At 50.6% G+C, this 110742-nt stretch carries 128 protein-coding genes, 1 other RNA gene and 3 pseudogenes (1 of these 132 only partly in view); 53 read left to right on the plus strand and 79 right to left on the minus strand.

Annotated features, from left to right (window positions below; all coding sequences use genetic code 11):
* Positions 1-1640, minus strand: the 5' portion of a protein-coding gene (locus tag ABD880_RS03945) for an ABC transporter permease (protein ID WP_345162549.1). 817 nt of this gene lie to the left of the window's left edge; the window shows 1640 of its 2457 coding nt (coding positions 1-1640); its start codon is at positions 1638-1640; its stop codon lies beyond the left edge, outside the window.
* A 358-nt stretch (positions 1641-1998) separates the two neighbouring features.
* Positions 1999-2694 carry an ABC transporter ATP-binding protein gene (locus ABD880_RS03950; RefSeq protein ID WP_345162551.1) on the minus strand — a complete coding sequence of 232 codons (696 nt, stop codon included), beginning with the start codon at positions 2692-2694 and terminating at the stop codon, positions 1999-2001.
* Positions 2695-2849: 155 nt separating this feature from the next.
* Between ABD880_RS03950 and ABD880_RS03955 the strand changes: the two genes are divergently transcribed.
* The 12 genes from ABD880_RS03955 to ABD880_RS04010 all read left to right on the plus strand — a co-directional run bounded on the left by ABD880_RS03955 (position 2850) and on the right by ABD880_RS04010 (position 11017).
* Positions 2850-3527 carry an arylesterase gene (locus ABD880_RS03955; RefSeq protein ID WP_345162553.1) on the plus strand — a complete coding sequence of 226 codons (678 nt, stop codon included), beginning with the start codon at positions 2850-2852 and terminating at the stop codon, positions 3525-3527.
* 415 nt (positions 3528-3942) lie between these two features.
* Positions 3943-4617 (plus strand): hypothetical protein, encoded by a 675-nt coding sequence (locus ABD880_RS03960; protein ID WP_345162555.1) that lies wholly within the window; start codon positions 3943-3945, stop codon positions 4615-4617.
* 232 nt (positions 4618-4849) lie between these two features.
* The gene (locus ABD880_RS03965) at positions 4850-5299 is read left to right on the plus strand and encodes a NanQ anomerase/TabA/YiaL family protein (protein WP_345162557.1); all 450 of its coding nucleotides are present in this window, start codon (positions 4850-4852) and stop codon (positions 5297-5299) included.
* Between the two features lie 9 nt (positions 5300-5308).
* Positions 5309-6070, plus strand: coding sequence for a hypothetical protein (locus ABD880_RS03970; protein ID WP_345162559.1), 762 nt, complete (start codon positions 5309-5311; stop codon positions 6068-6070).
* A gap of 42 nt (positions 6071-6112) precedes the next feature.
* Positions 6113-6319, plus strand: a complete 207-nt coding sequence (locus ABD880_RS03975) for a hypothetical protein (protein ID WP_345162560.1) — start codon at positions 6113-6115, stop codon at positions 6317-6319.
* A gap of 45 nt (positions 6320-6364) precedes the next feature.
* Entirely contained in the window at positions 6365-6847 is a 483-nt protein-coding gene (locus ABD880_RS03980) for a GNAT family N-acetyltransferase (protein ID WP_345162562.1), read from the plus strand.
* Between the two features lie 56 nt (positions 6848-6903).
* The gene (locus ABD880_RS03985; RefSeq protein ID WP_345162563.1) at positions 6904-7395 is read left to right on the plus strand and encodes a nuclear transport factor 2 family protein; all 492 of its coding nucleotides are present in this window, start codon (positions 6904-6906) and stop codon (positions 7393-7395) included.
* Between the two features lie 282 nt (positions 7396-7677).
* The gene (locus ABD880_RS03990; RefSeq protein ID WP_345162565.1) at positions 7678-8175 is read left to right on the plus strand and encodes a hypothetical protein; all 498 of its coding nucleotides are present in this window, start codon (positions 7678-7680) and stop codon (positions 8173-8175) included.
* A gap of 48 nt (positions 8176-8223) precedes the next feature.
* A complete protein-coding gene (locus ABD880_RS03995) occupies positions 8224-8805 on the plus strand; it encodes a c-type cytochrome (RefSeq protein WP_345162567.1) in 582 nt (193 codons plus the stop codon).
* Positions 8806-9063: 258 nt separating this feature from the next.
* Positions 9064-9864 carry a HipA family kinase gene (locus ABD880_RS04000; protein ID WP_345162569.1) on the plus strand — a complete coding sequence of 267 codons (801 nt, stop codon included), beginning with the start codon at positions 9064-9066 and terminating at the stop codon, positions 9862-9864.
* Entirely contained in the window at positions 9842-10225 is a 384-nt protein-coding gene (locus tag ABD880_RS04005; protein WP_345162571.1) for a DUF3037 domain-containing protein, read from the plus strand. The genes ABD880_RS04000 and ABD880_RS04005 overlap by 23 nt, the downstream gene beginning before the upstream one ends.
* Before the next feature lie 327 nt (positions 10226-10552).
* The gene (locus tag ABD880_RS04010; RefSeq protein ID WP_345164113.1) at positions 10553-11017 is read left to right on the plus strand and encodes a CPBP family intramembrane glutamic endopeptidase; all 465 of its coding nucleotides are present in this window, start codon (positions 10553-10555) and stop codon (positions 11015-11017) included.
* A 96-nt stretch (positions 11018-11113) separates the two neighbouring features.
* Here the strand turns inward: ABD880_RS04010 and ABD880_RS04015 are convergent, their stop codons facing one another.
* Positions 11114-12760: an ABC-F family ATP-binding cassette domain-containing protein gene (locus ABD880_RS04015; RefSeq protein ID WP_345162573.1), complete on the minus strand. Its 1647-nt coding sequence runs from the start codon at positions 12758-12760 to the stop codon at positions 11114-11116.
* A gap of 231 nt (positions 12761-12991) precedes the next feature.
* On the opposite strand from ABD880_RS04015, the gene ABD880_RS04020 reads away from it, so the two are divergent.
* Complete coding sequence (locus ABD880_RS04020; protein ID WP_345162575.1) at positions 12992-13435, plus strand: SRPBCC family protein; 444 nt, start codon at positions 12992-12994, stop codon at positions 13433-13435.
* Between the two features lie 111 nt (positions 13436-13546).
* On the opposite strand, the gene ABD880_RS04025 is transcribed toward ABD880_RS04020, so the two are convergent.
* From ABD880_RS04025 to ABD880_RS04070, 10 genes are all read right to left on the minus strand, one after another.
* The gene (locus ABD880_RS04025) at positions 13547-14302 is read right to left on the minus strand and encodes a hypothetical protein (protein WP_345162577.1); all 756 of its coding nucleotides are present in this window, start codon (positions 14300-14302) and stop codon (positions 13547-13549) included.
* A 253-nt stretch (positions 14303-14555) separates the two neighbouring features.
* Positions 14556-15302, minus strand: coding sequence for a phenylalanine 4-monooxygenase (locus tag ABD880_RS04030; protein ID WP_345162579.1), 747 nt, complete (start codon positions 15300-15302; stop codon positions 14556-14558).
* 501 nt (positions 15303-15803) lie between these two features.
* Entirely contained in the window at positions 15804-16820 is a 1017-nt protein-coding gene (gene aroF / locus ABD880_RS04035; protein ID WP_345162581.1) for a 3-deoxy-7-phosphoheptulonate synthase, read from the minus strand.
* A gap of 109 nt (positions 16821-16929) precedes the next feature.
* Entirely contained in the window at positions 16930-17739 is an 810-nt protein-coding gene (gene trpA / locus ABD880_RS04040; RefSeq protein ID WP_345162582.1) for a tryptophan synthase subunit alpha, read from the minus strand.
* Complete coding sequence (gene trpB / locus ABD880_RS04045; protein ID WP_345162584.1) at positions 17726-18919, minus strand: tryptophan synthase subunit beta; 1194 nt, start codon at positions 18917-18919, stop codon at positions 17726-17728. The genes trpA and trpB overlap by 14 nt, the downstream gene beginning before the upstream one ends.
* Positions 18920-18923: 4 nt before the next feature.
* Positions 18924-19583 (minus strand): phosphoribosylanthranilate isomerase, encoded by a 660-nt coding sequence (locus ABD880_RS04050; protein WP_345162586.1) that lies wholly within the window; start codon positions 19581-19583, stop codon positions 18924-18926.
* Positions 19584-19632: 49 nt separating this feature from the next.
* A complete protein-coding gene (gene trpC, locus ABD880_RS04055; RefSeq protein ID WP_345162588.1) occupies positions 19633-20451 on the minus strand; it encodes an indole-3-glycerol phosphate synthase TrpC in 819 nt (272 codons plus the stop codon).
* A 4-nt stretch (positions 20452-20455) separates the two neighbouring features.
* Complete coding sequence (gene trpD / locus ABD880_RS04060; protein WP_345162590.1) at positions 20456-21445, minus strand: anthranilate phosphoribosyltransferase; 990 nt, start codon at positions 21443-21445, stop codon at positions 20456-20458.
* Positions 21442-22065 carry an anthranilate synthase component II gene (locus ABD880_RS04065; protein WP_345162592.1) on the minus strand — a complete coding sequence of 208 codons (624 nt, stop codon included), beginning with the start codon at positions 22063-22065 and terminating at the stop codon, positions 21442-21444. Before ABD880_RS04065 ends, trpD begins: the two co-directional genes overlap by 4 nt.
* Positions 22066-22164: 99 nt before the next feature.
* Entirely contained in the window at positions 22165-23577 is a 1413-nt protein-coding gene (locus tag ABD880_RS04070) for an anthranilate synthase component I family protein (RefSeq protein ID WP_345162594.1), read from the minus strand.
* Between the two features lie 410 nt (positions 23578-23987).
* Between ABD880_RS04070 and ABD880_RS04075 the strand changes: the two genes are divergently transcribed.
* Both ABD880_RS04075 and ABD880_RS04080 read left to right on the plus strand, forming a co-directional pair.
* A complete protein-coding gene (locus ABD880_RS04075; RefSeq protein WP_345162596.1) occupies positions 23988-24926 on the plus strand; it encodes a DUF2279 domain-containing protein in 939 nt (312 codons plus the stop codon).
* A gap of 157 nt (positions 24927-25083) precedes the next feature.
* Positions 25084-26058 carry a Smr/MutS family protein gene (locus ABD880_RS04080; RefSeq protein WP_345162598.1) on the plus strand — a complete coding sequence of 325 codons (975 nt, stop codon included), beginning with the start codon at positions 25084-25086 and terminating at the stop codon, positions 26056-26058.
* 390 nt (positions 26059-26448) lie between these two features.
* Here the strand turns inward: ABD880_RS04080 and ABD880_RS04085 are convergent, their stop codons facing one another.
* Positions 26449-28383 (minus strand): pyruvate kinase, encoded by a 1935-nt coding sequence (locus tag ABD880_RS04085; RefSeq protein WP_345162599.1) that lies wholly within the window; start codon positions 28381-28383, stop codon positions 26449-26451.
* A 212-nt stretch (positions 28384-28595) separates the two neighbouring features.
* On the opposite strand from ABD880_RS04085, the gene rnpB reads away from it, so the two are divergent.
* Together rnpB and ABD880_RS04095 are read left to right on the plus strand one after the other, a co-directional pair.
* Positions 28596-28999: RNase P RNA component class A (rnpB, locus tag ABD880_RS04090), an RNA gene on the plus strand.
* A gap of 161 nt (positions 29000-29160) precedes the next feature.
* A complete protein-coding gene (locus tag ABD880_RS04095) occupies positions 29161-29721 on the plus strand; it encodes a glycosyl-4,4'-diaponeurosporenoate acyltransferase CrtO family protein (RefSeq protein ID WP_345162601.1) in 561 nt (186 codons plus the stop codon).
* Positions 29722-29775: 54 nt separating this feature from the next.
* Here the strand turns inward: ABD880_RS04095 and ABD880_RS04100 are convergent, their stop codons facing one another.
* Complete coding sequence (locus ABD880_RS04100; RefSeq protein WP_345162602.1) at positions 29776-31287, minus strand: hypothetical protein; 1512 nt, start codon at positions 31285-31287, stop codon at positions 29776-29778.
* Positions 31288-31714: 427 nt separating this feature from the next.
* Here ABD880_RS04100 and ABD880_RS04105 point away from each other — a divergent pair, with 427 nt between their 5' ends.
* The 9 genes from ABD880_RS04105 (at position 31715) to ABD880_RS04145 (ending at position 41755) form a co-directional block, all read left to right on the plus strand.
* Entirely contained in the window at positions 31715-32077 is a 363-nt protein-coding gene (locus tag ABD880_RS04105) for a hypothetical protein (RefSeq protein WP_345162604.1), read from the plus strand.
* Between the two features lie 157 nt (positions 32078-32234).
* Positions 32235-32948, plus strand: coding sequence for a hypothetical protein (locus ABD880_RS04110; protein ID WP_345162606.1), 714 nt, complete (start codon positions 32235-32237; stop codon positions 32946-32948).
* 13 nt (positions 32949-32961) lie between these two features.
* On the plus strand, positions 32962-33546 hold the full coding sequence (locus ABD880_RS04115) for a hypothetical protein (RefSeq protein ID WP_345162608.1): 585 nt from the start codon (positions 32962-32964) through the stop codon (positions 33544-33546).
* Between the two features lie 128 nt (positions 33547-33674).
* Positions 33675-34169 (plus strand): GNAT family N-acetyltransferase, encoded by a 495-nt coding sequence (locus tag ABD880_RS04120; RefSeq protein WP_345162610.1) that lies wholly within the window; start codon positions 33675-33677, stop codon positions 34167-34169.
* A gap of 177 nt (positions 34170-34346) precedes the next feature.
* Positions 34347-35348, plus strand: coding sequence for an alpha/beta fold hydrolase (locus ABD880_RS04125; protein WP_345162612.1), 1002 nt, complete (start codon positions 34347-34349; stop codon positions 35346-35348).
* Between the two features lie 130 nt (positions 35349-35478).
* The gene (locus ABD880_RS04130; RefSeq protein ID WP_345162614.1) at positions 35479-38346 is read left to right on the plus strand and encodes an outer membrane beta-barrel protein; all 2868 of its coding nucleotides are present in this window, start codon (positions 35479-35481) and stop codon (positions 38344-38346) included.
* A 151-nt stretch (positions 38347-38497) separates the two neighbouring features.
* Positions 38498-38845: an MmcQ/YjbR family DNA-binding protein gene (locus ABD880_RS04135; RefSeq protein WP_345162616.1), complete on the plus strand. Its 348-nt coding sequence runs from the start codon at positions 38498-38500 to the stop codon at positions 38843-38845.
* Positions 38846-39407: 562 nt separating this feature from the next.
* The gene (locus ABD880_RS04140) at positions 39408-40493 is read left to right on the plus strand and encodes a 3-oxoacyl-ACP synthase III family protein (RefSeq protein WP_345162618.1); all 1086 of its coding nucleotides are present in this window, start codon (positions 39408-39410) and stop codon (positions 40491-40493) included.
* A gap of 125 nt (positions 40494-40618) precedes the next feature.
* Positions 40619-41755 carry an FAD-dependent monooxygenase gene (locus tag ABD880_RS04145; RefSeq protein WP_345162620.1) on the plus strand — a complete coding sequence of 379 codons (1137 nt, stop codon included), beginning with the start codon at positions 40619-40621 and terminating at the stop codon, positions 41753-41755.
* Positions 41756-41844: 89 nt separating this feature from the next.
* On the opposite strand, the gene ABD880_RS04150 is transcribed toward ABD880_RS04145, so the two are convergent.
* Together ABD880_RS04150 and ABD880_RS04155 are read right to left on the minus strand one after the other, a co-directional pair.
* Complete coding sequence (locus tag ABD880_RS04150; protein WP_345162622.1) at positions 41845-42822, minus strand: aldo/keto reductase; 978 nt, start codon at positions 42820-42822, stop codon at positions 41845-41847.
* Between the two features lie 94 nt (positions 42823-42916).
* Complete coding sequence (locus ABD880_RS04155) at positions 42917-43549, minus strand: nitroreductase family protein (RefSeq protein WP_345162624.1); 633 nt, start codon at positions 43547-43549, stop codon at positions 42917-42919.
* 116 nt (positions 43550-43665) lie between these two features.
* On the opposite strand from ABD880_RS04155, the gene ABD880_RS04160 reads away from it, so the two are divergent.
* From ABD880_RS04160 to ABD880_RS04175, 4 genes are all read left to right on the plus strand, one after another.
* Complete coding sequence (locus ABD880_RS04160; protein WP_345162626.1) at positions 43666-44031, plus strand: winged helix-turn-helix transcriptional regulator; 366 nt, start codon at positions 43666-43668, stop codon at positions 44029-44031.
* 458 nt (positions 44032-44489) lie between these two features.
* The gene (gene parS, locus ABD880_RS04165) at positions 44490-44918 is read left to right on the plus strand and encodes a type II RES/Xre toxin-antitoxin system antitoxin (protein WP_345162628.1); all 429 of its coding nucleotides are present in this window, start codon (positions 44490-44492) and stop codon (positions 44916-44918) included.
* A complete protein-coding gene (locus ABD880_RS04170; protein ID WP_345162630.1) occupies positions 44915-45376 on the plus strand; it encodes an RES family NAD+ phosphorylase in 462 nt (153 codons plus the stop codon). The genes parS and ABD880_RS04170 overlap by 4 nt, the downstream gene beginning before the upstream one ends.
* Positions 45377-45527: 151 nt before the next feature.
* On the plus strand, positions 45528-46634 hold the full coding sequence (locus ABD880_RS04175) for an alpha/beta hydrolase (protein WP_345162632.1): 1107 nt from the start codon (positions 45528-45530) through the stop codon (positions 46632-46634).
* A 141-nt stretch (positions 46635-46775) separates the two neighbouring features.
* On the opposite strand, the gene ABD880_RS04180 is transcribed toward ABD880_RS04175, so the two are convergent.
* The 4 genes from ABD880_RS04180 to ABD880_RS04195 form a co-directional block, all read right to left on the minus strand.
* Positions 46776-48902: a T9SS type A sorting domain-containing protein gene (locus ABD880_RS04180; protein WP_345162634.1), complete on the minus strand. Its 2127-nt coding sequence runs from the start codon at positions 48900-48902 to the stop codon at positions 46776-46778.
* 204 nt (positions 48903-49106) lie between these two features.
* Positions 49107-51122, minus strand: coding sequence for a T9SS type A sorting domain-containing protein (locus ABD880_RS04185; protein WP_345162636.1), 2016 nt, complete (start codon positions 51120-51122; stop codon positions 49107-49109).
* A gap of 443 nt (positions 51123-51565) precedes the next feature.
* Positions 51566-53605 (minus strand): T9SS type A sorting domain-containing protein, encoded by a 2040-nt coding sequence (locus tag ABD880_RS04190; protein WP_345162638.1) that lies wholly within the window; start codon positions 53603-53605, stop codon positions 51566-51568.
* 426 nt (positions 53606-54031) lie between these two features.
* Positions 54032-56083: a T9SS type A sorting domain-containing protein gene (locus ABD880_RS04195; RefSeq protein ID WP_345162640.1), complete on the minus strand. Its 2052-nt coding sequence runs from the start codon at positions 56081-56083 to the stop codon at positions 54032-54034.
* A 435-nt stretch (positions 56084-56518) separates the two neighbouring features.
* Here ABD880_RS04195 and ABD880_RS04200 point away from each other — a divergent pair, with 435 nt between their 5' ends.
* The 9 genes from ABD880_RS04200 to ABD880_RS04240 all read left to right on the plus strand — a co-directional run bounded on the left by ABD880_RS04200 (position 56519) and on the right by ABD880_RS04240 (position 64956).
* The gene (locus tag ABD880_RS04200; protein WP_345162642.1) at positions 56519-57343 is read left to right on the plus strand and encodes a PhzF family phenazine biosynthesis protein; all 825 of its coding nucleotides are present in this window, start codon (positions 56519-56521) and stop codon (positions 57341-57343) included.
* Between the two features lie 77 nt (positions 57344-57420).
* Positions 57421-58110 (plus strand): outer membrane beta-barrel protein, encoded by a 690-nt coding sequence (locus tag ABD880_RS04205; RefSeq protein ID WP_345162644.1) that lies wholly within the window; start codon positions 57421-57423, stop codon positions 58108-58110.
* Between the two features lie 141 nt (positions 58111-58251).
* Complete coding sequence (locus ABD880_RS04210) at positions 58252-59406, plus strand: sigma-54-dependent transcriptional regulator (RefSeq protein ID WP_345162646.1); 1155 nt, start codon at positions 58252-58254, stop codon at positions 59404-59406.
* A gap of 377 nt (positions 59407-59783) precedes the next feature.
* Positions 59784-60287, plus strand: coding sequence for a hypothetical protein (locus ABD880_RS04215; protein ID WP_345162648.1), 504 nt, complete (start codon positions 59784-59786; stop codon positions 60285-60287).
* Positions 60288-60411: 124 nt separating this feature from the next.
* A complete protein-coding gene (locus tag ABD880_RS04220; RefSeq protein ID WP_345162650.1) occupies positions 60412-61218 on the plus strand; it encodes an ankyrin repeat domain-containing protein in 807 nt (268 codons plus the stop codon).
* A gap of 107 nt (positions 61219-61325) precedes the next feature.
* Positions 61326-61832 (plus strand): hypothetical protein, encoded by a 507-nt coding sequence (locus tag ABD880_RS04225; protein ID WP_345162652.1) that lies wholly within the window; start codon positions 61326-61328, stop codon positions 61830-61832.
* 193 nt (positions 61833-62025) lie between these two features.
* Positions 62026-62577, plus strand: coding sequence for a DUF4256 domain-containing protein (locus ABD880_RS04230; RefSeq protein WP_345162654.1), 552 nt, complete (start codon positions 62026-62028; stop codon positions 62575-62577).
* Between the two features lie 388 nt (positions 62578-62965).
* Positions 62966-63568, plus strand: a complete 603-nt coding sequence (locus ABD880_RS04235; RefSeq protein WP_345162656.1) for a pseudouridylate synthase — start codon at positions 62966-62968, stop codon at positions 63566-63568.
* 389 nt (positions 63569-63957) lie between these two features.
* Entirely contained in the window at positions 63958-64956 is a 999-nt protein-coding gene (locus ABD880_RS04240; protein WP_345162657.1) for a sodium:calcium antiporter, read from the plus strand.
* Positions 64957-64990: 34 nt separating this feature from the next.
* Here the strand turns inward: ABD880_RS04240 and ABD880_RS04245 are convergent, their stop codons facing one another.
* Together ABD880_RS04245 and ABD880_RS04250 are read right to left on the minus strand one after the other, a co-directional pair.
* Complete coding sequence (locus ABD880_RS04245) at positions 64991-66430, minus strand: SDR family oxidoreductase (RefSeq protein WP_345162659.1); 1440 nt, start codon at positions 66428-66430, stop codon at positions 64991-64993.
* A 258-nt stretch (positions 66431-66688) separates the two neighbouring features.
* Entirely contained in the window at positions 66689-67681 is a 993-nt protein-coding gene (locus tag ABD880_RS04250; protein WP_345162661.1) for an acyl-CoA synthetase family protein, read from the minus strand.
* Between the two features lie 78 nt (positions 67682-67759).
* Here ABD880_RS04250 and ABD880_RS04255 point away from each other — a divergent pair, with 78 nt between their 5' ends.
* Positions 67760-68329: a hypothetical protein gene (locus ABD880_RS04255; RefSeq protein ID WP_345162663.1), complete on the plus strand. Its 570-nt coding sequence runs from the start codon at positions 67760-67762 to the stop codon at positions 68327-68329.
* Between the two features lie 78 nt (positions 68330-68407).
* Here the strand turns inward: ABD880_RS04255 and ABD880_RS04260 are convergent, their stop codons facing one another.
* Positions 68408-70819 carry an alpha-ketoacid dehydrogenase subunit alpha/beta gene (locus ABD880_RS04260; RefSeq protein WP_345162665.1) on the minus strand — a complete coding sequence of 804 codons (2412 nt, stop codon included), beginning with the start codon at positions 70817-70819 and terminating at the stop codon, positions 68408-68410.
* Positions 70820-71014: 195 nt separating this feature from the next.
* On the opposite strand from ABD880_RS04260, the gene ABD880_RS04265 reads away from it, so the two are divergent.
* Positions 71015-71797, plus strand: a complete 783-nt coding sequence (locus ABD880_RS04265) for a DUF1573 domain-containing protein (RefSeq protein WP_345162667.1) — start codon at positions 71015-71017, stop codon at positions 71795-71797.
* A 212-nt stretch (positions 71798-72009) separates the two neighbouring features.
* Here the strand turns inward: ABD880_RS04265 and ABD880_RS04270 are convergent, their stop codons facing one another.
* The 22 genes and pseudogenes from ABD880_RS04270 to ABD880_RS04375 form a co-directional block, all read right to left on the minus strand.
* Complete coding sequence (locus ABD880_RS04270) at positions 72010-72396, minus strand: hypothetical protein (RefSeq protein WP_345162668.1); 387 nt, start codon at positions 72394-72396, stop codon at positions 72010-72012.
* Positions 72378-72572 carry a hypothetical protein gene (locus tag ABD880_RS04275; RefSeq protein ID WP_345162670.1) on the minus strand — a complete coding sequence of 65 codons (195 nt, stop codon included), beginning with the start codon at positions 72570-72572 and terminating at the stop codon, positions 72378-72380. Before ABD880_RS04275 ends, ABD880_RS04270 begins: the two co-directional genes overlap by 19 nt.
* A gap of 18 nt (positions 72573-72590) precedes the next feature.
* Positions 72591-73145: a glycoside hydrolase family 108 protein gene (locus tag ABD880_RS04280; protein WP_345162671.1), complete on the minus strand. Its 555-nt coding sequence runs from the start codon at positions 73143-73145 to the stop codon at positions 72591-72593.
* Entirely contained in the window at positions 73138-73461 is a 324-nt protein-coding gene (locus tag ABD880_RS04285) for a hypothetical protein (protein ID WP_345162673.1), read from the minus strand. The genes ABD880_RS04280 and ABD880_RS04285 overlap by 8 nt, the downstream gene beginning before the upstream one ends.
* On the minus strand, positions 73445-73768 hold the full coding sequence (locus ABD880_RS04290; protein ID WP_345162675.1) for a hypothetical protein: 324 nt from the start codon (positions 73766-73768) through the stop codon (positions 73445-73447). The genes ABD880_RS04285 and ABD880_RS04290 overlap by 17 nt, the downstream gene beginning before the upstream one ends.
* A gap of 30 nt (positions 73769-73798) precedes the next feature.
* Positions 73799-74356 carry a hypothetical protein gene (locus ABD880_RS04295; RefSeq protein WP_345162677.1) on the minus strand — a complete coding sequence of 186 codons (558 nt, stop codon included), beginning with the start codon at positions 74354-74356 and terminating at the stop codon, positions 73799-73801.
* A gap of 3 nt (positions 74357-74359) precedes the next feature.
* A complete protein-coding gene (locus ABD880_RS04300) occupies positions 74360-74872 on the minus strand; it encodes a hypothetical protein (RefSeq protein ID WP_345162679.1) in 513 nt (170 codons plus the stop codon).
* A gap of 25 nt (positions 74873-74897) precedes the next feature.
* On the minus strand, positions 74898-75965 hold the full coding sequence (locus tag ABD880_RS04305) for a hypothetical protein (RefSeq protein ID WP_345162681.1): 1068 nt from the start codon (positions 75963-75965) through the stop codon (positions 74898-74900).
* A 4-nt stretch (positions 75966-75969) separates the two neighbouring features.
* The gene (locus tag ABD880_RS04310) at positions 75970-77043 is read right to left on the minus strand and encodes a hypothetical protein (RefSeq protein WP_345162683.1); all 1074 of its coding nucleotides are present in this window, start codon (positions 77041-77043) and stop codon (positions 75970-75972) included.
* A 3-nt stretch (positions 77044-77046) separates the two neighbouring features.
* Positions 77047-79515: a hypothetical protein gene (locus ABD880_RS04315; RefSeq protein ID WP_345162685.1), complete on the minus strand. Its 2469-nt coding sequence runs from the start codon at positions 79513-79515 to the stop codon at positions 77047-77049.
* Positions 79515-81713, minus strand: a complete 2199-nt coding sequence (locus ABD880_RS04320; protein WP_345162687.1) for a tape measure protein — start codon at positions 81711-81713, stop codon at positions 79515-79517. The genes ABD880_RS04315 and ABD880_RS04320 overlap by 1 nt, the downstream gene beginning before the upstream one ends.
* Before the next feature lie 13 nt (positions 81714-81726).
* Positions 81727-82044: pseudogene (locus ABD880_RS04325) on the minus strand (phage tail assembly chaperone); the annotation flags it as partial.
* A 17-nt stretch (positions 82045-82061) separates the two neighbouring features.
* Positions 82062-82454 carry a hypothetical protein gene (locus ABD880_RS04330; RefSeq protein WP_345162689.1) on the minus strand — a complete coding sequence of 131 codons (393 nt, stop codon included), beginning with the start codon at positions 82452-82454 and terminating at the stop codon, positions 82062-82064.
* Positions 82454-82879, minus strand: coding sequence for a hypothetical protein (locus tag ABD880_RS04335; RefSeq protein WP_345162691.1), 426 nt, complete (start codon positions 82877-82879; stop codon positions 82454-82456). Before ABD880_RS04335 ends, ABD880_RS04330 begins: the two co-directional genes overlap by 1 nt.
* A 12-nt stretch (positions 82880-82891) precedes the next feature.
* Positions 82892-83362, minus strand: coding sequence for a hypothetical protein (locus ABD880_RS04340; RefSeq protein ID WP_345162693.1), 471 nt, complete (start codon positions 83360-83362; stop codon positions 82892-82894).
* Positions 83359-83862, minus strand: coding sequence for an HK97 gp10 family phage protein (locus ABD880_RS04345; protein ID WP_345162695.1), 504 nt, complete (start codon positions 83860-83862; stop codon positions 83359-83361). The genes ABD880_RS04340 and ABD880_RS04345 overlap by 4 nt, the downstream gene beginning before the upstream one ends.
* Positions 83863-84026: 164 nt before the next feature.
* Complete coding sequence (locus tag ABD880_RS04350) at positions 84027-84350, minus strand: phage head completion protein (protein WP_345162697.1); 324 nt, start codon at positions 84348-84350, stop codon at positions 84027-84029.
* Positions 84347-84934, minus strand: coding sequence for a head-tail connector protein (locus tag ABD880_RS04355; RefSeq protein ID WP_345162699.1), 588 nt, complete (start codon positions 84932-84934; stop codon positions 84347-84349). Before ABD880_RS04355 ends, ABD880_RS04350 begins: the two co-directional genes overlap by 4 nt.
* Positions 84935-84979: 45 nt before the next feature.
* Positions 84980-85192 (minus strand): hypothetical protein, encoded by a 213-nt coding sequence (locus ABD880_RS04360; RefSeq protein WP_345162701.1) that lies wholly within the window; start codon positions 85190-85192, stop codon positions 84980-84982.
* Positions 85193-85194: 2 nt separating this feature from the next.
* Entirely contained in the window at positions 85195-85395 is a 201-nt protein-coding gene (locus tag ABD880_RS04365; RefSeq protein ID WP_345162703.1) for a hypothetical protein, read from the minus strand.
* A gap of 83 nt (positions 85396-85478) precedes the next feature.
* Positions 85479-86708, minus strand: coding sequence for a phage major capsid protein (locus ABD880_RS04370; RefSeq protein ID WP_345162705.1), 1230 nt, complete (start codon positions 86706-86708; stop codon positions 85479-85481).
* A gap of 10 nt (positions 86709-86718) precedes the next feature.
* A complete protein-coding gene (locus ABD880_RS04375) occupies positions 86719-87381 on the minus strand; it encodes an HK97 family phage prohead protease (RefSeq protein WP_345162707.1) in 663 nt (220 codons plus the stop codon).
* Between the two features lie 110 nt (positions 87382-87491).
* On the opposite strand from ABD880_RS04375, the gene ABD880_RS04380 reads away from it, so the two are divergent.
* The 4 genes from ABD880_RS04380 to ABD880_RS04395 all read left to right on the plus strand — a co-directional run bounded on the left by ABD880_RS04380 (position 87492) and on the right by ABD880_RS04395 (position 89139).
* The gene (locus tag ABD880_RS04380) at positions 87492-87668 is read left to right on the plus strand and encodes a hypothetical protein (RefSeq protein WP_345162709.1); all 177 of its coding nucleotides are present in this window, start codon (positions 87492-87494) and stop codon (positions 87666-87668) included.
* A gap of 280 nt (positions 87669-87948) precedes the next feature.
* On the plus strand, positions 87949-88188 hold the full coding sequence (locus ABD880_RS04385; RefSeq protein WP_345162711.1) for a hypothetical protein: 240 nt from the start codon (positions 87949-87951) through the stop codon (positions 88186-88188).
* A gap of 139 nt (positions 88189-88327) precedes the next feature.
* Positions 88328-88477, plus strand: coding sequence for a hypothetical protein (locus ABD880_RS04390; RefSeq protein WP_345162713.1), 150 nt, complete (start codon positions 88328-88330; stop codon positions 88475-88477).
* Between the two features lie 470 nt (positions 88478-88947).
* A complete protein-coding gene (locus tag ABD880_RS04395; RefSeq protein WP_345162715.1) occupies positions 88948-89139 on the plus strand; it encodes a hypothetical protein in 192 nt (63 codons plus the stop codon).
* Between the two features lie 207 nt (positions 89140-89346).
* Here the strand turns inward: ABD880_RS04395 and ABD880_RS04400 are convergent, their stop codons facing one another.
* Complete coding sequence (locus tag ABD880_RS04400; RefSeq protein ID WP_345162717.1) at positions 89347-89667, minus strand: hypothetical protein; 321 nt, start codon at positions 89665-89667, stop codon at positions 89347-89349.
* A gap of 57 nt (positions 89668-89724) precedes the next feature.
* Between ABD880_RS04400 and ABD880_RS04405 the strand changes: the two genes are divergently transcribed.
* The 4 genes from ABD880_RS04405 to ABD880_RS04420 are packed head-to-tail and all read left to right on the plus strand — an operon-like array spanning position 89725 to position 90697.
* Positions 89725-89868: a hypothetical protein gene (locus ABD880_RS04405; protein ID WP_345162719.1), complete on the plus strand. Its 144-nt coding sequence runs from the start codon at positions 89725-89727 to the stop codon at positions 89866-89868.
* The gene (locus ABD880_RS04410; RefSeq protein ID WP_345162721.1) at positions 89855-90307 is read left to right on the plus strand and encodes a hypothetical protein; all 453 of its coding nucleotides are present in this window, start codon (positions 89855-89857) and stop codon (positions 90305-90307) included. The genes ABD880_RS04405 and ABD880_RS04410 overlap by 14 nt, the downstream gene beginning before the upstream one ends.
* Positions 90308-90309: 2 nt before the next feature.
* Positions 90310-90435, plus strand: a complete 126-nt coding sequence (locus ABD880_RS04415) for a hypothetical protein (protein ID WP_345162724.1) — start codon at positions 90310-90312, stop codon at positions 90433-90435.
* 19 nt (positions 90436-90454) lie between these two features.
* Positions 90455-90697 carry a hypothetical protein gene (locus ABD880_RS04420; RefSeq protein ID WP_345162726.1) on the plus strand — a complete coding sequence of 81 codons (243 nt, stop codon included), beginning with the start codon at positions 90455-90457 and terminating at the stop codon, positions 90695-90697.
* A 165-nt stretch (positions 90698-90862) separates the two neighbouring features.
* On the opposite strand, the gene ABD880_RS04425 is transcribed toward ABD880_RS04420, so the two are convergent.
* From ABD880_RS04425 to ABD880_RS04580, 32 genes and pseudogenes are all read right to left on the minus strand, one after another.
* A complete protein-coding gene (locus ABD880_RS04425; RefSeq protein WP_345162728.1) occupies positions 90863-91612 on the minus strand; it encodes a phage minor head protein in 750 nt (249 codons plus the stop codon).
* Between the two features lies 1 nt (position 91613).
* Complete coding sequence (locus tag ABD880_RS04430; RefSeq protein ID WP_345162730.1) at positions 91614-91814, minus strand: hypothetical protein; 201 nt, start codon at positions 91812-91814, stop codon at positions 91614-91616.
* Between the two features lie 12 nt (positions 91815-91826).
* Positions 91827-93167 (minus strand): phage portal protein, encoded by a 1341-nt coding sequence (locus tag ABD880_RS04435; protein WP_345162732.1) that lies wholly within the window; start codon positions 93165-93167, stop codon positions 91827-91829.
* Positions 93164-94456 (minus strand): DNA-packaging protein, encoded by a 1293-nt coding sequence (locus ABD880_RS04440; protein WP_345162734.1) that lies wholly within the window; start codon positions 94454-94456, stop codon positions 93164-93166. Before ABD880_RS04440 ends, ABD880_RS04435 begins: the two co-directional genes overlap by 4 nt.
* Entirely contained in the window at positions 94410-94718 is a 309-nt protein-coding gene (locus ABD880_RS04445) for a DUF5681 domain-containing protein (RefSeq protein WP_345162736.1), read from the minus strand. The genes ABD880_RS04440 and ABD880_RS04445 overlap by 47 nt, the downstream gene beginning before the upstream one ends.
* A 363-nt stretch (positions 94719-95081) precedes the next feature.
* Positions 95082-95164 (minus strand): annotated as a pseudogene (locus ABD880_RS04450).
* A 6-nt stretch (positions 95165-95170) separates the two neighbouring features.
* Entirely contained in the window at positions 95171-95323 is a 153-nt protein-coding gene (locus tag ABD880_RS04455; RefSeq protein WP_345162738.1) for a hypothetical protein, read from the minus strand.
* A gap of 478 nt (positions 95324-95801) precedes the next feature.
* A complete protein-coding gene (locus ABD880_RS04460) occupies positions 95802-96155 on the minus strand; it encodes an ASCH/PUA domain-containing protein (RefSeq protein ID WP_345162740.1) in 354 nt (117 codons plus the stop codon).
* A gap of 10 nt (positions 96156-96165) precedes the next feature.
* Positions 96166-96654 carry a hypothetical protein gene (locus tag ABD880_RS04465; RefSeq protein ID WP_345162742.1) on the minus strand — a complete coding sequence of 163 codons (489 nt, stop codon included), beginning with the start codon at positions 96652-96654 and terminating at the stop codon, positions 96166-96168.
* Positions 96651-97019, minus strand: a complete 369-nt coding sequence (locus ABD880_RS04470) for a hypothetical protein (RefSeq protein WP_345162744.1) — start codon at positions 97017-97019, stop codon at positions 96651-96653. Before ABD880_RS04470 ends, ABD880_RS04465 begins: the two co-directional genes overlap by 4 nt.
* 119 nt (positions 97020-97138) lie before the next feature.
* Positions 97139-97504, minus strand: a complete 366-nt coding sequence (locus tag ABD880_RS04475) for a hypothetical protein (protein ID WP_345162746.1) — start codon at positions 97502-97504, stop codon at positions 97139-97141.
* Positions 97505-97802: 298 nt separating this feature from the next.
* Positions 97803-97997, minus strand: a complete 195-nt coding sequence (locus tag ABD880_RS04480) for a hypothetical protein (RefSeq protein WP_345162748.1) — start codon at positions 97995-97997, stop codon at positions 97803-97805.
* The gene (locus ABD880_RS04485) at positions 97994-98419 is read right to left on the minus strand and encodes a YopX family protein (RefSeq protein ID WP_345162750.1); all 426 of its coding nucleotides are present in this window, start codon (positions 98417-98419) and stop codon (positions 97994-97996) included. The genes ABD880_RS04480 and ABD880_RS04485 overlap by 4 nt, the downstream gene beginning before the upstream one ends.
* Positions 98420-98422: 3 nt before the next feature.
* Positions 98423-98677, minus strand: a complete 255-nt coding sequence (locus tag ABD880_RS04490; RefSeq protein ID WP_345162752.1) for a hypothetical protein — start codon at positions 98675-98677, stop codon at positions 98423-98425.
* Entirely contained in the window at positions 98677-99693 is a 1017-nt protein-coding gene (locus ABD880_RS04495) for a DNA-methyltransferase (RefSeq protein ID WP_345162754.1), read from the minus strand. Before ABD880_RS04495 ends, ABD880_RS04490 begins: the two co-directional genes overlap by 1 nt.
* Position 99694: 1 nt before the next feature.
* Positions 99695-99922: a hypothetical protein gene (locus ABD880_RS04500; protein WP_345162756.1), complete on the minus strand. Its 228-nt coding sequence runs from the start codon at positions 99920-99922 to the stop codon at positions 99695-99697.
* Positions 99870-100055, minus strand: a complete 186-nt coding sequence (locus ABD880_RS04505; protein ID WP_345162758.1) for a hypothetical protein — start codon at positions 100053-100055, stop codon at positions 99870-99872. The genes ABD880_RS04500 and ABD880_RS04505 overlap by 53 nt, the downstream gene beginning before the upstream one ends.
* Positions 100055-100294 carry an HTH domain-containing protein gene (locus ABD880_RS04510; protein WP_345162759.1) on the minus strand — a complete coding sequence of 80 codons (240 nt, stop codon included), beginning with the start codon at positions 100292-100294 and terminating at the stop codon, positions 100055-100057. The genes ABD880_RS04505 and ABD880_RS04510 overlap by 1 nt, the downstream gene beginning before the upstream one ends.
* A 3-nt stretch (positions 100295-100297) precedes the next feature.
* A complete protein-coding gene (locus ABD880_RS04515) occupies positions 100298-100522 on the minus strand; it encodes a hypothetical protein (RefSeq protein ID WP_345162761.1) in 225 nt (74 codons plus the stop codon).
* A complete protein-coding gene (locus ABD880_RS04520; protein WP_345164115.1) occupies positions 100491-102197 on the minus strand; it encodes a toprim domain-containing protein in 1707 nt (568 codons plus the stop codon). The genes ABD880_RS04515 and ABD880_RS04520 overlap by 32 nt, the downstream gene beginning before the upstream one ends.
* Positions 102197-102886 carry a Lin1244/Lin1753 domain-containing protein gene (locus tag ABD880_RS04525; RefSeq protein ID WP_345162763.1) on the minus strand — a complete coding sequence of 230 codons (690 nt, stop codon included), beginning with the start codon at positions 102884-102886 and terminating at the stop codon, positions 102197-102199. The genes ABD880_RS04520 and ABD880_RS04525 overlap by 1 nt, the downstream gene beginning before the upstream one ends.
* Positions 102887-102919: 33 nt before the next feature.
* Positions 102920-103102 carry a hypothetical protein gene (locus ABD880_RS04530; RefSeq protein ID WP_345162765.1) on the minus strand — a complete coding sequence of 61 codons (183 nt, stop codon included), beginning with the start codon at positions 103100-103102 and terminating at the stop codon, positions 102920-102922.
* A 215-nt stretch (positions 103103-103317) separates the two neighbouring features.
* Positions 103318-103533 carry a hypothetical protein gene (locus ABD880_RS04535; RefSeq protein WP_345162767.1) on the minus strand — a complete coding sequence of 72 codons (216 nt, stop codon included), beginning with the start codon at positions 103531-103533 and terminating at the stop codon, positions 103318-103320.
* A gap of 8 nt (positions 103534-103541) precedes the next feature.
* Entirely contained in the window at positions 103542-103787 is a 246-nt protein-coding gene (locus ABD880_RS04540) for a hypothetical protein (RefSeq protein ID WP_345162770.1), read from the minus strand.
* Positions 103765-104397, minus strand: a complete 633-nt coding sequence (locus tag ABD880_RS04545) for a phage replication initiation protein, NGO0469 family (RefSeq protein ID WP_345162772.1) — start codon at positions 104395-104397, stop codon at positions 103765-103767. The genes ABD880_RS04540 and ABD880_RS04545 overlap by 23 nt, the downstream gene beginning before the upstream one ends.
* Before the next feature lie 129 nt (positions 104398-104526).
* The gene (locus ABD880_RS04550; RefSeq protein WP_345162774.1) at positions 104527-104733 is read right to left on the minus strand and encodes a hypothetical protein; all 207 of its coding nucleotides are present in this window, start codon (positions 104731-104733) and stop codon (positions 104527-104529) included.
* Positions 104734-104736: 3 nt separating this feature from the next.
* Positions 104737-105000, minus strand: coding sequence for a hypothetical protein (locus ABD880_RS04555; RefSeq protein WP_345162776.1), 264 nt, complete (start codon positions 104998-105000; stop codon positions 104737-104739).
* A 69-nt stretch (positions 105001-105069) separates the two neighbouring features.
* Complete coding sequence (locus tag ABD880_RS04560; RefSeq protein WP_345162778.1) at positions 105070-105321, minus strand: hypothetical protein; 252 nt, start codon at positions 105319-105321, stop codon at positions 105070-105072.
* Positions 105322-105519: 198 nt separating this feature from the next.
* A complete protein-coding gene (locus ABD880_RS04565; protein ID WP_345162779.1) occupies positions 105520-105822 on the minus strand; it encodes a hypothetical protein in 303 nt (100 codons plus the stop codon).
* 27 nt (positions 105823-105849) lie between these two features.
* Complete coding sequence (locus tag ABD880_RS04570) at positions 105850-106350, minus strand: helix-turn-helix transcriptional regulator (protein WP_345162781.1); 501 nt, start codon at positions 106348-106350, stop codon at positions 105850-105852.
* Between the two features lie 3 nt (positions 106351-106353).
* Positions 106354-107157, minus strand: a complete 804-nt coding sequence (locus ABD880_RS04575) for a phage antirepressor KilAC domain-containing protein (RefSeq protein WP_345162783.1) — start codon at positions 107155-107157, stop codon at positions 106354-106356.
* Between the two features lie 43 nt (positions 107158-107200).
* The gene (locus ABD880_RS04580) at positions 107201-107473 is read right to left on the minus strand and encodes a hypothetical protein (RefSeq protein WP_345162785.1); all 273 of its coding nucleotides are present in this window, start codon (positions 107471-107473) and stop codon (positions 107201-107203) included.
* Between the two features lie 113 nt (positions 107474-107586).
* Between ABD880_RS04580 and ABD880_RS19100 the strand changes: the two are divergent.
* The 4 genes and pseudogenes from ABD880_RS19100 to ABD880_RS04595 form a co-directional block, all read left to right on the plus strand.
* Positions 107587-107778, plus strand: a pseudogene (locus tag ABD880_RS19100) (helix-turn-helix domain-containing protein); the annotation flags it as partial.
* Between the two features lie 15 nt (positions 107779-107793).
* Positions 107794-108540, plus strand: a complete 747-nt coding sequence (locus ABD880_RS04585) for a S24 family peptidase (protein WP_345162787.1) — start codon at positions 107794-107796, stop codon at positions 108538-108540.
* Between the two features lie 8 nt (positions 108541-108548).
* Entirely contained in the window at positions 108549-109250 is a 702-nt protein-coding gene (locus tag ABD880_RS04590; RefSeq protein WP_345162789.1) for a hypothetical protein, read from the plus strand.
* A 132-nt stretch (positions 109251-109382) separates the two neighbouring features.
* Positions 109383-110615 carry a tyrosine-type recombinase/integrase gene (locus ABD880_RS04595; RefSeq protein WP_345162791.1) on the plus strand — a complete coding sequence of 411 codons (1233 nt, stop codon included), beginning with the start codon at positions 109383-109385 and terminating at the stop codon, positions 110613-110615.
* Positions 110616-110742 lie beyond the last annotated feature (127 nt).

A 110742-nucleotide genomic window follows, 5' to 3' on the forward strand; every position in this document is an offset into this window, starting at 1 on the left:
AAAGCCCTGGGCGAAATACCCAGCGTAGAATCCTTCTGTACATCTGCCGCCGTCTGCCCGTTAATTTCCTCTACGCGCATGGTCACAATGGGCACTTGCTGTATGATGGGCAGTTGGTATTGTTTGGCTAGTTGATTGACGGCCTCGCGCTGGTTGGTTTGTATGTCAAACAGCACCATGTTGGGCTGGTTCTCACTGGCAGACAAGGTGATTCTATTCAATAAGATGCTCTGTACAAAATACAGCGTGCAGATAAAGGCCGTGCCTAGCCCTATGGATACAATTAGAATGAGCGTCTGGTTATTGGGTCTGTACAAGTTAGCCAAGCCCTGCCGCCAGAGATAACTCCAGGAACTCGGGAAGAACCGGCGCACCAGCCACATGAGGCCCCAGGCCATGCCCGCCAACACCAAAAAGGCCAGGAGCACGCCACCTGTAAAGTATACCGTCTCCAGGAGCGTGTTCATTTGCAGATAAGCAAACCCGAAGATGAATAGCAAGATTAAGCCATACACCCCCCACTTAAGCGGATCTTTAAACAAACTGGTTTCTTCAAAAGACAAGCGAAGGGTGTTGAGCGGCGATATATTCCGGACGGACACCAAAGGCAACAAGGCAAACAGAAGAGAAATCAAAAGCCCTAGCAACACCCCTTGCCCAATGGCCAGCCAAGAGATGCGAACCGAAATCTCAATAGGCAGAAAATCCTGCAACACGGCGGGCAGGGTCTGTTGCACCAGCGTACCCAGCGCCGCCCCTATCAAAGACCCTATCAGCCCGATGCCCAGAATCTGGAACACGTACACCAGAAACGCCTGCGCCGAGCTCATGCCCAAGCAACGCAGAATGGCAATGGTAGATAGCTTCTCCCTGATGTATACATGAATGGCGCTGGCCACACCAATACTACCTAAGAGCAAGGCAATGAATCCAACCAGAGCCAGAAAGTCAGTGAGGTCTTCAAAAGAGCGGCCCGTTTCTTCGCGCTGGGTGTCTATGGTTTCTACCTCAAGCCCCTCTTCTTCTAACCTAGGTTCCAGTTGCTTGACCAGTTTGGCCATGTCTGCCGTGGGACTGTATTTATAGTAGAACTCATAATTGATGCGGCTGCCGCGCTGAGACAAACCCGTCTTGCCAAGGTACTGCAGCGGAATATACACCACCGGTGCCACTGATGCTGATATGCCCGTCTGACCGGGAGCCTTGTTCAAGATACCTGCAATCTGAAACGTAACCTCGCCTACCTTAATAGAGTCTCCCACCTGCGCATTAAACTGCAACATGAGCGTCTTGTCTACCAGCGCCTGTTGATGGGCTTTAAACGTCCGGCCAGCCGCTTCAGGCGTTGTTCCAATCTCACCGTAATACGGAAAATCACCTTGCAACGCGCGTATCTGCACCAGCCGGGTGCCTTGGTTCTTTTTGAAGAGAATCATGGACACAAAGTTCTGCTCCCGGGCCCGCTCTTCACCTAAAGAATCTAACAGCGGTTGCATCTTGGGACTGATGGCGCGGTTGCTGGAAATGACCAAATCTGCGCCAATCAGTTCTTTGGCCTGCTGGTCTATGTCATATTTAAGATTGTCTCCAAAAGAAAAAATAGCCACCAACGCCGCAATGCCCAGGATAATGGAAGACACAAACAAAAAAAGCCGCGACCGGTTGCGCCGGCTATCCCGCCAGGCCATCTTGATAAGCCATGGTACATTAAGGTTTTGCTTTGGTAGGCTAGGCATTTGTGGGTACTGTTAGATGAAAGGCAAAAGCGTATAGTCTGCCAGTGTTTTCTTTAGTTTATAATGACTGTTTTTAGGCAGTTTTCTGGAAAAGAGGCCAAAAACGGAGTTAGCCTCCTTTTAGGTTGAAGGGCATTAATTTCAGAGGCTACAAAAACTTCATCCTCCTTCATTTTAGGTTCTCTCTTTGACGTCTCAATCATTGGTTGCCCTAGTCTCAAATTGATGTCTATCCTTCTTTTGGTAATTGGGACATAATTCTTCACCCGCCAAACTGTCCCACCATTTCATCAGATACCAGATGACCTCCTTTTACTTTTAAGATGCGCTGCGTTTTGGCGGCAAGGTCAAGGTCATGAGTGACTAAGATAAGGGTGGTTCCTGCTTCGCGGTTCAAGTCAAAGATTAAGTTCACTACTTTTTCACTGGTTTCAGCGTCCAGGTTGCCGGTGGGTTCATCTGCGAACAGAATTTTGGGCTGGTTGGAAAAGGCTCTGGCCAAAGACACCCGCTGTTGCTCACCACCAGATAGCTGGGCCGGATAATGATGGTGCCTGTGTCCTAAGCCAACTTTATCCAACAAATCCAGGGCCCGGGCTTTAATGTTCTTTTCCCCACGAAGTTCCAGGGGCACCATCACGTTCTCTAGCGCGGTAAGCGTAGGCAACAGCTGAAAGTTTTGGAAGATGAACCCCACGTGCTGGTTTCTCACCTGGGCGCGCTGGTCTTCTGTTAGACCCTCCAAAGCGATTCCGTTTAACTCAACAATACCCTGGCTAGAACGGTCCAACCCAGCGCAAAGGCCTAGCAAGGTGGTCTTCCCGCTACCAGAGGGGCCTACAATGGCTACGGTAGACCCGGCTTCTACAGAAAAACTTACCTTGTCCAGTACGGTAAGGGTCTTGCCGGCGCTTTGATACGTTTTACTTAGGTTTTCAATTTTAAGGATGGTATTCACAAGGCATGCAGTTTAGATTTGGCAAGTTTAGCATACGGCCTAAGACTAAAATGCCGGGGCGCACGCAAACCAAATGGCTGTTTTAAAGTACTTAAACCTCTAACCACAGGGCTATGTTTTCTGTTATCTTTAAGCCAAGCCACATTTTAAACGCTATGTTACATAAAAACGTGTTCTTATGGAGCCTCCTCCTGCTGTTACTGCAAGGATGCTCAGAGAAAAAAGAAAACCAGACTGCTACAGACGCTTCTACCATGAAAGAGAATGCCCCCGCTCCCGCAAAAACTAAAAATATATTGTTCTTTGGTAACAGCTTGACCGCTGGATACGGCCTAACCCAGGCCGAAGCCTTTCCGGCGATAATTCAGCAAAAAATGGACTCATTGGGGCTACCGTATAAATCTATCAACGCTGGCCTGAGCGGTGAGACCACTGCCGGCGGAAAGAGCAGGATTGATTGGTTGCTGCGCCAGCCCGTAGATGTGTTTGTTTTAGAACTAGGTGCCAATGATGGTCTAAGGGGCATTCCTCCCACTGAGACTTCTAAAAATTTACAGGCCATAGTAGATAAGGTGAAAGCCAAGTACCCAGAGGCCAAGCTGGTCATGTTAGGAATGGAAGTGCCGCCTAACATGGGTGGGGCGTACGCCAGCCAGTTTAGGGTCATCTTCAGGGAAATTGCCGAAAAGAACGATATGACGCTGGTGCCATTTTTACTGGAGGGCGTGGCCGGAATCAGAGCACTCAACCAAGGCGACGGCATTCATCCTACCGTAGAAGGGCAAAAGATATTAGCCAATAACGTCTGGGAGGCGCTTCAACCTATTCTGTAACCAGGATCCATTTCACATGCCAATTCCTGCCCAAGCTCTCTTTCTTAGGCAGGAATTGTTGTTTCTACTCCTCACTGCTTAGCTTGAATAGGGTTTTTACAATTTCTGTAAAGCATTAAAAACCTATTAACAATTAACTCGCAGCGGTTTCAAAATTTATATCCTAAAATTAAAATATACACATAGATAGATACAAATAAAAATCCGATATTTACAAACCTATTAGTAGCCCTCATCTATTAATGCAGTTTGGCTCCCCCAAAGCCATATTTATAAGAAGTATAGTACCCGTGCCATCCCCCGGCACTTAGTAAGCTTAGCGTACCTTTTAGTTTAAGCATGCCTGTTCACAACAGGCCTTGGTGACTGCATTCCATTAAACACTATAAACCACAAAACAAACAACCTTTCTTACATGAAACTTTTTACCAAACTTAAGTTTGCTACTCTGGCCTTTGCCCTGTTGTTTACCATGTCCTGCGAAGAGGAGGAAGAAGTGATTCCGGCCCCTGGCTTGACAACAAAAACCACGCAGGCCAACGCCAATGCCAAATTCACGTCAATGGACATACAAGGCACAGTTGATGCCGGCAAAAATGAAATCACGGCCAGAGGTGTAGTCTACAATAAAACGGGCGCCCCTACCCTTTCTGATGCTAAAACCACTGAAGCGGGCAATACCTTCACCACCACTCTCAATGGTTTAATGCCAAACACCACCTACTTTGTGCGCGTGTATGCCTCAACGGCAACCACCACGTATTACAGTGAGCCCATTCAGGTAAAAACCATGGGACTGGCCGGCACCAAATGGGACTTCACGTTCAACCATTCAGCCACCGTTACCTGGCACGGAGATGTGACGTTTAATGCAGACGGTACTACGGTATATGATGAGCCAGAATCGCCGGGTACTTATTTGTCGCGCGGCACCTGGTCCATGAAAGACAACGTACTAAGCTATACCATGGACTCTTCTGTACAGAATCCTGCCTCTTATGTGTTCACGGGCACCATGGTCAACAACACCATGAGCGGTACCTATACCTTCGGGACTGCTAACAAACCATGGACCGCTGTTAAAAGATAGGAAAGCCATATTTACTTCATACAAGAAGCCCCGCTTCCAGCGCACCATTTGGCGCTGAAAGCGGGGCTTCTCCGTTTTTGGCTTCCTTTGCAGAAAACAGGCTAAAAATGACTTCACATTTGGCGCTTCCTAAAAATACCTGCAATTTACCTTTAGATTACGCCTTGCCTTCGTTTTTTTGTAGCGTCTTGCAAAGTGTATGTGTTCTAAACGCTTTACTTTTAATCACAAAATGGTTTTAGATCAATTACAGCATGCTGACCGGTACACCTCTCTACATCCTTTGTTTGAGCAGGCATTCCAGTTCCTGCGTACCACCAACCTGCTCCAGCTATCTACCGGGAAACATGACCTATCAGGCGATCAGCTGTTTGCCCTGGTTTCTGAAGACAAGGGCGTGCCACAAGAACAAGCCAAACTAGAAGCCCACCTTAAATACATTGACATCCAGTATGTAGTGACCGGCACAGACCGCATGGGCTGGAAGAACCTGTCTGAATGCAGCGCCCCCTCAGAACCCTACGTAGACGATAAAGACATTGCCTTTTACCCAGACAGAACCAACACCTGGCTAGACGTACCGGCAGGTTCCTTTACCATTTTCTTTCCTTCAGATGCACACGCACCCATGGCCACCACAGAGGTAGTAAAGAAGGTAGTGTTAAAAATTGCCGTTGAATAGGCCTAATATATGAGTAAAAATCTTGTGCTAGGCATAATCTTGGCGTTGGCAACGCTAACCGCTACGGCTCAGGAAGCCACCAAAGAACAGATTCAGTTGTTTGCCGAGGACCTACTAATGTCTACTAAATTCTCAGCCAAGGTAGTACACACTTCTACCATAGTGGACGGGCTAATGGTGGTTCAGGTGGAGCCAGCCTATAGAGAATATCCCAGCTTTTTCCTTTTAAAAAAGGATGAAAAAACAAACAAATGGATAAGAGTATTTGAATGTCTTAGCCCAGGCATTCAGTTTGTTTATCCAGGCTTGTATGATTGGCACATGGAGGAAATGGCCTCAGGCATTGATTTTCAAGCGAATGGCCTTACTTCTTATGCTTTTCAGGATAAAGTTGTAACTGCTTTGGTTGAGTCTACCTTTAAAGTAAAAGGAGGTACTATCATCCCTTACCAAAACTTTATTCACATGCACACCGCTGATGAACAAAGTGCAAAGGACTTCTCTCCATATACCATTGACAAGACAAGGTATCTTGATTTTGCCAAACAGCTGAATGGCAGCGCTTTCAGGAAAAACGCTCCTAATGATTGCTCCTTGTACGAATCTCCTAAGGTAGAATCCTTTTCTTTCCTTAAGATGGGAAACACTTATAAAATTGAAGCTGTAACTGACAACAACCAAACTTGGGTTTATACATTTGATGGCATAGACCATAACCATAGGTACTTACTAAACAAGAAAGTTCAGGTACAAACCACTCCAAAGCCTTAGCTTCATTTACTTAATGTAAAACCATTCTTAACTAAATCACCCATGAAAACTAAGCCCTACATTCTATTAACGTTCCTGTTCGCTGGCTCTTTAACGTTAGCGGCATGTGAGCAATCCGGCACCACTGAGAAAACCGGCATTACCACCACAGAGGATATGGTTGAAGGTGCAGACGGTGGTTTAGATTCATTAAACGCCGAGGCAGACACATCCGCCACCATTACCTCAGACACGCTTAGCCTCCAATAACTTTAGCTACCTTCGGCTGTCAATAAACTTGACAGTTAACCCTGTATGCCCATCCAATTCAGACCCATAGAAGCCAAGGACAACCAGCCTTTAGCTAACCTAATCCGCCAGGTGTTCAGAGAATTTAAGATAGATAGACCCGGAACCGTTTACACGGACCCTACGACGGACAACCTTTATGGCCTTTTCCAGATACAGGCCAGTGCCTACCTGGTAGCTGAGGAAGACGGGCTAATCATGGGCGGGTGCGGCGTGTACCCAACAGATGGCTTACCCGAAGGCTACGCAGAACTTGTCAAATTTTATTTGGCGGCAGACGCCAGAGGAAAAGGCATTGGCTACCAGTTGTTGTTAAAAAGCATTGGTCTGGCCCAAGAATTTGGCTATACCCATCTCTACCTGGAGTCCTTTCCAGAATTAGCCAAAGCCGTAAGCATGTATGAAAAAGCGGGTTTTAAACCTGTACAACATGCCTTAGGAAACTCAGGACATTTTGCGTGTAACATTTGGATGGTGAAGGAATTGTAAAGGAATTGTAAAAGAATTCTAACAAATTATTAGCTCCATCTCTTTACTAACTCCTTATGAAAAAGGTATTCTTTACCAGCTTATATTTGGTTGTAAATGTCCTCGCTATATTTTCTTGTACAGCCACTAAGCCTGACACTGCCCGGTCTATTTCAGCCTATAAACCAGACGACCTAGCGCTTTATAAAACCATCGCGTCCTTAGACAGTACCTACTTTACCGCTTATAATTCCTGCAATATGGCCAAGCAAGCCGAAATGTATTCTGAGGATATCGAGTTCTTTCATGACCGGGGTGGGCTTATGACTTCAAAAAAGGACCTGCTGGCAAGCATTGAAAAAAATATCTGCGGAAAAGTTACCCGCACCTTAGTAAAAGGAAGCTTGGAAGTATATCCTATTAGTGGTTACGGTGCAGTGGAGATTGGATATCATTCCTTCTATAATAATCAAGAACCAGATGCCCCAATGCATCCTTCTAAGTTTATCATGATGTGGCATTTCAAGGACGGCCAATGGAAAATAACCAAGGTAGTAAGCCTGCATTAATCCTTGGATGGGAAGTCACTCAATCCTTTACCCGAAGTGTATAAACCTCTTTCTTTAAACCTCGTAGAAAACAGGGTGTCAGGCGACTTGCGTGTTTAGTAAGTTCACGCTTAAACGTAATAGCCTAGAATACCTACATAGATTTTTCAAATCCCTTCCCCCACCAAAAGCGCACCTACTGCCGCTTTAACAAAGTACCAGCTCAACCGTCCTTTCCTTGAATTCTAGTGGTAGAATTATTGAGGCAAGCGATTACCTTATTTGCTATGGCTCAATATGCCTATGGCAGGTTGTCATCCCTTCTACAACTTCATCATCCTTTATTTTAAAAAGAAAGATCATCTTATGGAGGTAAATCAACTTTACAGGCACTGGACTAAGGTGGCGGCTATTTTATTGATAGCAGGTGCTTTGGCTTGGACCATTAAACTCATTGTCATTATTTCAACCGACGGTAGGATTATTGACACAGGAGCAGCTTCTCTCTTAATGAAAGCCGGTATTATACTGCTAGCCATTGGTTCTACCGGGATTGGATTTCGGTTGAGTGAGAACAGACCAACTTGGCTACGAATCCTAGCCATCCTTCTATCTCCATTGGTGGTTTTTGCCTTGTTTTTACTAATCGCACAAATAGTTACTCCCTTGCTGATCAATCCTCTGTTAGAAAACACCAAAGTGTGGTATGCCCAACAAGAAGCCCCTATTGGATTGGCGGTTATTTTCTTCCTGGCAATGGGCTTGCTACTTTTCAATAGCTATAAAACCGTTCGGTCCTAGCACCTATCCAATTAATACCTAGTTTTTAGCCAAAACCATTCAATACCTATGTTCAAGAAAATCCTGAAACGGACGGCGGTAGTCCTTCTTTTGCTACTTGCCGGAGTAGCTGTGGTCACCATGGCCCGTCAGCACCTTACTTATGAGGCACCCTATCCCAACATCACAGCATCCAAAAACCCGGCAGTGATAGAACGTGGGAAACACATTGTACTGGTCTCTAACAATTGCGTCCAGTGCCACAGCCCTGCTCCTGACCCAGCCGGCCTCCTCAAACAAGGTCAAACTCCTTCACTGGCTGGCGGCAAAAAAGTGGAGACGCCTTTCGGGACGATCTTCACCACCAACCTTACCCCTGCCAAATCCGGAATTGGAAGCATGACTGACGGTGAGATTGCCAGAGTGCTCAGGTATGGTGTAAAACCAAACGGAGAGGCCGTGTTGCCCTTCATGCAGGGACAAAACATGAGCGACCAAGACCTGACCGCCGTCATCTCCTACCTCCGCTCCTTGAAACCCGTGGAGAATAAAGTGCTCGAGCATGAGTTTACCATACTGGGTAAATTTGCCCGCGCTTTCATGCTCAAACCTTCCCCGCCAGAACCTACCAATACTCTTGCTAAAAAGTAAGCTTCTTTCAAGGCTATTATGGTTTTGCTAGCTCCTGGCTACTGGTCAATTCTTCTAATTAAATAATAACATAAGGTAAATAAATGACCACTCCATTCATTTTTGGCCTATTTTTCAGAATTGAGGCTAAAAACGAAGAGATCCTAATTTTTGTTAATAGCAGTCCGTTTGGCCTACTTTCAGAAAAGGAGTAGCTTTACTCAGGATGTACCTTCCAAATTTGCTTATTGTAGCAGAGGTACGCCATTTACAACCTGTATGAAGCACTATTCCCCAGAACTCAGAAAGGTGGAGGTGACACGCTACGTCACCCCTCTGCGCGAGGGCGGCTCACTGCCCGCCATTGTAGAGGCCGATGATGAGTTTCTATATGTCTTAAAATTCAGAGGCGCCGGGCAAGGCATTAAAGCCTTGATGGCAGAGATCATTGCCGGAGAGTTGGCACGCGTGCTGGGCCTGCGCATGCCTGAGTTAGTGTTCGCGCACCTGGATGAGGCATTTGGAAGAACAGAGCCAGACGAAGAAATCCAGGACCTGCTACGCTTCTCTGAAGGCTGGAACCTGGGTTTACATTACCTGAAAGGCGCCATCACCTTTGACGCGTTGGTGAATTCTGTAGACCCATTGCTGGCCTCGCAGATTGTGTGGCTGGATTGCCTCATCACCAATGTGGACCGTACCGCCCGCAACACCAACATGCTTATGTGGCACAAGGAACTCTGGCTCATTGATCACGGCGCTGCCTTCTACTTCCACCATAACTGGCCCAACATAGAGGAACAAGCTAAGCGCCCCTTTGTACAGATAAAAGACCACGTGCTTCTGCCTGTAGCCTCAGAGCTAGAGGCAGTAGATGCCGCTTTCAAAGCCTTACTCACGTCAGAAATTATTAGAACCATTGTAGGGCTTATTCCGGAAGATTGGCTAACTGGAGTGGACTCCCCTTTTGGGACTGCTCAGGCCCATAGAGACGCTTACATACAGTTCCTGGAAACACGCTTACAACATTCCCACATCTTTGTTACCGAAGCTAACCATGCCAGAAAAGCACTTATTTGAGTACGCCGTGCTCCGGGTAGTGCCTTGCGTGGAGCGCGAAGAGTTTGTGAACGTGGGCGTGATTCTGTACTGCGCCTCTAAAGGTTTTCTACAAACCGCCTATGAGTTGAACGAGTGCCGCCTCAAGGCCTTGGCCCCAGAGCTAGACTTGGAAGAACTGCAAGAACGCCTAAGGGCATTCCAAAGAATCTGCGCGGGCCGTAAAGAAGGCGGCACCATTGGTCAGCTGGCCGTTGCCTCAAGGTTCAGGTGGCTGGCCTCTACCCGTAGCACGGTGGTACAGTCCTCTCCTATTCACCCAGGATTGTGTATTGACCCGCAGGAAACTCTAGAGAAACTATTTACCCAACTGGTCAAGTAAAATTCAGAGGCAGAATACCTGTAGAAAAAGGAAGTTTTTAGTAGATTCAGCCTACCTAAATCCTTCACCATGGCAGGAATATTTGTTCTTCTGGCCCTATCTTGGATATTGCTTTACTTCTTCCGGCGAACTGGATTGGCCGTATTAGGTTATGCGCCTATAGCAAAAAGACTCTTACAATTCCTGATTGGTGTCTTGTTTGCGGGGGCACTCTGCATGCTTATACAAGTATGCCATGAGGCTTGGCAAAAAGCGCATTGGATTGTGGTGCCTACAGCCACAATAAAATCAATACTTTACTCTTTCTACTGATCCTTTAGATCAGTCCTGACGGAAGAGCTGATGTTCAGGGGTGCTCTGTTGTATGTGTTGTTGCAAACCATCGGTACACGCAAGGCCTTGGCTTTATCTGCCATCGCTTTTGGAGTGTATCATTGGTTTTCTTATGGACTCTTCGGCAATGCATTTGGTATGCTCATAGTATTTGTAAGCACTGGCCTTATGGGTTGGGTGTGGGCTTATTCTTTCTATAAGACATCATCTATGGTGTTGGCAATTGGCTTACATTTAGGCTGGAATTTCGTCTACAACCTGCTGTCTAAAGGCCCGCTGGGATATGTTTGGCTAAAGGCTCAGGGAGGCACTCAAATTGACGGATGGTTCTCTCTGGTAGATTTCCTTATGCCCATTATTTTGGTGCCACTTTTCTACTACTGGCTGGTAAAATATTGCTTCTCAGGAAAAAACACGGTAGTATCATCTTCACCTCCTACGTTGACAACATCAGCATAAAAAGACTAATTAAGTTAAAATCAAAAGCCCTTCGTTTTTAGCCTTTTTCCATCAAAACAGGCCAAAAACGAAGGGCTTTTGTATCTATATGCTCTATTATGGAATGGCTACCTTGCGCTCAATGTCGCGCAGGTTTTCCATTTTCTTGTTGCGCAGGAATCCGTTGATGTCCTCAAAGTGCTCGCGTATGCGCTTGTTGCCAAACTCGAACACTTTAGTCGCTAAGCCGTCCAGGAAGTCACGGTCGTGGGATACTAGAATCAAGGTACCGTCAAAGGCGCGCAGGGCGTCTTTCAAGATGTCTTTGGTCTTAATGTCCAGGTGGTTGGTAGGCTCATCCAGAATCAAGAGGTTCACGGGCTGTAGCAAGAGCTTGATCATGGCCAGACGAGTTTTCTCGCCACCCGACAGCATTTTCACTTTCTTTTCTACTGCATCACCAGAGAACATGAAAGCACCCAGAATGTCTTTGATTTTGGTGCGCACCTCGCCCACGGCAATCTGGTCAATGGTTTGGAAGATGGTCAAGTCTTCGTCCATCAAAGACGCCTGGTTCTGCGCGAAATAGCCAATCATGGAGTTATGCCCCAGCGTCAAGGAGCCGTCATAGTCAATCTCGTTCATGATGGCCTTGATGAGCGTAGATTTACCCTCACCGTTCTTGCCCACAAACGCCACCTTCTGGCCGCGCTCAATGGTCATGGACGCATCCTGGAAGACCGTATGGTCGCCGTATTTTTTGGTCAGGTGGTCTACAATCACTGGGTAGTTGCCTGAGCGCGGGGCTGGCGGGAATTTCAAACTCAGTGCCGATGTGTCCACTTCATCCACCTCAATAATTTCAATCTTCTCCAGCATCTTCACACGGGACTGCACCTGCAAGGTCTTGGAGTACGTGCCTTTAAAGCGGTCAATGAACCCCTGAATGTCGGCAATTTCCTTCTGCTGGTCTTCAAACTGACGTTGTTGTTGCTCACGGCGCTCTTTGCGCAACTGCAGATATTGTGAGTAAGGTACCTTGTAGTCATAGATACGACCCATGGTCACCTCAATGGTACGGTTGGTGATATTGTCTACAAAGGCCTTGTCATGGGAAATAACAATCACCGCCTTGGCATTGTTAATCAGGAAATCCTCTAGCCACTGAATGGACTCAATGTCCATGTGGTTGGTAGGCTCATCCAGTAGAATCAAGTCTGGTTTCTGCAAGAGGATTTTGGCCAGCTCAATGCGCATGCGCCAGCCCCCTGAGAACTCGCTCGTATTACGGTTGAAATCAGAGCGCACGAAGCCAAGGCCCAGCAAGGTCTTTTCTACCTCGGCGTCAAAGTTGACCTCTTCAATGGAGTAGTATTTCTCACTCAGTTCAGAGACGTCCTCAATGAGTTTCATGTAGGCGTCAGACTCGTAGTCGGTACGGGTTTCCAGCTGGGAGTTGAGGTAGTCCATCTGGTTTTTCATCTCCAGAATGGAGCCGAACGCCTTGGACGCCTCCTCAAAAACGGTGCTCTCGTCTTTGGTGAGCAAGTGCTGTGGCAGGTAGGCAATCACCGCATCTTTGGGCGCCGACACCTTGCCTTTGGTAGGCTTGTTTGCCCCGGCAATAATCTTCAATAAAGTAGATTTTCCGGCCCCGTTTTTACCCATGAGGGCAATCCGGTCATTTTCATTGATGTTAAAGGTTACATTGCTGAAAAGCGCTGAACCGTTGAATTCTACCGCAACCGCGTCAACTGAAATCATGATGTCTTATAATGAGAGCGCAAAGATACTATTTTAATCGCCTTTTTTCCTGAGCCAAACCAGCTTTTGAAATAGCCTGAAATTTTGGATTGAAATGGAAATGTGAGCCTGACCGCAGCAACAACCAATCTGCCCAATAGGGTTCATTCTATAAGATTTCATTTTGAGGCTTGCATTGCAGAATGGTAATTGGCTAACTTGGCTTCCATCCACGTCCCAAACACAACCAGTATGGCCATAGAACCCATCATTGTAGAGCGCTCTTTTGAGGCAAGTCCAGAAACCATTTGGCAGGCGCTTACCAATCCAGAAGAAATGAAGAAGTGGTACTTTGACATTCCGGGATTTGAGCCGAAGGTGGGCCATCAGTTTCAGTTCACGGGGGAGAACGAGGGCCGTACCTTCCTTCATCTCTGCGAAGTACAGGTCGCCATTCCCCAGCAAAAATTAGCGCACACCTGGCGCTATGAAGGCCAGCCCGGGGACACCCTGGTCACCTTTGAACTGACGCCAGAAAACAAAGGCACCCGCGTCAAGCTTATCCACGCCGGCACAGAGACCTTCCCCAAAGACAACCCAGACTTGGCCCGCAAAAACTTTGAAGCTGGCTGGAACTTCATCATTGGCACCGGTTTGCAGGACTATTTGGAAAAAGAGAACAAACTGAATAAGTAAGGGAAGAGAAAGTCAGCCCTAAAAAAAGGCGGTTGCCAAGGATGCATTTCTTTAGCAACCGCCTTTCCGTTTTTGGCCTGTTTCCTAGAAAACAGGCCAAAAACGACAGACTTACCCAGCCACCATTTGCAAGACGGCGGGTTCCTCTTTGGCAGGGATGCCTTCTTTTTCTAAGCGCTCCATCAGCGTGGTCAAATCAGAAAGGCTTTCCAGCACGAAGTAGGCCTGCGGTTGCTTGCCTTCTTCAAACGGCATGGCCACCAACTCCTCTAAAGCCAAGGGCTGCCATTTGGTCTCGTGGCGCAGGGCAGCCTCCCCTTCTGGGGCGTTGGAAATCAAGCGTGACCCGAACAAGGTCATCTGGCCTTTGTGGTCCCGCAGCAGGCCGTTGCCCAGCACGTGCTGGGAAATCTGCCACAGCGCTTCTACCGTGGCCGGGTCTTGGCTTTTCTGCGCCAAGGTACCCAAGCGGAACAAGAAGTCGCGCACCTCTGGCTGCGCCAGCCAAGGCAACTGGCTGAAGATGTCCAGAAACAAATCAGAATTTCCCTGTAAGCGCAAGTCGGCGTCTGGGTGCAGACGTAGCTGGGTTTGGGCTGGGAATTTGCGTTTGCTCCATTTGGCCAGCACCTGCGCCGGACGCGGGCTTTGCTCCACTGCCACTACCTGCCAGTCCGTATTTTTTTGCATCCAGAAATTCAGCTCCAGAAACTCAGGAATGAAATACGCCTTCAGGTCTAGGGCTTTCACGCCCTGCCAGAAATTGACAGCTACCACATGTGACAAGGCCTCTACCCGTTTGGTAAACAGGATGTTCCAAATCTGCTGGTGCTGAATGGTGTACTGGTGATACGGTTGTTGATACATAGCGGTAAGCATAAAAAAAAGGCCTGGCTCCAAACTTGGAACCAGGCCTTTTATAGGTGAAAATTTGATCGTCTAGATTGACTCAAATTGCCCATACGGTGTCTCGGTTCCGAGCGATAGCTGCATCGGATTACACTTGACAATCGTAAAATAGAGGGCAAATAGTTTCATTTCAAGACTAATGTATAAACTTTTTGTGACACTTCAAATCGTTTTTACGCTGATTTGTAAAAAACAGCCCAAAATCGGCAATTTATTTTATTTCTTCCTGAGCTAAAGCCAGTTGCAACTCGTCCTCAAACGCAGTGAGCGAAGCCATCAGCTGGCTGTAATCCTCCAGCACGAAGTATTCTTCCTGGAATTTCTCCTTGATGTACGGCGTCTGAAGAATCTGGCGCACGTTGAACGAATGCCGCTTAGGCTCCTCAGAAAGAGAGTAAGCCGTCTCACCTGCCGAGGATAGAATACCCGCACCGTAGATACGTAACTCGCCCTCCTCTTCTATCAGTCCAAACTCCACCGTGTACCAGTACAGCCTGGAAATAAGCTCCACGGCCCACTCATTGTCCAAGAAATTCAAGGCTACCTGGCTCATGGCCTCCAGAAAATTCACGAACTCATGGTTGGCCAGCAGCGGCACGTGCGCGAAGACGTCATGGAACATGTCTGGCTCTTCCAGGTAATCCAGCTGGCTCATGGTGCGCAACCAGGTAGTGGCCGGAAACTTGCGCTGGGACAGCAACTCAAAAAAGGTGCGGTTGTCTACAATGCCCGGCACGCCCACTAATTGCCAGCCTGTTTTGGCCAGCAACCGCACGTTCACCTCCTCAAAGTCTGGAATTCGGTTGGGCTCAAACCCTACGTCCTCTAGCCCCAGTAGAAACGCCTTTGTGGCGGCGGCCGGCAGAATGTTTAGTTGGCGGGTATACAGCAGGTTCCATACCTGTTGGTGTTCTGGCGTGTAAGCGGCGTAATCCTGGGTTAAGATGATGGTTGACATAGAAGGTTGTTTTAGATTCTAAGCGAATAAAAGGACATAAAAAAAGCCTGGCTCCGTTGTCGGAACCAGGCTTTGTATGGTTGGGATAAATCTTCTTTGTTATCCTTGAACGCACGCAATTTCCTTCCGACCGAGGGACTCAGGGCGGTAGTAATAATAATTGCAAATGTTCAAGTGTTGTGCTTGCATGGGTCTAAAAGTAGAGGCCGTGAATTGCATCTCCAAATTAAACGGCAGAATTCTTTGAAGGTTCTTCCGTTTTTAGCCTGTTTTTCAGGAAATAAGCCAAAAACGGATTTAATTAATAATTAGAAATTAAGAATTAAGAATCAGACCATGACGCATTCCGTCCCCCTTTGAAGGGGGTTGGGGGATGATATGCATTATAGATGACCCACAGATTATAATTCCGGGATTACAATGTCTGAGAAAAAAGCTTTTTTCAAATTGATGCGCTCTTGTCATCCCCCTACCCCCTTCAAAGGGGGACGGAATGCGTACTTAATTCCCCAGCTCTTTTCTAAGCGTGAAGGTCTTTTGCATTTTCTTAATCATGCGCTCGGACTCCGGGAAGCTCAGGGTCTGGGCGCCGTCAGAGGCGGCTTCTTCTGGCTTCTCGTGGGTTTCATAGATGATGCCATCGGCGCCGGCCATGATGGCGGCCAGGGCCATAGGCTCCACATACTCGCGTATGCCAATGCCGTGCGAAGGGTCTACAATGACCGGTAGGTGCGTCTTCTCCTTCAGGATGGGAATGGCATTTAAGTCCAAGGTGTTACGGCTGGCAGTCTCATAGGTCCGGATACCGCGCTCGCAGAGCATCAGTTTCTCGTTTCCGCCGGAGAAGATGTATTCCGCAGAGTACAGCAGTTCGTCAATGGTACCCGAGATACCTCGCTTTAACAAGACAGGTTTGTCTACCTTGCCCAGCTCGTCCAGCAGGTTGAAGTTTTGCGTGTTGCGGGCGCCTACCTGAAACACATCGGTGTACGGTTCCATGGGCGCAATCTGCGAAACCTGCATCACCTCAGTGACTACTTTAATTCCTTTGGCGCGGCACATGTCGTAGAACATTTTCAGGCCTTCCAGCCCTAGTCCTCTGAAAGAATACGGAGAGCTACGCGGCTTGAACACGCCGCCGCGCATGAAGCGCACGCCTTGTTCCACCAGGTGGTTGATGGTTTTCTCCACCTGCTCCTCGTTCTCAATAGAGCAAGGACCGGCCATGATGGTGAACTCCCCTTCCTTCACGCGCAACCCGTCCCCGAAGTCAATGACCGTTGGATTCACTTTCCATTTCCGGGAGACCAGCTTGTAGTCATCTGACACGATGTGCAGGTCTTTGATGCCGGGCAGGTTTCCCACGGCGCGCACGTCAAAATCGGCTTTGCCGGTACCCACCAGGTAATGCCCCTGCTGGGTGATGACCTCGGTGATTTTGTATTTCAGCTCATTGGCCTTTTGGATGATGGCCTCTTTCTGCGCTGGGTTTATATCTGCTTGGAGTTGTACTAACATCGGTCTGATTTGGAAATTTCACCTCTCTCCTGTCATCTTGGAAAGATCTTGTCTACAAACTAGAAAGGCGCTTAATTAAACGCTTTTATAGCTTGCCAACAAAATCCTTTCAGGATGACAAAAGTGAGGAGGTTGGTTGATTAGATTTTATGCTTTTTAAGAAAGTGCGCACATTCTCTTTCACCTCTGACGGCTGTTGCAAGGCTTTGATAAAGGCGCTGCCAATAATGGCACCGTGCGCAGTCTGGCAGGCCATCTCAAAAGACACCTTATCCGAAATTCCGAAGCCAATCAACAAGGGACTGCGCAACTCTAAAGCTTTCACTCTGGAGAAATAGGCTTGCTGGGCCTCGTTGGTCTGCACCTGGCTGCCGGTGGTACTGGCGCTGGACACCATGTAAATGAAAGAATCCGTGAGGGTGTCAATTTTCCGGATGCGGTCCTCGGTGGTCTGTGGGGTAATCAGGAAGATGAGGCTCAAGCCGTATTTATCCAGAATGGGCTTGTACTCTTCTTCATATTCCACCAATGGCATGTCTGGAAGAATAAAGCCGTCTACTCCAACCCTGGCAGCGGCTTCACAAAAGGCCTCAAAGCCAAATTGCAACACTGGGTTCAAATAGCCCATTAAGATGATAGGCAGCGTTACTTTCTCCCGAATGCCCTCTAACTGCTGGAACAGAGTCTTGACGCTCATACCGTTTTCCAGGGCTACCTGGTTGCTGGCTTGGATGGTAGGGCCATCGGCGAGCGGGTCAGAGAAGGGCATACCAATTTCCACCAAGTCTGCGCCGGCAGATTGCAGTTCTTCTAAGATGGTGACGGTGTCATTCAGGTTAGGAAAACCAGCCGTGAAGTACACATTGAGCAGGTTGCCTTGGTTTTTTTGGAACAGGCGGGTGAGTCTATTTTTGGACATCGTGGGCTTCAAAATAGGTGAGAATGGTATTCAAGTCTTTATCGCCGCGGCCAGAAAGGTTCAGCACAACCACGTCTTCTGGACCGGCGCCTAACTGTCCCAAAGCCGCCAGGGCGTGGGACGTTTCTATGGCTGGGATGATGCCTTCCAGACGGCTCAGTTCGCGCAGGGCCTCCATGGCCTCGTCATCGGTGATGGCAATGAACCGGGCTCGGCCCGTGTCTGCCAAATGCGCGTGCTGTGGGCCTACGCCTGGGTAATCCAAGCCAGCGGAAATGGAATAAGGCTCCGTGATTTGGCCGTCCTCGGTTTGCATGAGCAGGGTTTTACTGCCATGGATGATGCCGGTTTTACCCAGCACAGACGTGGCCGCCGAATGCCCTGAGTCTACCCCCAAGCCTGCGGCTTCAACCGCCACCAATTGCACGCTGGGTTCATCCAGGAAATGGTAAAAGGCACCCGCGGCATTACTTCCACCGCCTACGCAGGCTACCACATAATCCGGCAATTCGCGGCCTTCTTTCTCCAGCAACTGCTTTCTTATCTCTTCACTGATAACCGACTGAAATCGGGCCACCATGTCTGGATACGGGTGCGGGCCTACTACTGAGCCAATGATGTAGTGTGTGTCTACGGGGTTGTTTATCCAGTCCCGAATAGCTTCATTGGTTGCGTCCTTCAAGGTCTGGCTTCCAGAGGTCACCGATACCACGGTGGCCCCCATCAGGCGCATTTTCTCCACGTTGGGTCGTTGACGTTCGGTGTCAATTTTGCCCATGTAAACTATGCATTCCAGACCGGCCAAGGCACACACGGTAGCCGTAGCTACGCCGTGCTGACCCGCGCCCGTCTCTGCAATGATACGGGTTTTGCCCAAGCGCTTGGCCAATAGAATCTGCCCGACGGTGTTGTTGATTTTATGGGCGCCGGTGTGGTTGAGATCTTCGCGCTTGAGGTAAATTTTGGTATTGTAGCGCTCAGAAAGACGCTTGGCATGATACAAGGGCGTAGGTCGGCCCACGTAGTCGCGTAACAAATCATCCATCTCGGCTTTAAAAGCAGGCTCCTGAATAATCTGCAGGTATTTCTCTCTAAGCTCTTCTACATTTGGGTACAGCATCTCGGGGATGAAAGCTCCCCCAAACTGTCCGTAATAGCCACGCTCATTTACTCCGTACATAGTTTTATTTATAAGATGGGTGGATGGGCTCTGCGCGCAAAGCTTCTACAAACTGCCTCACGCGGGCCACGTCTTTTAAGCCGGGTTGGGTTTCAAATTTGCTGTTAAGGTCTATCCCATACAGCTGTGGGTGCCGTATGGCTTTGATTTCTTCTACATGCTCCACGTCAATGCCGCCGCTCAGAAAAAAAGGCACATCAAAGCGATAGTTTTGCAGGTTGTTCCAGTCAAACCGAATGCCGTTTCCGCCGGGATTTGGGCCGCTGGCGTCAAACAGAAAGTAGTCACAGCCTACGGTATAGTCCCGCAACTGCTCAAAATCAAAGTTGTCTCCTACCCTGAACGCCTTCATCACCTCCAGTCCCGTGTCCCGCAACTCGCTGCACATTTGAGGGCTTTCATGACCGTGCAACTGCACCACTTCCAAGCCCAAGTCGGTGGATTTTTGGAGGATGTTCACCACCTGCTCATCTACAAAGACACCCACTTTGCGCGTGCCTATTAGAAAAGTAGAAGAGAAAACGGCCCAAGGGGTAGTCAAAAAGCGCGGCGATTTATCATAGAAGATAAAGCCCACGTAATCTGGCTGAAGCACCAACAACTCATCAATGTTTTCGGTGTACTTCATGCCGCAGACTTTGATTTTAAGTTTTCTGTAAGGCATTGTTTTGTTGTCTGTCTGTCAAGTCTGTCTAAATCTCAAAGCCTTTGTCTTAGGCTGAAACCAGTTGTTGGGCACTTAGTTTTTTCACTTCTTCCACTAACGTCAGGCAGGCTTTCTCTGGCCGACTGGTGCGCATGAACGCCTCCCCTATCAAGAAGCCTTCGTAGCCGTACTGCCGCAACTCCACTAGATTCTCGGCTTTGGACAAACCGCTTTCTGTCACCTTAACAAAGTCATTCGGGATAAGCGATGCCAGTTCTTTAGAGGTCTCAATGGACACCGAAAAGTCTTTCAAATTGCGGTTGTTGACGCCAATCAAATCCACGTGCGGCGTCAGGTTGTTTTCCAGTTCCTGGCGGTCATGCACTTCTAATAAAACCTCCAAACCCAAGGAGTGCGCAAACTGTCCCAGGCGCTCCACTTCTTCTTTCGTCAGTATGGCGGCAATCAATAGTATTGCGTCTGCCCCAATGGATTTGGCCTCCAGAATCTGGTATTCGTCAATCACAAAGTCTTTGCGCAGGATAGGACACAAGTTGAATTTGCGAGCGGTGGTCAAGTCCTCATTTTTGCCTCCAAAGAATTGAGTATCCGTTAAGACAGATAAGGCACTTGCCCCTGCCTGCATGTACCCAATTGACGTTCTTTCTACCGGCGCATAGGCGTTGATGGTGCCCAAAGAAGGCGACTTGCGTTTGTATTCGGCAATGATGCCGCTCAGGTCTGGACGTTGCAGGTACTTGCGCAGAGAGATAGGCTGCGACGGAAAGTATATGCTGTTCTCCAACAACTTAACGGGTACCAGGCTTTTGCGGTCGGCTACTTCCTGGCGTTTATGTAAGACAATTTGATCTAAGATGTTAGACATATGGTTAGTTGGCTAAAAGCTGGTTAAAGGAATGAAGCGCCTGTTTGTTGGCTAGGGACTGCCGGGCTTTGGCAATGGATTCCTGCAGAGTCAAGTTTTCATCGGCGCAATAGATGCCTAATCCAGCGTTGGCAATGACTGCATCTTGCTGGGCCTGGGTAGCATTCCCGTTCAAAACATCTAGAAAAATGGCCGCCGAATCTGCCACGGTAGTTCCGCCATCCAGTTGTTCAGGCGTGTAAGTAGGCAAGCCTAGGTCCGAAGGTTGTAAAATCTCCTCGCCTTTGGGCGTAACAAGTTTGAAGGCTCCTGTTAAAGAAACTTCGTCATATCCGTCCAGCGAATGCACCAAGGCAAAACGTTTTCCGGTCTGCTGGTAGAGATACGTGTACAGGCGCAACAACTCCAGGCTGAAGACGCCCACCAACTGGTATTGCGGCTTGGCCGGATTTATCATGGGACCCAGCATGTTGAAGAAGGTCTTCACGCCCAGATCTTTCCGAATAGGCGCCACCTCGCGCATGGCCGGATGGAACGAGGGCGCGTGCATAAAGCAGATGTTGGCGCGCTCCAGTTTGGCTTTTAATTCAGTGCTGTCGTTTGTGAACGTGTAGCCTAGGTGCGCCATCACGTTAGACGACCCGCAGACAGAAGACACCCCGAAGTTACCGTGCTTGGCCACCTTATACCCCGCTCCTGCCACCACAAAAGAGGCCAGCGTAGAAATGTTGAAGGTGTCCTTGCCATCGCCGCCGGTGCCGCACAGGTCAATCACCTTATCGGTGCCCAGGTCAGGCAAAAGGCAGAGCTCCAGCATGGCTTCTCTAAAGCCGTCTAATTCTTGCACGGTGATGTTGCGCATGAGGAACACGGTCATGAAAGCGGCCAGCTGACTGGCGTTGGCTTCGCCTTTGCCTATGCCTATCAAGACTTCGCGAGCGGTTTCTTTGGTAAGCGTCTTATGCTCGGTGAGCTGTTGGAGTATGTTTTTCATAGAGAAATGGAAGCGGCAAAAGATGTCCATTTGGTTACGCGCTGAGAGGGGTTACGCAACCAATTCTCCAGCATGTCTTTGCCGTAATCTGTGAGGATGGACTCTGGATGAAACTGCAAGCCGCACACGTCATACTGCTTATGACGCAGGGCCAGTATCTCGCCGTTGTTGTCTACCGCCGTCACTTGAAAAACGGAGGGTAAGGTATCTGGCACCACCGTCCAGGAATGGTAACGCCCCACCTGGAACGTTTGTGGCAGGTTTCTGAAAAGGACTTCGTATTGGTTGACAACGCGCACGGTAGACGATACGCCGTGGTAGACTTCCTCCATGTTAGAAAGTGTGCCGCCAAAAGCCTCAGCAATAGCTTGGTGCCCCAAACAAACGCCCAAGATGCGCTTGGTGGGCGCATACCGCTGAATAAGGGCTGGCATGATTCCCGCACCTTCTGGAATGCCCGGACCCGGCGAAAGCACAATCACGTCAAAGGCCTCTACGGCGTCTAAATCTATCTGGTCGTTGCGGTGCACTTGCAACTCTTCTCCATACCCCAGCTCCCGAAGCATCTGCACCAGGTTATAGGTAAAGGAGTCATAGTTATCTAACACTAAAATTTTCATGGTAAGCGTACTAAAGGGTTCTGTTAGATGGATTGGGTTTGGTTTCGTTTTTAGCTTGTTTTCCAGAAATCAGGCCAAAAACGTAGGTTGTCAAAATTTTTAAATGCTGGTGGCTTTCTCCAGTGCTTTGCGAAGGGCGGCTAATTTGTGGTGCACCTCCTGCAGTTCACTTTTGATGTCTGACTTGGCCACAACCCCAGCGCCCGCCTGGTAGTACAACTGGTTTTTCACGCTCAAAAAGGACCTAATCATGATGGCATGGTTAAAGTCACCATTGAAGCCTAGGTAGCCTAGACAGCCCCCGTAATAACCCCGGGTGGTGGGCTCTAGTTCATCTATGATGGTCAAAGCGCGGTGTTTAGGTGCCCCTGACAAGGTGCCCGCCGGAAACGTGTCTGCCACTATCTGCACCGAGCTATGTGCCTCTGGCAAGGTGGCTGTCACTTTTGACACCAGGTGGATGACATGGGAATAGTATTGCACTTCCTTAAAGACCTCTACCTTCACATTGTTCCCATGGCGGCTTAAATCGTTGCGGGCCAAATCCACCAGCATCACGTGCTCGGCATTCTCTTTGGGGTCATCGTACAACTTCTGGGTAAGCTCGGCGTCAGACTGGTCGTTACCCGTGCGCTGGAAGGTACCGGCAATGGGAAAGATGCTGGCTTGGTCGCCTTTAATCTGCAACTGCGCCTCTGGCGATGACCCGAAAATCTTGAATGTGCCGTAGTCAAAGTAGAACAGATACGGCGACGGATTGATGGACCTTAAAGCCCGGTACACATTGAACTCATCGCCCCTAAACGCCTGCTTGAACTGCCTGGACAATACAATCTGAAACACGTTTCCCAAATGGCAGTGCTTCTGCCCCTGCTCCAACACCTTCAAGAATTCATCATCCGTCATGTTAGAGATTTCCTGCCCTTCGGCCTGGAAATTGAACATAGGGATGTTAGTGTTTCTGATGCGGGCTTCCAGTTCATCTAAGCCATCATTTTTGGGCTCTTTTCCCAGAAAGTGCTCAAAAATGTAGAGTTCGTTTTTGAAGTGGTTGATGGCAATGACAAACCGGAAAGCGTGGTAAAGAATCTCTGGCAAGCCCGCATGCGCCGTGTCCTTTTCCTGGAAGCGCACATTCTCAAAATACTGCACCGCCTCAAACGAAATGTAGCCAAACAACCCGTTCTGGATAAACCCGAACTCATTGTCAGGCACCTTGAATTTCTGAGTGTAGGCCTGCAGCAATTGAACCGCGTCCCGCTTGTCTTCCAGCACTTGCTCCTCAAACGTACCGTCTGGATAACTCTGGCGCAGCACGTTATTCTTTAGCACAAACTCGCCAATGGGCTCACAGCAGATGTAGCTGAAGGAGTTTTCCTGGCCGTGGTAGTCAGAGCTTTCCAGCAGCAGACAGTTACGGTACTTATCGCGCAGTTGTAGGTAGATGCCCACCGGGGTGACCGTGTCTGCCAGCAGTTGGCGGTATTGTGTTTTTAGTTTGAAGGTGCTCATGGAGTTTAAATAAAAAAGCCTGCTGTTTGTTTAGAACAGCAGGCCTTTCTGATAAAAGGAGATTTAATGCAAAGGCATTATAGGGCTGTTCATCAATCGTGAGAAAGATGCCACCAATGGTGCTGTGCAAATGAATTTCCTGATACCATGTAATTATCTGTAAAATGCTATTGTAACCTTTTAAAAACGCCAAAGGCCCGGGGTGAACCCGGGCCTTTGGTATACATCAATTGTATAAAGCAGTCGGTTCACCCATCAAATATGAAGGATGTGCCACCAAGCGCCGTGTACTAATTGTGTATTCATGTTGCAAATGTATGGGTTGAAATTTACCGTGCAAGTTTTATTTCATTTCTTTTTGCGTGATTATCTTATTCTGGGGTTTGCCCCGCTTTGTGTACATTTGGTTTGTGGCACGCCGGCTCTCAATATACAGTAAAACCTGGGTTCCTTTCTGGTTCCTGCTTCTGTCGTGCCTGATACATACCGCTTCATTCGCACAAACCGCTTCCAATCTTTCTACCATAGACACCGTTGCCCAGACCAAAACCCTCTCGCCGTGGTGGCTGGCTGGAGGCGCAGCCGTGTATACAGGAAGTCTGATTGCCTTAGGCGAAACCTGGTACCAAGACCAGCCCCGCTCCTCTTTCCATTGGTTCAATGATGCCCAGGAATGGAAGCAGGTAGACAAGGCCGGGCACTTCTGGGGAGCCTTCCATGAAAGCCGACTGGGTATTGAAGCGCTCAAAAGAACCGGAATGCCCGAAAAGAAAGCCATTTGGTACGGCGGTCTGTTGGGCATTGTCCTGCAAAGCCCCATCGAATACCTGGACGGAAGGTCTCCTGACTACGGTGCCTCGGCCTCAGACCTGGCCGCTAACGCCGCGGGCTCCTTTGCCGTGATTGGGCAACAGCTGGCCTGGGGCGGAACCAGGATCTTACCCAAGTTCTCTTTCCACTCCACCCAGTATGCAGCCATCAGGCCTAACGTGCTGGGCAAAAACTGGCAAGAGCAAATTCTAAAGGACTACAATGGACAGACCTATTGGTTGAGCGTGGACGTGGCTAAATTCCTTCCTAGGGCTTCTGGCTATCCAAAATGGTTAAACGTTGCCTTGGGTTATGGTGCCGAAGAGATTGTCTACCATGACGTGGATGCTAACCGGCTGGCCAATCTCTCCCCTTACCGGCAATATTATTTGAGTCTGGACTTAAACTGGCAAGCCATCCCTACCAGAAGTCGGTTTTTGAAAGGCACTTTTGCAGTATTGTCTGTCCTTAAGTTTCCGGCCCCGGCTCTGGAGTACAACCGCCGCCGTGGCTGGAAGATGCACGGCCTTTACTTTTAGGCATTTTAACCTCTAGAATACCTGTTGCCTTTACTCTGGTTAAAAAGTAAGCCAAGTGTATTATCTTCCTTCGACCCTCCCTTTCCTTTTGCGTATCTTTGAGGAAAGGAGACAAACCATTTTTTGCCTCTTTTCTCAGAATTAGCCCAAAAACGACATGAACATAGGAGACCGCGTGCGCTTGATGCACGGCAAAGAGCAAGGTGTCATCACCCGCTTTTTAGATAACAACCTGGTAGAAGTGGCCATTGACAATGACTTCACCATACCAGTTATGCGCCGCGAGGTGGTAGTGATTGCCGCCGATGAAGAAAAACACTTCGGGAACAACCCTACGCCTGAGCCAGTAGTATCTCAGCGGCCTAGCATGGCCAATCTGGCTCCGGCGCAGATAGCCTCGGCGGCGGGCGTGTACATTGGCTTGGTGCACACCACGGCAGAACTGTTGGCGGTACACATAGTCAACAACTCTGAGTATGATTTGCTTTTTACCTACGGCGAAGAATCTGCCAAAGGCTACCGCGCCTTGAGCAACGACAAGCTTCTATCCAAAAAGACGAAGCCAGTGGCACACTTGCACATGAATGACTTTGACAAATGGCCTGACCTGGTAGTGCAGTACCTTCAGCATAAAATCAACGCGACCAACTTAATTGAACCGGTAACCAGACGCCTGAAGTTTAAAGCCTCATCCTTCTACAAAGCAAAGAAGATGGTGCCAGTCTTGCAGAAAGAAGGCTACTTGTTCCAACTAGACTCTAAGCCTGTAGCCGTAAACCCAGACGAGATTCTGTTGCAGATGATTGAACATACCAGCTTGGTAGAAAACGCCAAGGTGTCTGCGCCCAGCCATGAGGTAGACCTGCACATAGAAAAGCTGCTGCCAGACGCTGATCCAAAAACCATGAGCAATTCAGAGATTCTGCGCCAGCAATTGGCGGCGTTTGAAGATGCCTTAGAACGGGCCGTGGCCACCAATATGCACGAGATCATCTTCATCCATGGAACGGGCAACGGTGTCCTAAAGAAGGAAATCCAAAAGCTCTTGAGTCGCAACCCGCACATCAAATTCTACGAGGAAGCCCGCAAAGAAAAGTTTGGCTACGGCGCTACCAAGGTCTCTTTGAAGTAATTTTTAAATAATTACAAAAAAACCGTTTTTGGTCTGTTTTCAAGAAAACAGACCAAAAACGGCTTTTTTGTTTTAAGCTAAAATAGCGAATAGTCAAGTGCTTTCTAACTTGCCAACAAGGTCCTTTCAGGATGACAAAAGTGGGAAGTTTAATTGCTCAAGAATTTCTTTTCACGTCCCGTTATATTAACCCACCTTTTAATTTAGCCTGATTAGTATATGGTGCTTAAAGCCGTTTGCCCTTATTGGTATTATCACCATCAAGCAAAAAAGTATCCATCCTTGAGTTTGTTAGTGATAACACCAACAACGGCGGCCAGTATTGGTGTCATTCTTCTTTACTAAACTGTTTCAATTTATATATCAGATCCTTGCCCCTTATCTCGTGACTCATTTAACACCATTCATGGCAGAGACGTGGAGCATGCGCAGCAGCGAAGTTTTCTTATACTGATGCTCTTGCATGCGTTTCATGATGTCATCCAGCATGGCAATGGATTTTAAAATGTAAGGACCTTTGTTGAGCATGACGCAATCGGCGCGTTGGGCCATGGCGGCGTCTGTGATTTCAGCTCTAGACGGGCGGCCCTTCTTGGTGAGTTTTTCTAATACTTGCGTAGCCCAGACAACGGGTAAATGAGCGGCTTCGGCTATCCAGAGAATTTCTTCCTGTACCTCGGCTAAGCGTTGCCAGCCCAGTTCGACGGCCAAATCGCCGCGGGCAATCATGATGCCGGCTGGGTGCTGGCGCATGAGTGTGAGCAAAAGGTGCGGCAGGCTGTCAAAGGCAGCCTTGGTTTCAATCTTGAGCATGATGGCCACGTGCTGGGCGTTGTGATTTATTAATTCCTGTTGCAGCTCTTCCACCATTTCAGGGTGGCTCACAAAAGAAAGGTTAATGATGTCTGCAAAGGGTACCACGCTGGCCAGGTCTTCGCGGTCTTTGGAAGTGAGTTTGTGCAGGTTCAGGTCACTGTTGGGCAGGTTGATGCCTTTGTCAGGGCGCAGTTTGCTGCCTATGTCATCTGCAGAGGTGATTTTTACTCTCAGGAAATCCTTGTCCACTTCTTCTATCACGCCTTCTATCTCGCCGTCATCAAACCAGATGGACTCTCCTACCTTTACACGAGTAAATACTTCTGGCAGGGTGCAGGAAATGTGGGCCGGCTCTACTTGGTTACCTGACTGGTCAAACTGGGCGGGCTGGCCGGGAATTGACTTGCGATGCAAGAGAATATCCTGGCCAGCCTTTAACTGCAACGGAATGACCATGGCCGGCAAATTGCCTAAAGCGTACGTGGAGATGTCGCCGTTTTTGGCTTTCAAGTGCAGCTCGGTGCCCACGGTTACGTACGCAGATTTAGAGGTAACCACCAAAAGTCCTCCGTCCACTTTCTGGGCCACCGTGAAAATTCTTTTACGCTTACGGGTGTCTTTAAATGTGATGATGTCTCCTTCCTGCGCCATTTTGGCCCATTTCTTAGACACGCGCAAGGTCACATCAACGGGCTCTGGCGCAGGTACTCCTTTGGGGCCCAGCCAAATTTTTGCCACAGACAGGATTTCGCCCACTTCATTAATCTTGGGGTGAATGGCCACCACTTTAGGACCTTCTTTCATAGGACCAGTCCTAAGCTTAGGTCCCATCAGGTCAAACAGGATTTTGCAGGACTGTCCTAGTTCTTGTTCGGCGCGCTTGATGTTTTCTACCATCTTCTGCCAGACCGTGATGTCATCATGAGCACAGTTGATGCGGGCGCAATTCATGCCGCTTTTCATGAGGGCCTTGACGGTTTTGTAATCTTCAGCTAAGTCTGTAGAAAACGTGATCATGATGCGGCCCGTCCTGCCCGGAGCGGGCTCTCCTAACAGCGCTGATATGTTAGGCTGCAGCGCAGATACCACAGGAAGATATTCTGTTACGGCCGGAGTAGACTGCGTTAAATGTCCCAACAACAGATTCAATTGGTTTTTGACCGCTTTTAAGGAAGCTAGTACGTGGCCTTCTGCCCTGCCTAAAGAAGATAGGCCCAAAGAAGCTAACTGACTTTGCAAAGCCCGGTTGTCTTGCTTCCGGAAGGCAAGGTAATGCAGCAAGTTTCTACTGCTGGACTGGAACGCAGGATGTATTTTTTGCAGGTGTTCTTCATGGGCTTTCTCTAAAGCGTCTGCCTCTTTGATTAGCTGGTCTACCTGGACCAATACTTCTTGCACAGATTCTGCTGAAACACCATTCCAAACCACCTCCTTCACTTCTTCTTTCTTTTTTACAGAGCTTTTTTGTCCATTCTCTTTGGTCATTGGAGTGTCCATTTTGTTACGCATTCTAGTGTGGTGTGCTTTCTTGACTAGATACGTGCTAAGACCAAAAATCGCTTAAAGTATTCAGTGAGAATGGTTTTACGGATATTCTACAGGGTGCATTTTCTTTCTACTGCCTGACTTCATTTTTAGCCTGATTTATGTAAAACAAGCCAAAATCAGCTGAGCAGCCACCTTCTTTTCTGGGCAGAAAGGCGTACCTTTGTATTGAAAAATCGGCAGGCCGGCTTATCGCTGCGTCTTTTATTAGACGGAGAGGAAAGTCCGGGCAACGCAGAGCATCCTGCTTCCTAACGGGAAGGCACTTGGCGGGAGACGGCCAGGTGACAGCCAGTGCCACAGAAAATAACCGCCACTAATTAATTGATTGGTGGTAAGGGTGAAAAGGTGCGGTAAGAGCGCACCAGCGGCTAGGCGACTAGTCCGGCTGGGTAAACCTCAGGAGTTGAAAGACCAAATAGGCTGACAGCGCCATGTCTTTGGGCAGGGCTAAGGACTGCTCGTCCGATGTCAGTGGGTAGGTTGATGGAGCCTTTCCGTGAGGACTGGCCTAGATAAATGATAAGCCATTTCCCCCTTGGGCGAAGGACAAAACCCGGCTTATAGGCCTGTTGATTTTTTATATTTTCCTTTCCGATGTTTCTAGCTTTCTTAAGTTTCCAGCTTTTCTTAGATTGAAGCTTGGCTTCTTCTTTAGACTTAACAAAAAGGTCTTAGGAAGGTGAGGCTACCTTTGGACTTTTTGTTCCTGAAACTTTAAAAGCCTAACCCACCTGAACTATGAAAAGAAAGGTAACTATAGGGTTAATTGTGATTGCGACAACCTTATTGACTTATGGATTGATCAGATATGTGGGAGTACTAGGCTTCCTTTTTGCCTGGGTGCTAAATCTTCTATTAATGACGTGCGTCTTTATATTCACTGAAACATTAAAATCTGATTTAAGCTCTGGGTATTACCGGGAGAAAAAATGGGAGCGTAATGGAAAATTGTATGAAAACTTAGGCATAAATTTTTTCAGGAAAGTTTTAGTCTGGATAGGTTGGGAGAAACTCAATAAAAAATCAAACCCGGTTAAAAATGATCCTCAGGACTTGAACCTACTAGAATACCGTACAAAACAATCTGAACTAGGACATCTTATCATCCTATTTGTAGTATTTGGGTTTTCTCTTTTTGTAGCTATAGAATATGGTGCTAAAGAGGCAATTTGGCTAATAGCTTTAAATATTATACTTAACCTTTACCCTATTCTTTTACAGCGGTACAACCGTCCAAGGATTCAAAAAGCCATAAGAGTAAGCAATAGCAGAGAAAAACGTTTATCAAAGACAGTATAACACTTATGATGGCCTTTGCTATTTCTTTTGAATTGGAAGCCAACTTAACTTCTCCTACCCCGCCGCCAGTTCAACTAAGACATCATAATACTTTCGGTTTTGCATTTTAGATTTGAGCCAAGCGTAATAGCTCATGGAAGGCAGGTCTTCTTGCTCTGCGGGCACAAACTGCAAACTGGATTCTACTTGCTGCAGAAAAGCTTTTCTGGAAGCAATGTCTGGTTGCAGGAAGAAATGCTTGAGCAGTTGAAGAAAGGCCGTTGCGTTTTGGTACAAGGGCTGGCTTAACACTTCTTTGTACTTGCGTTCAAACGCCAGTATCTGGTCCAGGGCTAAGTCCAGATTCCCAAACTCGTATTGAATAATCACCTCGCCCATCTTCTTTTTAAGCACCCATTCCAGTCCCATAATCTTCTCGCACCACTTGTCGGTTTTGTCAAGATACAGTAACACGTGGTTGGCTTTCTGGAAGGAACCCTGCGCAAAATACAAGAAACTCAAGCCCAGTTTGGCAGCCAGGTAGTCTTTGGGGTGTAGCGTGAGTTTTTTGCTGATTACCAACTCTTCCATGGCTTGAATGGCCTCTGGTAGTTGCCGTAGAAAAGCATCATTGGCGGCTTTTAGCAACACGTATCTAGGAAAAAAGGCGGCATAATGGCTACTCGCCTCTTTTTGTACGGCTTGGTTCAGTTCAGATAAGTATTGATTAGACTGCCCAAATTTACGGTTGCGGTACAGTACATGCGCAATCATGTAGAGCAGACTTAGCCTGTAAAACTGGTGCGCCTTAGAAAAGCCGTGTGTGCGCATGGCCGTCTGGTATTGGTCAATGATGTAGGGCTCAAACGTATAGAAATCCTTCCTGATCAAGACAGCGCTTCGGGCAATCTTCATAAGCTTATACAGGAGAGACGGGCGCTGGCTCACGGCCTGGGTAAGGCCGTAGGTTTCCAGCACCTCCTGGATGGTATCTTCAAACTTGAGGTATTTGCCTTGATGGCGGGCCTGGCTCAGGCGCTTGACAATGATACTGCTGGCAATGTTGGCGCGCTCATCCTCATCAGCAATACGCTTGTTGGCACTGCGTTTTTGGATGATCACTTCCAACTCATCTGCGTAAAGGCTATCTGCTTTTTCAATTTGCAGGTTATATATTGCGTTTACCAACCCAAACCGCTCATTATGGAGGGCGGTTTTTTCTGCTTTGCGCAACATATTCCAGGCCAGTCGCTCGGCTTGGGCGTCAAATAGGTAGCGGGCCAAAGACAAATACCCCATCACCGATGACTCAGCCGAGGGATCATCCTCCATTTGCTTTAAGACTATAAAATCTGTGAGCTGCTGCATGAGTCGCTTGCGCAAGGCATAATAGGCCGTGGTGTTGTGGTCATCTGGGTACAGCCTGCTAATCAGCTCCTGACTTTTAAGTGGTTTTTTGAGTAGCAACAGCTTAAACAACTCCAGGTCCTTTCTGCCCTTCTTCTTTTTCTGCCGCTGCATAAAGTACCCAAACTCCCGCACGTCTTCTTGTGAAAAGGTATTAATGGTGGTCAATAAGTCATCCATAGCCTACAGCCTTTGTATATAGGTTAAAATCTATACAAGTATAGCCATTTTAAAAGTAAGTATTTTATATATTATGGTATTGATTACCAAGCCATTAAAACATATTATAAATTTTTTAAAACTCTAATTCCTTTGTAAATCACCAGCGAAGCCCTATCTCAATAGCATAGTTTTGAGTCAAATAATCCTACACCAATAAAATATGATTCGGGCTGTCTTCTTGTTTGTTTTTGTTCTGTCACTACTTTCCTTAAAGGAAGGCAAGAGTCAAACTGTAACTTCATTTTCTATTGAGGAGGAGGTAGAGTTCTCAATAGACTCAGGGTCTTTGACAAGTCAACCCATAACCCTCCTAAAACTCAAGCAGAGCGCTCCAGGGCGGGCGCAATTGCCCCAGTATAACAGGTCATTTGCGTTTCAAAAAGAATTGTCTCAAGAACCCCAACCGCCTTTTAAAAACAAACTGGGGAACCTGTTCATGGGCGAGGTGATGATGGCCCTGGTGAGCACCCCAGCCTTTGCCAATAAAGGCGCCTACTGGACGGCCGGTGCCACCCATGTCATGTCTTTGGGCGCATTTAACGGAGGTGATTGGGCAAGGAACGACAATACTAAAGTCATTGCTTTTAGCTTGTTGAATGCCGTAGCCCTGCACCATTACTTTATAAAACCCAATTCGGGTAGCCAGGTTTTTTGGCGTAACCTGGCGGGCTTAAACGTAGCGGCCCTGGCTACGCATCTGGCAGATAAGTCCATTACCAAGAAAAAGGCGCACAAGAAGATTTCCTAAGGTCCTTTATATCATCCCTAAAGGCTTGGTTATTAAACTGTTTACATATTTTACAAGCTTTTATAAAAGTCTAATTTTTTAAAACGAATCGTATCAGTCATTTCCTAAAAACTACCTTTCACTCACCAAACTATCACTACCTTAAAAACCCTGTTGTATGAAAACACTAGTACTTATTTGGCTTTGCGTGCTTAGCACGTTGGGAGCAGCCGCCCAAGACATTCTGGTAAAAAGAAACGGCGAGGAAATAAGCGCCAAGATCTTAGAAATTGCGCCTGACCTCATCAAATACAAGCGCTTTGAATACCAGGACGGTCCTACCATCTCTATTTTAAAAAGAGACGTATTCATGATTAAGTATGCCAATGGTACCAAAGAAGTAATTACCGCCGCTGTATCCACTCCTTCGGCCGCGGTGGCTACCTTAGAGGACCCTGCTATGCAAGAAAGCATTAAACTGGGCGGCCCAAGACTGGGCTTCACGGTGATTGGCGGCAGGTTGGCAGACAGGCTTAAGGACGAGGAAAACATAAACCCCTTCCTTACCCAGTTTGGCTGGCAGTTTGAAACCCGCATCTTTACCACTGCCAAAGGCTTGACGGGTCTGGCCGAGTTTGTACCTCTGGTAGGCGGACTGGAACAAGGCAAGTTTCTTCCTAGTTTAAATGCATTGGTAGGTTTGCGGGGGCCAAAAGGATTTGAGATAGGCGTTGGCCCCAACGTTTCATTGGCCGGAGCTGGGTTAGTGATTGCCGTGGGCACCAATTTCCAGTCAGAGGGGATCAACTTCCCGGTGAATCTGGCGGTGGTACCTAGCAGTGACGGGCTAAGAGCCAGCCTCTTGTTTGGATTTAACTCTCGTAAAAACTAATCCACTTACGGTCATGAAAAAACAGTTACTCCTCTCTCTTTTATTGGCGGTGCTCGTCTCCTTTTCTGGTTTCGGCCAAGACATCATCTTAAAAACCAACGGCGATGAGTTTAAGGCCAAGGTGATTGAAATAACCTTATCTCAAGTGCTCTATACACTGCCGGAAACTAAGCAAGACAGCATCCATGCCTTGGACCGTAAGGAGGTGTTCATGGTGACGTTTGCCAATGGCACCAAAGAAGTGCTAAATCAAGAATCGCCAGAACAAGCCCATGTGCCGCTCACGCCTACCCAGATGGCACTTTTAGGCAGAAAAGACGCCAAGCTGTTTTACAAAGGCACTTCCTCCATGTGGGGCAGCACGGTGGCCACGCTTCTCTTCTTTCCGGCAGTGGTGGTCATTGGGGCAGTGCCACCCAAAATTAACGCAAGAGAAGTTTCAGACATCAAACACCTATCCAACCCTCATTATGCCAAAGCCTATAAAAAACAAGCGCATAATCGTAAGCTTGGCAAGGTGGCCATTGGCGCAGGAATAGGAATTGTAACCGTTAGCGCCATGAGTGTTATGTTGGCAATGGTTGCGCCAGGCAAATAGGCTACTTTCAAGAGGACTTCTATTCAACCGTTTTTAACCTGTTTCCTGAAAAATAGCCTAAAAACGGCCTCTAGCAACTTGCGCAATACGCTTGTGTCCTTTATCTTTCAAGAGAACCTCAACTACCTATGTTGGAGAACATGAATGCCAGCAAGGGCAATCCAGAACTTTTACCCATGATCCTTAGAGAAGCGCAATTACAGGATATTCCGGCCATGCAGGTGGTGAGACGGGCGGTGCAAGAAAACAAACTGAGCCACCCAGACAGAATCAAGGACCAGGATTACGTACCCATGCTGCACGCGCCCAACAAAGGCTGGGTAGTAGAAGTGGCGGACAAAGTAGTGGGCTTTGCGGTGGTGGATGTGCTTTCACAGAACATCTGGGCGCTCTTTGTGACTCCGGGCCATGACAAGCAGGGCATTGGCAAGGCTTTGCAACAGCAGATGCTGACATATGCTTTTCAATACTGTGATCACCTCTGGCTTTCTACAGAGCCTGGCTCCCGCGCCGAAGTCTTTTACCAAAGAACGGGTTGGCACTCCACTGGCCTCACTCCTGGCGGCGAAGTCAAATTTGAAATAAGCAGAGCCGATTGGAACCAGACCTTACCTATCAAATAGTATTACCCTGATTAAATTCTCCACTCATTTAGGATGCAACAATACCGTTTTTAGCCTGAAATCCAGAAAACAGGCCAAAAACGAAGGTAGAATACGTTTGCCGTACTAGCTTAAAGGTAAATTTTACAACAGCCTTTGCATACCCGCGTTTACAGATGAAACATACGCTCTTGTACCATGTTTCTAACACGCATTCTTCCCCTCTTCATCTTTCTATTGCTTTCGGCTGGTTGTACGCTAGCCCAACCCAAACCCTTAGACCCAGAACTAACCTATTATGACTATCCTTTTCCAGTAAACTACTACGCGGTAACCGTGCAGAAACAACCCATGCGCATGGCCTACATGGACGTAAAACCCTCTCAGCCCAACGGGCAAACGGTATTGCTTCTGCACGGCAAAAACTTCAATGGAGCCTACTGGGAACAAACGGCCAAAGACCTGAGCAAGAACGGGTATAGAGTCATCATGCCTGATCAGATTGGGTTTGGCAAGTCCAGCAAGCCGCAGAACATTCAATACACGTTTCAGATGCTGGCGCAGAACACCAAGGCGCTGCTGGACAGTCTGGGTGTAAAAAAGGCGGCAGTGCTGGGCCACTCCATGGGCGGCATGCTGGCCACCCGCTTTGCCTTGATGTACCCAGACCTCACCCAAAAGCTCATCCTGGAAAACCCCATCGGGCTGGAAGACTGGAAACGGTGGGTGCCCTATCAATCCATAGACCAATGGTATGCCAGTGAGCTGAAGCAGAATTATGAAGGCATCAAGCAGTACCAACTGGACAATTACTACGGCGGCAAATGGGACCCTGCCTATGACGAGTGGGTGAACGTGCTGGCCGGCTGGACCATGCACCCAGACTACCCCAAGATTGCCTGGAACGCCGCCCTTACCTATGACATGATCTTCACCCAGCCAGTGGTGTATGAATTCAACCAGCTCAAAATGCCTACTCTGCTTATCATTGGCCAGCGGGACAAGACCGCCTTGGGCAAAGCCAAAGCCAGCCCAGAGGCGCGCGCCAAACTGGGCAACTATCCGGCTTTGGGCAAAGAGACCGCTAAGAAAATCCCGAAGGCTCAGTTGATAGAATTGCAAAACGTAGGGCACCTGCCACACATAGAGGCCTACAGCCGCTTCATCACGCCTCTGCTCCAGTTTTTAAAAACAAAGTAAGCCATTTCACTTACAAGCGCTCTTCTCCGTTTTTGGCCTGTTCTATAGAAAACAGGCCAAAAACGGATTTTTTTTGTGAGTACATTAAACCTTTGCCTTTGGGGCGGGTCAAAGCCCAAACCATTTTGTAATGAAAAAACAAAGTCTACTCCTCTTTCTCCTTTTCACGCTCTCCTTTAATGTCTTTAGCCAGTCCACGTCCGTGAGCGGAACGGTGGTAGGCGGCGGCTCTCCCTTGATTGGCGCCACGGTGGCCTTGCTAAAGGCAGATTCATCTGTCTTTAGAGGAGCTGCTACAGACGTAGACGGCGGCTTCCAGATTGCGAGCGTGCCGGCCGGGCGTTACATTGTCAAAGCTTCTTATCTGGGCTTCACAGATTTTTACAGAGGCGTAACCGTGGGGTCTACTCCAGTAGCCTTGGGCACCCTCACATTGTCATCGGCTAGCCAGCGCCTGCGCGAGGTAGAAGTGGTGGGACGTGCCGCCACGGTCATCACCAAGGCAGACACCGCCGAGATGAATGCGGCCGCCTACAAAGTAAACAAAGACGCCAACGCCGAAAACCTCATTCAGAAAATGCCAGGCGTGACCATCCAGAACGGACAGGTACAAGCCCAGGGCGAGCGCGTGCAGCGCGTATTGGTGGATGGGAAAGAATTCTTCGGGGAGGATCCTAGCGCGGTGTTGAAGAACCTGCCCGCCGAGGTCATCTCAAAAATACAAGTATTTGACCGCCAGAGCGACCAAGCCCAGTTTACTGGTTTCAGTGACGGTAACGAGCAGAAAACCATCAACATCATCACCAAGCCAGAGTTTAGGACCGGTCGGTTTGGCCGCCTGAGCGTAGGCGCTGGCACGGATGATCGTTACCGCGTGAGTGGCAACATTAACCAGTTTGAAGGCAACAGACGCATTTCCATTGTGGGCCTGAGCAACAACGTAAACGAGCAGAACTTCTCTTCTGAAGACCTGGTGGGCGTAGCCAGTGCCAGTGCCAGAGGTGGCGGCGGAAACCGCGGCGGCGGCGGCGGTGGTCCACGCGGCGGTGGCGGCATGGGCGGTTTTGGAGGTGGCAACAACACCGGCGACTTCTTAGTGAACACCAACAACGGTATTGCCCGCACCAATGCCATTGGCATCAACTACCTGGACAAATGGGGCAAGAAAGTAGACATACAGGGTAGCTACTTCTTCAACCACTCCAACACCAACTCCAACTACTCGCTTTTCAGAAACTATCTGGAAGACGGTGAAACCACCAGCATTTATGGTGAAAGCGGACAGGCCGGTGCATTAAACCAGAACCACCGCTTGAACCTGCGCCTGACGTATGCCATTGACTCGGCCAATTCCATCATCATCAGGCCAAGACTTAGCTTCCAGAAAAACGAAGGAGACAGCAACGAAGCTGGCGAGACCCTATCCGGAGATCCAGTGATTACCTTGGACCGTTTGTTCAACTCCAACCTGACGGGGCTAAACTTCAACAACAACATCTTGTACCGTCACAGTTTTGCCAAAAGAGGTCGTACCATTAGTTTGGACGTTACCACCGGTTATAACCAGAATGACGCAGACAAGTATCAGTTTGCCATCACCACAGACCCAGAGCGCGTGACCACGCAAGACCAGATTTCTATTCTGGACAACAACGGGTTGGTATTAGGCGCCAACGTAAACTACACAGAGCCCTTAACAGACAAGACGCAGTTGCAACTTACGTACGCCACCAACTACAACAAATCTGACGGAGATTATAAGACGTTTGAGCGCGCAGAAAACAGCGACGAGTACACGAATCTTCTGGTGAATCAGTCAAGCTTGGTAGAAAACAAGATCACCACGCAGGAGTTTGGTACCGGCTGGCGGTACAACACCAAAGACTTTCAAGTAATGCTGAACGCACGGTATCAGTACCTGAGCATGCAGACAGACCAGGAACTGCCTACGGTCATGAGCCCGTCTTATGACTACCACAATGTGTTGCCGTTTGGTATGTTGCGTTACAATTTCAATGCAGACCGCAACGTGCGCATCTTCTACAACGGCCGCTCACAGACGCCATCAGTTGACCAGTTGCAGAGCGCCATTGACAAGTCTAATTCTTTGCTTTGGACGCAGGGAAATCCTTCTTTGCAGCAGAGCTTCAATCACAACTTTAACGTGCGTTACTCGGCGGCCAATCCGGGCAAGTCTTCTTCGTTCTTTGTAGTGTTGGGAGGATCAGCCGCCCAGGATTACATTGGCCGTGAGACCATCACCGCCAGAGGCAACTCAGGCTTAACCGGCGAGGATGCGTTAACAGGGAATACCCGTTTAACCAGACCCGTGAACCTGGAAGGTCAGTACAGCCTTCGTTCTTTCTTGGTGTACGGTTTGCCGGTATCTTTCATCAAGTCTAACATCAACGTGAACGCGAACGCTTCTTACACCAACAACCCTGGTTTAGAAGACGGCAAAGAGAACAACACGGCCACGGCCAACGTGGGTGGTGGACTAACGCTGAGCTCCAACATTAGCGAGAACTTTGACTTCTTGATCTCAACCAACGCTACGTACAATGAGGCCACGTATTCTTTAAAGAGCAACCAGAACAACAACTACTACAACCAGAGCAGCCAGTTTAGACTGAACTGGTTGGTTTGGAAGGGAATAAACCTCACCACTGAGTTGAATCACCAGTACAACGGTGGCTTAGCCGAGGGTATTGACCCTACTTTCTTGCTATGGAACGGTAGCGTGGGCTATAAATTCATGAAAGACCGCCAGGCAGAATTGAGATTGTCAGCGTTTGATATTCTAGGTGAAAACACCAGCATTCAACGCAACATCAACAACACCTATTTTGAAGACGTGCAAACCAACGTTTTGCAGCGCTACTTCATGGTGAGTTTTGTCTACAACTTACGCATGTTTGGAGCGGCCAGTGCTAGGCCAGCCCAACAGCCTGGTATGCCAGGCAACTTCCAGAGAAGAGACGGCGGCGGCATGCACTAAGAACCTATTGACTTACAATTGTGCTACTCCCGTTTTTGGCTTGTTTCTCAGGAATCAGGTCAAAAACGGGAGTAGCTTTTTTTACGGTGCCTGTTTTTGGCTTACTTTTGAGAAAACAGGTCAAAATCGCTTTTTCAGGAAAACTTCTCTTATGGATTTAGAATCATTACGCGCCTTCTGCCTTTCTCTGCCAGCCGTCACTGAAGACGTGAAGTGGGAGCATGACCTTTGCTTTTCTATTGGAGGCAAGATGTTCTGCGTAGCCAGCCTGGAGGCGCCACTCTCCTTTTCCTTTAAGGTAAACCCAGAGGATTTTCAGGAGCTGTCTGTTAAGCCCGGCCTTACCCCTGCTCCCTATCTAGCCCGTTATCATTGGATCTTGGCCTCTGAAGGGCATCCGCTATCAAAGGCAGAAGTAGAGACGCGAGTGCGGGATTCTTATGAGATGATCAAGAGCAAACTCCCCAAAAAGGCCTTGAAAGAAGCCGGTTTGTTGTAGGTAATACACGTAGTTCCCGGCATGCTAAATCTGCAATAGAATCGTTTTTGGGCTGTTTTTCAGGAATTTGCAGAAAAACGCTTTTGCATTTAGCAATTAGTGCCGTAAATTTATAAGACCTTAACAACCCCTATTATGGCAGACTGGAAAAAAGCCCTCAAGCGAATGGGCGTGGCAGGTTTCCTGTTTTTCTTTATCAAAGGCCTTGTCTGGATCTTTATCTTCTTGGGCGGCGCCAAGCTCATCTTTGATTAAGTCTTTCGATTATTTGGCTGTGCACTGTCTAGCGTAGTAGTAGGCTTTATTAGTATAGTGCCGTCATCTCCGCGTTTTTTCCTCTCTCCGCACGGCGGCTTATTACCTGTCTTTTTACAAATCCAGAGATTCAGATAGAATTTTGGGATTAACTTCCTACCTTTTCCGGCAGAGTCTTAAGTTGTTCCAAACCCAATTTTTGGCATTTGCCTGCTTTGGTATATTCAAGACGGCTATTGCTCTTTACAAGCCACGGGCTCTCCCCTAAGACTAGTTATCCTGTCACCCTTTACCGTTTGTGCACTTTATGGCTTCCCGCATCCTATCTTCCGTCATCATTGGTTCTGGCAGCTTTTTACCAGAGAAAGCCATAGACAACGCGCACTTCCATTCCAGCTCTTTCTTTGATGCGCAAGGCCATTCTCTGGAAGGGTCTAATGAAACCATCATCCGGAAGTTTCAGCAGATAACGGGCATACGGGAGCGGCGCTACGCAGATAATAACATGGTCACCTCTGACCTTGGTTTCAGAGCCGCGCAACGAGCCTTAGACCACGCCCAGATTGACCCTGAGACCTTGGACTACCTCATTGTGGCGCATAATTACGGAGACGTGAAAGCCGGAAGCGGATGTGTGGACATGGTGCCCACGCTGGCGGCCCGCGTCAAACATTTGCTACAGATCAAGAACCCGTATACGGTGGCGTATGATCTGCCCTTCGGGTGCCCGGGTTGGTTGCAAGGCGTGATTCAGGCGCATTATTATCTGCAGTCAGGTGACGCCAAGCGCATTCTGGTCATTGGCGCTGAAACCCTTTCCAGAGTCTCTGACCCGCATGACCGTGACAGCATGATTTATGCAGACGGCGCCGGCGCTGTGGTACTGGAGGCCAGAGAATCTGAAACCAAGACCGGCATCCTAAGTCACGTGACCGTTTCAGATACCTACTCCCAGGCGCACTGGCTCCGCAATACGCACTCCTACAACCCTAGCCTGCCGAAAGACCGCCTTTACATAAAAATGGACGGCCGTAAAATCTATGAATATGCCCTCACCACCGTGCCCCAGGTGATTCAGAAATGCTTGCAGAAAGCCGGCCTTGACTTACTAGATATCCAGAAGGTCTTGATTCACCAGGCCAATGAAAAGATGGATGAGGCCATGCTAGAAAGGCTATTTAAACTGTATGGACATTCTCAGGTGCCGCCGGGCATTATGCCCATGACCGTGAACACCCTGGGCAACACCTCCGTAGCGACGCTCCCTACCCTGTTTGATTTGGTGAACAGAAATCAGTTAGAAGGACATCATTTTGAACCTGGAAAGCCAGTGGTATTTGCCTCTGTGGGCGCAGGCATGAACGCCAATGCGGTAGTCTACCAAATGCCCTAGACGTTTTGCAGTTTAGCTTGTACGCCCTTCAAAATCCATCTCTGGCTGGAAAGAAATTCTTTAGTATCATAATGTTATTGCCTGTTTTCTGTTGAGATTTGCAGGAACCTTACGGCATTTACCACATGACTATAGGAATCATTGGCGGCGGCATTGGCGGCCTTACCACGGCCATAGCCTTGCACCAGCTTAAATTTAAAGTAGAAGTATTTGAGTCGGCGGCGGCCTTTGCGCCCGTAGGGGCCGGACTGGCCTTGGCCGCCAACGCCATCAAGGCCTTTAAAAAACTAGGCATTGCCGATGACATCATTGCCCGGGGACAGTGCCTGGACGGTTTCCATATCTTTGACGAGCAAGGCCGCCTCATAAACTGCACCGACAGCCGGGCCATGAGCGCTAAATACGGGCTGGATAATTTTGTCATTCATAGGGCCAGTCTGCATGAGGCTTTGCTTGCGCACCTTTCTGAGGTTCCCTTGCACGTCAATAAGCGAGTGGTCAGTGCAGATACCTCGTCACAAGGTGTAACTCTTACGTTTCAAGATGGGTCTACGCGGCAAATGGACTATGTGCTAGTAGCGGATGGAATACATTCTGCCGTTCGGCAACAGTTGTTACCCGCCTCCACGCCCCGGTATGCGGGCTATACCTGTTGGCGGGCTGTGATAGAGAATCCGGGATTGACTGCCCACTACGCATCAGAGACCTGGGGACCCGCCGGTCGCGTGGGCTGGACACCTTTGCAGGACAATAAGATTTACTGGTTTGCCTGTATCAACGCACCGCAGAATGACCCTGCTATGAAGGCCATGACCATTGAGGATTTACGCCAGCATTTCAGCCATTACCATGCTCCCCTTCCAGCACTCTTCAACGCTACCCAGCCTGAGCAACTCTTGTGGCATGATTTATATGATTTGGCACCCATCAACAAATACGCCTTCCAGAACCTATTGCTTATAGGTGACGCCGCCCATGCCACTACGCCCAATATGGGACAGGGTGCCTGCCAGGCCATTGAAGACGCCGCCGTGTTAGCTGATGAGCTATCCCTAGACCGTGACTTGAATGCGGCGGCCAAACGGTTTGAGAAGCGCCGTCTGGCACGTACCCATTGGATCACTAACCAATCTCGCTTGTTGGGCAACGTAGCACAGGCTACCAATCCTCTTTTTATAAAAGCCCGCAACTTTGCACTCAAGCACATGCCCAAAGCCATTAATGACCGGCAACTGGAAAAAGTCTACTCCGTGGATTTCTAAAAAGAAAAAATCCGTTTTTTGCCTGTTTTCTGGAAAACAGGCAAAAAACGGTAACATGCAAGGACTCGGTGTCTAATTAGGACCTTATTTTATTGAAGCGAAGAAACAATATCATAAGAGTAAGAGCTAGCGGTGTCTAGCCGCATGATGTCATGCTCGGTGAGGGTGAGTTGCGTGGCTTTGATCAGGTCTTCTAATTGCTCCAAGCTGGTGGCGCTGGCAATGGGCGCGGTGATGCTGGGCCGGGCCATAAGCCAGGCCAGGGCCACCTGTGCCTGCGTGGCCTGATGATGCGCTGAAATCAAGTCCAAAGCCGCCAAAATCCGGACGCCTCGTTCTGTGAAGAACTTCTGCATATTCCCCCCTCTTGGACTCTTCTTGAAATCTTCTGGGGACCGGTACTTGCCCGTCAAAAAGCCACTTGCCAGTGCGTAGTACGAAATCACGCCCAAGTGATGTTCTTTTACTACCTGCTCCAGCTCATGTTCAAAGCCCTCACGGGAGTACAGGTTGTATTCTGGCTGAAGCGTTTGATACGTAGGTAAACCATGTTCCTTGCTCACTGCCAAGGCTTCTCTTAACCGGTTGGCTTTGATGTTAGAGGCGCCAATAGCCCTAATTTTTCCCTGCTCCAATAATGTCCTGTACGCCTCTAAAGTTTCCTGAAAAGGCGTGCTGGCGTCGTCTACATGGGATTGGTACAGGTCAATGTAATCGGTTTGCAACCTCTTTAATGAACCTTCTACGGATTGTATGATGTAGTCTTTTTTGAGCCCTTTGCGCTCAGGGGTAATCTCCCAGCCCACTTTGGTGGCGATGACTACGTTGTCTCTCTTGCCGCTTGCCTTTAGCCACTTGCCAATGATGGTCTCAGACTCGCCGCCCTGGTTGCCGGGCGCCCAGCTGGAATACGCGTCTGCCGTGTCTATGAGGTTGAGGCCGGCGTCTGTAAACCTATCCAGTAGTTGAAAGGAGGTTTGCTCGTCTACGGTCCACCCAAAGACGTTGCCCCCGAAGGCCAGGGGACCTACCTCCAGCCCAGTTTTTCCTAAGGATTTCTTTTTCATAGTCTTATCCTGTACAGTGATTTGACGTGTTAAAAGCAAAACACCCGCCACGGGTGAGGTAGCGGGTGCTTTCTTTTTATCCGTTCTCTAGAGTTTACGCTAACTCCAGGAAAAGGTCTTTTTTACTGCGGCGCACTTTCTTAGAGGTGGCCAGGAAGTCCTTCTCCTCATCGCGGTAGCCCAAGGCCATGATGGTGACACTGCGCAAACCTTTGTCAGCTAAACCAAGCACCTCGTCCAGAGCGGCTGGGTCAAAGCCTTCCATAGGCGTGGCGTCCACGCGCTCGGCAGCGGCAGCCACCAACCCGGTACCCAAGGCAATGTAGCTCTGCTTGGCCGCCCACTGGAAGTTCTGGTCTGGAGTGTTTCTATGGATGACACCCTTCAAACTGTCAGAAAAACCGGCTAGGGTAGAAACGTCAATGCCTCGCTCCTGCGCAATCTGGCTCATGTAGGCGTCTACCTGTGCATCGGTTAAATCGGCCCAGGCGGCAAATATCAAAAGATGCGAGGCTTCTAGTATCTGCGGCTGGTTAAATGCCACGGCCTGTATCTTCTTTCTAAGGTCTGTATCCTTTATCACCAACACGCTGTATGGCTGAAACCCCATAGACGAAGCCGATAAACGAATGGCTTCCAGGATGTTGTTCAGCTTCTCTTCCGGAATGGCTTCTCCGGTCATGCGTTTAGTGGCATAGCGCCAGTTTAAATCTTCAATCAGTTTCATTTTGAAATTTTTGTGTGTATCTACGACTGTTGTATAAACAAATTTACGTAACTTTGGTTTCAAATAGATACCTATATACTCAAGTATACCGGTATCCTACATGAAAGTCATTTGCCATGGAAACCATCACAGTACCAGACACGGGTATGTGCATTACCCACATTCTTCCTATCAGAGACGCCCTTGACATCTTGAGCGGCAAGTGGAAGATACCCATCATTGTAGCTCTCTGCGTGCACAAGCGCCGGTTCAAAGAACTGCATCGCGACGTGACGGGCATTACCGCCAAGATGCTTTCTAAGGAACTGAAGGAGCTGGAGGTGAACAAGCTGGTCAAGCGCACCGTGCATGAGACCTCCCCCGTCACGGTAGAATACTCCATTACGGACTATGGCCACAGCCTGGCACCGGTCATCCGGGAGCTGCGCGACTGGGGCCTCAAACACCGGGATAAGATCATCTACCACCCAGAAGAAGCCTAAGAACTTTCTTTCTGCGTGCAAACTTACATCCGTTTTCGGGCTGTTTTCTAGAAAACAGCCCGAAAACGGATGTTCTATTTTATAATCTCCTGTGATTGGCTTTGTACCACCCCATATTTTTGACTGTTTGAAGTGAAGGTTATTCTATGAGTGAAAGAGAGTTCTATATTTTCGCTCAACTTTTTGCTTTTGGCCTTATTCCGAGAAAATAGGCTGAAATCGGAAGCTCACTTTAAAATTCTCTTAGCTTATTTTTTATGTTAAATACTATAATTAAGCATTGTCCATGATTGTTTTACTTTCATGGAAAATAAGACTGCTTACTCTCTACTCACTCGTATTCTGGCTTCTTCCTTTTTAAGTGCTAGCATTAAAATGGCACCCTCAAAAACTAAATCATGACATTTGTCGTTTTAATTAAGACAAGTTTCGTATCTTTCCTTTCAATTGTAGAAACCATGGCCAAAGCACTTACATTAGACACTACCCTCTCCAATAGTTCTGTAGACGACAGAGACATTCTGTTGCTAGTGCAGACCGTGCGGGCGGGTATTAAATACCCCTTGTTTGTGAAGATTGCCAGCCAGAGTCCATTCAATTTGAGCGAGTGGTCCGTGTTTCTGCATTTGTCTGAGCGCACCATCCAGCGGTACAAAAAAGAGAAGAAAACCTTTGACCCCATTCATTCTGAGAAGATTCTGGAGGTGACCTTATTGTACAAAAGAGGCATTGAGGTGTTTGGAAGTCCCGAGAATTTCAATGCCTGGCTGGAGGCCAAGAACGTGGCCTTGGGTGGCATTACGCCTAAGAGCCTGCTGGACACCACCTTCGGGATAAGTCTTTTGAAGGACGAGTTGACGCGCATTGAACACGGAGTGCTGGCATGATCGTCTACAGGTTAAGCAAGGGCCTGTACAAGCAAGATTTGTCAGGCCGTGGTGCCGAACTGGTAGGCGGGCGCTGGAACAGCAAAGGTACGGCCATGGTCTATACCTGTGAGTCCAGGGCTCTGTGTACCACAGAGATTGCCGTGCACACGCCGCTAGGCATTGTACCCTTTGACTACTGGCTCATCACCATTGAAGTGCCAGACGCCCTACCCTGTTATGACTTACCCCAAGACCAGTTGCCAGCAGACTGGAAAGCGTTTCCGCACCCTAATGCCACGCAACTCCTAGGCGACTCCTTTGCGCGCGAAGGGAAGTTTGTGACCATGAAAGTTCCTTCGGCGGTGGTACATGGGGATCACAATTACCTGCTGAACCCACGGCACCCAGAATTTTCTCAAGTTAAGGTCCTAGATTTTGAGCCTTTCCCATTTGACGAGCGCCTGTTCATTAAATAGACTATGCAGAAGCTTTTAGACTAGTGCAGGGTCTGTGGTGAAAAATAAACTAGGATTAATACCTTAATCCAAAAGATTAGTGTAGGTTTGATCAGACTTATAACAACTCTATCATCCTTGTCTATCCCAACCTATTCCCTACACTCATCCTATGAAAATCAAAATCTCCTTTTCTCTCAGAGCATCCGTCTGTGCCCTGTCCTTTTTCTGCGTGTCATCCTTCTCACTGGCAGATTCAACTTCTAAGGAAAGTATTCTGAGTACTGAGATAGTAATTGGTAATATGCTAGACGAGAAAGGCTTCGTCAAAATAAACGGCATTGACCAGTGGGTGACCATTAAGGGAGACATGTCCAAGCCTGTCATTTTGTTTTTGCACGGCGGCCCAGGTAGTACGTTTAGTCCGTACAGCGAGGCCCTGTTTAAAGGCTGGGAGAAGGACTATGTGTTGGTGCATTGGGACCAGCGCGGCGCCGGTAAAACTTATGGCAAGAACGCGCCTGCCGGGGCTGGCCTAGAGTACTACAAAGCCAACCCGTTGACCTTGGACCAACTTGCCTCAGACGGAATTGCCGTAACCGAGTATGCCTTAAAAAGGGTCAATCAGAAAAAAGCCATCCTCTTCGGGACGTCATGGGGATCTATGTTAGGCGTAAAAATAGCCACCACCCGCCCAGACTTGTACAAAGCTTACATTGGCCATTCGCAGATAGTAGATTTTGCCGGCAATGACAAGAAAGCGTATCAACGCGTTCTGGAATTAGCGCAACAAGCAAAAGACAAAGCTTCTGTAGAAACGTTAACGGCTTTAGGCGAACCACCATATGCCGCGGCCAGAAAGACTGGTCAGTTTATGCGGGTGATCAAGAAGTATGAGCGCGAGAGATCCAAACCAGCGCCAGAAACCTGGTTTCATGTCTCTCCAGAATATGCGTCTGAGGCAGATGCCCAGCACCGCGAAGAAGGAGACGATTACTCCTTCCTGCATTTCGCCGGCGACCAATCCATGGGCATAACCCCCATGGCGGCCTCTGTCAATTATTTAAAAGATGCACTTACCTTCAAAATGCCCGTTTACTTTATTCAAGGCGAAGAAGACATCATCACATCTAAACAGTCTACTAAAGAGTACTTCAATAAAATCAAGGCGCCAAACAAACTGTATTACCTGCTAGGCAACACAGCGCACGGCTTCAATGAGCAGGTCATGGAGACGCTGGCTAAGGTCCTGAAAGAAATCACCAAAGTAAAAAAGTAATACCCTCGTTTTTGGCTTATTTTCTGGAAAACAAGCCAAAAACGAGCAACTAAAATTTGGCAATTCACTATTGAAGCCATCATCAAAAAAAAGCCGCCAAGGTTTAACTTGGCGGCTTTTTCATTTATAACAATTAGAACATTATTCCCTGATCACCTGTACGTTTTGCACCCCATCTTTGGTGATGAGTTTGACTACGTACATGCCCCGCTGAGCTTTTTGAGGAGCCCATTGCAACCTAATATGTTGCCCTGGCTTCCCTTTGGCGTTTGGCCATCTCTGCATCAGCATGCCGGTGAATTCATATACTTCTACGGTATATTCTTCAGAGTCTTTTAGAGTGAAAGATATAATAGTAGAACTGGTGAAAGGGTTCGGGTAGACTTTGAGTTTATTGGTTTCTGTCAAAGTTAAAGCAGGTACTTCTGCCAGGCATTCCCCTAACCTATCCTCAGGATGATTTTTCAAATGTGCTTTTACGGCTTCGTCCGCAAGACATATCATCTGACCCTTGTGGCAAAGCATAACCTTAGTGAGCTTAGAGCCGCACCGCACATCTTTCACTGTAATAGTCACCGATTTTGTGGCAGTACAGGTTCCGTTGCCAATAGTAACCGTGAAGGTGTAAATGCCTGCCTCAGTAGGAGAAAATAGCGTCTCTGCCGTATTTGTATTACTAAGACCACTGGCCGGGCTCCAGGAATAAGTAGTACCACCGCTGGCAGTCAATAGGATAGATTCAGGCCCGTAGCCTAAATACAGGGTTGAGGGTACATCACCGGTGTAGGTGTTGGCCATTCGGGTTAAGGTGATAGATGGAGTTGGCGTCGTACAGGTCTCCCCCTGCGTTTTCACAATCCAGTAGTCAAAATTGCCTACGTTTGCCTCGGTTTTGTCTCCGCTGATGGGTGAGTCAGAGTAGCCGCCCAGGATATAGCCGCCGTTACTGGTATTGTCCATGGAGGTCAGTAAATCACCTTCACTTCCGCCAAAGGTTTTGTCCCAAAGCTTAGTACCGGTGGCATTCAATTTCACAACCCAGTAGTCGCCATAATTCACACTGTTATCTCGTTTTGGCTCTGTTTTATCATGGCTTAAATAAGTTTCAGACCTGCCTCCCACCAAGAAGCCACCGTCTTGCGTAGCTAACAAGGCCCCAAAACGCTCATCTCCGTCACCGCCTAAGGTTTTATCCCATTGAATAGTACCAAGTGGGTCAATTTTGACTACCCAATAGTCTCGGTAGTCTGAGAATTTTCTACGGTTAGGCTCAGATTTGTCAAAATTGGCGCCTGCGTCAGAGTCGCCCCCCAGTAGGTAGCCTCCGTCTGGTGCATGGACCATTTCTCCAATAGTCTGGCCAAAATATCCGTCAACGGCGCCATAGGTTTTATCCCACTCCTGGTTTCCTGTAGCATCTACTTTGACTACCCAGAAATAGAAGTGGCAGTCAGTGATACAAAAAAACTTTTGCGGAGAGGTTTTGTCTCCACTCACCGGAGAAGTAGAGCCACCGCCCAACAAATATCCTCCGTCATTGGTCTGCAACAACGCGTTTAATGCATCAGAGGCGTTTCCGCCGTAGGTTTTATCCCACTGTTGCCTACCTTTTGACGAGAGTTTTACAATCCAATAATCGTTTTCACCTCTAGCATTTTCTGATTTGTTCCCACTTTTGTTAGAGGAAGAACTTCCGCCCAGTAAATAGGCTCCGTCACTTGTTTGTATAATGTCTCCTAAATTATCATCTGCACTCCCACCCACGGTTTGGTCCCACTGGACTTTACCTTTAGCATTGATTTTGACCACCCAATAATCAAAACCTCCCCGGGTGGGGTCAGATTTATTCCCATTGTTCCCAGAATTGGAAGAACCCCCTAGAATGTAGCCTCCGTCTGAGGTTTGTTCAAGAGCCGCCAAGCGGTCAGCCCCATTACCACCGTAGACTTTGTTCCATTCTATGGCTCCGGCGGCGTCTACTTTTATTACCCAAAAGTCTCTATCGCCTCTGCTAGCCTTGGTTTTGTCACCGCTGATTCCGGAAAGGGAAGTTCCGCCCATAATGTAGCCGCCGTCACTGGTGTGCCGCACAATCTTGAGTTCATCACGGTCTGTACCGCCGTAGGTTTTGTCCCATTCCATGGTCTGGCCAAGCGCAAACTGAGAAACCAAACAAAAAACCGTGAGGGATAAGAACCTCTTGCAGAAAATAGTGGTGCGGTAACCAAAAGATACTTTTGCTTTTAGTTGGTATACATACGCCATCATGATGCCTTACATAAAAAAGTGGTAGGATAGAAAAAGCAGGGTTAAAGAACTAGGTAAAATACTTGATGCCTAGAAAGAGAAGACGTAGCTTAAATTTTATTAGTACCCAAGAAATGGCAACTCCATGATGAGTGGCCTTTGGAGTATGCAGAAAAAAAACACAAGGCCTCTGCCAATGTCCAGAGGCCTTGTGTTTACTTTATATTATTGTCTTATTATCTGCCGGTTCTGCACGCCGTCTTTAGTAATGATTTTGACAACATACAGGCCGCGCTCGCCGCGCTTGGGAGTCCAATCCAGTTTGACTTGTTCCCTAGCTTGTGTAGTTGCTCCTGACCATTTTTCCATGAGTCGGCCCTTCCCGTCATATACCTCAATAGTGTACTCCTGGGCCGCAGCAAACTTAACTGCGATGGCAGTGGAACTGGTAAAAGGATTGGGGTAAACTTGAACGTTGGCATCTTCTGCCTTGGTAGCCATCATCTCTTCATTAGCGCACTCGCCCAGTTTATCCTCTGGGTGGTTTTTTAAGTGGGCTTTGACGGCATCATCTGCTATGCAAATCATTCGGCCTTTGTGGCACAGCATGACCTTGGTCAGCTTAGAGCCGCAACGCACGTCCATAACGGTGATGGTGACAGAGGCCGTGGCAGAGCACTCGCCGTTCATGGCCGTCACCGTAAAGGTGTAGATGCCCGCCTCAGTGGGAGAAAATACCGTTTCTGCCGTGTTTGTACTACTCAACCCCGCGGCCGGACTCCATGCATAAGTTGTGCCACCGCTGGCGGTCAGCATGATGGACTCAGGCCCGTAGCCCAGGTACAGGGTAGAAGGAACGTCGCCGGTATAGGTGTTAGCCACTCGGGTCAAAGCGATGGCCGGGGTTGGCGTCATGCAGGTCTCCCCTGACATCTTCACTATCCAGTAGTCAAACCCGCCCACGTTAGCTTCTGATTTATCCCCGCTGATAGGCGATTTGGAGGAACCGCCTATTATATACCCGCCGTCCATGGTATGGTCCATGGAAGCGTGCACGTCATCTCCGGCGCCCCCGAAGGATTTATCCCATAAGGTGGTTCCGGTGCCACTTAATTTCACAACCCAATAGTCACCGGAGTTGTATTCATCCTCATCACGTTGTGGTTCTGTTTTGTCACCGCTAATGCCTGAGGTAGACCTGCCGCCAATCAGGAAGCCACCGTCTGCGGTAGCCAACAGGTCGCCGAACCGTTCGTCGCCTGTGCCACCTACGGTTCTATCCCATAGAATTTGCCCCATGGCGTTGATTTTTACCAACCAAAAGTCTCTGTCGCCACTACTGCTATAATTTGGCGAAGTTTTATCATAGCTTGCCCGGGCCGCATCTGAAGCACCTCCCAATAAGTATCCTCCATCTTGGGTAGCCACCATGTCCAGAATGCTTTCTCCGCTTTCACCGCCGCTGGCTCCCATGGTCCTGTCCCATTCTTTCCTACCGCTGGCATCTACTTTCACCAGCCAAAAGTCTGATGCGCATTCCTCCTCACAGTATCCTCTCTGGGGCTCTGTCTTGTCACCGCTAACCATAGAGACGGAGCTTCCGCCCAATAGGTACCCGCCGTCATTGGTTTGCAGAAGGGAGTGTAAACGGTCATAGGAACTGCCTCCGTAGGTTCTGTCCCATTGTTGTTTTCCTTTAGAGCTGAGCTTTACTATCCAGAAGTCAGACTGTCCCCTGGAATCCTCAGACTTATTTGCACTCTTATTTGAATTGGAACTACCACCCAGCAAATAGCCGCCGTCACTGGTTTGGATAATGTCGCTTAAGTTATCCCCACCACTTCCCCCCAGGGTCTGGTCCCACTGAACCTTTCCCTTGGCATTGATTTTAATCACCCACATGTCACTGCCTCCCCTGCTTGGGTCAGACTTGTTGATGGTCTTGCCTGCGCTAGAAGTACCCCCCAGAATATAGCCACCATCACTGGTTTGCTCCAGCGCAGAGAGCCAGGCTTGGCCATCGTATACCTTTTGCCACTCTATTTTACCAGCGGCGTCTACTTTCACTACCCACATCTCAAGCCCATCACCGCTGTCCTTGGTTTTGTCGCCGCTTATGCCTGAATAGGAATTTCCGGCCATGATGTAGCCGCCGTCACTGGTGTGCCGCACAATCTCCAGCATGTCATCTTCTGTGCCGCCGTAGGTCTTGTCCCATTCTTTAGTTTGGGCAAAAGCCATCACGGACAATAAGAGCCAACAAACCAACAGCAGTACTACTTTAATATCAATAAAAGAATGATTGCCAAAAGTTAATCTGGCTGGATTAGAAAATAGATTTTTAACCATGGTAAATGGATAAATTGTGAGAAACTACTCTGGGGGTTAGCAGAAAAACACAGTTTAGAAAGGGTCACTGTACCGAGGGCGAGAAAATCCTGACAGAAAGAATTAGGCACACTTCTTCCTTGAATGCTCGGTAGGATGGATAGGTTTAACCTTAAGGTTTATTAGGTGGGATATGTATTCATACGAGATGGATTTTAATTAGATAAGATATAAATGTAAAATCTATTAGATTTATCTCATTCCGCAGGCTTTATGATAACCTACTGCTAACCAATATATTTAAAAAGCCGCCAAGACATTCTTAGCGGCTTTTCTTAGACAAAGAATCCTTCTGGTTATTCTCTTACAATTTGGCGGTTCAACACGCCCTCCTTGGTAATGATTTTAACTACGTAGAGCCCACGCTCACCGTGCTTAGGAGCCCAGCTCAACATCACTTGTTCTCCCATATTGCGGGTAGCCCCATTCCAACTCTCCATCAAAATGCCTTTGCCATCATACACCTCCACGGTATATCCCTGGGGTTTTGTCAGACTAAAAGCAATGGTAGTAGAACTGGTGAATGGGTTAGGATATACCTGCACTCTGGCGTTCTCTGCTTTAAAGGCGAGTACTTCATCTCCAAGGCACTCACCCAGACGGTCTTCCGGATGGTTCTTTAAGTGGGCTTTGATGGCTCCTTCTTCTACGCACAGCACCTTCCCATTATGGCAAAGCATGACTTTGTTGTTTTTAGAACCGCAACGTACGTCCATGACGGTTATGGTGACAGAGGCATTGGCGGAGCACTCGCCATTCATGGCTGTCACCGTGAAGGTGTAGACGCCTGGCTCCGTGGGCGTGAACACGGTCTCGGCGGTGTTGGTACTGCTCAGGCCTGTGGATGGGCTCCACATGTAGGTGGTGCCGCCGTTGGCCGTCATGGTCATGGACTTCGGCCCGAAGCCCAGGTACATGTTGTTCATGACGCCGCCAGTGTACGTGTTGGAGCTTGGCGTAAGTGCGATGGCTGGGGTTGGGGTGACGCAGGTCTCTCCTGTCATCTTCACAATCCAGTAGTCTCCAGGGCCAAACCTGGAACCTCCACCGCCTATGTTGCCCTCTGTTTTATCTCCGCTGATAGGTGAATTGGAAGTACCGCCTAAAATATATCCTCCGTCTGTGGTTAGGTCCATAGAAGCGAACAAATCTCTTCCTGCGCCGCCAAAGGTTCGGTCCCAGAGTTTGGCACCCATGGCGTCAATTTTCACCACCCAATAATCGGCTCCACCAACTCTTCCATCGGGAAATGCCTCTGCATCCAGCCGGGGCTCCGTTTTATCACCGCTGACGTTAGAGTCAGACCATCCCCCCAAAAGGAAGCCCCCGTCAGGAGTGGCTAGTAAAGCGCGAAGGTCGTCATTCCTATCTCCGCCTATGGTCCTGTCCCATTGGATGTCACCGGTGGCGTTTATCTTCACCACCCAGTAGTCATAGTAATCATTCCATCCGCTCTTTCTAGGCTCTGACTTGTCAAAATTAGCCTCAGAGTCAGAGACTCCACCCAGTAGATAGCCTCCATCCTGGGTAGACACCATGTCATAAATTCTTTGTCCCACGTCACCGTCCTCTGCGCCATAGGTTCTGTCCCACTCCATATCGCCGGAGGCATCCACTTTCACCACCCAGAAATTAAAGGTGCAGTTTTCCCTGTTACAGTATACCTTTTGAGGAGTGGTCTTATTACCGCTTATGCCAGAGTCAGAGCCGCCGCCCAGCAGATAGCCACCGTCACTGGTCTGAAGGACAGAGCTTAATATTTCCATCCTATTTCCACCATAGGTTCTGAAAAATTGCTGCTTGCCTTTAGAAGATAGCTTCACAATCCAATAGTCGTGATATGTGAGAGCGTCAGAAATTAACGACCCCCACCCCGCCAATAAATAGCCCCCGTCACTGGTTAGGATGAGGTCCCGAATCTCACCACCAACACCAAGACTCCCAGATTGGTCCCACTGCACTTTGCCTTTGGCATTGATTTTAACTACCCAGTAGCCGGTTTCCGGGTCAGAGTTATCGCCAGATTTGCCGGAACTATAATAACTCCCCCCCAGAATATAGCCGCCGTCTGTGGTTTGCTCCATTGTTACCAGCCCTTTGCCACCATAGACTTGGACCCATTCAACGGCTCCAGCTGCGCCTACCTTCACCAACCAGAAACCACGGGAACCGCTTATGCCAGAGGGCGCGGACCCGCCCATGATGTAACCGCCGTCACTGGTTTGCCGGACAATACTTAGTACTTCATAGTCTGTGCTACCGTAGGTTTTGTCCCATTCCTTCATCTGGCCTGACGCTATAGAAGAGAGAAAGCAAAAGACCAGTGTCAGCATCATCGCTTTAATAGGAATAAAAGTAAGTAAGCCAGATTTTTTGCTGGCTGGGTTTAACAATAGCTTTTTTACCATGGTACATGGATAAATTGTGAAATAGTATTTGGTTGTTAGGTAAGACACAGCCTTAGAAAGCAGGCTGTACAAGGTGGCAAGAAGTAGTCAGGTTGGAAGAGAATTGACGTACTTCTTCCTGAGAAGATCTTGTAGGATTGGTATAGAGGAAGCAAAGGAAGGCTACCTTAGATTGGATGTTCTGTTTACGAGTCAAGTCACTTTAAGATAAGCATTTAAGGTTTTTAGTATAAAACTTTAAATACCATTGACTCAACTTCTAGTATGCTATTGGTAGGATAAAGAGGCAAGGCCACTAAGTATTGCTTAGTGGCCTTGCCTCTTTTAAAGTGCAAACATATAAAGGCAATCTATTTATTCCCGTACAACTTGTTTGGTTTGAACGCCGTCTTGCGTAATAACCCTAACAATATACAAGCCCTTTTCCCCATGCTTAGGGGTCCAGTATAATCTTACCTGCTCACCGGCTTTGGCCTTGCCGCTTGGCCACCTTTGCATCAAGGTACCTTTCCCGTCATATACTTCTACTGTGTATTGCTGGGGCTCTGTGAAATCAAGGGCGATGCCTGTGGTAGAGGTAAAAGGATTTGGATACACCTGCACCATAGTACTCTTTTTATGGGAGGCTATCGTGGTTTCTGTGTTACATTCACCTAGCCTATCCTCGGGGTGGTTCTTCAAATGCGCCTTCACGGCTCCATCTTCCACACATAGCATCTTACCGTTATGGCACAGCATGACTTTGCTGTTTTTAGCACCGCACCGTACGTCCACTACGTTGATGGTCACAGAAGTGGTAGCGGTGCACTCTCCTACTCTGGCCGTGACGCTGAAGGTATAGACGCCGGGCGCAGTGGGCGTGAAAACGTACTCTGAATCGGAGATGTAGGTTAGATCATTGACTGGGCTCCAGTAGTAGTTTAAGCCACCACCGGCCGTCAAGGTGATGGACTGCGGCCCATATCCCAGATACAGATTGGACGCCACGCCGCCAGTGTAGGTATTGTCACTTGGCGTGAGTGATATGGCAGGGCTTGGAGGAACGCATTCTCCTTCCCGCAGTTTCACAATCCAAAAATCATACGCTTCTATAGCATGCGTTTTGTCGCCGTTTATTTCAGTATCAGAAGAGCCTCCAACGTAATACCCGCCATCACTAGCTAGGTCTATAGAGGAAAGCTCATCATCTCCAGAGCCGCCAATTGTCTTATCCCAGAGTTTAGCACCCATTGCATCTAACTTCACCACCCAGTAGTCACTATTGTTTACATCAGTATCTCTACTTGGCTCCGTCTTATCATCACTTACGCCAGATCTGGAACTGCCTCCTACCAGATAGCCGCCATCTGAGGTAGCCAGCAATGCGCCAAGCCTATCAATGCCATCACCACCCAATGTCCGATCCCATTGAATGTCACCGGTGGCGTTAATCTTCACCACCCAATAATCCATGTAGTCTGAATAGGTGCTTTTATTAGGCTCTGATTTGTCAAAGTTGGCATCTGAGTCTGAGGAGCCTCCCAGCAGGTAGCCGCCGTCTTGGGTGTGCACCATGTCAACAATGCTTTGCCCGGTTTCTCCGCCGGTGGCCCCATACATCCGGTCCCACTCTTTCATGCCGTCAGCATCTATTTTCACTACCCAAAAATTAAAGTAACACTCATCTTCACAGTACACTTTCTGCGGCGAGGTCACATCACCCCCTACATGAGAGGTGGATCCACCACCCAGCAAAAAGCCTCCGTCGCTGGTTTCTAACACAGAGTTCAACAAATCAGCACCATTGCCTCCATAGGTTTTGTCCCATTCTGTTGCACCTATAGCGTTTAGCTTAACTACCCAATAGTCATACCCCCCTCTGGAAGCTTGCGTCTTATCCCCGCTTATGCCAGAGTAAGAATGGCCACCTAATAAATACCCCCCGTCGCTGGTTTGAATGACGTCGTTTAAAAATTCAGCCGCATTACCACCAACGGTCTGTTGCCATTGAATATCACCGTTGGCATCTAATTTAAGGACCCAATAGTCGCTGCTTCCCATAAGAGGTTCAGATTTGTCACCGCTAATGTCTGAACTGGAGGTACCACCTAGAATATAGCCGCCATCACTTGTCTGTTCTAATGCCATGAGCAAGTCTGGCCCCAAGCCGCCATAAAACTTTTTCCATTCAATTTCTCCCGTGGCATCTACTTTAAAAATTAGGAATTCTTCCCGGTTATGACCTTCATAGATGATGTCACTATCCTCTGGGTCAATAGTATAGCCACCAACAATATAGCCCCCGTCACTGGTTTGCCTCACAATCTCTAAATAATCCCCTTCACTGCCCCCGTACACTCTATCCCACTCTATCACTTGGCTAAACGCCGTGGAGGAGAGCAGGAAGAAAGTAAATAAGAGAGCCACTTTGTGGAGCGCAGTACATTTTTGAGGGCCAAGCGAATTCTTGGCAGAATTTGTAAATAGAATTTTAACCATGGTACATGGATAAATGGTAAAAAATAGCTTGGTTTATGTAGAAAAGACACAGCCTTGAAAACAGACTGTACCGAGTGGCAAGAAATAGCTGAGCCGGAAGATGAAGAGATGTAACCTTCCTGTGCGCTTTTAAATAGGATTGCCAGGTTTTGCGGCCAAACGGAATACCGCAATGGATAGAATACTTTCTTTTTGTACGAGTTAAGTTACTTTAAGATAACCTGTTACCTTTTGAAAAGGCTTGGTTTAACTTCTCCCCTCAGGCGCAACCCCTACAATCCCCTGCCCAAGAAAGAATAAGGAAAAACGCCTAACCCATGGCATTTCTCCTATATTCTAAAAGAAATCCTCTATTTTTCCTGCATGAACATAAAGACCTACATCATAGACGCGTTCACGCAGGAGGCTTTTAAGGGAAACCCGGCAGGTGTCTGTTTACTGGAAACTGAATTGACTCCTACTGTCATGCAATCCATTGCCACTGAGATGAACCACTCTGAGACGGCCTTTCTGTTGCCTTCTACTGAGATGGAGGGTGAGTTTAAGATCAGGTTTTTTACGCCTACCACAGAGATTGCCTTTTGCGGGCATGCCACCCTCGCCTCGGCTAAACTGGTCCTGGAGAAACTTAATTACAACAACGCTACTTTTGTAACGGGCCACAACCTTCGGCTAGAAGTGAGTCAGGAACATGACGGCCGCATACTCATGCACTTTCCTATGTATGCGCCGGTGGCCAAGGAACCCATCCCTGAAGTGTATGCCGCCCTGGGCATAACGGAGGAAGACTGCGTTGGCACTTTTTACGCCGATCCCTTAGCCATGCTCATTGTCCAGGTGAAGAGCCAGAAAACCCTGCTTGGCTTAAAACCAGACTACCAAAGCCTCATCCATGATGCCCCCTTTTTGAAAGGGCTGGCGGTGACCTCGCCCTCAGAAGATGAGGCTTATGACTTTAGTTCACGTTGCTTCTGGCCTTGGGTGGGCATCAATGAAGATCCCGTGACGGGTTCTGCCCACAGCGCACTGGCCCCTTTCTGGGCGTTTATCCTGGGCAAGACAGAATTGCGGGCCTACCAGGCCTCTACGCGCGGCGGCAGCATGGACTTGTCTTTGATGCCGGCCAAAAACCAGGTAGAGGTAAGAAGCCATGCGCAAATTGTGCTGGAAGGCGTCCTGTTTTTGTAAAATTTCGTATACCCTCCCGTTCTATACCCACTCAGGCCTTTTTACCACCCAGTAAAATACTGGCCTTCATTGCTTCTATGAAAAGATTACTCTTTGCCTGCCTTCTTTTAGTGTCAAACCTGGTCCAGGCGCAACAACCTTTATTTGACAGAGACCTTAAACTTAGCCTCAACCAGACGTTTACCAAAGATGAACTGGAGGCTAATGATCCCACCATTCATCAATACACGTTCAGTCCAAAGACCGGGGGCTCGGCAGAAGTCTATTTTAGCAGGTATGTGGCGGGTAGCTTTTACGGCAAGGGAGGTGTGGGTTTGCGCATGAGTCAGTTTGGGTATACCATTGAAAACAAAGCCATGGAAGCCAAATGGCAGGGAGACCAGACGCTGCTCATGCTCACCGTTCCGCTTTTACTGGAGAACAGGTTTGGCGAGCGGTTTAGGATAAGCTATGGTCTAACGCCTTACGCCCTGCTTTACCACAAAGAAGATTTAACCCCGGCAGACGGCAACGCCCAGGCGGCTATGGATTCTTTTCAGGACACCAAATACAACCTGGTAGGCTTGCAGATGCAGGTGGGCACGTCTTTTAAGCTGACCAGCAACGTGTCTTTGGCTGTAGATTACAATTACCTGTTTTCTAATTTGATAAAGGAGCAGATTGAGCAAGGGTCTGTGATGATACCCGCCAACCTGCGCCTGCACACGGTAAGCGCCGGCATTCTCTATAACCTGAACAAGAAGACAGGACGGTCCAAACGTTTGTAAGATATAATGGCTCAGGAACGCTTCATTTTTGGCCTGTTATACAGAAAACAAGCCAAAAACGGCAGGTGGTCATGCACCTGTGCCGCAAATAAAAATAATCGCGTACTTGCATCGTTCGCATAAGCAAAGAATAAGAAAATCATGCCTAAGATTCTGATCATTGACGATGAGCGTAGCATCCGGTACACGCTCAAAGAGATTCTGGAATACGAAAGTTACATTGTAGACGAGGCCGAGGACGGCGAGCGCGGCCTGGACATGCTCCAGAAAAGTAGGTACGACGTGGTACTTTGTGACATCAAAATGCCTAAGATGGATGGCATGGAGGTTTTGGAACGCGCTACTATTCTGGTACCAGACACGCCTTTTATCATGATATCTGCGCACGGCACCATTGACACTGCCGTAGAAGCCACCAAGAAAGGCGCCTATGATTTTCTGGTAAAGCCCCCAGACCTCAACCGCCTATTGGTATCTGTGCGAAACGCCTTAGACAAGGCCCATCTGGTCACCGAAACCAAGACCCTCAAAAAGAAAATCTCCAAGGCCTATGAGATGGTGGGGGCCTCACCTGCCTTGGGCAAGGTAAAATCTGCCATTGCCAAAGTAGCGCCCACAGACGCCCGTGTTCTTATTACAGGACCAAACGGGGCTGGTAAGGAACTGGTAGCACGTTCTTTGCACGAGCAGAGCAGCCGCGCCCAAGGCCCTATGGTAGAAGTAAACTGCGCCGCCATTCCCAGTGAGTTGATAGAAAGCGAGTTGTTTGGGCATGAAAAGGGCTCTTTTACGTCGGCGGTAAAGCAGCGCATTGGCAAGTTTGAGCAGGCCAACGGCGGCACCTTGTTTCTGGATGAGATAGGCGACATGAGCCTTTCTGCCCAGGCCAAGGTCTTGCGCGCCTTACAAGAACACAAGATCACCCGCGTGGGCGGCGACAAAGACATTACCGTAGACGTGCGCGTAGTGGCGGCCACCAACAAAAACCTTTTGGAGGAGATTGAGGCCAAGAACTTTAGGGAAGATTTATACCACCGCCTGAGCGTGATCTTGATTCACGTACCACCCCTAAACGACCGTCGCGAAGACATTCCAGACCTGGTAGAGAAGTTCTTGCAGGACGTAGCCCGTGACTACGGCAACAAACCCAAAGCCATCACCCCAGAGGCCATGACCTATCTGCAAGGGCTAGACTGGCGCGGGAACGTACGCGAGCTTAGGAACGTGGTAGAGCGACTGGTCATCATGAGCGAAGAAACTATCACTGAAGAAGACGCCAAGCAGTTTGCCAAGTAGCACCAATTTATGCTGAGAACCGGAAACGCCACAGATGTGAATAATTGTGGCGTTTTCGTTTTTTGGCTGTTTTCCGAAAATCAGACCAAAAACAGAAGGGTTCTGACCAAGATTGTTTTTTATCTAGGCTTAAACGTATATAAACGCTTTAAGCGTTTATATACGTTTAAGCCTTTTTCCACTCATGCCAATGAGTAAAGCCAATATACTCTAGACCTGAACATTCCTAAAATCCCCTCCCCGTGGCACCTGGATAAAGTTTTTTGCCAACAATATTTATTAAAGTACTTTAGACTTTATCATAACAAAACACTCCGCACATAGTGCAGATAAGCCGAATAGTTCGGTTTAGCAGATAGTTAGCACCAATATTAAATATGAAAAAAAGTTACTTGTACTTAATTGCCTTAGTTGCTTTGATAGTTGGTTGCAAAGTGTCAAAACCAACAACTAGCCAGATTGGCGCAACAATAATAGAAGGAATCGGAATTCAAGGAATAAGGGTTGGAGATAAGATTGACGATGTTCTGAAAATTACTGGCAAACCATCAAAAAATGATGATGAATACTATTACTTCTATGACAAAGGATTTGAATTTACTGTATCAGACAATAAAGTAAAGACTATATTTTTTTATTACCTCTCAAAAAAATATCAACCTTTTAATGGACCAACCGACAAAGGAATAAAGAAAGAAAGCACTATTGAAGAAGTCTTAGAAAGATATGGAGAACCTGAAAGAACTGGAAAATCTATAATGTCATCATATTCTGATTTCGCAGGACAAGAGGATTACAACTTAAACTATTATTCAAAAGGAATTACTTTCACTTTCTACAACAAGAAACTAGCTGACATTCGGATCTACAAACAAGAATAAATACAAGTGCTAACAAGGCATAAACATCATGCTTCGGCCGACGGCCTTGCACATTGTTTATACTAGACGTTGACAGTAATGTCATTATAAAAATATACCTAGCTGAATCATTTACACGCACTACATGAAATATTTGATTTCACTGCTATTTGTGTTTTGCTTCTTATTCGCAATAGATAGCTATGCTCAAAGCGGTAGAAATGTCGAGTTCTTTAAAGACACAGAAGCTTTTGAATTAGCCAAAGCAGTTAATAGTGAAAACTTAAAGCGAATAGAAAAGCTTGTAAAGGAAAATCCAAGACTATTAAGTGTAACATCTTCATCTGGGTCAAATGTCTTGGTTTTGAGTATTTACATTGACAAATACAAATCGTTCAAGAAACTACTAGAACTTGGGGCTGAACCAAACTTCATCACACCTGATAGTAAATACAGCGTTCTCATCCATGCCTGCAAAATATTTGATAAAGGCCCGAAACCATTGTTTGACAATAGGTATGCAGCGCTATTGCTTGAATATGGCGCAGACCCTGAATATGCTTTAGAAGAAGACTTTACTAACGATAAAGGAATAACTAGTATGGCTACCTCACCTCTAATGAGAGCCGCTAGACTCGATTTAGAATTGGTGAAACTGTTAATTAAATATGGAGCAAATCCATACAAACCTCTGGGCAAGACTTCTAGAACTCCATTCTCTCAAGCTGTGTCATCAAATAGGTTTGAAATCATCTATTATTTCATTGACGAGCTCAAAATTGATGTACATCAGCCACTGGCAATAAGAGAAAATGGTAATTTATATGTGCAGGATTTTATAAAAAAGTTCATGAATTACATACCAAGTACGGCAGGAGATGAAAAGAAGCAAGAACTGATAAAGCACTTAGAAGCTAGGGGAATTGACTTCAAGAATTATGACTATAAGTAGTAACTTAAATAAATAAACAAAACCGAACCTTAAAAACCAATACTGTCAACCATACCTATAGGTCAGCTACGCCACCCTATAGCCCAGTACGTTGCCATTTACATAACATGAGTGACAAATTAGAATTACTGAAATCCAATACTGTTCTATTCACCATAGAGTTAACTAAGAAATCCTTATCAGACTGGGTGGTAGAGGACATCATAGCATTGAATCAAGATTTTGAAGACATTCCATTATTAGATGCAGAATTGAATTCAAATCAGGACATCAAACGCATAAAAGATTTTCTAAAGAATGAGATAAAGCCCTTAGATGAAGCGGTGTATGAGGCTTGCCTTGAGGAGCTAAAAGAGATAAAAGAAGACTTAACATGGCAAACCTCTGAGGATGGCGCCTTGGTGCTTAAATTAGAAGACTGGGTGCAGGACTCCAGGACTCATTTAGAGCGTAAGGGCTGGTCACATGTACTGGTAGGAAGGAGCCTATTAAACCCAACACAATTGAACATCATTAATACGATGCAGAACTTACCAGAGGCCAGTTCTATTAAGGTTGAAATAGAAAAATTAAAACCGCCGGTCAAACCTCACTACTTTCTTGACAATATATAAAAGACTTTTGGGCATATATTAATACTTGGCATCTTAAGGCCATGAAACGCTTCACACAAAACATCCTCTAACGTCCCTGGGTACTCTTGTTCACTATTACCGCAAATCTGCCCTGGCATCCGGCTAAAAAAACGCGGCACCTTATCCGGGATTTATTAATTTAAAGCCCTCCTTCACCTAAGGTTAATACTATATGGCGCTCTTACAAGAACAACACCAGTCCTTGCTCTCTCTCCTCAAATTTAGATTTGAGAATAATATGCAGCGGCATTTAGGTATTAATTGGGAGAGTGTGCTGGTAAAACTAGAAGCGCAGCCAGATAAACTCCTGTCATTGCAAGAAATGGAAAGAACCGGCGGGGAACCTGACGTGGTCAGCATGGATCCAAACACCGGAGAGTTCTTGTTCTTTGACTGCTCCCCAGAAAGTCCCGCCGGCCGAAGAAGCGTTTGCTACGACCAGGCCGGCCTTGAGTCCAGAAAAGAGCATAGGCCTGCGCACAACGCAGTAGACTTAGCCGCGGCCATGGGCATAGACCTATTAACCGAGGCCCAATACCGGGAACTTCAGCAGCTAGGAACGTTTGACCTAAAAACATCCAGCTGGCTGAAAACGCCTGAATCGGTGAGAGAGCTGGGGGGCGCCATCTTCGGGGATTATCGCTACGGCCAGGTGTTTGTGTACCATAATGGGGCCCAGTCCTATTATGCTGCCAGAGGGTTTAGAGGTTGTCTTAGGGTTTAATGCAAGCCAAAGACATAGAAAGCCGTTTTTGGACTGTTTTCTGGAAAAGAGGTTAAAAACGACATTTCCAAAAGCACTGTCTTTAAGCCCCTAGCAGGATTGCTCAAGGTTTGCGTACCTTTGTATGTCAACCCCGCTATTTCAGAATTCTTACGTACGCCCGCTTTTGTCTTTTCTTGCCCCAATACCAAAACACTTTTTACCGTTTAGCAAAGGCTTACAAGAAATAGCGGTTCCAGAGGCCTTCCCCTCTCCTTTTCAAAAGCACCCTCATCCGCTGGCTCAACTGGCATCTCAAAAGCTCCAAGACTATTTACAAACGCAAAGGGACTGGCATCATAACTTCGGTTTAGAGCCTGATACGCAGCAAGGCGCAGTCATTGGCAAAATGTTTGGGGTATTGGTAGTGAAGAGCGCGCAGGACGAGCTAGGATTTCTGGCAGCGTTTTCTGGCAAGCTGGCCAACAGCAACCAGCATGCGTATTTCGTGCCGCCCATCTTTGACAGCCTCACCCAGGGCAGCTTCTTGAACCAGGGCATGACAGAACTCACCCAAATCAATCAAGAAATAAAAGCCTTGCACGGCCTAAGCACCGCAGAAAGCCATACCAGAAGAGTGCAACTGCTGGAGCATAGAAAAAATCATTCTCTAGGTTTGCAAGAAAAGCTTTTTGACCAATACCATTTCTTAAACCAGGCCGGTCAAGAGAAAAGCTTAAGGCACCTGTTCAAAAAAGCTTCTGGCAAGAATCCACCGGCGGGCGCGGGTGAATGCGCGGCACCCAAACTCTTGCAATATGCTTTTAGACATGGGTTAAAACCGCTAGCCCTGGCAGAGTTTTGGTGGGGACTTTCGCCTAAGTCAACCAACTGGAAACACGGGCACTACTACCCTGCTTGTCAAGAGAAATGCGCGCCTATCTTAGCGCATATGCTGCAAGGCATGGCCCTGGAGCAATCACTTAATTTCCCGCCCCACCTACCTTCATAGAAGAATACCTAAGAGGCCATAAATTGTCAGCTAATGATAATGGATGGGACTACTTATTCGTCAAGAAATTTAGTTCTCTTTAAATTACGCCAGGTGGGCAGATACTATTAAGGCAATTTAAAACTTGTTTTTTCAACTGGTTAGTCCAAGGCTGAGGAGTAATTTTTAAATTTTTCCTGGCTTCTTTCGTATGATAAAAGGCAACCCCCTAGCCACCATGCAGGCTCATGTACTTGTCCTTCCTGTTCTTAGAGGTAGTATAACTGGCCTACTTTTCCCTGTATTAGACTCCGCCTCACCATCTTGTAAGGTTTAAAGCCCTAGATGCCCTAAGAAGTAGCAAATGGTAAGCATTTAACTAGCCCATGGTATAATCAACCTCATAAAAAATGGAGAGCGTTTACATATCCATAGCAGGTTTTTCTATCTGTACGCTGGCCATCATTCTTAGCGGCGTAAAACTCACCAAATATGGTGATGCCATCGCTGAACTGACTGGCTTGGGAAAAGCCTGGATTGGCCTTGTTTTGATGGCCTCTGTCACCTCTCTGCCAGAATTGATTAACGGGATTAGCTCTGTTGCCTTTCTAAGCCAACCAGATTTGGCGGCCGGAGACATTTTTGGAAGCTGTATTTTTAATTTGCTCATCCTTTCATTGGTAGACGCCAGAATTAAGAAACCCCTCACCTCTCTTCTTAAGTCTAACCACGTGTTTACGGGTTTGGCAGGCATTGTCCTGATTTCGGTTAGCGGGCTGGCCATTGTCCTGAGAGATATTACGCCAGTCCTGTATTGGGTCAGCCCCTTTACCATCTTTATTTTTCTGGTTTACTTTCTGGTGGTTTATGGCATTTTCCAGCATGAACGCCTCACAGAGTTGCCCTTTAAACCCGAGGAAGTGGCAAAGCAACAAAAGGAACAGCTGCGCACTGTCATTAAATACTACATTCTCAATGCGTTCCTTGTCATTGCGGCCGCAGCGTTTCTGCCTTATTTTGGCGAGGGCATTGCCTCTCATTTCGGGTTAGGCAAGACCTTCTTCGGGACCTTGTTTTTGGCGACGTCTACCTCTCTGCCAGAGTTGGTGGTTTCTTTTGTAGCCATTAGAATGGGCAGTTTTGATTTGCTGGTGGGCAATCTTTTGGGCAGCAACATCTTTAACATCTTTATTCTGGGCTTAGATGACCTTTTCTATACCAAAGGTTCTTTGTTTGCAGACATTAGCACAGACCATTTGCAAACCATCATGGTGGTCATTATCATGACCGCCGTATTGGGCCTGGGCATCATGGCCAAACCCACCCGCAAACTTTGGAAGCTAAGCTTAGACACCACCATCATTCTACTGCTATATATTGGCCTGATGATGGTGTTGTATTACGGCTAGATGGTACGCCTTAGCAATAAAATTAAAGCCAAGCCTATTGCTTGGCTACGGAAGCACCTGCAGCAATCTGGTTGATCATGCCTTTAAAGATGAAGCCATGGAAAGGCAGAACGGCATACCAATACAACCTACCCCAGATACCTAGCGGCCTGAAGGTGGCAGTCTGTTCCAGGGTGTTGCCCGTGATCTTGAATTCCAGCCAGGCCTCTCCGGGCAGTTTCATTTCGGCGTAGAGCAAGAGCCGCTTTTGTTCTTTGCTGGCCAGAAGGACGCGCCAGAAATCAAGGGAGTCGCCGGCCTGAATCTTTGTAGGGCTTTTGCGGCCACGGCGCAAGCCTACCCCGCCCACCAGTTTGTCCAGGATGCCTCTTATCACCCAAAGCCAGTTGCCATAGTACCAGCCGTTGGTTCCGCCAATGGCCCATATCTTCTGAAGCGCTAACTCGGGGTCTTGCACGGGTACCCTTTGCACGTCTTTAAAACAACCGTTCACCGGCATTTCTATGTGCTGGGCAATGCCCTTGCTTAAGATGTTACTACTTAGTGCGTCCTTCCAGCTGGAGATGACCTCATTCTGCTCTATCTTATCAAAGGCCATGGCGATGGCTTCTTTGTAAGGAAGTAAGTGGATGCCCAGTTCTTGCGCTAGCTGATTGGGCGCACAGACCATCTCTACCTTCATGCTGTCCACCAGGTTTCTGGCCAAAGGATACGATGTGGCAGTCACAAAATACAACCAGTAAGAAGAAAGCCGGGGCGTCATGACGGGCACAATGAAAATGCTACGTTTAAGGCCGCGTACCTCTGCAAACTGCAACAGCATCTGCTTGTACGTGAGAATGTCTGGGCCGCCAATGTCAAAGCTTTGGTGAAAGGTGCTTGGCCTGCATAAAACGCCCGCTAAAAACTCAATCACGTTTCTTATGGCAATGGGCTGGCAGTGCGTGTTCAGCCACTTGGGGGCAATCATGACGGGTAGTTTCTCCACAAGATCCCTGATGATTTCAAAGGAGGCGCTGCCAGAACCCACTATTATGCCAGCCCTGAGCGTAGTCAACGGAATGGCACTGGTTCCTAAAATCTCTTCAACCCGTTGCCTGGATTGTAAATGCTTGGACAAATGCCGCTCATTGACAATGCCACTCAGGTAGACTATATGTTGTACCTGGGTGAGTGCAAGAGCCTCCACAAAGTTTTGGGCAGCAGCGGCTTCCATAGATGAAAAGTCACCAGAGCTGGTAGACATGGAATGGATGAGATAATATGCCGCGTCAATGTCTAAGGGAATGGCAGCAAGCGTCTCTTTTTTCAGGAAGTCCACTTCAATAACCGTCAGTTTTGCGTCTGGGTAGTTTTCTGCTATAAACCGCTGCTTGTCTCGTACACAGCAAACCACGGCATGCCCGGCCTCCAGCAGTACAGGCAACAATCTTCTAGCTATATAGCCGGTGGCACCGGTTAAGAGAATCTTCATGCGTTTATAAGTAGCCCTTGAATCAAAATAGACCAATCTTCTTTACGCTTCTTGAACAGCCTCTGGCGTTTTTTGTTCATGCACTCTTTTGGATGGATATTTTGCAAGATGATAGGCCATACTTTAAGGCCCTAATACAAACAATCCGTTTTTGGCCTGAAATCCAGAAAACAGGCCAAAAACGGATTGAGTATAAATTGGTAAAAAGGGTGAATAGAATATTCAGGCTTTCTTAGGAAGTAATGGAGAGTAAAGGGCCTAACCTACCAGCAGGTTACAGCCTCTTATATCAGAATTGTCAAAGCGTCCCAAGACTTCAAAAGAGCCATCGGTGTAGAGTTTGCCCAAGTCCTTGGTTTCAAGGAAGGCGCAGGAGTCTGCGTTGGCCAGATCAATGACGTTGAGTCCCCCAGAGGCCGGGCCAGTAGAGATGGCAAACGGATCGTTCACATCTCTAATTAGCACATGCAACGTTCTGGACGGCTGAAAAATACCCTGTCCCTTAGAATAGGCCTGTGACAACAACTCGGTCATGCCGTATTCTGAGTGGATGGCTTCTACACCGAAGGCCTCTGTTAACTCCTGGTGTAGCTCTTCCCGCACCATTTCCCTTCGTCGGCCTTTCATGCCTCCGGTTTCAAAGATGGTGAGCCCCGCAAATTCGCCCTTGTTCACCTCTTCGGCTAGGTCTAACAAGGCGTAGGTGACCCCAAACAAATAGATGGTTTTGTGTTCCACCTGGGCCTGGGCAATGGCTTGACGCAACTCCTGGTGGTTCTTTAAATAAAATCCTTCCTGCTGCTGCCCGGTGGCTTTAATAAAATGGTCTATCATCATGACTAGGGATGAGTCTCCCTGCTCCAAATAAGAAGGCAGCAAGGCAAAAACCACCGCCTCCTTTAAAGGACCGTAGGTTTCTTCAAATAAGGATTGGGCATGCTGGCAGTAAAATATTGGGTCTTCTACCAAGTGCTGGCTTCTTTGTTGCAGAGTGGTACCGCTGCTCAGAAAGACAGTCTTGGGTGTAAAAGCATGTGATGTTACCTGGTGGGTCTTGAAGAACTCAATGGGCAGGAACGGAATCTGGTCCAGGCTTTCTACGTTTTTGGGGTCGCGGTTCAGAAAACTCAGGTACTCCCCATACACTTGGTTCTCTTTGGCCTGGAACCTAAACAACTCCAATGCCGCGGCTTCAAAGGTGTCTGGGGTAATGGAAGAAAGGTTGGATTTATATTCGGGAAGGAAAGCCATGGCAGGCGCTAAATATTACTATAACAAAGTACGTAACTAAGCGTTAGGAAATCTAACTAAGGTGTTATTTCTTGCGCCATGATCCGTCATAAAATCTTCTATCCGTTTGTAGTGGTGTTGGGGCTTCTGGGATTCTCTGCCTGTCAGGATACGCCAGACTTCTCAAACACGCCCAACATTGAGTACCGTGACTATATGCACTACTCGTTCAAAGACCAGAACGGTCTGGTCTGGGACACTATTCAACACGTCCTTCGGTTCACCGACGGAGACGGCAACATTGGCCTCTCTGACAAGGACGACCCAGCGTTGAATGATTACTTCAGTGAACTGTATCTGAAACGCAACGGGGTTTATTATCAGATTTATGCCGGCATCACGCCCCGGCCCACTAACCCAATCCGGTATTACGGCCGTATTCCAGTGCTAAACACCAGTGACCGCATTGAGCCCCTAGAAGGCGACATTAAATACGGCATACGGTTACGCAAAGGCACGCCCTTTGACTACTTTGTAAACAATGATTATGTGCGTGATGCCCTCAAAACGGGAGATACCGTCAGGTTTGATTTCTATATTAAGGACCGAACCGGCAATTCAAGCAACAAGGTAGAATCACCTGAGATTATCTTAAAGCTAGACAAGTGACACTTGTAAAATGCTGAATAAATAGAAAGGCCCGTTAGAAAATTCTAACGGGCCTTTCTATTTGTAGATTTAAATAAATTACATGATAGCCGGAAAAGCTTCTGGATCTGCCTCATGCATGATAGCGTAGACCGTTTCAAACACATCTTCAGCGTTTGGCTTAGAGAAATAATCTCCATCTGAAGAATATGGCGGACGGTGGTCGTGCGCCGATAAAGCTTGTGGCTTAGAATCCAACCAGCGCCAAGCTTCCTGCTCATCCACCACTTTCTGCATCATAAAGCCGGTGGCTCCTCCAGACACGTCTTCATCTGCAAACAACACGCGGTTGGTTTTCCGGATGGAGTCTGTAATGGAATGATGGATGTCAAACGGCAACAAGGTCTGCACGTCTATCACCTCAGCTGAAATCCCGAACTCCTGTAACTGCTCAGCGGCGTCCATCACAATGCGGCACATAGAGCCATAGGTCACTATGGTGATGTCTGTACCAGCACGCAGTATCTCGGGCTGGCCTAAAGGAACTGTGAACTCGCCAATGTTAGCCGGAATGCGCTCTTTTAAGCGATAGCCGTTCAAGCACTCAATCACCAAGGCCGGCTCATCTGATTTTAACAAGGTGTTATAGAAACCGGCGGCCTGGGTCATGTTACGCGGTACCAAGACGTGCATACCTCTTAAGCTGTGTAAGATCATACCCATGGGCGAACCAGAATGCCAGATGCCTTCCAGTCTATGGCCACGGGTGCGAACAATTAAAGGTGCTTTCTGCCCGCCCTTGGTACGGTACTGCAAGCAGGCCACGTCATCAGACAGAATCTGGATGGCATATAATAAGTAGTCCAGGTACTGAATCTCGGTGATAGGACGCAGTCCGCGCAAGGCGGCGCCTATGCCCTGCCCTACAATGGTACATTCCCTGATACCCGTGTCGGTTACGCGCAAATCACCGTATTTATCCTGCAGACCCGCGAAGGCCTGGTTTACGTCGCCAATCTTTCCTACATCCTCGCCAATGGCGAATACGCGCGGGTCACGGGCCAACATGGCATCAAAGCAGGCTTGCAACACCTCACGGGCGTCAACAGTGGGGCTGTCTTCGGTATACTCTGGCTTGATTTCCTCTACCAAAAGGGCAGATTCTTCAGACTGGCTGTATAGATAAGAGTTGAAACGATCCGCGTTTTCGCCTTGGGCAGTTTCCAACCATTTCACTAACTCGCGCTTGGCCGCGCTTTTCTCATTGCGCACGTAGCGTAATGCTTTACGGGCTGCTTTGACCGCGTCTGACCGGATGGGAACGGTGGTTTTTTCTAGTTCTTCTTTAATGGCCGCCACCTCAGAAGCATGGGCCTCAATGCTCCCAGAAAGGTTCTCCAGCAAGTGCACGCAGTCCTTATGATCCGCCACAATGCCTTCATTGAACGCATTCCAGGCAGCCACGCGGGCTACCTTTACGGCTTCCTTGGCTTCGGTTTCAATCTGGTCCAAGTCATTCTCAGACGCAAAACCATTCTGCAACAACCAAAGACGCATCTGCTTTAAGCAGTCAAACTCAGCTTCCCAGGCCAAACGGTCCTGCGACTTGTAGCGCTCATGTGAGCCTGAGGTGGAGTGTCCTTGGGGTTGCGTTACTTCTTCAACATGTATCAATACCGGCACGTGCTCCTCGCGGCAAACGGCAGAGGCTTGTTGGTAGACTTCACACAGTCCGGCGTAATCCCAGCCTTTCACTTTATAGATTTCATAGCCTTGCTCACCCGGCGCGTTGCGCTGGAAACCGGCCAGAATCTCAGAAATGCTTCCTTTGGTAGTCTGGTAATGAGCCGGCACCGAGATACCGTAACCGTCATCCCACACTGACATGAGCATGGGCACCTGCAAAACACCGGCCGCATTGATGGCCTCAAAGAACATGCCCTCAGACGTAGAGGCGTTGCCAATGGTGCCGTAGGCTATTTCGTTTCCGTTGATGGAGAAATCATCAAATTGATGCAATTCTGCATTTTGACGGTATAATTTGGAGGCGTAAGCCAAGCCAAGCAACCGGGGCATCTGACCACCCGTAGGAGAAATGTCTGAGCTTGAGTTCTTGGTGTCGGTTTGGCGCTTCCAGTTGCCTTCCTCATCTAGTAACCGCGTCCCGAAGTGGCCGTTCATGGCTCTACCTGCGGTAGAAGGCTCTTGTTCTACGTCTGTGTGGGCGTATAACTGGGCAAAATATTGTTGGAGGGTAAGGGCGCCAATGGCAAACATGAACGTTTGGTCACGGTAATAACCAGACCTAAAATCACCGAGCCTGAAAGATTTGGCCATGGCCAATTGGGCTACTTCTTTGCCATCGCCAAAGATCCCGAATTTAGCCTTGCCCATGAAAACTTCCTTACGGCCGGCCAGACTGGCCTGGCGACTCTCGCAGGCAATGCGGTAGTCCTGCAACATTTCATCTACTGACAAGGAAAGCTGATTAGTCCGTTCAACGGTTTGCATGCTCTGTATGATAAGATTCTATAGTCCCACTATGGATTTTTACAACCAAACTTACGTAAGTTTTGTGCCATATTCAAGAATAATAGCCTTTTCACGAACACTCCTTCGTTTCATTGTTAGTACATCGAACTAATTTTTCGTAATTTTGTTTTGCCCATAACAAGGCCTCCTAAAGGAACTTAACACCTATTTACTATGAAGAAAATCTATCTTTTTCTGGCGCTGGCACTGGTAGTGCTGACACAGGGTTTTGCCTCTGCGCAAGGAGTCTTGTCTTTTGAGAAAGAGACGCATGACTTTGGCACCATCAAGGAAGGTGGCGTGGCCACATATGAATTTAAAGTAAAGAATACGGGCAATGCCCCGGTCATCATCAGCCATGTGCAGGCGTCTTGCGGTTGTACTACGCCAGAATGGTCAAAAGACCCTATTTTACCGGGTGCCACGAGCACCATTAAGGCTGGATATAACACCGTTGGCCGTCCTGGTGCGTTCAACAAGGCTTTAACTATCACCTCAAACGCTACTCAAGAAACGCAAATGCTGTTCATTAAAGGAACAGTGACCAGCGCCCCTGCAGCCCCGGCTCATACGGCTGCGCAATTGGCAGCGTCTCCAAAAATTGAACTGACCAGCTCTACTTATGACTTTGGTAAGGTAGAGAAAGGACAAAAAGTAACCGCCAAGTTTACGTTGAAAAACACGGGCAAACAGGATTTGAACGTAACAGGCCTACAAACCGCATGCAACTGTGTGACTTATAAAATGGCTCCGGCCGTGGTAAAACCAGGACAATCTGCCAAGTTGGAACTAACTTACAATCCGCAGGTGTTGCAAAATAGAATAGAGACGGTAACCTTAACATCTAATGACATCACCGGCTCTGCCACTAGCCTTACCCTTAAGGCCAATGTAGTGGAAAGCTTAGCTAAGCAAAGCGCAGTAAAGGTTAACAAGGGCAGTGTCCCTTTTAAATAGTTTTTTCATAGTTTTATTTTGTACTAATGGCAGGAGCGCAGCTTCTGCCTTTTTTTATGCCTTTAAGCTAATAGTCAACCAGTTAGCCACACCTACTCGTTATTAGTACAACTATAGTAAAACATTGCCCCCTAAAACGCGAAAACCCCGGTCAGTAACCGGGGCCTTCAGCTTACGAATGAGGTCGCCCTCATTGCCACATGAATGTACGTCTAATAAAGGGGATGTGCTATCTTTTTCTTGGCGAATATCCAGTAGTAGCCCGCGTGAAAGGAGGCCGTAAAGACCACGTGCAGGATGAGCACGTCCCACAACCAGAACAGCACCGGCTCATAGCAGGCCAGGGCCAGCAGCCAGCACCAGAGCTGGAGCATGTTGGCGAAATGCCACGCGTCCGTTGTCCAGACTAACAGGGTGCTGCTAAGCGGGAACCGCTCACCCTTGGCGGCGTCTCCGTCCCTCCACTTGTTGCGCCAACTGTCAACGCTGAACCACTGCGAGGTGAAACGCACCTTGCCGTGGGCGCACGCGTCCGCCAAGGCCTTGCACAGCCCCGCTCCTATGATGAATAGAACGGTGGCTACTTGCGCACAAACCATTTGATGAGCGCGTAGGAGCCGTAGATGAAGAACAGCCCGGCAAGAACCACCCATACAGGGTTGTCCCATCCCTCAAAGCCGCCGTTGTTGTTGATGCTGGGGTTCAGGCTCAGAAATGCGATTGCAATAATAAAGCAGATGACTGCCACGGCTATTCCGTCTGGTAGTTTTCTCATAGTGGTATTGGTTAAAGGTTATACTCTGTTAAGCCAACCGTTAAGGAATACCTTCTGGGTTGGGTTGTTTCGCACGATGGCAAGGTATTTCTGCCCTTGCAACAAATTCAGCAGCTTGACCAGCCTTGTAGGGCTAGGGTAGGCATTCACCTTGGCAATCGTCACCGGCCCGATGGCCCCGTCTATGGCGATGTTCTCCCCTAAGAGCACCATAGCTTCCTGCAAGAACTTCGCGGCGACGGCCGTACCCATATTCACCCCCGTGTCATAGACCTCTGTGGCCACGGCCTGCGAGGTGAAGGCGTCCAGCTTGTTCTTGTCCCAGAACTCTTTCTTATAGAAGGACTCAACGTGCTTTTGAAGGGTCAGGTCCACGGCGGCCGAAGCGTTGATATTGGCGGCCGCGCCTCCTACCTTTAACTTGATGGCGTCTATGGAACCCCATCCAGGCCAGTGAGGCCAGTGCTTGCGGGCAATCCCCTTGTAAGTCTCGCCGCCGGTGTCTGCTATATGGTTGGCGTAGCCGCCTTCATGTGCGGCCGTAATCTTGTGGGCGTCTCTGAAATTAGCCATTGTATTCTTCTTTGTTGGTTTCGGTTTCGGTGTCAATGGGTGCGGCTTGCGTAGCGGTAAGGCTAAGGTCCAGCGTGCCGGGCATCCCCTCCGCCGCCTTCTTCTTGGGCGCGCCGTTGAAGATGTTGCCGGTCAGCAGGAAGCCGATGGCAGACATGATCAATGACCCCTGCAGGAAGCCCTGCGTGTTGCTGGCCATCTCCCGGTTCTTGTCGGGGATGTCATACACCAAGAGGAACATCATGGCCGCAAAGCTCACCACGAACACAAAGGCGCAGAACCAGAACAGGTACTTGAACTTAGTCTCTTCTCTCATGGGGCTTCTCCTGTGGTTTAATGTAGGTTAAGTCGATGGGGTGGCCCTGCATCATCTTGATGGCCACGTCCAGGGTGTGCAGCTGCAGCTCCTGGATGCGCTGCTTGTGGTCCAGCTCGTCCTGCCGCCCGTCCAGCTTGTCGATGAGCGTCACCAGGTCCTGGTGCTTGCTCAGGGACTGGGCCTTATTGTCCTGCCATATCACCCCTATCAGGATGAGGATGAGGGCTAGCAGCCCCCCGATCATCCACGTGCCGATGGACACCGTGTCGAGCGTGCCGCTCACCTGCGTCTGCAGTAGTATCATTCTATCCAAGTCAGTGGGTCTCTATGGCGCTCAGGCCGGTTGTCGTTTCGTTTCAATGGGCAGGGAGCCGGACACGATGCCCACTCCCTGCCGGGTGCTGAACTCCCCTACCAGTTCCATGGACGGGTCGTTCAAGAAGGCCTCAGGCGTGTATAGGTGCGGGTTGGGACGCTTGGCGCACAAGGCGGAATACTTGGTGCAGACCGCCACGGACTCTGGCATGGGGACGCCGTCCCGCCCGTTCCAAGTGCCCCCTATGTCAAGCCCCAGCTTCTTCTTGAGCCACCACTTCACCAGCTGGAACAGCATCTGAACCAGCCCGAAATGGTCGTACCGCTTGGGCCTTTCCACCAGTTCGAACTCTTCCGGTCTGAGCACCTTGACGCTTTTGCGGTTGGTCTTCCTTAGCCACTCCTGCAACTCCGTATCCTTGCACCCTGCGCCGGTCATCTCGTACACCCGACCGTCGTATAGGTTGGCCGTGTGGTTGGGGCCGTTCAGCACCAACCGTAGCAGCAGACTGAAAAGACTTAGTAAAAAGGGCTTTATACCTGACAAGTCTAAGGAGTTTGTGATGACAAGTATCATGGGTTATGGATTAGGAGTATCCGCATCTGGCTCGGTCGGTGTTTCAGGCGTCTCTACCACCGGGGGCTTCCCATAGGTAAACGTGGGCGGCGCGTTCTGCTCCTCCTCGGTGTAGGCCTTCACCTGCCCGGTGTTGCCGTCAAAGAAAGGCGCACTGTCAAAACCCATCCATCCGCGCACAAAGCCGTTGTTCTGGAACATGGTCACGGGCATCCCGAAGAACTGCGTGAAAGTGGTCAGGTCCACCTCGCTGGTGGTCTGGGACTCCACGCGCTCGGTGCCGGGTATGATGTTGCCTAGTGAGTCCACGCGGGCAATCTTCCATATCTGGGTGATTTTCACCACCTCTCCCATCCCCTGCGAGTCGTCTGCCTTGACGTTCATCTCGGAGAAGAACCTACGCCAGCGCCTCCCGCTCGCATCCTCGAAGGAATCCTCTATGTAGTTTCTGGTTCTGTGGTCGGGGGTGGTGCCGCATACGTTGTCGTAGCTGACGCCCCCCCTCTTCTGTGTCACTTCATGTAATGCCATGTTCGTCTATTTATGCTATTGCCTGGTAAATAACGTTGAAGCCCGCCGCCTGGAGCGTGGCGATGTCGGCCCGCGCCTGCACCTGCACGGGGTCCGTGGAACTGGCGGAGATCTGCAAGCCCGCCGAGCCCCGCCCCGCGATGTTGAGCACCTTCTGCGCGGCGGTCAGGAACTGGCCTGCCACCAGGGCGTAGTTGCGCAGCGTCTGGTAGCCCGCCGCCCGCGAGGCCGCGGAGGTGTAGAAGCAGGCGTTGAAGTTGGAGTAGTAGAGGTTCGCCAAATAGGGCGTGGGGTCGAAGGCGGTGGTCAGTTGGTTGCCCAGGTCCCCGGAGGCCGCCCCGCACCAGACCTGCTCGATGGTGGTCGGCAGGGTAGGGACCGCCGTGAGCGCGTTCGACCAGAAGCGCAGGTCCTTCAGCTTGGTAGAAGCCAGCCCGCTCAGGTCCGCCATGGAGCTGTTGATGTACAGAATCTCCAGGTTGGGGTACTCCGACAGGTTATAATTCTGCCGCCCGCTCACCGCCTGCCCGTTGTTGCGGAGCGTGCTGCTCGGGTCGCCCGAACCCACCTTTAAAATCAAAAGGCTGGTCTTGCAGTTGATGGTGCTGTTGAAAACCTCCACTGCGGTCAGCGCGTTCTGGTCCACGATCAGCGCCTGGAGCCCCGCCTTGAACACCGGCAGGGAGAAGCAGGTGCCGCCCATCCTGCCGATGTCGAAGGTGGTGAGCCCCGCCACCAGGAAGGGCGTGCCGTCGAAGCGCGAGACGCGCTGGCTCCTGCCCAGCTCGAAGAGGTCCAGGTTCTCCGGGCTCTGGAAGTCGATGACCACCACCTTCTCAATTGCGGTGCTCTGGTCCCCCGCCGGGTAGGTGAACACGTAGTCGGTCCCAGCCCCGGTGTTCATGGGTAGGACGTCCGTCTTCGAGTTGTTGGCGTCCCCCCAGTAGATGGTGGCCGGGCTGGAGGTGCCCGGATTGGCCCGCATCCGCACCAGGAAGTTGGTCGCCGCCCCGAAGGTGTGGTAGACCTGCTGCCTCCGGTTCTTGGAGGCCACTAATAGCCCTGCGATGACTCCCATATGCCTAGTTGGTGAAGTAGTAGTAGTTGCCGTTCCTAACCTTGATGATGACGAACTTGGTCTTGCCGCTCACGGTGCCCACCGTCTTCTGCTCCACGTTGATGGGGATGTGGTTGGCCGCCGCCGGGATGAGGAAGCTGAAGCCGTTCCCGGCGATGTAGAGGTGCACCTCCTGCCCGTGGTAGGCCCCGGTGAGGGTGACGGTGAAGTTGGCCCCAGGGGCGGGGGTGACGTCCGCGCTCGGCTCGTAGCCGAGCGAACCGACGGCGAAGGTCATGTCCGTGCCCGAGAGGGACTGCGGGGCGCTGGGCACCAGGCTGTTGAGGGCGGCTACCAGACTGGTCTTGACGCTGGTGGCCAGACTCGAGAGCTGTCCCGTGATACCCGTCACGAAGCTCCAGATGCCGCTCCCCTTCACCGCGTTCTGCCCCGTCTGTGAAACGGTGTCGTCTAAAGTGACGGTCTCCCCACCCATGTCTAGGGGTGCGTTGTCCAAAAACAGCCCCTCCGGCCTCACCTCGAAGAGCGTGGTGGTGACGATGCCGCCGATGCTCCTGGTGGCTGAAATCAGCACCCCCGCCGTTTTGCCCGTGGCGTCTGTCTCTGCTTTTAAGGAGGCAGAGGTATTGTCTCCGTTTACGTATTCGGTTTTGACGTGCGAGCGCGAGGTTGCCCCGGAGGCCAATACCACCGTGTTCAGGAACGACTCCAGAAGGGTGGCGGTGTTGTTGCCCGCCGTCCGGGTGGAGCCGTGGAAGGTGTATTCGCCGCCTACCTCTATGTAGGCGCGGTCCTCCTGTTCTCTGGTGGCGGGGTCGGTGCCTGCGTTCCCGAGGAAGAGGGTGCCGTCCTCCGTGCGCAGGTACTGCGTGGACTGCGCCGTGAGCGTCACGTCCAAGGGCTCGTCCTTGGAGAGGAACACCCCAACCAGTGCCTCCGCATAGTCCCTCAACTTCTTGAAGAGGGTGCGGTGGTTCGCCCCCTGCGTCTTCGCAGGGTCCAGGGGCGTGCCGGGGGGTGCCACCTTGATGGTGGTCTCTATGTCGGCGTCGGTTACTTTCAAGTCTTCTAGTGCCATAGCTTAGTTGTATTCCGCTGCGTTGTATTCGTTGTGCTCGTATTCTCTCGTGACAAGGCTCTCCGGGTCGGTGTAGCCTATCTCAATCAGTTTCACGCTCGCCTGTGCGTCCCGCAGGTTGTACTCCAGCGACTGCATCTGAAAGGCGTACCCCTCTAGATGAACATGGAGCGCGGTGCGGTGCATCGGTATCAGCCCCCGGAGCGTGCCCGTCAGTATCCTCGGTGGCGCCTTCAAGTCGTTCGGCTTGTACTGGTCCAATATGTCCCGCAAAAGAAAGGCTAGTAAAGGCTTATCCTCGGTGCCGTTCAACTCGGTCCACCCGTCGTAGGGCTGTTCCCCGTTCACCAGGATCGTGCCGTGGTAGTGGGCGTAGGTGTTGCGCAGCAGGTTCAGGGTGTCCCCGAAGAGGACGTTTTTTACCTCGGGCTTGTAGGTCAGCTTGCCTGCGTTCTCCCCGGTCAGCACTAATTCATTGGTCACCACGGGGCTCTCCCCTATGAAGCCCGAACCGAAGCCGCTGATGACCTCCACGCCTCTGAGTTGGAACCCTAGAGGCGCGTAGGCATTGCCCACGATCTGAAAGAACGTCACCTCTACCATGCCCGACTCCGGCACCGTGCCAAAGTCCAGCTCTCCCATGAGCCAGCCCTTGTCGTCCGCTCCCTGCGGCTGGCAGACCACGAAACTCAGGGTCTCGGCAGGCTGCCAGACGGTGTTGAGCGAACCCGTGTAGTTGTCGAGCCAGTAGGACTCGTTGAGCTTGACGGTCAGGTAGATTCTAGGGTAGCTGTTGACAGCCCCGTCAGGGTCTAGCACGGTGCCTTCGTTGAAGACGGGCCGGTACCAGAACCGCAGGCGGTGGCTTTCGGGGGTGCCGAAGACCTCGAACCTAGGCGCGCGCGCGTACCCCGCGCCCGTAGGAGAGGGCACGTAGTTGTCTACCTGCAAGAGGTTCTTGTCCTTGCCTTCTAAGATTCTTTTGTAGGGGGCGGTGAACGTCCATCCCTTCAGCGTGTCGTTCTCGTTCCAGGAGGAATCCGGCACGGGCGGGTACTTGATGAGGTTCGCCACGCCGCCGAAGTCGAATTCCACCTTCTGCTCCTTGTACACGGGGCCGGTCTCCAGACTAGCGCCCGACAGGAAGAAAGGCAGGGTATTACCCGTGGGCAGTATCGTAACCGGGGTTTCTCTGGAAACGAAGGTGTGCGTCCCCCCTTCCACGCGCACGAGGGGCAGGTCCTTCACCTGCTCGGCTATGCGTTGGAAGTGCCACGCGCCCATGCTCTGCGAGAGCCGCGCCCCGAACACCGCGCAGATTGCCTCCAGGACCGCGTGGCAGTCCAGCGCCTCTCCCTTGTCGGTTCTGAGGGCCTCTAATAGTATCTGCGCCTGCCCCAGGACGTTGTAGGCCGGGGTGGCTTCGCCGTTGAGGATAGCCTCCTCCGCTACCATTCCATCGGTGTAGAGGCTCAACCCGATGTAAAGGGGCAGTTGGTATTCCAACTCGTTCAGACACGTTTGCACGACCTCTAGGAAGGTGCCGTACTGCGTCTCCAAAGGCAAGGGATAAGGCACGCCCTTGAGCGCCCCCAGTCCGTCGGTGGCCACGATGGATATTTGATTGGTGCCGCCTGCCAAGGATTCGCGGTAGCCGTCCATGAGCAGCCAGAAGACGTTCATCAACTGCCCGTCTCTATGCAGTTCCAGCCGGTAGGTGCGCTCGTCTCCTTCGTAGAGGTGGCGGTATTGGAACAGGGTCGAGTAGATGCTCAGGCTCAGCTGCGAGCCTAGGACGCCCGCGAACTTGTCCTTGTCCGCATCCGCATAACTCAGGGTGATGGAGGGCACGAGGCAGTTGAACTCCTCCGGCGCGCCCGTGTAGCCCCGCTGGTAGAGCTTCAGGGACACCGGCACCGAGTCCAGGTCGTCGAAGTCCTTGAAGTGGCGCAGGGCCAGCCCCTCTATGATTTCAAACAGGAAGGAGGCTTGGCAGGCGGTGTTGTCCTTCTCGCGCGCGTAGGCGGTGTACTCCCCCTTGGCTAAGCCGGTGAAGGTGTCGCTGTCCTGCCAGGTGAGGCCGTCCAGGGAGTATTCTATCAGTCCGTCCGCGCCGGTGGTGAGCACCTGCCCTGTTCCCGTGGCAGAGCCTATCGGGTCGGGGCTGGCAATGTCCACGCCGGTGATGCGCAGGTTGCAGGGGGGCACGTACCCGCAGAAGGGCGAGTCGGGCGTGTCGGTGTAGGACACCAGCCCCTCGCCCGCGTAGGTATACACCCGGCGGGTGGTGGTGTTGGCGATGCAGACCGCGTCTATGACCTCGCCGATGGGGCGGTCGTAGGGCGAGCAGGTCGGGCTCTCCGGGTCCTGGAAGGAGATGGTCTGGAGCGTCTCCGTGTCCCAGTAGATGTGCGTGGGGACGAACGCCTCCCCCTGGGGGAAGCAGTCGGTCTTGAGGAGGATCAGCGCCATCAGCCCGCCCTGAAGGAGTTGTAGTTCTCGTTCTTGAGCACGCCCACCAGGGAGCGCCCGTCTATCTCGAAGCGCACGGTGGTGTCACTGGCTCCCGCCTGCCGGTAGGTGGCTGACGTGGTGGGGCTCTTGTAGGGGGCCGGGGCTGAACCGCCCCCACTAGAACCCATTGATTTGCCCATACCTGATATGGCCGCTTTAGCAAAGCCCCCCAATGCGATTAGTGCAGCTCCTGCAGCCAACGCGGCTACAGGATTCAATGAACTTAAAGAAGTCCTTATACCCTCTATACCAAGCCCTATGGTTAGAGCATAAGTGCCTAGTTGGATGGCAAGGTCTGCCAAAGACCCGAGTAGAAACTTCCCTATGTCTCCCATTGACCCTACCCCGGCGGCCATTGCTCCAACCATCTCCAGGATGCCAGAGGTGGTGTTCAAGGTGAAGGACTGTACGGCAGCGGTGGCCTGCTCGTTGAAGGTGTCCAGGGCGGTCTTGGTAGCCTCCAGGGCCGGAGCGGTGACGATTGGAACCTTTTGCACCTCTCCCATAAGGGCGGCAAAACCAGCCTTGATGTCTGTAAGAACGAACTTGCCATGCGTGGCGAAGTTCTCCAGGTAGACGGACCAACTGGGGAGGGTGTTCTCAAAAGACGGCTTCAAAAGCTCAAACGCCTGCGGTAGGCTGCTAAGCTCTGCCTTGAAGCGGCGTATGCTCTCCGAACCGGGGGCAAAGCCTGCCGTAAGAAGAGATTTTAGACCGTTCTCCAGCGTTCCCCGACGGCTCTCTATGTAGTCATAGGAGTCCCCCAGCCCACGGGAGAGGGTGTTGTTGAGTTGCAGTTCCTTGTTTAGGTCTGCCAGTGCCTTTATCTGGTTACGCTGGGCATCCCCCAACTCCAGGTATTTCTTAATCTCTTGCTCTTTGGCGTAGATTTGAGCGTTAATACCTTCAATCTGCCCTCCTGAGGTGGCGTTTACCTGCGCGTCCTGAAGGGCTTTGAGCTCAGCTTGTAAGGTTTTGAGAATCCCTACGGCTTGTACATTCCCACCACCTGAGGCTAGAAACTTGTCGTATGCCTCCTTGGTGAAGGTGATAGACTTGGAAATACCCTGAAGCTCGATAGCGAAAGCGTTGAAGGAACCCCTAAGGCGGTCAATCTCCTTTGCCTTGTCGGTCGGGAAAATGCCATCCAGCACCCCGGCCCCAGCCTCCATCTCCGTGATGCGCCTAAGCACCGCGTCCTGACCGGCGGCCATCTTATCATAGCGCTCGTTGATAAGCGCTAAATGTTCCTCAAACCCCTTGGAACTGGATATATTTTCTACACCCGCCACGTAGTCCTTCATGGCGCCTGAAATCTTCTCGGTCTTTAGCTGGTCCTCTGATTTAGCGATGTAAACCAAGGCTTGCCCTATCTCATTCAGCTTGGTGACTGCATAGCTCAAAGGCCCAGAAGACCCGTCCCCTATTACCTTAAATAAGCTAGTAAAGGTGTCGCCTAGGTTGCTTATCTGCCCACCTAACGTGGCCGAAATTTTAGCGTTTGCGCCTTGTACGCCCTCCAAGTCGCCTAAGGATAGAATATAATCCTTTATGGCCTTGTCTGTCTTTTGTACGGTGGTGGTGACGCCCTTAAAAGTAAAGGCTACTTTATCCCCTTGCGAAGAGGCACGCACCCCAAATTCCTTTAACCGCTCAAACTCCCCCGTCATGGCATCTAGAAGCGCCTCGGTGAGCAGGTCAAAATCCTTCCCAGTGGAAGAAGCAAGGTCCCCCAGTTTCACTATCTGGTCGGCTGTTGGGGCTATCCCCCTGTTAGCCAGTTTCACATAGCTGGCAGTTAATTGGTCTACAGCAAAGGGGGTTTTGGCCGCGATATCCTGAATCATGAGCATGGCGTCCTGCGCCGCACTCTGTGAGCCTAGGGTATTAGTAAGCACCGCCTCCATCTTCTGAAAGTTGGCGGTGGTGTTGATGACAGCCTGCCCGAAAGCAACTACGGCCCCAATGGTGAAAGCCCCGGCAACAGCCGCCCCCATCCCATCAAGGCCTCTATTGAACTTATTAAGTCCCCCTGAGGACTTCTCTACCTCATTCTCCAGCTTCTCCACCGAGGCAGAGGCGCTCTTGAGCCCCGCCTGGAACTTGTTGAGGCCGTCTACGTGTATCTCTACGCCTAAGTCTGCTATCGTTGGCATTCGCTGTCCTTCGTTAATCGGTGACCAATGTGAGCGGCTTGCCCAGCTTGCGGGACATGCGCGCTATGAACTCCTGCGGGGTCTCTTTGGGCTCGCCTTTGGCGGCTTTGCGGTCAACCAGCGGGAGGTGGAGCACCTCCTGCGGGGAAACCGCCCTCTTGCCCCGGTGGTAGGAGCCGTTGATGACGGCGGCGGCGAGGAAGCGGGTCTTGTCCCACTCCAGCTGCCTTTTGAGCTCGTTGCCCTCATAGAGGTGCCAGAACTCGGGCCAGCTCAAACGCCAGAACTCCTTCGGCTTCAACCCCAACGGGCCGAACGCCCACCGCATGACCTCCTGCCACGTCCATTCTAGGCCGCTTTCATCGCTTCCCCCTCCTTTGCGGCGGGGGTTTCGTTTGGGACGGCCTGCTCCGGGGTCTTGGGGATGAGCACCTGCAGTATCTCCGTAAACTTCTGGGGCTCGTCCTGGCCCACGGCGTCCATCAAGTCGGCCACGTCCTCCGGGGTCAGGTCAAAGTCCTTCTTAGAGGCTCTGGCGCCGTCCTTCAGGGCAGAGTAGATGAAGTCCCGGAACTCCGAGCCCTGCACCTCCTGCGCGCCGATGCTGGCCAGCATCTTATGGTAGCCGGCCAGGTTGCACTTCTGCAGATCGCAGTAGATCGCGGCCTGGTTGGTGCCGAATTTGACCGGGTACTCCTTTCCCAGGAGTACCACGGTGCCTAGGTTTCTAAGGAAGCCCATTACGCTACCGGCGTGATGGTCAGAGCGCCCGTGCCTTGGAAGCCAGCGGACCACGAAGGCACGCCGTCCACCTCTTTGGAGGCGCTGAAACTGTTCACATAGGACTCCCCCTCGAAGGTGAATCCCCCGGTAACCGTGGTGCCGAAAGAGACAGACACCTTGGTGCCGGCCAAAAGCATGGTGGCCACGTTCTGGGCGCTCACGTTGGTGGTGGCGTCCGGGGTGGTGAACACCCGGAACAGGGCGTCTGCGCTCATGGACCAGTCGATGCGGCCCGGCGTGTAGTCGGTGAAGTTGCCAGACGCGCCGCAAACGGCCTCCAGCATCTCGCGGTCTATGGTCAGCTCTGCGCTGTTGGCGCACAGTACCTCGATGTCGTTGATCTTGACCACTAGGTCGGTGGCGCTCAGTTGGGTTACTGCCATTTTCTTATCCTTTTAGATTGTTGTTTCTATGTTCTCATTTGATTCAATCGTCTCAAACACCACGTCCCTGAAGCGCAGCAGCCTGCGTATGCGGGTGCTGGTGGGGTCTGCCTCCGTGATAGTGTTGCTCCCCTCCAGGTAGTGCTGGTTCACCTCGAAGCCCTCTATCACGTTGGTGGGCCTTTCAGTCAGGGGTTTTAGTGCTTGCATTGCCTGCTCGGCCATGGCGTTGACTTCGCTAGTCCTTGCCAGATTCCCCTGGACCTCCCAGACGATCTCCACTAGGATGGTGCATTCGGCGCTGGGGCAGTTCCCGGTCCTACCGTCCGCAACCGTCTGCTGACTCAACAGCACGTAGGGGCGGGCGGCGGTACTGGGCACGAAGTCCGCATAGACCTGCGCGTATGCTGGGCCTGCTATGAACACTTGGTTCTCCAAAAGGCTCAGATAGGCGTTGCGTAGGGCTTGCTGCGGGTCTCTCATTTGGTGTTCAGTATCTCTTTTATATTGGCTAAGAATTTGCCTCTCTGTGCCTCAAGGGCAGGATATAGATAAGGCCTGGCCTTTAGTTTCATGTGACGGGTATGCGTGCTAACCTGCGAGGTGCTTCGCTGTACCTTCACCCACTTCTCTTTGCTAGCCCTAGGCCCTGAAATCTCTTCCTTATCGTAGTTTTTGCGGGTGTGGGACGAAACAGAGACCTCTCCGTCAAACCCAAACTCCACGGCGGCGGCATACTCCACGTTTGACCCGACGGTGCGTGAAAACTCCCCAGTGGCATGCCTTACAATGGAACTTCTAAGCCTACCCGTGTCCACCTGTCCGCCTGTGGTAAGGTTTATTTTAGCGCCACTCTCCACAGCAATGGTCACACGGTCTAGTTCCTGCTTGATCTCCTTAATCTTGTCCAGCCGGAACTTACCAATCTGTTTAATAGCTTTGTCAAATCCTTCTGTATTAAGCCTGATAGCTGACTTTGCCATGGTTAAAAAGGCAGGGTTACACCAAATTGCTTGAAGTAGGAATAGTTTTCCTGGTTAAAATAGTCCCTTAACCAAGTAGTCAGGTTGTCTCTAAAGAACCTTCTCTTGTATTGCTTCTTAGCCTTGCGTGGAACCCTAAACATTGCCATTAGAATATCTTTAGTTTACTTGGTAGCCGTGCCGGTTATCAGCACGACCTCGCCCCTGGCGTCCAGGTCCACCGCGCTCTTCACGGTGATGAATGTATCGTCCCACTGCACCAGCATGTCCTCTGTGACCTGCACCGGCGAGGGGTTGCGCACCTCTATCTCGTAGGGCCTCCCGTTCAGGATCTGCGCGGCGTTCAGGGCCCTTGTGCCCGTCATGGGCGTCACCTTGGCCCACATGTCCAGGATGTGCACGCGCTCTCCGGTCAGGTCGCCGTTGGGCTGCTTCTCCGGCACGTCCTGCCAGAGGGTGATTCTATGCCTGTGGTCGCCCGTCCTCATATGATACCAACGTTCTTGCGGCCCATATCAAGAAGCGTCTTGACGTTGATGGGGAGTTCTGCCACTATCGTTCCCACCACGCTGTGGTCGCGGTTGTTGTACATCTCCGAGACCAAGACCAAGACCGCCTGCCTGAACATCCTCGGGAGCGTCCCGGTTGGGAAGCCCGCCGTGTAAGTCAGGGTGTAGGTGTTATCGGGCCCGAAAAAGCCCGCAGACTGAAAGCCGTATCCCCAGCCGTAGTCCTCCTTGTAGGTGTTGTTGACGCTCATGCCCTTCAGGTACTCGGCGTACCAAGTAGAGCCGAACTGCTCCAGGGGTATCATGTTCCCGTCCTGGTCCAAAGCCTCCGTCACTGTGGCGTAAGGTCCGTAGGGTAGGCTCTGAGGGCCTGCGTATCCTTGCTGGCTTAGCCTAACGCTCAAAGTCTTAGGCCCGAAGCTCAGCCCCGTGTACTTTTCGCACCACTCGCGGGCGGTCTGGATGAGCAACAGCACTAGCTCCCCCTCTTCTGTAAGGGCACCCTCCGGCGTCTCCACCGGCACGGCCACCTTGCACCAGTTGGCGGCGGTCTTTACCGTCACGGGCTCCTGCTCTGGGGTTAGGTCTGCTACTGTCGTTACTTCCACTTACTTGGTGTCTAGGGGTGTCTTGTCCTCTTTGGTCAGCCGGTCGGCGCCGGGCTTCTGCTTTCTCTTTTTGGGGTCTGTGACTCTTGCCACGAATCCCCCGCCCTCCAGTTCCTCCAGCCTTTCGGCGGTCAGGGAGAACACCTCGTCGGTCGCTCTCCTTTTGCCGTTGTGCAGGCGGTCAATGAAGCTCTTCAGAACCTTGGCTCTCATGGCTATTTGCCTTTTGGCTTGGTGTTCACAGCGGTCATATCCTTGCCACTCTTTGGTTCTTCAGCGGCAGATTTAGCGTCAATAACCTCAACCAAACCGGCCTTCTCATATTCCCTACCTTCACCCTCCCTAACATCGGCGGTCTGCCCTTCCAGCAATGTGCCGAAGTAGCTGTTAAAGGTTATCAGTGCTTTTATTTTCATGGCTTTAGGTCTTAAAGAGGCTGGGAATTACCCGATTCCACAAGTGGAGCGGAACCCAGCCCTTATTTGGTTAGTAAGTCAGATTAAGCGGCTGCCAAGGCAGTTCTCGCGGCGGCGAAGGTGCCTTTCACGAAAGAGGCTGGGCGGATAGTAGCCAAACCAAGACGCTCTTCGATCACAATGGTCACCATGTTGCGGATAGCGTTGTCTCTGTCCTGATCGTAGAAGCGTACGTTAAGGGCTTTTCTATCATAAAGCTCAGCACCATTGGTGAAGTCTCCGATGAAGAAAGAACCTGCGGTTACCGCGTCCGTCTCAATGATCGGCAGTCTCCAGATGGTAGACACCGCGCCTTGGTTGGCAGTGTTCACGAACAGATAGCCTCCCTGAGCGTCTTTTGTAAGTTCCAATACTGCCACGTCAATCGGGTTTAACATGATGGCAGTGGCACGGTAGCGGCCTATTCTAATCTGGGCCATGGCTACGCGCACGATGTCCGCTATGGTGGCGTTGGCAATCGTACCGATACCGGCAGGGCGGGCAAAGGCAACGGCGTCAAGGTTCAACCCGCGAAGGTCAGAACCCGTGCCAGAGCCGTAAAGGATCTGCGCATCTTCTACCAATCTCAAATCCTCGGCACCACGAGTGGTCACGTAGTTGGTGATGTAAGGAACATCCTCAATCATCTCCTCAGATAGGCGCAGGTGAGCGGCTATTTTCTTGATCTCGGCGGTTTTAAGCACCAAGTCATAGTCAATCTGCGGCTTCAACGCACCCTCTGCCACGGTAGTAGGCGAACCTTCGCCGCCGTTTTCCTGGATGTAGTGGATGATCGGGCTAGAGGTTGGACGCACGGTCATGAAGTCGCGCACGTGGTTGAAATAGGCTTGACGCTCTACCACTCCAGCGCGCAGGTTTGGCTGCATCACACCAGTGCCTAGGCTAGTACCTACCAGCATGTCGCCCACTGCCTTTTGGTCAAAGGCTAGGGTGAAGTCCAGACGGTCAGCACCGTTCTTCTTTGCGTGCAGTTTGCCTTTGTTCTCATCCAAGCCCTTTGCCAGCATCTGCTCAAAGGATTCAGGACCTTGATTGCTAAAGCCTCCGGCCTTCTTGATAGAAGTCTGAAGTTCGTCATACTGCTTCTGAGACAATTCCTTGTGCTCTGTCAGCATGTTGGCCAACTCGCTCTTCAGCGAGTCCTCAATCATTTTGCCGTTTTCCTTCACGGATAACAACACCTGCTCGTTTGCCTGCTTTACCTTTTGGTCAATAGCGGCGTCCAATTGATTTAATTTTTCTTGTAGTTCCATCTGAGTGGTTTTAGGCGGATTTAAGCCTTTTAATGAAGTTGTCTATTAAGTCAAGGTCGCTCGGCTCGGCAGGCGGTGGAGTGGTCGGTGCCGGCTCCCCCGTCTCGAGTGAAATCAACAGTGTTTCTATGGATTTGAGGCGCGCGTCCGAGTAGTCCAGGTTGTACATCTGGGTCAAATGGGTGACGAGCGCCTTCGCGTCTTTCTGGTTCTTGAGGTCTGCCAGCGGGGTGAGGGGGTTGGCGCCCCATGCGGTGAGGGTAGAGTACTCCCACAGCTTGTATTCGGTGATGACCTTCGCGTCTGAAGGGTCTCTCTTGATGACGTTGAACCCGATGGAGTGCTCCAGGGTCTTGCCGTGCTCGGCGTAGAGCTTGTAGTCCTCGTAGGCGTCGCGCCCTATCTCCTTCTTGAGGTTCAGCTTGGAGCGCATGAGCAGCCCCACCTCGTCCTCCACGCCCTCCAAGGGCACGCCCAGCAAGAGCTTGCTGTCATGGTTGAGGAAGTGCTTGACGCGCTTGAAGTTCTCTTGCAGCGTCTTGGCGAACGCCCCGCGCTGAGAGATGTCGCCGTCTGAGTCCTCGTTGCCGAAGGCGTTGACATAGATGGACACCACGCCCGTCTCGTCAATGTCCTTCACCGCGTAGTCCAGCGATTTGTATTGTATGCTCATCGGCAGGTAGGGGATTTATCCAATTATGGTAGTATAAATTTACCTATTTAGTTGCTTTAAAGCATTACTTTAACTATATTGAGGTACGTGATAGGTACTCAATACTTTATATGAAAAGCAAACCTCGAAAAAAGGCCTTTGTAAAAGCAGAAGTAGACCCGGTTTTTAAGGACAAGATTGGTAGAATAGTGACAGAGCGGGGCTTTATGAACGAGGCGGACTACATCCGTCACGTGTTAAGGCAGGACGCGCTCAGAGAGAATGGAAACGAAACTAAAGCCGCATGAAACCACTAACAATCAATTGGATACTTGCCTTTATGGCAATAGGCCTGAGTGTTTTACAACAATGGGTCAAGAGCCCGATAATCGTACTGTGCTGTGTTGTGATTTTCTGCACTCAGTGCCTGGTTATGGTTATTGGCAAATCCCATAAAGACCAATGATATGAGAAGACTGTTACAGAGTGATCGCACCAAGGCGGTGCTGGCCCTTTTGGCGTGGGCGGGGCTGATAGGCGGGCTGGTGAGCCTGTGTAGGATGGCATTAACCACTTAACCCTGAGGATATGAGAAGAGAAGCGATACGCCCGTGGTTCAAGGCCGCGCTTTGGTTGATAGTGATAGGTGTTGTGTTCCTGTTTGGTGAAACATTGTTCTTCCTGTGGCGGGATGGCTACCATTACTATGCTGAGACCGCCGCCGAGAAACTATGCGATATGATTGGCAAGTCCATCTGCACGGCTGGGAATGTTGTGGCCTTGATATGTATTGTACTTCTACCCTTTAGCAAACATGACCCCGCCTGACCGCTACCACTGGCAGGTTGACCCCGACAAGTCCCGCTTCTGGCAGGCCACGCCCACGGGCTGGGAGCTGGTGAGCTTCGGCCCGCGAAGACCCATCGCCCGACTGAGACCCAAACAGAGAACCGTTAACAACTGAGATATGACAGAAGCAGAAACACTCTTAACCGCCATAGTCAGAGAAGAGGGCTATGAAGACATTCAAGACTGGCTAATGAATGCCAGTACCTATAACCAAGAGGAGGTAATACTGACCGCTATGAAGGAATATGCCTTCCTCAAGCAAACCTAACCCACCCCAGACGGCGCGGGAGCGGGAGGTGTACGGGGCGTGGGCCTCGTTCGAGTGGCTGCGGGGAAACCCTACCCCGCTCATGGAGCTGCGCCAACGGGAGCCGAGGCAGGGGGAACTGTTTGAACCGATAAAGAAGAAGAAATGAAGAACGAATTCACAATGCAAGACTTTGAGAAAGGCCTTATGCTGGCTGGCATAGTAAGACCAGCCACGCTAGAGGAGCTGAACCACCGGAGGATAGTTGCGGCGAATGAAAGTTTTGGCAAATGTCCTGACTCCTGCAATACATGCTGCCAGCAACTGCCAGAATGCGAGAATAAGCAACTGATAGAAAATGGGAGAGAAAAGTTAATAAACAACTATTGATTTATGGGAACAGCAATACTTGTAGCTATACTGATTCAATTGTGCATAATGCACACTACGCTTAAAAGGATAAATGAAAAGCTTGATAAATAGTCACTGATATGGAACAGAATAAAGCGATTTTCACAACAGAGGACGGAGTTAAAATTTATGATGGAGATAAGTATTGGTGGCTTAGGGCTGACAACTCCATTCATGAGGGTAAAGCCTATAAAGGTATGATATTCAACGCTCCGCCAGATCATAGAAGGTACTCAACAATAGGAGCCGCCAAAAAAGCAATTAAAGCCTAATGCTATTCTATATCCTATCCAAAGCAGAAAAGCTCATTACGGGAGTAACAGAGCAAACAGAAGACGGGTGGCTCACGTGCCTACCAGTTCACAACCCCAAGAACATAGACATAGAAGAGGAGAGCATAAAGGGTAGTGAGGTTTTTAACAACCCGAATTACGAGGTGAGCAAAGACCTTATAAATCTTGTCCAACAAGTATAGCCGCTTAACCCTCTCCCTTTCCCTTCAGCTCGTCCAGCCCCCGGTTGACGGCGCTCTCCACCAGCCTGAGGTTGACCGCCGCGGTGCTGAAGGCCGTGGCCACGGGGCTCAGCATCTCCTTATCGAAGCCGCCCTGCGTCAACAACGCCTCTATCCGCTCCAAATGCGCGGCCCCCTTCTTGATGAGGGCCAGGGCCTCCCCCATGTCCTGGGACGCGAGTTGCAGCGCGCTCATGTCCTCCCTAAGCGCGAAGTACTGCGCACGGGCTTCTGATTCTGGGTTTTCACTCTCGCCGTCTTTCTTGATTCGTTCGTTCCATGCCATGCGGCAAAAGTACGGAATATCCCTTGCTTTTTGGTTGCTACATGACTACCTTTCGCTATGAAAAGCGTCACCGAGTACGCCGCTGAGATTGGCAAGAGCCGTCAGGCGGTGCAGAAGCAAATCAACATGGGCAAGCTCAACGCCAAGAAGGTGGGCGGGGTGTGGGTAATCTTAGGAAAGAAGGCCGATGGAGACAAGTAATATAATCCTAAAGATATGGGACGAGGCTCATAGCACCTTGCTTGAGGACTATAGGAAGAAACGGGATGAGTTGAATGATAAGATAGCCTACATGGAGTCCATCACCCCGGCGCAGATGATGGAGACCGTCCTGTACAACTTACCACCCGAACCTGTGCCAGTGCCTTTTAATGGCGGCAAAATCCTCCCTAAGAAGGTAATATTCTTGCTTCTTCAAGAACGCAACAAACTGACAGACAGGGACACGTTTGTTGAAGAGTTTAGGAGACGGGGCGGGAAAGGTGGCATTGGCGCATCCCTGCACCGCCAAGTCAGCGTCGGACACCTGATAGCCTTTGAAACCGGGGGCGGAACGCGCTACAACCAGAACAACCCCCTTTACGGTCTTCCCGAGTGGTTCAACGAAGACGGCACACCCAAACCCGAATACCTGCCCTAGCCATGGCCTACGGAGACAGACGATACGACCGCGACCCGCGCCGCAACTGGCAGGGGCTGCTCTTCTTCGCCGCGATCATGGCCGTGGTGATTGCCGCCATGAAGCTGTGGGAGTGGCTGGGGTGGTAATATTTTAGTATATTGGACTATGGAACATAACAACAAAATCACCCTAGACATCTCCGGTATCAACCCTAACGAAACCTTTATCAACACCTATAACAAGGATATAGAGGGTTCCATACAGGCCACGCACAGCGCTGAGAAGCCCAACGTTCTGACCATTGCCGTGCAGGGGAAGAACGGCGTATCTACGTCTTTTGACCTTAGAAAGGAACAGGCCATCGAATGGCTGTCTAAGGCGCTGGCTATTGCGCATGAGTTGATATAAGAAAAGCCCCGGTCTCCCGAGGCTTCCCGCGCCACACGATGGCCTGACGCCCTCCCGGCGTGCTAGGTGCTTGCCGCCAACCCGTGGCAGGATAGCACAGATGCTTGCCTCCTTTCTGTAGTGAGAAGATGGTAGAAGATACGAAATTAACGTACTAAAATCAAGCTATTTAGGCTCATAAAGTGGCACGCACCGGCATTGGATGACTTCTGAGGCGGGGCCGGTCGGGTCGCCTGGGTGGTCTAGCTCCGCTCCCCCTACCTTGAACTTCCCGTTAAGGTCCACGGTCTGCCCATCTACGCCTATATGGCTACTCCGCACCCTAGAATCCCGCGTAGCGAGCCAAACTTTATTCAAAGCTAACCCTGTTGAACGTGCGCCTAAGGTAGATCCAGCGTTTGCGCTACCTATGATTTCCGTCCTCGCAATGACGGTGGCGCGAGTCTTGTTGATGCCCGCGAACTCATCCTTAAGCAGCTTCACCGTGTTGGGGATGCTCAGACCCTCTCCCACGGCGGTCTCCAGCACGCTCCGCACCTTCTTCAGCGTGGTCTCGGTGATGCCCGCGATGCGCTCCCCGGCCTTCTCCAGGGCGAACCGGCGCATGAACCGCATCCATACCGACTCTTCGGCCTCCGCCTTGGTCAGGAAGTCCGTTTCGTGGCTCTTGAGGGCGCGGTACTGCTCGCGGGCGAAGGCAACCCCCACCAGCGTGTACACCTCCACCATGGCCTCCTTAATGGGCTTCTCACTTAAGGCCTTCTCCCAGTCATTACCCTGCTCATAGGCGAGGATGACGGGGGCTATCTGCTTAGTCAGGGCTTGCAGGAAGAGGCGCTGGGCGCGTGCGTCAAAGCTCAGGCGCTTGCGGTCTGCGGCCTTCCACAGAAGGGTCTTGTGCTCTTCGGTTCTCATGCTAGTTTCTTTGGTGCTTGTAGCGTTTGGGCTTGCCTAGTATCACGGGCCTGCCCTTGTAGAAGGCCTCTATGTGGGTGCATCCCTTATTAAAGCCCAGCACGTCCTTAAAGGCCAGCATGACGCCGAACTCCACGCTGAAGGCGAAGGGACGCGGGTCCTGCGTGGTGTAGGGGATCATCTCAAAGGGCATGTATCTCATACCTCAAGATAGCTATTTCTGGCCGTACTCGCTCACGCCCTTCTCCTTGAGCGCCTTCATCTCTTCTTCTATGTCGGTGGATCGGGTCAGGTCGCCAATGTCCTTGACGGGTATCAGGTTGTTGGGCACCATGTACAGGTCCATGTTGGGGTCCTCAGGCGTGCCCAGTATCTTCTGCTTGTCCTTGACCTTGATGTACCACGCCTTGTCTACCCACTCCGCCGTCTCCTTCTTGTTCTCCTGAAGGACGGATATGTCAGAGGTGTCAAAGTCCAGGTACAAGTCAGCCCCGTAGCGCGGCGTCAGCCACTCGTTCAGACCGTCTCTCCACTTGGAGCGTCTTGGCAGCACGCAGTTCATGTAGACGCGCTTGTCTGCGCTGTCCAGGTTGTTGTAGGTGCTGCTCTCGTTGTCGTTTAACAACTGACTAGGGAAGCCGTCGTAGATGTTGCAGAGCTGTCTGAAGGAGTGTAGCATCCCGGCTAAGGTATTCAGTTCCACCGGAGAAAGCCCCAGGTCAATCTTACCCAGCTCCTTGGAGTGGAACACTACGGACCCGTTGCGGCCTATGCCGTTCTTCTGCTCCCATGAGCGCTTGAGCCCCACGGCCTGCTCTTCCGTCCACTGCACGTTTTCATTGTCCTTGGAGTACACGATGGCCTTCACGCCCTGGTTCTTGTAGGACGCCGCCATGGAGTCGGTGCCGGCGTTGGAAAGGGATACCTGCCGGATGGCCGCTTTCAGGGGACTCATGCCGTACAGGTCTGAGCCTGCCTGCGAGGACGGGTTGAAGTTTTTGAAGTGCAGCACCTCTGCCTTGTCTATGCCCTTGCTGTTGTTCTGGTCAATGATGTACTTGTACCCACGCACAGGCTCCATGGCGCCGCCGGACACGATCTGCACCAGGTCTGACTTGAGCACGCTCAGCTCGGTGGCCTTGCCCCGGTTGACGCCGCTCTCCAGCCAAGGGGCGTAGACGTAGCTGTTGCCCGTCACGTCCTCATACACGCTCATGGCGTGCAGGTCTAGCCCGTTTACAAGACTTAATAGCTCATGGTCCTCTAAGATGTCCCATGATTCGGTGCCGTTCTTCTTGTAGAGCTTCCACTTGACGTTGCGCTGGAGGTTCGCCCGGTAGTTGGTGATGGCGAAGACGTCCGCGTTGAGGTAGCCGCGCTCCAGGTACTCGTTGGCCTTGTCCTCCATCCAGACGGGCATGTCCACGCCCAGCATCTGGTAGAAGGAGCGGTCGAAGAGGTTCACCCCCATGGAGGATGCCGCCTTCTGGAGAAGGGGCAGGTCGTAGCCCTTGTGAAAGGGGTTGAACAATTGCAGTGTCTGTTTCAGGTTCATATCGTGAATACTTTTTGTTGCTGGTTGGTTAACATGAGGTCTGTCAAGGCCCAGACCAGGGCGTCTACTCTGTCGGGGGACTTCTCTCCTTCGCCTGCGTTCCAGGTGGTCATCTGGGTCTCTAGCTTGGCAAGGTTGCCGTAGTGCTTGACACGGCCCTGCTCATACAAGGCGACAACGGGTTCGGCCCTAGTCACCTTGCCCCTTGAGGCGTGGACGCTCTTGTATGATATGCTTTTATCTATGTTTCTAAGGATAGCCTCTACCATATCCCCGCCATTGTTGACCTCTGCCACCACGCGGTCTGCTTGGTGCTCGTTATAGGCTTTAATAGCTGTGCCGGCCATCACGTTCGGGGAATATGTGCCTGACAAGTCATCAAGCACGTAGGCTAGGTTGTCATAGCCCAGGCCGGCAACTATTATCCCGGTCTCATCTGAGTCTTTATTTGAGGTAACAGCAGGGTCAATTGCCACCACCACCCTCTTAAAGGGAGGCAGTGAGGTAACGCGGTTGCGGTCCAACAGGGACATCTTCCACAGCGCACCCTCAATGTCCTCCAGTATCTCGGCGTTGAGCTCCTGACGGCCTAGGCGCGTCCCTTCATACTTAGATATTACCGTGGTGAAGAACTTTGCCGCGAGGTTGGCTTTGTTCTCATAAGTTGTCCCTTTGGTGATGTGGGTGTTGGGATTCTTGGCCAGCTCTCTCACTAGAAGCGTGGGCCTAGGGGTGGTGGTGACGATACACTGCGGATTATCTCCTAGGCGTAGACCAAACTGCAATTGGTCCCAGGCGTCATCGTAGCGCCATGCGGCCAACTCATCCGCCCACGCCTTGTGGCACTGTGGACCCCTCAGGCGGTCGGGCTCATCGGCTGAGAAGATGATGGCCTTCGCCCCGTTGCTCCACGTGAGGCGGCGCTTGGAGGGCTCGTAAACGGGCCTGTCGTTAGGGGGACTTATGTTGAGGATGCCGGACTCCCCCTCTACCATCACGTCCCTTGCATCGGAGGCGGTAGGGCCTACCAGGTGGATGATGGGGTTATCCTCTTTCCAGACGCGAACGGTCTCGGCCCCCGTCCTGGTCTTGCCGAAACCACGCCCGGCTAAGATAAGCCAAGTGTCCCAGATACCTTCGGGCAGGAGCTGCTTGTCCCTTGCCCAGAGCCCTTCCCAGTCATAAAGCAACAAAGCAGCTTCCGTTTCTGAAAGCTGCATGATCGCATCTTGTACCTCTCTGCTACTCCTTGTTTGCACCAAGTTTCGCAAGTAGTGCGGCTCTGGCATCTGTTAAGGTTAATTCTCCATTGACCTCAAGCGGTATCGTTTGTTTCCCATATACTCTATCAAGAAGCAGCTCCGCCGCCCGTACGTTTCCTTTCTTCGCGGCGGACTTTAAGCCTTTAATGATTTCTCGCGTTCCTTCGTCTCCCAGTTCCTCTTCGAGCAGGTCTTTCAGGTCTGGCAGAACGGGCCTCCCTTTCGGGTTGCCGCTCACTCCCTTTGGGAAGGGTTTAAGGTTCTGGGGGTTGCCTCCTTTCTTAGCCATGGTTCACTGTTAATCCGTTGTTAGTGTGCCCGGCGTACCGGGTGTTGTCCCCTGTTGTCATTGACCCTTTCTGCTCTGGGACAGGGGGCACCCGGCACGGCTTCTGGGCGGGGTGTTACTTGCCTACTAGGTATCTGCAGTACCGACAATAGCCTCCCCTGGTAAGGACGGCCCAAAAGGTCTGCTCACAGTGTTTGCATTTTACTATCTTCATGCCCTTAGTTTAGATGGAAGAACCAAATGTTATTCAACCCCTGAGAATCCTTGAAGCAGTAGTGCTCAAATCTTCTCACCGGGCAGGGTAGTGAATACTTGTATATCCTCATAATCATTGCCCTTTGGTATGCTTCTTTCTTCGTTAGGTGGTGGAGACCAGGGCGGGCTTCGAACCCGCATCCGCTGAATGGCTGGAAACAGCGCGCTCTCCCGGTTGAGCTACCCTCTCCGTGGGGTTAGGCGGCTAGTGCCTCTTCTAAGGCAGACAGCGCGGCCTGCAGGTCGTGTATCTTGTCACCAAAGTCCCCTTTGTAGTCTGGAGAGGCGGCGTGGTATTCAGCTTTCATTTCCTTTAGTTCGCGCTCGAGCACTTGAATTGCATAGTCCATAGCCATTTTCTTATCTGTTTGATGGGTTCCACCCGTGCGACCCCCTTGAGTTACCTTACATTATGCGCTTGGTGGGGTATCGTCTTAATGGGTGGTCGGTCAAGCCGTTCGCCTGTCCGTGTGCGGTGGGAGAAGGCGCGAACCGTCTGCCACCGGGTGGTGCGTGCTGGGGTGAGGCCGTTACATGAAGCCAAAACACCTAAACCTATGCTTCACCCTAGCTGTACTAATTACGTGAAAATAAGTTAAATAACCAAATGTTTTAGCTACAATTTTGGTAGGTACGGCAATCTTTCTCACGGGTACGTTTCGGCGTTTTCTACCCGCGTGGCCGGGGTCGTGGGTACTATTTCGGCTTTCTTACCCGCGTCCCGGTCTCGGGCCTCCAGCAGGGCGTGGTAGTCGTCCTCCACGCCCAGCATCGTGGCGAAGGCCCGCCAGCCCTCCGGGTCTTGGTAGTGGTGCTGCATGGGGCTAGCTAGAAGCGGCCTTCTGTAACCTCTGCTATACCTAGGATGCAATACCCTTCCTCAAGTCCGAATTTCCCGCCTTCTAAAACATAAGTCACCTTTCTTAACTCGGCTTCTCCTGTGTACTTCTCAAGGTTCGGCAACCATTCTTGGAGCATTAGCCTATCTCCGACTTTGAAGCCCCTGTCATTCTTTCTGAGCTCAAAGGTTTTAGCTCCTGACTTAATCCCGCGAAAGAACTCCGACCATGTTTTAAGGTAATGTATTTGCTCCATCTTCAATTCTTTAGGTGTGTATGACTCTTTGGCAATCCGTTCTTGCATTGCCTTGGTTGCAATCTCAAGTGATGTGGTTAACGGCATAATCTTTGGCTTAAACAGGTTTAATGATTCGTTTCACCAGCCCCGGCCCGATCCAGCCGACGGCAATCCCGATGCCCACGAGCACGTACCACGGCATCCCCTTCCTGGTGGTGTTGGTGGCGCTGCTTTCCGCATTGCCGCTCACCTGCGCCCCCTGCCCGCCCGTGTTGGCGGCGGTGGCCTCGGAGACCGCGCTTTGCTTCGTCTTGCTTTCGTCCGCCCCGGCCTGCGAGACCGCGCCCAGGGTGGAGCCGTCCCCCGCCTTCTGCGTGTTGGTGGCAAGGGTGGAGCCTTTCAATTTTGTCGGGCCAGCGTTGGAGACATCACCCCCTGCGAAGATGATTGTATTCCCTTTCAGCTTCTTAGCCGTGAAGATGTCGGCCCATGAGGCCTTGGGCGCGGTCAGGGCGGCGTCCGTGCCTTGCAGCGGGTCCACGGGGCGGGCGGTCTTGCAGGCGGTCAGCGCGCCTAGCAGGAGGCATAGGTAGAATAGTCTCATGCGGTGGCCTCCTTTCTGATGTATTCCCCTTCCTCTAGGCCTACTGCGAAGTGCCACTCTAGTAGCTTCCGGTGGATGAGGGCTTGGTTGTAGACTGGGGGAAACTCATCCTCTTTGTAGATTCTCACATCAAAGTCCCTGAAGATGGAGACAATCCACTCCCCGTCTAGGCTCTCCACGTCTATGGATGAACCCGCGTCCATTGGGTCATGCCATTCTATCCCTTGTGAGTTGGTTGCTAGTTCTGCAATCTCAGTGGCGTAGAAGGGGCTGTTGTTGCCATCTGTCGGCTTAAGCAGTGTTTTATGGTCATTCAGGATGGGCTTCACATCTCCAATGTTGTAATCGTCAACAAATGGACCCACGTCTACGCCTGCACTCGATGAGCTTAGGTTTGCTAGTATTGTTTCAAAAGGACGTACAGACCCCGCACTCACTTTCAACTCATAAGGGAGGTATCTGCTTAGTATTTCAAATTTTCTGTTCATGATGCTTCTTTCGTTACTGGTTGGTTGTCTCTTCTGAGGTAGTCGGGCCTCACCTGCTCCCGTGGCACGATGGCCAGCTCATGGCCCATGTAGTCAATCTCTATCCTTGACGGGCCGTAGGTCACGTATGCGGCCTCTAGGGGCGTGCGTATGACAATCTGCATCAAAACCGTGTCCAAGTCCGTCTGAGCAAGGGATGGTGCCGTGGCGGGGCTCTTATGGGCCTTCTCAGGGGTGTCTGCCTTTATCTTGATGGGCGGCTTGCTAGGCTTGGTGGCCAGCTTCCCCTTCTGGTTCTGGGGCAGGGCGTTCCATTCGGCGGCGGTGTAGTTGGTCATATGGTGCCAGTGACTGAGTAACATTTAAATCTGCTTACCAAGACAAACTCCGTCCCTTTCGGCATATACTTGGCCCACTGCTTAAGGCGCCTTCTAAAAGCTCTCACACTTCGCACGTAATGGAAGTGGGTAGAATAACCCCGTTCACTCATCACTTGTCCATCTCTCTCATGCGTCACCCACCTTTCAGATTGAAAGCAATTATCATTTTTATCTAAAGCATACCAGTCTATTGCGTTCACTTCGGTAACTGAATCGAATGAGTAATTTTTGATTCGCTTGCCCTTTTGGGCGTCATATTTAACTTTCATTTGTTTTGCAGTTAGAGGAACAATTGGTAGCCGTTGTCGTGGAAGTACTCCTTGCGCAGGGCCTTGACGAGGCCGTGGCAGTGGTGGGTGTAGGGGCTGCGGTAGCGGGTGACGTGGTAGGGGATGCCCCACCGCACGCGGCGCTCCCGCTCCTTCAGCCACCCCGCTCTGAGCAGGGAGGCCTCGAAGTAGCGCGGCTGGGTCATGGCTGGGTGGCTAGTTTAGTTCTCAGCAGCTCTGGGTGTTCATGCACGTTCCCAATCACCTCCCACGTGGCCGCATCCCTCGCCCCCTCGATAGGCAGGAAAGAGGCCGTGACGCTCCCGATAGTTCCAAACGTGCCTTCTTTGAACACTACGGGCGCGTAGTCCGCACCCCACCCCGTCGCCTCCATCCTGTCTGGGTATTTATATTCCAGAATGTCCCCCTCGTAAATTTCGGCCCCCTTCTTGTCCTTAAGGCCTGTGTATTGCATCAAGGCACAACCCTCTCTCATGGCGGGGTTAATCTCCGAGGTGTGAATGCCGTCCATCGTCTCTGGGAATACATGGGTAGGCGTGATGGAGTGGACTTGGAACATCTGTTCGGTGGCCAGGTGGTACGCTCTGAATTTAATTTCTCTGTTCATGTCTTAATGGATTTGGGCGGTGGCGTTGGGTTTGCGGTTGACGGGCATGGTGTGGGTCTTGGCGGCGTGCTTGGCGACCCACAGGCGTCCGTAGTGGGTCTTGGCCGGCATCCGGTAGGCGTGGCGCAGGGCGTCCCGCTTCACCCATGCCTTGCGGCGGTGCGTGGCCGGGGTCGTTCGGGGGCGGCGGGCCACCGCTCCCCCGGCATCGGGGAACAGCGGCAGCTGCGCGGGGGCTAGGGTCTCTGTCAGTTCCATTAGCTTGCTTGGTTAAGTGGTTGGTGTATGGTGTCGAATAGCGTAGGGGTGCGCATGATCTGGTGGCAACGGTCGGTGGCCGTCTGCACATGCTTTGCATCCGTCTCGTAGCCTATGAACCTGCGCCCCTCCTTCAGACTCATGGCGCACTCGGTGCCTGAACCTGCGAATGGAACCACTACGAGGTCGTTGGGGCGGCTACAGGTCAGGATGAGGGTGCGGGTCAGCTTCTCGGGCTTGATGGTCTCGTGTTCGTAGTCTCCAGTCTCGAAATTAGGCAGGCGAATCACGTCCCCCCAGTTTTGGAAGTTATAGAAGGGGCGGCGCTTGTCCTCATATTCCTTTCTTAGGTCCTCATATTCCTTTCTTAGGTCCTCATATTCCTTTCTTAGGTAAGGAGAGCACCACTCTTGGAGCTTTAAATACATCTCTTTAGTAATCATTCCCGGCTCTGCTTTGTCTAGTGACAGGCAGGCACTCGCAACCCCGCCACCATTTGTCGCAGTACCTAAAGCGGCATTAACCTCTTTGAACACTACCCTGCCTTTCGCCTTCATTATTTCAGCACGGATGTAATCTCTGATATAGAAGACGCACTCAGTCAGGTTAAACACGTCCTGCGTGTACATGAGGATGCGCTCAGTAAGGGGGGCAAAACTCCGAAGACCAGTAGCCCATTTAGTCTGTTGCTTGTGAGGGTTGGTGTTTTCCCAGACGAGGCTGTTTGCTAAATTGAAATAATGGTCAAAAATGGTCTGCACGTAGGCGATGTTCTTAGCATCTCCATACACGAACAGCGTCCCGTTGTCGGCCAGTATCCGCTTGTAGTGGCGGGCCTGCTCCTCCATAAACTCCAGATAGGCGTCAAAGGAGGGGAAGACGAAGTCGAAGTCTCCCTTCACCTCGAAGTAGGGCGGGTCGGCTATAATGAGGTTGGCGCACTTGTCAGGCAGTTGAGCCATGCCCTCGCGGTTGTCTTGGTGGTGTATCTTGTTCAGCAGGGTTTGCGGTATCATCTTAAGCGGCTTTGTGTTGATAACTTGTTAAGTTCTTGAGCAGGGGCAGCATCTGCCGGGCCACCTGCATCACTTCGTGGGGCAGCTCCCCAATCAGGGCGGAGGCACCGTGTAGCAGGGCCTCGTCCCCCGTCAGCGCACCCACCGTCTCGCGGTAGGCGGCATCCCTGAACCCCTCATCCGTCTGGTAGCGCTCCAGCAGTATCCGGAAACCCGTCTCTACGTCCATCTTCTTTCGGTTTAAGGTGTCTCTCTTCGGGGTCTCCGTAGCGGTAGCCCAGCGGCACGGGGCCGTACTGGTCGGGCACGTCCTGCGCGGGGTGGAACCCCAGGCCCGCGTAGTAGTCGGTGGCGGCGCTCATCAGAACATCCCCCGGAAATCGTCTATGATCTGCGGCTTCCTGTCCTTCTTCCACCCGCCCCACTTTGGCTTCTGCTCCTTCCCGTAGTCAGGGTCTTCCATGCGGATGAGGTCTTCGCGAATCGTGCCCCGGTTCACCCCTAGCGCATTGGCTAGCTGCTGGATGGTGAGTCTGGGATTGGCCTTGATGAAGGCGGCGCGCTCTCTTTGAGCGGCTAGCAGTTGCTGTGTCCTGTTCATGGCTTATGCGGCGGTTAGGTGTCTAATGGCCATCTCCCGTTCCTCCACCTTGCGCAGGGCCTTCTCCACCAGGAACCTCCTGAAGGGAAGCCCACGCTTCACGCAGTAGGCGAGGATGGTGCGCAGGTTGCGCACGTCGGCGGTCAGCAGGGACTCGTACCAGACGGCCAGCGCGGCGGCTGGGGTCTTGCGCTCCCTAAACGAGGGGTTGGTGCTGTAGCTCTTCATATCTTCTGGTGTATTGGTTGAACTTGAACTCTGAGAATCCCACGCGCCCGATGAAGTCGAACTTCACCTTCTGCACGTAGACGCGGGTGGTCATGGCCTCGAAGTCGCGGTAGACTGAGATGCCGTTGTAAGTCTTGTTGTAGAAGTTGGCGCTCCCGCTTATGCTGTACATCGTGGGCACGGCGAACTTGCCCGTCTGCTCGCTCTTCACCATCTTGGTCGGGTGCGCCACCAGGAACACGTGCACGTTGTAGAGCTCTGCGAAGTCCACCAGGTGGTCGTAGATGTGGCTCACGTACTCCGTCTCGCTCATGGCCCCCGGCCTGGCACTCTCCACGCAGTTGTAGGGGTCTATGGTCAGGGACTTGATGCCCTTCCTGAGCACCATCTCCCGCCCCTTCTCCAGGATGCCCTGGATGGTGGGCTTGATCTCGCGGCGGTTGATGAAGAAGAAGCGGTCCCGCATGAACTCCTTGGCCGCGTCCTTCTCGTCCCGGCTCATCCGGTCCAGCGAACCCTGGAACGGCTTGCCGATGAAGCGGTGCGCGATGCGGGAGTAGTGCAGGGCCTCGCCCCCGTTCTCGGCGGCGAAGATGCCGTGGCTCCAGCCGTGCACCCTGGCCAGCCTTTCCAGTATCTCGTCCAGCACCTCCGTCTTGCCGTGGGAGGGGATGCCCGTGATGGTGGTCACCTCGCCCCCCCGGAAGGACATGAGCTTGTCGAAGTTCTGGTAGCCCACGCGGTCGCCGGAGGGGAACCCGTTCTCGTAGTAATCGTCGAAGACCGTCTCCACGCTGTCCAGGGTGATGACCCCCTCTATCGGAAAGGTGTGCAGGCGCTGGAACATCTCGTCTATGTACTCTTCGCCGTGGGCCAGCAGCACCTCGTTCATGTCCTTGCAGCCGTCGGGGTACTCCACGTAGTAGCAGCGGTCCTTGCCCAGCCTTCTGGCCAGCTCGTCCCTTAGCGCGAGGCCGGGGGCGTCGTTGTCGGTGGCCAGCACGATCATGGTCTTGTTCTGGAAGTACTTGGCGCAGTTGTCCAGGTACTCCATCTTCATGTCCCCCTTGCTCGCGCCGTTGGGCACCGACACGCAGGGCTGCTCCGTGGCCTGCCACACGCTCATGGCGTCTATCTCCCCCTCCACGATGACGCAGTGGGTGGGCTCCTCTATGGCGTTCAGGTTGTAGAACACCAGCTCGGCCTCGGCCTCCATGGTGAAGGTCTTCTTAGGCTTGCCGTCCTCGGCGTAGTCGTAGCGGCTCTTGACGTTCACGATGTCGGTCCCCTTCACGTAGGGGAATGCGATACAGTCCACCTTCCTCCCGGCCTTGTGGATGTACTTGAGGGACGGGCTTATCAGGAACTTCTCCAGCGTGGCCCTTTTGATCCCCCGCGTCTTCTCGAACCAGGCCACCATGCGCTCGGTGGGTGCCTGCGGCTCGAAGTCGGGCCTCTTGTACACCTTGGCGTTCTCGGTGCCCTTCTTGGCGAGGCTCCCCTTCCACGGGCAGTAGTGGCAGTTCCACACCTGCGCGTCGATGTTCACGCTCAGGGAGGTGTCGCGCTTGTTGCTGCGGGCGTCCTGGCATTTGGGGCACGTGGTCTTTAGCTGGCCCGACACCCGCCCCTTGAGGTTGATGCCCGTCTCGTGCCATTCTCTGAATACCTCCATCACATTATCATGCCTTGAAGTGGACCGTTCTGGATAGCGCCGCTGCTATAGGCGGGCAGAAGCTTGGAGCGGTAGCCCTTGTCGGCGGCGTCCACCACCCAGCTGTTGATGGCTCCGTAGTCGGACTTGTAGGATTTGCCGGATGCCAACTTGTGGTTGGAGAGCTTTGCCAGCATCCAATCGGTCTTCTCTTTGCCGTGCTTTTCTACAAGGGTGCCGTATTCTGAATCAGTCAGAAAGACAGAGGTGGTGTATTCTGTTTTACTTTCTTTTTCTTTCTTTTCTTTGCTAGGTTTTGCCAGACTTTTGCCAGAGCTATGCTTTAGCTTTGCTTTAGCAATGCCACCTTTGCGGCCTGCTTCGGCCCGTAGGCGTCTTTTTGCGTCCACATCCTCCATTCTTCGCATGAGGGATTCAGAGTAAATGGCACCTTCTTTTTCAATGAAAAGGCCTAAAGAAATAGCGGTGTTTAAGAAGTGCTCTAGCTTTGATTTGTCAATGCTTAAGCTAAGCGCTAGCCCTGCTCTAGCATTGCTAGGATAGGAGTAGTTGGAGCAGTCCCTGAGTGTTTCCACGATGGCCCAGTAAAGGCCGTACCCCTCCCAGCCGAACTCCGAGCGCAGCTCCAGAATCCTGTCATCGTGCCGGGCGTTGGCATCGTGTGAAAAATAGTATGCTTCTTTTGCCATTTTACCTATGTGTAATTGATAGCCTAAAAAAAATTAGATGATCCCCAGGCGGATGAGCTTCTCAATCTCAGCGTGTTGCCAAGAGTTGTCCTTGAGCCTCGCGTCAAACGTGGGGCGTGACAGTCCGATGTGCTCAGCGATGGCCTTCTTCTTGAACCCCCTCTCAATGGTGGCTCTCACACGGTCGGCTATTTTGATAGGTGAAGACGTATTCATATAATTGTGGTATATTTAGTCTTAGGTTATACGTAAATGTAAAGACAAGTTGCTACAATTCCTAATAACTTGTAAAGAATTATGAGCAAAAAGCCAGTCAATTACCGACTCACCGAATTAGCCGTCCAGTTGTTAAAGGAGATGGCAGAGAAGAAGGGCGTCTCGCAGGCCGCAATCCTTGAAATGATAATCAGGGAGGCGGCTGCCAAGCAGTCTTAAGCGGCCCGCTCCTTGAACCTGTTGTTGTACTCCTCTGCCAGCTCCCGCGCGTCCAGGTAGTCCTGGGGGGTGGTGCCCCGCTTGATGTAGGCACCCCGCATCCAGCGGTAGCCCTCGCGGTAGAAGCGTCTGTTCCATTCGGCGGACACGTATCCGCTTGTCACGATGTCGGTGGTGCCGAAGATTAGGTTGGTGCTTGCTTTTGCTGGCATGGTCTGTCTTATTTGTAAGTGCTGGAGTGGTCCACCCCGGCCCTGGTTCTTTCCTCTATCTGCTTCTCTATGCTGGCCTCCACGGCCTTGTACTTGTCGCGGCTCAGGCTGGAGATGACCAGCACCGTCTTGGCGTACTCCATGCGGGTGAAGAGCGTCTTGTTGTCCTTCAGCCGCCGGAAAAGGTCCACCCGCTGGCCGTCATAGGCCAGCGAGCGAACTTGTGCCTCGTTAGAAAGGAAGTCCTGTGTCATCGTCTTCCTCGTTTCCGTGCGACCCTGCCACCTCCATGTGGTTAGGCTGTTGCAGGGCCTTGTATTCCTTTGATTCTTTTACCGCCTCTTGCAGGAACTCTGGCAGCATGGCGAACTTCTGAATATCAAACTCTGCCACTGAGAACTCAAAGGTCGGGTTGATCTGCGGGTCGCAGGTCAGGCCCTTAGGCATGGTGGAGATGGCGCTGATCACCGCGTAGGGGTTGCCCGACTTGCTCTGCTTGTGGATGATGTTGAGCATACACGGCACGCCTAAGAGCTTGGTGATGTCAAAGGACTTGGCCTCTTCCTCGGTGAAGGCCTTTCCTCTCCAGCTCTCCAGATCTTTTCTAAGAGTGGACTTCTCGTGCATGGAGAGCGTGTATTCCTTGCTCACCAGGTAGGGCTGTTCGCCGTCCTCCTCTTTGAATACTTTCAGTTCAGTGGGCAGCTCAAAGGACAGGCGCACCTTGTTCAGTTCTTTTTCCGTGCCTAGGATGTTCTCCAAGCGGGTGCCGATGTGCACCATGGAGTAGCAGCGCGCTACGTAGTTCCCGGCTTCTACCGGGGTGTAAGACTTTGATCCGTTGGATGTGGCGATGATGGCCATAGTGGTATGTGGTTTAAAGTGTTTTGAAATTGTGTCTTGGTAGTTTCTTGAGTTCCTGGGCCTTCAGCGTCGCCACCAGCGTGGAGAGCTTGCAGCGGAAGGAGATGGCGGGCACGGTCTGGGCGGCTCTCACGTAGCACCCCCCTGTCCGGTGAAGAAGTTGCGGAAGTCCTTCGTGCGCCCGTCCGCCTCCGTGGCGATGAGGCTGTCGTAGCCCAGCTCCTTGGCCTTCTTGATGGCGCGCAGGTAGCTGTGGTAGGTCCAGCGGCTCTGGGCGGTGTAGACCAGCACGCCCTCGCGGGTGTGGTACACGGTCTTGTTGGAGTATTCTGGCATGGCTTATCCTGTTTTCTTGTATCGGTGGCTGGTTGCTTGCTTGAGGGTCTCTAGTCGGGGCAGGGCGGGGCGTATCTCCACCTTGACCATGGTCTCTAGTCTGGAGAATTCCGCTTCCACCGCCTCCTCCATGGTGTCGTAGGTGTGCCCTGGCGTATGTCTGTAAAGACGCTGTTGCCAATAGTGCAGAGTACAGGAGTGCGACCATTGACCCTTGTCGTATTCTGTGCTAGGGGTGGCGCGGCACCTGCCCTCGTATCCCTTCACGTCGCGCAGTCTCTCATGGAGGCGCTTTGTCAGTGAGGCGGCGGTGTAGACGGTTCTCTTCATTTCTTTCTAGGCTACATTTTGATAGTGGTCAAAGTCTAAGGTCAGTTGCTCTCCCATCTCGTAGTTGCGCTCCACGCACATGATGGTCTCGGTGTCAAAGGCCGGGATGAACTCCAGGCAGTTGGGGCAGTCCCTTAAGCAGACCTCCTGTATGCGGTCGGGCAGCTGCACCAATAAGACTTCATCGTCTCTGCGCCCGTCCTCCACGGCCAGGCGGAAGTGCTTGAGCTTGCCCGGCGCGGGCAGGTAGACGTACATCTGGTCGGGCGTTGGCTGGTAGTAGCCGAGGATCGGGTACTCCTGCCCCTCCGAAAGGCCGATGGCGGGGCTCGTGGCGCGGACGCTGTCCCCGTAGACGAAGCTCGTCTTGTAGAGCAGCGGGTTGTGTGAATGGGATACTCTCATGTTCGTAAGCGTGAAGGTGGGTTGGGGGTGGTTAAGGGTTGTCTTGTTATGTCAGGCGGCTCTCATGGTCTGCGGCAGGGGCTCCATGTTCCTACTCTCGTTGTAGGCCTTTAGGCTCCAGATGTCGTACAGGCAGGTCTTGCCGTCCTTCTTCCATTTAATCAGGGTGCCGGGGCGGTCCCTCTCGCGGGTCAGGCTGCTGAGGCTTATGCCTGTGATGCGCAGCGCCATCTCGGTGCCCACGTCCTGGACGGTCACCGACTTCATGAACTCTAGGTCTCGCGTGACCTGTCTCATCTGCGTGCGGTGCTCCAGCAGAAACTCCCGGAACTCGCGCTGTGTGACTACTTCCATAGGTGTGAAAATTGAAAGGGATGAACATTAGCTTGTTAGGCCTCCTTTTGTGTTTAGAGGTAGATTCGGGTCAATACTTTGCCAAAAGTCCCTATGAGCCTTCAGTAGGTCAGTATTGCCATTCGCATACTGTAAAAGGTCATTTGCCAAAGCCCTTGCCGTGTCTGCATTCAGAAAGATGGTTTCACCAGAAACCCCGTCTCTCGTAATCTCCAGTTCTATTGACTTAGCCCATGGTCCGTAATTCGTTTTAATGCAGTGATAAGGGTTCCCTCTCCAAAAGACAGACCGGTAAACACCTTTCGCCAACCGGTATTTTTTCGCGGCTAAATCAGGTATAAGGAGTTCGTCTACCATAATCCCGAATAGCTTGGCTACTGCCACTAGGGTCGGAATTTTCGGCGTGGCTCTACCTTCTTCGTAAGCACCTATCAAAGACCTTTTAAGCCCTAGTTTCTTACCTAATTGCTCTTGTGTAAGACCGTTCTTGCGTCTGAGGTAAATGATGTTATCAATTAATGTTCTCATGGATTAGGCGGCTTTAGAGGTGGTTGATGTGTATCTCTCAATAATGAATAGGCGGCCTGGGCCTGTCCAATACATCCACTTGCGGACACCTTCAGTATTGTCTTTGCGGAAGTATTTATGAGGAACATCCCGTGAGAACCCCTTTCCTCTGTATTCAGCACGAAGCATCCATTTATCCTCGTTTCTATCCCTCTTTACAATGCCGTCTCTCTCAAGAATCTTGTTAAGCTTGGTGGCAGAGGAAATCCCTAGCTCATTAGCGATGCTGTCTGTCGAGTATAGTCCTTCGCCATTGTGCATCAGGTCATACAACTCTGCTTTTGGGGCCAATAAATTGACCGTTTTAGAAAGGCTGGTGTTTTCAACCTCCAGAAGCTCCTTAGCAGAGGATAATAGGAAGTTCTGCTGTCTAAGACTTTCGGCCTCCTGTTCCAACATGCGGAAAACCTGCAGCTTCATTTCCTCTGGCGACATCGGAGCTAATGCCACCTTTCCTGTGGTCAGAAGTTCTTCGATCCGGTCGTAAACCCACAGTTCAAAGTCTGGGGACAGCCAAGCGGCAAACTTTAGGGCTAGCTTCTGGTGCATCCATGTACCAGGGTTGGTACCCCCTCTAACTATTGTCAAAGTCGGAATTCCGACTTTGGCCTCAAGGACCCTTTTGAATTCTTGAGTCTGGGCGTTGTCTATAAAGTGAGTGGTCTTTTTACCGAACGGCTTAGCCATATCGGTCGCATTAATAAACACCTCGCCACTTTTAGAGAATGTAATAGGCTGCTCTTGATATTGAAAAACTTGTGTAAGCATGGCTAAAAGTTGATTTGTTAGCGATTGATTAACTTGACTTTACTTAGGCGGCGTGAGAGGGGGAAATCAACTTGAGCGCCTCGCTTGCCAAGCTTTGCACGGTGGTGCTAGCCTTTGACTTCCTTATCACATAGGTCAGGAAAGCTTCTAGGATGGTCTCGTCTTTGTTCTTGCCGTGGGCGACGTCGTAGATCTCCTGAATCTTGTTGACTGAGTAGTTGTGTTCAGCTTTTAAGATTTTGTCTACACCAGCGGCATAACCGTAGCCTGCAGCCTTGCGCAATGCTTCCAGTTCTTGCTTTTCTAGTTTGAGCATTTTAGTTTTCTTTTGGTTATGTTTGAACTACTTTGACAAATATACGCAAGTCTATCTGAGATAGTCAAGTTAATCTGAATTATTTTTCAAGTTTATCTGAATAAATTTTATCAATGGAGTCTTTAGGCTTGAGAATCAAACAGTTAAGAGAGGGTCAAAAAATGGCCAAAAGCGCCCTTGGCGTTATAGCTGGGCTAACAGGTCAGGGAATAACTGATATAGAGGAAGGGGTAAGCAAGGACCCGAAGGCTCAAGCCTTATTGAAAATAGCCCAGCACTTTCAAGTTGATCTGACTTGGTTGATTACCGGAGAGGGAAGTATGCGTAAGGAGCTCTATACTCAGAAGGAGTTGCCCACTAAATCCGAGGCCAACGAACGCCCGCTTGTTTATGGTCGCATTACCGACCAGCCAGACCATCCCATCTTTGGATATGAGCTGAACGCGGCTACAGGTATCGAAAGAAGACCGAAGCCATCTAGCGGCCCTTTACTAATAGCCACACAGGACACTCAAGGGAATATCACCATCCCCATCATAAACCACAAAGCCGCGGCCAACTACCTTTCCGGTTACCAGAGCCAAGAGTACTTCGAGAACCTAGCCCCTATGACCATGCCTAGATTTATGATTAACGGAGGCCAGCACGCCGTCTTCCAAGTAACAGGAGAGTCTATGGAGCCTACCTTCTTCGATGGCGAGTATGTGATATGCACCAAGCTGGAGACTTCTGAGTGGGCCACCATCCCAGACTTCAATGTGTGCGTGGTGGTGAGTGAGCGACTGGGCGTGCAACTTAAGAGGATAAAGAGCAGGCTTAAGACAAAGGGATTCATCCGGTGCAAGTCTGACAACAAGCAGCACAGTGACTTCACCCTTCGCGGCGAGGAAATACTAGAGCTTTGGATGTTCAAATGGAAGCTGTCGCCTTTCGCAGTAAACCGTGCCGAGGAACTTTATAAAAAGGTAGATACCTTAGAGGAGAACCTGGATGACCAGCGCACGGTCATTGAGCAGATTATGGAGGAGATGCGCCAGATTAAAAAGGAGATTCCAAAAACTAACTAATATTATATATGAGAAAGCTATTGCTCCCCATTACATTTGGCTTTATATGCCTTTCATGCGGCTCCTCTTCCAACCGAACAGAAATAGATGAGGAATTAAAGGCTAGTGTTGACTCTATTAGGGTTGAAAGAGAAGCTGAGCAGAGAAACCAGGCAAGACTGGACAGTATCAGTAAGACCGAAGAACACCTTGCTATTAAGGGTATTGAATTTGGAATATCAGAGGCAGAGTTCAATAAAAAGAAATCCGCGTTCTTAAAGCCCTTAAGATTAAACAAAAGAGAGGCCCAATACGAATCCATTCCTGAATATAGGCTTGGGACTTACAGGTTTGATAACTTATCTGGCACTTTTCATAAAAATAAACTATACAGGATAGACCTTAGGGGTGAACTGGTGCATTATAATGATTACGACCACTCAATGCCTACTGAGTTTAATGCATTGTCCTCTCTTTTAACTGAAAAGTACGGGAAACCTTTTATAGAAAATCCCCTACCTGAATGGCACACGATAAAGGATGGTTATGGTAAGACTATACAGAGCTGGTTAATAGGTGATAAATACATTAGTATAGGCCTGTTTAATACCGGAGGAGGATATTATACTTTAAATTTCACAGCAATTCAAAGTAGTGCATCTGACAGGATTATTCAAGAGAATACAGCCAAGAGTGAGGCATTAAAAAAGAAAGACGCTAATGTTTTATAAGCCCAACGGCGGCACCGTCACCTATGGCAAGCGCTAGAATGGCTTTAATCAATTGTGGACATTTTTGTCCACCATTGATTAGCTGAGAATTTAGAATTACATAAGTACATAAATACATAGAGTAGCACCCCCATGGCCTTCACCCTCAAAGCCACCCTAAAGCCCGAGCCTAGAGCCGACAAGACGCACGCGGTGCGCCTGCGCGTGACCAAGGACCGCCGGAGCTCCTACTACAACCCGGGGGTGTACGTGGGGAAGTCCCACTGGAACCCCAAGGCCACCTACGAGAAGCGCAACTGGGTCAAGGGGACGCTGCGCACCTGCGAGGTGCTCAACAACGCCATCCGCAACCACATAGACGGGCTGGAGGCGCACGGGCTGGCAAACCCCGCCCTCACGGCCTCCGAGCTGGTGCAGTCCTACAAGGAGGCAAGTGAGCAGCCGGCACCCATAACCGCGCCCTCCTGCTTCATCGCCTTCCTCACACGGGAGATACAGCGGGGGAAAGAGGCGCGTAACCCGCGCAGCCTGGAGAAGGAGACCGCCACCCTCGCCAAGTTCAAGGCCTTCGCCGGGGAGACCCTCCCCTTTTCAGCGCTCACCGTGGCCCTCGTCCGGGACTACGTGACCCACCTGGAGACGGTCAAGAACAACCGCCCCACCACCGTGCACAACAGCATCGGCATGCTGCGCAAGTACGCCGCCCACGCCATGGCCGAGGGCCTCCTCTCCTACGAGCAAAACCCCTTCCACACTGTGCGCGTCAAGAAGACCGCCCGCAAGAAGCAGCGCCTGGACCTGGAGACGCTGGAGCGGTTCCGCACCGTGGAACTAGAGGACCCCCTGCTCATCCACGCCCGCCACACCTTCATGGCCTCTTTCTATATGCACGGCGCGCGCATCAACGACGTGCTGGAGCTGCGCTGGACGCAGGTGGGCGACGAGCGCATCCGCTACACCATGGACAAGACCGACAAGGAGAAGGATATCAAGATCACACCGCAGCTGAGGGAGATACTGGAGTTCTACCGACCCAAGGAAGGCCCGCTGCCAACCTTCGTGTTCCCCTTCCTGAAGGAGAAGCATCTGGAAAGGGGCACCAAGGAGTACCTGCAGATCATAGAGGGCTGCACGGACCGCATCAACAAGAGACTGAAGGACATAGCCGCCCTGGCCAAACTGGAGGTAAACCTGTCCACGCACGCGGCGCGCCACACTTTCGCTGACATCGCACGTAAGAAGATACGCGACGCCCACACCATCAAGAACCTGCTCAACCACTCGAGCATCGCCACCACGGAGCGCTACCTGAGCTCTTTCGACCGGCAGGACGAGGACGAGGCTACGGACTCCATCTACGGGTAAAACAATAGTAAAACATTTTCACGATTAGGGGCGGTTGCTGGCTGTCACTCACCTGCTCCCAACGCTTTGGGAGCGACTTCTGACACGGTTTGATGGTCAGGGTTCGTCAGATACGAAGAAGCGCAGC

The sequence above is a fragment of the Nibribacter koreensis genome (genome assembly GCF_039541795.1).
GTDB classification, from domain to species: Bacteria; Bacteroidota; Bacteroidia; order Cytophagales; family Hymenobacteraceae; genus Nibribacter; species Nibribacter koreensis.

Coding starts and splice junctions, on each gene's coding strand:
- ABD880_RS04130 (WP_345162614.1), top strand. CDS start 35,479: ATGAAAAAACAAAGTCTACTCCTCTTTCTCCTTTTCACGCTCTCCTTT.
- ABD880_RS04080 (WP_345162598.1), top strand. CDS start 25,084: ATGAACATAGGAGACCGCGTGCGCTTGATGCACGGCAAAGAGCAAGGT.
- ABD880_RS04440 (WP_345162734.1), bottom strand. CDS start 94,456: ATGCCAGAGCCGCACTACTTGCGAAACTTGGTGCAAACAAGGAGTAGC.
- ABD880_RS04255 (WP_345162663.1), top strand. CDS start 67,760: ATGATCCGTCATAAAATCTTCTATCCGTTTGTAGTGGTGTTGGGGCTT.
- ABD880_RS04155 (WP_345162624.1), bottom strand. CDS start 43,549: ATGAAACTGATTGAAGATTTAAACTGGCGCTATGCCACTAAACGCATG.
- ABD880_RS04185 (WP_345162636.1), bottom strand. CDS start 51,122: ATGGCTTTTGCCCAAACTAAAGAATGGGACAAGACCTACGGCGGCACA.
- ABD880_RS04175 (WP_345162632.1), top strand. CDS start 45,528: ATGAAAATCAAAATCTCCTTTTCTCTCAGAGCATCCGTCTGTGCCCTG.
- ABD880_RS04095 (WP_345162601.1), top strand. CDS start 29,161: ATGAAAAGAAAGGTAACTATAGGGTTAATTGTGATTGCGACAACCTTA.
- ABD880_RS04265 (WP_345162667.1), top strand. CDS start 71,015: ATGAAGAAAATCTATCTTTTTCTGGCGCTGGCACTGGTAGTGCTGACA.
- ABD880_RS04370 (WP_345162705.1), bottom strand. CDS start 86,708: ATGGAACTACAAGAAAAATTAAATCAATTGGACGCCGCTATTGACCAA.
- ABD880_RS04225 (WP_345162652.1), top strand. CDS start 61,326: ATGAGTGACAAATTAGAATTACTGAAATCCAATACTGTTCTATTCACC.
- ABD880_RS04525 (WP_345162763.1), bottom strand. CDS start 102,886: ATGGCAAAAGAAGCATACTATTTTTCACACGATGCCAACGCCCGGCAC.
- ABD880_RS03995 (WP_345162567.1), top strand. CDS start 8,224: ATGTTCAAGAAAATCCTGAAACGGACGGCGGTAGTCCTTCTTTTGCTA.
- ABD880_RS04585 (WP_345162787.1), top strand. CDS start 107,794: ATGCGTAAGGAGCTCTATACTCAGAAGGAGTTGCCCACTAAATCCGAG.
- ABD880_RS04280 (WP_345162671.1), bottom strand. CDS start 73,145: ATGGCTAATTTCAGAGACGCCCACAAGATTACGGCCGCACATGAAGGC.
- ABD880_RS04390 (WP_345162713.1), top strand. CDS start 88,328: ATGACAGAAGCAGAAACACTCTTAACCGCCATAGTCAGAGAAGAGGGC.
- ABD880_RS04345 (WP_345162695.1), bottom strand. CDS start 83,862: ATGGCAAAGTCAGCTATCAGGCTTAATACAGAAGGATTTGACAAAGCT.
- ABD880_RS04210 (WP_345162646.1), top strand. CDS start 58,252: ATGCCTAAGATTCTGATCATTGACGATGAGCGTAGCATCCGGTACACG.
- ABD880_RS04150 (WP_345162622.1), bottom strand. CDS start 42,822: ATGAAAAAGAAATCCTTAGGAAAAACTGGGCTGGAGGTAGGTCCCCTG.
- trpB (WP_345162584.1), bottom strand. CDS start 18,919: ATGTACGGAGTAAATGAGCGTGGCTATTACGGACAGTTTGGGGGAGCT.
- ABD880_RS04410 (WP_345162721.1), top strand. CDS start 89,855: ATGGAGACAAGTAATATAATCCTAAAGATATGGGACGAGGCTCATAGC.
- ABD880_RS04400 (WP_345162717.1), bottom strand. CDS start 89,667: ATGGCATGGAACGAACGAATCAAGAAAGACGGCGAGAGTGAAAACCCA.
- ABD880_RS04110 (WP_345162606.1), top strand. CDS start 32,235: ATGAAAACACTAGTACTTATTTGGCTTTGCGTGCTTAGCACGTTGGGA.
- ABD880_RS04025 (WP_345162577.1), bottom strand. CDS start 14,302: ATGTATCAACAACCGTATCACCAGTACACCATTCAGCACCAGCAGATT.
- ABD880_RS04335 (WP_345162691.1), bottom strand. CDS start 82,879: ATGGCAGTAACCCAACTGAGCGCCACCGACCTAGTGGTCAAGATCAAC.
- ABD880_RS04330 (WP_345162689.1), bottom strand. CDS start 82,454: ATGGGCTTCCTTAGAAACCTAGGCACCGTGGTACTCCTGGGAAAGGAG.
- ABD880_RS04350 (WP_345162697.1), bottom strand. CDS start 84,350: ATGAGGACGGGCGACCACAGGCATAGAATCACCCTCTGGCAGGACGTG.
- ABD880_RS04085 (WP_345162599.1), bottom strand. CDS start 28,383: ATGCGTAACAAAATGGACACTCCAATGACCAAAGAGAATGGACAAAAA.
- ABD880_RS04460 (WP_345162740.1), bottom strand. CDS start 96,155: ATGCCGTTAACCACATCACTTGAGATTGCAACCAAGGCAATGCAAGAA.
- trpD (WP_345162590.1), bottom strand. CDS start 21,445: ATGAAAAACATACTCCAACAGCTCACCGAGCATAAGACGCTTACCAAA.
- ABD880_RS03970 (WP_345162559.1), top strand. CDS start 5,309: ATGAGTAAAAATCTTGTGCTAGGCATAATCTTGGCGTTGGCAACGCTA.
- ABD880_RS04170 (WP_345162630.1), top strand. CDS start 44,915: ATGATCGTCTACAGGTTAAGCAAGGGCCTGTACAAGCAAGATTTGTCA.
- ABD880_RS04120 (WP_345162610.1), top strand. CDS start 33,675: ATGTTGGAGAACATGAATGCCAGCAAGGGCAATCCAGAACTTTTACCC.
- ABD880_RS03955 (WP_345162553.1), top strand. CDS start 2,850: ATGTTACATAAAAACGTGTTCTTATGGAGCCTCCTCCTGCTGTTACTG.
- ABD880_RS04240 (WP_345162657.1), top strand. CDS start 63,958: ATGGAGAGCGTTTACATATCCATAGCAGGTTTTTCTATCTGTACGCTG.
- ABD880_RS04435 (WP_345162732.1), bottom strand. CDS start 93,167: ATGAACCTGAAACAGACACTGCAATTGTTCAACCCCTTTCACAAGGGC.
- ABD880_RS04295 (WP_345162677.1), bottom strand. CDS start 74,356: ATGATACTTGTCATCACAAACTCCTTAGACTTGTCAGGTATAAAGCCC.
- ABD880_RS04135 (WP_345162616.1), top strand. CDS start 38,498: ATGGATTTAGAATCATTACGCGCCTTCTGCCTTTCTCTGCCAGCCGTC.
- ABD880_RS04140 (WP_345162618.1), top strand. CDS start 39,408: ATGGCTTCCCGCATCCTATCTTCCGTCATCATTGGTTCTGGCAGCTTT.
- ABD880_RS04590 (WP_345162789.1), top strand. CDS start 108,549: ATGAGAAAGCTATTGCTCCCCATTACATTTGGCTTTATATGCCTTTCA.
- ABD880_RS04575 (WP_345162783.1), bottom strand. CDS start 107,157: ATGCTTACACAAGTTTTTCAATATCAAGAGCAGCCTATTACATTCTCT.
- ABD880_RS04580 (WP_345162785.1), bottom strand. CDS start 107,473: ATGCTCAAACTAGAAAAGCAAGAACTGGAAGCATTGCGCAAGGCTGCA.
- ABD880_RS04510 (WP_345162759.1), bottom strand. CDS start 100,294: ATGAACAGGACACAGCAACTGCTAGCCGCTCAAAGAGAGCGCGCCGCC.
- ABD880_RS04205 (WP_345162644.1), top strand. CDS start 57,421: ATGAAAAGATTACTCTTTGCCTGCCTTCTTTTAGTGTCAAACCTGGTC.
- ABD880_RS04070 (WP_345162594.1), bottom strand. CDS start 23,577: ATGAGCACCTTCAAACTAAAAACACAATACCGCCAACTGCTGGCAGAC.
- trpA (WP_345162582.1), bottom strand. CDS start 17,739: ATGTCCAAAAATAGACTCACCCGCCTGTTCCAAAAAAACCAAGGCAAC.
- ABD880_RS04515 (WP_345162761.1), bottom strand. CDS start 100,522: ATGAAGAGCTACAGCACCAACCCCTCGTTTAGGGAGCGCAAGACCCCA.
- ABD880_RS04100 (WP_345162602.1), bottom strand. CDS start 31,287: ATGGATGACTTATTGACCACCATTAATACCTTTTCACAAGAAGACGTG.
- ABD880_RS04455 (WP_345162738.1), bottom strand. CDS start 95,323: ATGGACTATGCAATTCAAGTGCTCGAGCGCGAACTAAAGGAAATGAAA.
- ABD880_RS04005 (WP_345162571.1), top strand. CDS start 9,842: ATGCCAGAAAAGCACTTATTTGAGTACGCCGTGCTCCGGGTAGTGCCT.
- ABD880_RS04235 (WP_345162656.1), top strand. CDS start 62,966: ATGTTTGGGGTATTGGTAGTGAAGAGCGCGCAGGACGAGCTAGGATTT.
- ABD880_RS04430 (WP_345162730.1), bottom strand. CDS start 91,814: ATGAGATACATGCCCTTTGAGATGATCCCCTACACCACGCAGGACCCG.
- ABD880_RS04465 (WP_345162742.1), bottom strand. CDS start 96,654: ATGAGACTATTCTACCTATGCCTCCTGCTAGGCGCGCTGACCGCCTGC.
- ABD880_RS04180 (WP_345162634.1), bottom strand. CDS start 48,902: ATGATGGCGTATGTATACCAACTAAAAGCAAAAGTATCTTTTGGTTAC.
- ABD880_RS04000 (WP_345162569.1), top strand. CDS start 9,064: ATGAAGCACTATTCCCCAGAACTCAGAAAGGTGGAGGTGACACGCTAC.
- ABD880_RS04270 (WP_345162668.1), bottom strand. CDS start 72,396: ATGGTTTGTGCGCAAGTAGCCACCGTTCTATTCATCATAGGAGCGGGG.
- ABD880_RS04445 (WP_345162736.1), bottom strand. CDS start 94,718: ATGGCTAAGAAAGGAGGCAACCCCCAGAACCTTAAACCCTTCCCAAAG.
- ABD880_RS04385 (WP_345162711.1), top strand. CDS start 87,949: ATGAGAAGAGAAGCGATACGCCCGTGGTTCAAGGCCGCGCTTTGGTTG.
- ABD880_RS04310 (WP_345162683.1), bottom strand. CDS start 77,043: ATGGCACTAGAAGACTTGAAAGTAACCGACGCCGACATAGAGACCACC.
- ABD880_RS03965 (WP_345162557.1), top strand. CDS start 4,850: ATGGTTTTAGATCAATTACAGCATGCTGACCGGTACACCTCTCTACAT.
- ABD880_RS04340 (WP_345162693.1), bottom strand. CDS start 83,362: ATGAGAGACCCGCAGCAAGCCCTACGCAACGCCTATCTGAGCCTTTTG.
- parS (WP_345162628.1), top strand. CDS start 44,490: ATGGCCAAAGCACTTACATTAGACACTACCCTCTCCAATAGTTCTGTA.
- trpC (WP_345162588.1), bottom strand. CDS start 20,451: ATGTCTAACATCTTAGATCAAATTGTCTTACATAAACGCCAGGAAGTA.
- ABD880_RS04215 (WP_345162648.1), top strand. CDS start 59,784: ATGAAAAAAAGTTACTTGTACTTAATTGCCTTAGTTGCTTTGATAGTT.
- ABD880_RS04250 (WP_345162661.1), bottom strand. CDS start 67,681: ATGGCTTTCCTTCCCGAATATAAATCCAACCTTTCTTCCATTACCCCA.
- ABD880_RS04500 (WP_345162756.1), bottom strand. CDS start 99,922: ATGGACGTAGAGACGGGTTTCCGGATACTGCTGGAGCGCTACCAGACG.
- ABD880_RS04020 (WP_345162575.1), top strand. CDS start 12,992: ATGGCCATAGAACCCATCATTGTAGAGCGCTCTTTTGAGGCAAGTCCA.
- ABD880_RS03980 (WP_345162562.1), top strand. CDS start 6,365: ATGCCCATCCAATTCAGACCCATAGAAGCCAAGGACAACCAGCCTTTA.
- ABD880_RS04475 (WP_345162746.1), bottom strand. CDS start 97,504: ATGTTACTCAGTCACTGGCACCATATGACCAACTACACCGCCGCCGAA.
- ABD880_RS04495 (WP_345162754.1), bottom strand. CDS start 99,693: ATGATACCGCAAACCCTGCTGAACAAGATACACCACCAAGACAACCGC.
- ABD880_RS04375 (WP_345162707.1), bottom strand. CDS start 87,381: ATGAGCATACAATACAAATCGCTGGACTACGCGGTGAAGGACATTGAC.
- ABD880_RS04320 (WP_345162687.1), bottom strand. CDS start 81,713: ATGCCAACGATAGCAGACTTAGGCGTAGAGATACACGTAGACGGCCTC.
- ABD880_RS04290 (WP_345162675.1), bottom strand. CDS start 73,768: ATGATACTACTGCAGACGCAGGTGAGCGGCACGCTCGACACGGTGTCC.
- ABD880_RS04560 (WP_345162778.1), bottom strand. CDS start 105,321: ATGTACGTCTACCTGCCCGCGCCGGGCAAGCTCAAGCACTTCCGCCTG.
- ABD880_RS04305 (WP_345162681.1), bottom strand. CDS start 75,965: ATGGGAGTCATCGCAGGGCTATTAGTGGCCTCCAAGAACCGGAGGCAG.
- ABD880_RS04565 (WP_345162779.1), bottom strand. CDS start 105,822: ATGGAAGTAGTCACACAGCGCGAGTTCCGGGAGTTTCTGCTGGAGCAC.
- ABD880_RS04360 (WP_345162701.1), bottom strand. CDS start 85,192: ATGAGAGCCAAGGTTCTGAAGAGCTTCATTGACCGCCTGCACAACGGC.
- ABD880_RS04030 (WP_345162579.1), bottom strand. CDS start 15,302: ATGTCAACCATCATCTTAACCCAGGATTACGCCGCTTACACGCCAGAA.
- ABD880_RS04285 (WP_345162673.1), bottom strand. CDS start 73,461: ATGAGAGAAGAGACTAAGTTCAAGTACCTGTTCTGGTTCTGCGCCTTT.
- ABD880_RS04015 (WP_345162573.1), bottom strand. CDS start 12,760: ATGATTTCAGTTGACGCGGTTGCGGTAGAATTCAACGGTTCAGCGCTT.
- ABD880_RS04550 (WP_345162774.1), bottom strand. CDS start 104,733: ATGCCAGAATACTCCAACAAGACCGTGTACCACACCCGCGAGGGCGTG.
- ABD880_RS04145 (WP_345162620.1), top strand. CDS start 40,619: ATGACTATAGGAATCATTGGCGGCGGCATTGGCGGCCTTACCACGGCC.
- ABD880_RS03975 (WP_345162560.1), top strand. CDS start 6,113: ATGAAAACTAAGCCCTACATTCTATTAACGTTCCTGTTCGCTGGCTCT.
- ABD880_RS04200 (WP_345162642.1), top strand. CDS start 56,519: ATGAACATAAAGACCTACATCATAGACGCGTTCACGCAGGAGGCTTTT.
- ABD880_RS04415 (WP_345162724.1), top strand. CDS start 90,310: ATGGCCTACGGAGACAGACGATACGACCGCGACCCGCGCCGCAACTGG.
- ABD880_RS03960 (WP_345162555.1), top strand. CDS start 3,943: ATGAAACTTTTTACCAAACTTAAGTTTGCTACTCTGGCCTTTGCCCTG.
- ABD880_RS04190 (WP_345162638.1), bottom strand. CDS start 53,605: ATGATGCTGACACTGGTCTTTTGCTTTCTCTCTTCTATAGCGTCAGGC.
- ABD880_RS04260 (WP_345162665.1), bottom strand. CDS start 70,819: ATGCAAACCGTTGAACGGACTAATCAGCTTTCCTTGTCAGTAGATGAA.
- ABD880_RS04570 (WP_345162781.1), bottom strand. CDS start 106,350: ATGAGAACATTAATTGATAACATCATTTACCTCAGACGCAAGAACGGT.
- ABD880_RS04050 (WP_345162586.1), bottom strand. CDS start 19,583: ATGCCTTACAGAAAACTTAAAATCAAAGTCTGCGGCATGAAGTACACC.
- ABD880_RS04220 (WP_345162650.1), top strand. CDS start 60,412: ATGAAATATTTGATTTCACTGCTATTTGTGTTTTGCTTCTTATTCGCA.
- ABD880_RS04420 (WP_345162726.1), top strand. CDS start 90,455: ATGGAACATAACAACAAAATCACCCTAGACATCTCCGGTATCAACCCT.
- ABD880_RS04275 (WP_345162670.1), bottom strand. CDS start 72,572: ATGAGAAAACTACCAGACGGAATAGCCGTGGCAGTCATCTGCTTTATT.
- ABD880_RS04480 (WP_345162748.1), bottom strand. CDS start 97,997: ATGACCCAGCCGCGCTACTTCGAGGCCTCCCTGCTCAGAGCGGGGTGG.
- ABD880_RS04530 (WP_345162765.1), bottom strand. CDS start 103,102: ATGAATACGTCTTCACCTATCAAAATAGCCGACCGTGTGAGAGCCACC.
- ABD880_RS03990 (WP_345162565.1), top strand. CDS start 7,678: ATGGCAGGTTGTCATCCCTTCTACAACTTCATCATCCTTTATTTTAAA.
- ABD880_RS04485 (WP_345162750.1), bottom strand. CDS start 98,419: ATGAACAGAGAAATTAAATTCAGAGCGTACCACCTGGCCACCGAACAG.
- ABD880_RS04520 (WP_345164115.1), bottom strand. CDS start 102,197: ATGGAGGTATTCAGAGAATGGCACGAGACGGGCATCAACCTCAAGGGG.
- ABD880_RS04505 (WP_345162758.1), bottom strand. CDS start 100,055: ATGAGCGCCGCCACCGACTACTACGCGGGCCTGGGGTTCCACCCCGCG.
- ABD880_RS04545 (WP_345162772.1), bottom strand. CDS start 104,397: ATGGCCATCATCGCCACATCCAACGGATCAAAGTCTTACACCCCGGTA.
- ABD880_RS04535 (WP_345162767.1), bottom strand. CDS start 103,533: ATGCCAGCAAAAGCAAGCACCAACCTAATCTTCGGCACCACCGACATC.
- ABD880_RS04315 (WP_345162685.1), bottom strand. CDS start 79,515: ATGGCGCTGATCCTCCTCAAGACCGACTGCTTCCCCCAGGGGGAGGCG.
- ABD880_RS04425 (WP_345162728.1), bottom strand. CDS start 91,612: ATGAGAACCGAAGAGCACAAGACCCTTCTGTGGAAGGCCGCAGACCGC.
- ABD880_RS04380 (WP_345162709.1), top strand. CDS start 87,492: ATGAAAAGCAAACCTCGAAAAAAGGCCTTTGTAAAAGCAGAAGTAGAC.
- ABD880_RS04245 (WP_345162659.1), bottom strand. CDS start 66,430: ATGAAGATTCTCTTAACCGGTGCCACCGGCTATATAGCTAGAAGATTG.
- ABD880_RS04115 (WP_345162608.1), top strand. CDS start 32,962: ATGAAAAAACAGTTACTCCTCTCTCTTTTATTGGCGGTGCTCGTCTCC.
- ABD880_RS04595 (WP_345162791.1), top strand. CDS start 109,383: ATGGCCTTCACCCTCAAAGCCACCCTAAAGCCCGAGCCTAGAGCCGAC.
- ABD880_RS04540 (WP_345162770.1), bottom strand. CDS start 103,787: ATGACACAGGACTTCCTTTCTAACGAGGCACAAGTTCGCTCGCTGGCC.
- ABD880_RS04230 (WP_345162654.1), top strand. CDS start 62,026: ATGGCGCTCTTACAAGAACAACACCAGTCCTTGCTCTCTCTCCTCAAA.
- ABD880_RS04365 (WP_345162703.1), bottom strand. CDS start 85,395: ATGAAAATAAAAGCACTGATAACCTTTAACAGCTACTTCGGCACATTG.
- ABD880_RS04125 (WP_345162612.1), top strand. CDS start 34,347: ATGTTTCTAACACGCATTCTTCCCCTCTTCATCTTTCTATTGCTTTCG.
- ABD880_RS04395 (WP_345162715.1), top strand. CDS start 88,948: ATGGAACAGAATAAAGCGATTTTCACAACAGAGGACGGAGTTAAAATT.
- ABD880_RS04160 (WP_345162626.1), top strand. CDS start 43,666: ATGGAAACCATCACAGTACCAGACACGGGTATGTGCATTACCCACATT.
- ABD880_RS04490 (WP_345162752.1), bottom strand. CDS start 98,677: ATGGAACTGACAGAGACCCTAGCCCCCGCGCAGCTGCCGCTGTTCCCC.
- ABD880_RS04405 (WP_345162719.1), top strand. CDS start 89,725: ATGAAAAGCGTCACCGAGTACGCCGCTGAGATTGGCAAGAGCCGTCAG.
- aroF (WP_345162581.1), bottom strand. CDS start 16,820: ATGTTAGTACAACTCCAAGCAGATATAAACCCAGCGCAGAAAGAGGCC.
- ABD880_RS03985 (WP_345162563.1), top strand. CDS start 6,904: ATGAAAAAGGTATTCTTTACCAGCTTATATTTGGTTGTAAATGTCCTC.
- ABD880_RS04065 (WP_345162592.1), bottom strand. CDS start 22,065: ATGAAAATTTTAGTGTTAGATAACTATGACTCCTTTACCTATAACCTG.